Consider the following 115343-nt stretch of genomic DNA (forward strand, 5'->3'; position numbering starts at 1 on the left):
TCAATTCTCAATTCTCAATTCTCAATTTGTAACTTAACTCACCACTTAAAACTTACCATATACAATTCGAATCCTACCTCCTTGTCCCGTAAAATTCCCCGATAAAAACAGGGAATGTTCCTCTTTTATCGGCATAATAGGATGTGTACCTTCAGGGGTGAATTAAAAAGTTAAGTTATGTCTGAACTGATAAAGATCGCCTCAAGTCAGATAGGAGTCAAAGAAATCGCAGGATCGGGATCTAATCCGGATATATTGAAATATGCGGAAGACTGCGGATTTAAGCACTATACGTCGGACACGATCGCCTGGTGTAGTTTGTTTGCAAATTGGGTAGCCTTTAAATCGGGATTTGAAAGATCTGGTGATCTTTTAGCGCGTTCGTGGTTAAACGTTGGGAGTCAGATCGAGAGCCCGGAACCAGGAGATATTGTAGTTTTCTGGCGTAAAAGCCTTGAATCAAAATTTGGACATGTAGGTTTCTTTACCGGTTTTTCAAGGGATCTGTCCAGAATTTATTGCCTTGGGGGAAATCAGGGTGACCAGGTGTCGATCACAGCCAGACCGGCGAACACTTTATTGGGGTTTCGCAGGTTGCGATTGCTGGAGGATGCAACCTTTGGAAAGGCTGTACTTCGCAAGGGCGATACCGGAGATTCTGTGATGCGTTTACAACAGTCACTGAATGAACTAGGGCATAATTGCGGAACCTCTGATGGTGTTTTTGGAGTAAAGACTGAAACCGCACTAAAGCAGTTCCAGTCCACCGCTGATGATCTTGAGATCACCGGAATATTTGATGTCAGAACTAAAGACCATTTGAAACAAGTTCTGAAAGTCAGGTCAGTAGCCTAGGCTTTTAAATTTGGAATTTCTTTGGTGAAATTTTTTGGAAAGTTAGCTTTGATTTTGCTTCATCAATTCCAGTTCATATTTATAATTCACCTTTTTCTTGACCGTGAAAGGCATATTTTCTATTGCTGTGGTTTTGAGTTGGATCGCTTTTTCAACCTTACCTTCTTTAAACAATATATCTGCTTTCAGATTGTCTGTAAAATAACTCTCGGGAATTAATTTATAACAATAGTCAACCCAGTCTTCCAGAATTTTAAATTCTTTTTTAGTTTCTGCATGATCAAAATAATGCTGGGCAGTCGTGACTATCAATTCGACGATGTCACTTGCGATTCTACCTTCTTTATACTTTTGAAGCATGACATCGGTTGTTGGATTTTGTCCAAATTCCTTGTTTTTTGAGTAAAGTGCATAGTAATCCGCATCTTCTTTTTTAATCGCTCTGATCGATTTAAGCTGGATCAGACTATCCACATACTTTTCAGCAAGTCTTTTAAACGAATCATAATCATTGGAAAACCGGTAAAGGTCCATTTTAAACGTATTTATATCATCTTCTGATCTCGGTTTTATATCATATTGCTGAAGGCGATCGATGATCACACGCATCATTTCAGCATCTTCATTTCTGCGGGCCTTTTTCACAGATCTCAGGAGCATAGATCGGCGAAGACGTGTCAAATTTTTTCTTTGATATTCGTTACTAAGGCTTAAATAGTGGTCTAAATTGGTATTGTAGATCTCTTCCGCCTTTGTTCCTACATAGATCTCATATTGTCTCTTCATCAGGAACTCCATCATTTCAGGATCGGTCTCGGTAAACTCAGTCTGAACTTTGAGCCAGGCATCGATACCCGGTGAAGGATCTGCTCCGAATTCTTCCATCTTTTCCATGTAAAGTTTCAAAAATACCTCGTCATCTTGTTTCTCAGGAAACATTTCCTGTAGTTTTGCCCAGCTATATTTAGCGTTGGAAGCATTCATCGCCTCTTTCCCAAATCCGATCATGTCATCACCTACCGTAATACCAACGGTTTGATGCACGATCTCTCCGTCACCATTTACGAAGATCAGGGTAGGATAGGCAGTAACGTGGTATCTTAATGCCGCCCCTTTACCTTCCTTTTCAGCATCGAGTTTTAAACTGATAAAGTGTTTATTGTAGAATTCTCCATTGCCTTCCTCCTTGAAAGGACCTGCTGCAAGTTTTTTACAGGGTCCACACCATTCCGTATAGAAATCGATAAAAATTAGTTTATCCTCTGCTTTCGCCTGGGTGAGCGCGTCCTCGAATGGCATATGTTTAAAATCGATTCCCTGTGCGTAGGACATAGTAAAGGCAGAGAAAAGGATCAGAATGAATGTAGATATTTTATGCATGTATTTCTTTCTTAATTATTAAAATAGCGGGTTTATTTTAAAAATCCAATGCGTTTAAACCATTGATCTATTATAAGGACGCAAATTTTGTGGAGCCGGGTGACATCCTTCAAAAAAAATCTGATCATTTTTAGTACTGCTAACATTTGAATTCCGGGAGGTTTCTTTTGCACCTATTCAAAATTCTTATTCTTATACAGGTATCGATACTGGCTTGGAGGTATCCCCATTACCTTTTTAAAGAGCCTTGTGAAATAGTAAGGATCATCAAAACCGAAGAGCTGACTTACTTCTTTTACCGTCATATCGGTAAAATAAAGATACTGACAAGATTTCTCGATCTTTAATTTATTGAAATAATGGATGGCAGAAAAGCCAGTCTTTTTTTTGAAGATCTCAGAATAGCGGGAAACGGATAAGCTGCGTTCACCGGCAAGATCTTCTACTTTCAGCGTTTGTGAAATTTGCTGGTTCATAAAGGCGATGGATTGACCCACAGTATCCTGGGTTGCTTCATTCATGGTTATTTTATTATCCATTAACATAGAAGAGATTATTTGGTCTATTGCGAATGAAACGGCTTCCATTCCGGCCAGAAATGAATTTTTGGGTGAATTGGCAGACCATATCCGTTCGATCGATGATACCCGGTTATTATCTGCAGCGATTAAGAAGGACCAGGAACTGGATGGACATCCGGATAGTGTATATACGTATAACGATCCCCTGATCGAAAAATTAGATATTATTAGCCTTAATGAATATTTGGGATGGTATGGTGGTGCTCCTGAGGAGACCCGAAAAAAGTCATTTGAATTCGGTGCAGAAAAGCCCGTGATCGTCAGTGAATTTGGTGGTGGTGCCTTGAAAGGATTCTATGCCGATAAGGAAACAAGATGGAGTGAAGAATTCCAGGAATATCTGTATATGGAAAGTCTGGCTATGTTCGATAAGATCGATGGATTAACAGGAATGGCTCCTTGGATACTGGTAGATTTCAGATCTCCTTTACGTCAATTGCCCGAGATCCAGGATGGATGGAACCGAAAAGGACTGATCTCTGAGAAAGGAGAAAAGAAAAAAGCTTTTTATATTCTACAGGATTATTATAAAAAGAAATAGGTCAAGTTTGTTGCTTTTAAAAGGAGATATTTCGTGATTCCCGGATCGCAACAATTGAAACACAGGTATCATGGTATAAATGTAATTCATAATTGGATTTTCGGTCTGAATTCAGCGTACCCTTTAAGCTTTATTTTCGATGATATAAGCACATCGGCGTGCACCGGAAAGTATATGATCGATGCGTTTAACATGAACGTCAGGGCCAAGGATCGATTGGAATGTATTGAGCTCTGTACTGCAGAATCCCTGACACAGGGTAGCGGCTGCACAGATAGGGCAATGATTTTCGATGAAGAGGTAGCTTCCGTCATCATTCTTTTCAAAATGGGCCATATAACCTTCCTGATCTCTCAGGGTGGCCAGTTTTTGAATTTTAGACTCCAAGGCATCTCCTTCAGTAATTACAATGCGATAGTTTCTCAGGTTATCACGACCGTTGGAAGCGATCAATTTGGTCAGGGCCTCTTCACCCAGTTCTTCCTTTATTTTGGTGATCAATCGTATCGATAGTTCCGTATGGGAATCGGGAAAAAGGGAATGACCCCGTTGGGTCAGGGACCAGAATTGCTGAGGTCGGCCTCTTCCAATGGCGCGACTTTCAGACTTTACGAATCCCTCTCCGGCAAGTTTTAATAATTGGAAACGCGCTCCTTCCGTTGTTATTCCGAGTTCATCGGCCAGTTCCTTTAGGGTTCTTTCTCCGTTGTTCTTCAGAATGTGAATGGCTTGCTGACTATCCCTTATTAATTTATTCATAATAAACAAAGTGTTTATTTGGTTTAAAATACAAATGTACTATCTTTGTATGGTATTTATAAGTCTTTTAATATAAAATTACACATTATGAACTTTAAATTGCCGGAATTAGCGTATAGTTATGACACCTTGGCACCATATATCGATGCCAAAACGATGGAGATCCATCACTCAAAACATCATCAGGGTTATGTAAACAATCTGAATGCCGCCCTTGAAAAAGAAGGAATTGAAGTATCCTCTGTAGAGGAACTTTTCGTTGAAATTTCAAAACTACCGGTTGGAATTAGAAACAATGGAGGCGGACATTACAATCATAGTCTTTTCTGGAGTATTCTGACACCGGTTAAAGGTGAGTTACCTGCAGGTGAATTGTCATCGGCGATCGAAAGTGCCTTTGGCTCTATTGAAGAACTTAAAAATAGCTTTGCCGCTGCTGCAGCAACGCGATTCGGTTCCGGATGGGCCTGGTTGATCTTAGATAGCAATAACGAGTTGAAAGTTACTTCAACACCTAATCAGGATAATCCGTTAATGGATGTTGCTCCTGACCAGGGTACTCCCATCCTTGCATTAGATGTATGGGAACATGCGTATTACCTGAACTACCAGAATAAAAGACCGGATTATATCGAGGCATTCTGGAATGTAGTTGACTGGACAGCAGTAGAAAAACTTTATTTGGCTGCAAAGAAATAATTCTTTCGTAAGCAATATTCAAACCCGAACCGTGATAACTTTTGTTTTCACGGTTTTTTTTTTCAGATATTTGGTGAAACAGGTTATCAGGTTATTCGTAACCTGTAACACGTAACCTGTAACCCATAACACCTAACTGATGAAAAAAGAAAATAGCCGCAGAAAATTTGTAAGAAACGGGGTTCTGTTCGGATTGGGACTTCCCTTATCTTCTACGATACTGACTGCCTGCTTAACAGGAAACAAGGAAAAAAAGGAAGCTCAGGACGAGACCTCTAAAAAATTAAAGATTTTAATACTTGGAGGCACCAGTTTTCTGGGGCCACATCAGATCGCCTATGCCTTATCACGGGGTCATCAGGTGAGTACTTTTACCCGGGGTAAGACGGAACCGACCATTCATGTAGAACTTTTCGATAAGGTCGAACAATTGATCGGAGATCGCGAGAATGATCTGACCGCCCTTGAAAATGGTCAATGGGATCTGGTGATCGACAACTCTGGAAGAAATGTGGAATGGACAAAAAAATCGGCTGAACTTTTAAAAGACCGTGCCTCACTATATTTGTATACTTCTTCCACAGGGGTATATTACCCATATATGAATGAGAATTTCAAAGAAGATACTGAAGTTTTGATGACCGAACCGGAAAATATCGAGGATGAAGATGAAAAGATCGAATACTGGTACGGGGTAATGAAAGCGAATTCTGAACAGGAGGCCATCAAAGCCTTTGGAAAGGATCGGTCGATTATAGTACGCCCCACCTATATGGTTGGACCCGGAGATAAAACCGACCGTTTTATTTATTGGCCGGTAAGACTTGCTAAGGGAGGGGAGGTGATGGTTCCCGGAAAAACCACAGATCCGGTACAATATATCGATGTAAGGGATGTAGCGGAATGGATGATCCGATTGGCGGAGGAAAAGATCACCGGAACCTTCAACGCCGTAGGTCCGGAAAAACCGCAATCTATGATGGAGTTCGTAGAAGAAGCAAGTACAGCATTCGAAGCTGAATCTACCCTTGTTCAGATCGATGATTATGAATTTTTAAAGGCAAACCAAGTACTCTATCTGGTTCCCTGGATTATGCCGGAAGGCAAGAATTATGGTTCATCAAGGGTTGATAACGAAAAAGCGATCAGAAACGGTCTCACATTCAGACCTTTGAAAGAGACTGTCGGTGAGATCTATGACTGGTGGGAAAGTCTTCCCGAAGAACGGAGAAATCAGTTCGAGGAGAAACCGGATTCCGTATTAATGCGAGAGACGGATATCCTGGAAAAATGGGCACTATATAAGTGATATAGGTGACATTAATGATATTAATGACTCTAGTGTAACTATTGGCATTAATATCATTAGTGTCACTAAAATTGGATTAATTCCCTTCTTTGATCAGTTTTAATAGACTGGATACCGGAATCGTGGCTTTAAGTACCATTTGTGTTTTGGTAGCATCGTCTGAGTGTTGTAACGTTTTGGTGTAGGTGACGGTACCGATCACATTCGCGTATTGGTCGATGATGGCTGCACCGCTGGAACCTGCTGCGAAATCGGCAGAGATCGCCATCACATTTCTGTATTGCAGAGCATTGATATCACTGAACTTATCGGTCACCATGCCGGAAGAAAAGGCATAGAAATAACCCTTTGGATGACTTACAATGTAAACAGGATCTCCAATTTCCGCATCTTTGGTGGCAACGTGTAAGGCAGGAAGTTTAGCACCCCTGGTGTCTATCTTCAGGATCGCCAGGTCATTAGATTTATCAGCGCTCAGGATCTCGGTCACCGGATAGGTGGTTCCATCTTTCATCATCACAAGGAATCCCTCTCTGGAATCTTTATTGTATTTGGTGACATAACCGTTGGCCACATGATAATTGGTAACAACGATTCCTTCAGCATCGATGATATAACCGGATGCGGGATAGGTGTGGATGCGTTTGCATTCTTCACCACGTGCATTCAACTCACCACATCTTCCTACGGAAGATACAATAACGGTAGCCTCTGAAACGAGATCATAGATCTTTGACGGACTCAGTTCTTTCTTTCTCATAGATCCAAGATTTACCGCGACCGGCCCATAGCCTTTATCTTTAAAAGTGGTGCTCATGGAATCGGCTGAGATCAGGTTTCCCGTTTCGATCAAATCTTCCCCTTCCGTAGACAAATGTACTTTGTATTGGCGGATGTTATTCTTGTATAACTGGCCATAAGCCGTGTTAACCGTTAATAGTATGAGAAATCCAAAAATTGATTTTAAAGTGTAATTCATAATAAAGGGCAATGTAATGTTTATTGTAGTTAGGTTCGTTTGCATGGATTTATAGCCATAATTTTTTAAGTTCCTTACGGTCAAAATATTGAAAATTGAACGGTAGAAACGATGCTTTGTAAATCCTGATGTTACTTTTTTGCAAAAGTACTATAAGAGGTGAGTGCGACCAAATTAAATTTCATCGCCAACTTGAAAATGTTATTATGAAATAATAATCTTAAAAATAGTGTAGTAAATATATTATATATTTCCAATTTTATATATTTATGCTCGTTCCAAAAAATGCATTTACGATCAATGTTGGTTAACTGAATTTAGTTTTATTCCATAGATTTTTGATCAAATAGAAGATGAAATATTCAGGAATTGCATGATTGGACTTACGGTGAAAAAAGATTAAAATTAACCGTGTTTATATAAAATGAGACTTAAATTTTTAATTTCAATTATTTCCATTTGCTTGTTTGTCCCGGGTTTGAATGCCCAAAATAATTATCTTCCCGGATATATTATCAGCACTGAAGGAGATACAATATTTGGCCATATAAAGAATACAACCGATGATAAACTGGTCAATAGTATAGATTTTAAAAGGACTGATGAAAAAGGAACCGAGGTAAATTATCCTGCTTTTAATCTTATAGGTTTCAGGTATGAAAATGGAAGAACATTTAAAAGTATCAAGGTTAAGAATGAAAATTCTTTAAATAAAACTGAGGACAGTATTTATATTTTCGCAAAAAATGTGGTTAGGGGTAAAATAGATCTGTTTAGTTGGCTTCATAGTAAAAACCGGGAGCTAGAATTTATTATGAAGAATAATGAATCGATGGAGCAAATTCAAATTGTTCCACCGAAAGTAAGCGAGGTTAAAAAGGAGGGTACAAAATACAATAAATACGATCAGACTTATAAGCTTCAAATAGCCAGTTTGAAAGGAGATCAAAATCAATTTTCTTCAAAAGGTAATTCTTTGAAATATTCTGAAAAAGATATTGCTAAGGATATTTATCAGTATAATCTGAATTTTGAACCTGAATTTCCTGCATACAGTTATAAAGAACGTACCAAATTTCACATTGATTTGTTTGCCGGAGTTCCCCTATATGATGACCTTAATTTTAGAGTAGGTTTATATGGTTATAAAACCAGTTTAGAGCGAACACATCGATTGTTATTTATGTATGGTTTAATCTATAGTTCCTGGAGCGATAAAAACAAGGAACTGGAAATTGAATCTGCTAACTTTTATAAAAATTACAGCGCTCAAAGTTATAAGATTCTACCTTTAGGATTTCGGTATCAGTATCCATTTAAAAATATCATACCGTATTGCCATATAGGTTTAGGGTATGAAGTTAATATTCATAAAGATTATGTCGTGAAGGAGTATCAGTTAGTTGGGGAAGAAAAGGAAGTTTTTGGGAACTTTGCCATCAATGCCGGAGTAGGAGCTAAATTTAGGATTGGATCAGGCTATATTTTTACTGAAATTACCCCGGTAGGCGAAGGGATAATAATGAACTTAGGCTATTCGATATAGATGATATATCTGAACCATGTATTTGATTCCTTTGATTGCGCATTTGGTTCTGGATTTTTAAACTTAATGGAAATTGGTGTTTTTTAGCAAATACGAGGCTCCTGAGAAGCATTATTTCGTTGTGTTGATTATCAGTATATTATCTAATATAGTTAAAATATGAACAACATGGTGGGATAAATTTTATACAGCGCACGAAAAAGGATGACTTTATTTGATGGGAATGAATTAAGTAAGAGAAATGTCTGTAATAGGAGGAAATCATATCCGTGAAGAGCAAAAAAAAATCCGAATATATATTTATTCGGATTTCTGTGGTCAGCTTTGGTTTGTGACTAGCCTAAAAACTTCATATCTTCTTCGGAGAGAACTATATCGAATGCTTTGATGTTCTCTTTAAAATGAGCGAGTTTTGAAGTGCCGGGAATCGGTAGGATCAGCTCATTATAATGCAATAACCAGGCTAAATTAAGCTGAGCCGGGGTTACGTTATACTTATTAGCAACTGCTGCAATTTTGTTTTCCTGTTTGGGTAATGAAGATTGCAGTGAGAAAAAGGGAATCATCGGAATGTTATGTTCGGTGCAGATATCCATCACTTCTTGCAATCCTCTTACTTCCTGACCAAAGGCAGAAAAACTGTTGCGTTGCTCATAGCCGAATGCATTTTCCACACTGGCTACATTTCCCATGGAAAGTGCAGACTTCAATTCTGCTGGCGATACATTACTCAATCCTACATGCAGTATCTTTCCTTCCTTTTGCATATCGAACATGGCTTGCATCGATTCCTCAAAAGGGGTTGCTGTACCCGGCATGACACGAAAATGCACCAGTTGCACCTGATCGATCTTTAGCGTCTTTAAATTATTGTCGATACTAGTTCGTAAATTCTCCGGTTTGTCAAAGACCCTCCAGCTTTTATCGGGACCTCTGTCTGCACCTACCTTAGTGCAAATGACCAGGTCTTTTTCATAGGGATACAAGGCTTCCGCAATTAAGCGATTCGTCACATCTTCTCCGTAATAATCGGCAGTATCCAAAAAGTGAATGCCATTTTCAGAAGTTACTTTTAATATTTCCAGAGCTTCTTCTCTGTTTTCAGGCTCCCCCCAGATATGGGCTCCGGTAAGTCGCATGGTTCCATATCCAAATCGTTTAACCGTTAATGGGTTTTTCGTATTTGCACCGATGGTAATCGTCTTCTTAATATTCATGAGTCAACTTATTTAATGGATTCGTACAAAGTTGCGGTAACTTCATGAGACATTTTTTGCCATATGGCAAAAAGCATATTAGCGGATATTCTTTCGAATTCTACTAAGAGAAGATTGGGTCATTCCTAAATAGGAAGCCACATAGGAGAGCGGGATGCGATTGATCAACGTGGGGAATTTTTCCAAAAATGACAGATACCGTGTGGTGGCATCTTCCGAAACCAGGGAACTTCTCCGATCCATTTTTTCCATCATAGCTTTGCGGTATATTTTGTTTATAATGCTTTCCCAGTCAATGATCGTATCGGATAATTCCTTCCAATCCTTAGAACTGAAGATTAGCAGCTTACAATCGGTGGCAGCCTGAATGTATTCACTGATATGTTCTTCGTCATAAGGATTGGCAATAAAGTGATTTTCTTCTATGAAATATTTGGTGATCTCCTCCCCCTGGTTATTATAATAGCAAATTCGTAAAACGCCTTCCAGGATAAATCCACGGTGCTTAAAGGACTTACCTGCTTCTGCAAAATAAGCATCCTTTGGCAGATCGGTGATCGTAGTTTTGTCTAAAACCAGCTCAATTTGGTTTTTGTTCAAAGTACCGAACTGCAATATATAATCGATGAGTTGTTCCATAGGATAAAGTTAGGAAACCTGAAACAATGAGTTTTTGTCATTTGACAAATAGAATCATCTAAAGTTTATTTTTCTTTTCGGATTACTTATAATTCTTATATATTTGATATATCAATTATATTTGTATCAAATAAAAAGGATGAATGTACCTCCAAAAACAGTTTTCTACACCATAGAAAGAACTATTAAAAGCTACCGGAAATTTTCGAATAGAAATTTTTCCAGGGTAGTAGACGATATAACGGTGGATCAAAAATTGATCTTACAATATCTGAACAGTTCCCCTGAATTGAGTCAGACGGAAATAGCCGAACTTGTTTTTAAAGACACAGCATCCATTACGCGAATGATCGATCTTATGGTCAAAAAGGATTTTCTCAAAAGATCGATCAATACCGAAGACCGAAGAAAATTTAAACTCGAGATCACTGCTAAAGGCAAAGATATCCTGTCGAGATTGGAACCCGTGATTGCGGCGAACAGGAAGACGGCTTTCGCAGGTATAAGTGAAGAGGAATTGATACAACTGGATAGAACCTTACAGAAAATTTTATCAAATATCACGTGATCGATGAAGCCGGCCAACTTTTTACTATCCTTACTCATTTGTCAGTTTCTGTTATTCAGTTGTACTACGGAAGCACAAATCTATCCCGGAGAAACCTGGAACATCAATCAGAACCCCGCCAGCGATGGGTGGTCTGAAAATGCACTTACTGAATTTAGAAGATTTATCATTGACAGTTCCAATATCACCGGTTTGCTGATAATTCATAAAGGAGCTATAGTAATAGAGTATGGAGATATACAGGAAAATAGTTATATCGCATCCTGTAGAAAGAGTGTTCTTGCCATGCTTTACGGGCCCTTTGTTGAAAATGGTACGATAGCACTCGACAAAACTTTGGGCGAACTTCAAATAAATGATGTGTCTCCTCTGCTTCCGATTGAAAAGAAAGCTACGGTCAAGGATCTTATTTCTGCCAGGTCAGGAATTTATTTAGAAGCGTCAAATGGTGGTGATCTTCGAAATTTTGCTCCTGAAAGAGGTTCCGTAGCACCAGGGTCACACTGGCTTTATAATAATTGGGATTTCAATGTTGCAGGGTACATCTTTGAGCACGAAACCCATCGAAATATATATGATGCCGTAGAAGAACAATTGGCCAACCCACTGCATATGCAGGATTGGGATAAATCACTTCAACAGAAAACGGTTAATGAAAAAGTCTCGAAATTTCCTGCATATCATATGTGGTTTTCCACCAGAGACATGGCGCGTATAGGTTTGCTAATGCTTAGAAAAGGAAAGTGGAATGATCAACAGTTGATTTCTGAAAGATGGATTCATGAGATAACCCGACAATGGACTTCATTTACCGAGGCTCAGAAAAGTGCCCCGATCCTTAAAGAAGATGGTTTAGATCTGGGGTATGGTTATATGTGGTGGCTCATAGAGAATACCGATGATTACCGATTGAAGGATGCTTACTCTGCTCAGGGTGCTTTAGGACAAAATATAACGGTATATCCCAATATCGATGTGGTTTTGGCCTTTAAGACCAAGAGTGTTTACCGAAGGCGAAATTCCATTCAAACCCAGATGAAAGTAATTAAAAAGGCCGTTCAAATCTATAAACCGCCCAAAAACTGACTGTTATGTGTAATTTAAGGATAAAGGTATCATACCGAATTTTTAGGTTGTTGTTTTTTGTACTGGCTTCCTGTGCTCAGGGAAATAAAGAAAGTCCTTCCCATGTTAAAGACGAAACTACAGGAAATGAGCCACAGCTGATAAAAGTTTTGGATACCATTTGGAATACCGAACAGGAACCTATTCGATTGAGAGATTCAATTGGGAAGGTCTATGGTTTTGAGTCTGAAGAATTTCAAAAACAAAACGCTATCTATCATAGAAATCATACGCTTAACGAACAGAAGATTCAAACTATACTGGATAATCAGGGATGGCCGGAACGATCACTGATCGGTGAGCAGGGAAACCTAACCATTTGCAATGTATTACAACACTCGAGCATTACGATCAGAAAAAGATACCTGCCGATGATGCGACAAGCGGTGCGGGATAAGAATTTATCGCCCCGATTATTAGCAAGAGCTGAAGACCGACTGGCTACTGACCGAGGCGATCTTCAAATTTACGGGGGACAAATGAAGTATTATCCTGAAACCAAATGTTTCAATATTTGGCCGGTTTACGATCCGGTTAATATTGATAAAAGGAGGGCCGAAATAGGGCTGGGGCCAATCGAAGAATTCTTAAAGACCAGATTTGATTTTGAATGGGATCTGGAAGAACAAATAAGAAGAAGTGAGGAGTTTGAAAAAAATAAAATACAGGTAAAATGAAAATCCATGCCATGTTACTTCGAGTTCAGGATTTGAAAAAGTGTAACTCTGATAAGACCATTTGCAGCATAATTGTATCTCTATTCATTTTCTGTTGTTCAACAAATAGTTTTGCGCAATTAGCAAATACATCAACACTCATTAGAAATGTGCAAGAAATTACCATTGACGGAATATTGGATGAACCCATTTGGCAAAAGTCTTTGGTGACAAAGGAGTTATTCGATGAGCATGGCCTTTATAAAAATACAGCGGTGTATATTACTTATGATGAAGATAATCTCTATGCGGGCTTTGTCTGTAAGGTTAATAGCATCGCAAATCTGAATCAGAAATCGCTGGTAAAGGATAATGAGTTAATGTTAGAAAATGACTGGATTGCATTTTGTGTGGACACTTACAATGATGGGATCAATGCATTCGCATTTCTGGCTGATGCTTCCGGTAATGCGTTGGATGGGTCTTTAAATCCACCAACCAGAGATCTGACCTTTTCTTTTTCGTCTGATTGGGTTTCGGCGGTTGCTTTGAATCAGGAGGCGTACACTGTAGAAATGAAAATTCCTCTTGAAAAATTACCAGTACAATGGGACAAAGACAGCGTTACCATGACACTCCAAATTATTCGGCATGATCGACAAAACAACAGATTACTGCAATGGCCGAATGCGAAAGATATACGTGAATTTCATCCCATAGTACTTACTGGCATCCATAAAACACATCCCTTAAATTTATCAGGGGTAAACCTTGAAGACAGATTGCGTTATAAAAAATCGAAGATTGATCGTACAACCTTATTGGGCAGATGCAGGGGAGGTGATGCTTCAGTTATGGATTATTTACTATTCAGGAAGCGAGATATTAACGGTGTGGCAAATCCTGCCAAGTTTACTTATAGCGTTCAACCGGAAAAGGTAAAAGAAATGTTCGAAAACACCTCATATTATCAAAATCTGAAGACCGATAGTGATTTCGAAACCATATTGGAACGATCGCAGACTACGGCATTTATCGTTTTACAAAATGACACGGTGTTATATGAGAATTATTTTAATGGATATACTAAAGACTCGATATTCACTTCTTTTTCAGTTGCCAAATCTTTTGTGAGCACTTTGATCGGAATGGCAATTTCAGATGGGTATATTGGAAGTGTAACGGATACGATTACCGAATATATTCCAGAATTGGTGGAGAAGGACATTCGGTTTTCCCGGATCACCATTAGCGATCTGTTAAGTATGAGCGCAGGAATTGCATATTCCGGTGAAGGCTTTCCTTCTGATGATGATATAACCTATGTATCTCCCGATCTAAGAAAAGCCACTTTCGATAATGTACGAATTGAAGCGGCACCGGGTATGCACTGGCACTATAATAATTACCACCCACTTTTACTCGGCTTAATTCTGGAAAGAGCTACGGGCATGTCAGTTGCTGCTTATATGGAGGACAGGCTTTGGAAGCGAATGGGAGGCCAGGCAGCCAGTTGGAGTCTTGATGAAGCTGGGTTTGAGAAAATGGAAAGCGGTATAAATTGTACAGTTTATGATTATGCAAGATTTGCTATGCTGTTTCTGAATCAAGGCAAATACCAGGGGGATCAGGTCATACCGGAAAATTGGATACCGATGGCAACACAGCCCATACAAAGACCTGAGGGATTTTACGATCCTCTATTAGAAACCAATACGTATTACAATTATCTATGGTGGGGGAAATTTCGCGACGGAGCGAAAAACAACAATGATTTTTTCGCAATGGGTAATAAGGGTGAATATGTATATATCTGTCCGCAGAAGAGGCTTATTTTTATAAGGTTGGGGTTTGAATACGGCTTCACTCCCGGATCGACTTCATGGCCCGATATGTTTTATGAATTTGCAACCGAATTTAAGGAATAGAATAAATCAGGACCGTTTGCGTTAACAATCTATTGTCTGGAAGATTAAATATTATGATTGACCAATTAAAATCACCGGTATATAAATTTATTTTGCAGTGTTTCGTATTGTTTCTGATCGCCTCCTGTTCCTCAGGAACCCAGGAATCAGGGACAGAAAAAGAGCAGTTGGAACGTGGGTTACGCGGACAGGTAAAAATTTTGGAAGAACCTGAAAAGCTGAGTACAATCACCGATCAAATGAAAGCCTACAAAATTCCGACGTTATCGCTGGCGGTAATTCGGGAGGGACAGATCGATTGGTCAGAAATGTATTTGAATCCTGATTTTTCCGATGGAATAATTGCGGATAGCATCAGGATATTTCAGGCCGCTTCCTTGTCAAAACCGGTGACTTTTATGGCGGCTTTACGCATGCATAGCGCAGGAGAAATAGACCTTGATAAAGATATTGAGGAATACCTCCAGCGTTATACGTTACCTGCTGGTAAACAGACAGAAGAGAATCCCGTGACCTTTCGGAACATCTTTTCTCATACCTCCGGGATCACCGCTGGGGGATATGAGGGATACGAGAGGAGTCTTCCAATTCCTTCTGATCGTGATATTTTAGAAGGGAAAGAAGGGGCTAATTCACCTGCAATAGCAGTCATAACTCCTCCGAATGAACAATTGTTGTATTCAGGAGGGGGCTATACATTAGCGGAAACGGCCTTACAGGATCTGTATCAGGAGGACTTCTCAAAGATTATGAAAAAATGGATCCTTGAGCCGGTGGGAATGCACGATTCAGAGTTTACACAACCTTTACCTGCTACAAAAATTAATCAGGTTGCCAAAGGACACGCCTACACAGGGGAAGTGATAGAAGGGGGCTGGAGAAACCATCCGGAGCAAGCTGCTGCAGGGTTATGGAGCAATGCTACGGATATGGCAAAATTCTTAATTGAAATTTATAAGGCCTATCATGGTAATAGCGCGATATTTTCACAGGATGATATCAGAACGATACTAAACCAGGAACGCGACGGGCATGTATATGGCTTCATAGTGGATCGTTCCGGAGATGAAATTGCGATCACACACTATGGAGGGAATGCAGGATATCGTACCGGGATGACCATTAGTCTTACCAGTGGAAATGGTTTGGTCTATTTAACCAATTCAGACAATGGAGGGAATCTTGGGAATGAGTTGCTTTTGTCAGCATCACAAATTTATAACTGGAAGCATTTTAAACAAACAGAGGTTCAGCGTAAACAGGTAAGTGATGAAGTTTTAAACGGGTTGGCGGGTGCCTATAAATGGAATGATCAAATCGATCTTTCCATCGGTTTTGACGAATCCACGCGACTTATTTCACTTTATTTTCCAAATGGCGATCAATATGAATTGGTGCCAATTCAGGGAGATGCCCTGGATTTTATTCATTCAAACACCGGTGTGCAGGTTAGTTTTCAAAAAGAGAATAATTTTAGGTCCTTTACACTCTATGGGCAATCGGCTATCAGAATTGAGAACAATACCTTTGCTGAATAATATACTTCATATTTAAAAGTGTTGCAATGAGGGTGTGTAATGCTTTTGATAAAAATTCACAGTGAATTCAGACCTTTTAATAATTGTAATATTTTTTGAAGTGTCTAAAACCAAATTGAACTTATATTCCGGATTTCCTTTGTATTTTACCAATTGATTAAGGTAGCGATAAATTTAATATCCTAGTAGGGAAAAAATGTTATTAGCTTTCGTTTCTATGCCTATTTCAATCCAATCAATTCGAGTATGACAACCTACCATTTAAAAGTGATGAAACGAAATAGGATTTTAGGATCCATTTTGGTTTTTGCAATAGTATTACCGCTCTGTGCTCATTTTTCTGGTGAAATCGAATCAAAACTTATAAGTGTGGTTATGCTGATTGCGACTATTGGTAGCTTAATGCTCTTATTTTATTTATTCTCTTTTGGTCAATTACAGATCACTATAAGTGACAGTATATTAGTATTTAAATGGAAGGATAAACTTTTTTTTAATTTTAAAAATTATGACGCTATCCATTTGGAGGATATAGATGGGATTATTGTAGAAAGCGGGATGTTAGTCAAAATTAAAACGAAAACTAATGCAATTGAACTTCGGGAGATGCAGTCTGAATTTTTCAAAGTTAACCATAAGGATTCTCTACAATTATTGAAGATATTCATCAAGGAAACCCATATTAAACCTAAGGATAGCTGGGATATTTGGCTAGACAAGGGGTGGTTGACCTGGGCTTATTGGATAAATCTTCTGATATTGATACTACTATTCGGAATTATAATTGTGTATTTACTGGTGATAGGTTTTACTATTAAATTATTTCTTCTTCCGTTGATAATAGGGCAATTGATTAATTTCCACTTTAAAATGAAAGTACGTTTGACGTAAAAGTTATTATTCAACGTTTTGCAAATAAGATGCTGTTTAATTTTAAACAAAATTTAAATATCGCACCAAATCGATATGAACTGATTTATATAAGCTATTCGATTTTTTTTTCGTCATTATTTTAAATTTATTTGGAGTTGTACCAAATTGGAGAACTATAGATTCTTTCCTGAATGGTAGCCGGATGATTGGTATCTTTAACATCAATTCCTAATTCGATAGCATCCAATAAAGAATATCTTGGCGTTGGAATTTCCAAGACCCTCACATAATAAAATGCATTTTGTTCAGGATTAAAATCCGGATCTTTCCAAAATACCTTAAATTCTGTTGCTCCTATGGTATTTGTATATTTTCCAGTTTTAAGATCTACGGTGTTTCCAACATTTTCACTGCCATCGGTTCGGTTATCAGATAGGGCAATATCATACACTTTTTCGTCAGAAGTACCATCCGCTTTTAACCAGCCTTTAATAATCTGAACTCTATCAAGATTAGCACCGTCAGGGTCTTTTAAAGCGGAAATCAAAAATCCTGGATTTACACTTTCGGACGTTCTATTCAGATCTCCTCCCATAGGAACTCCTTTCTCATAACCAGTCTTTACCATTTCCGCATTGAGGTCACTCTCTGAAAAGTTAAAGCCACCAAATACACGTAATGTCATTCTCGGTCCTGTGGTGGCATAGACTTCTTTTCTTTGAAAGGCATCTACCAGACTTTGACGTGTGTTGCTCTCAGCCCATACACCCACCCATCCGGCAGCCCCCATATCCCATCCTTTCGAGGATCCTATTCCTGTAGGATGTGCACGCTTTTTAGGTTCGGAATCATGCTGTCCCTTTCCAGCAAAGTTTGTTTCTTCAATTGCAGACATCCCCGTATGAGAATCGCTACTTCCTACAAATCCTATTTTATATGGGTTCATACCAATTTCGTTTTCGAGTTCCAACCCGCGTTTCAAACCTGAGCGTACATAATCTGCTTTCGTAGGGGCGGGGCGTGTACCTTCTGGAGTTAATGCAAAATCATAAGTTTCAAAATCTGCAAATTCATCATTGGGAGAAAGTGCAGGGTGTGTTTCTGAATCACCTTTAATTTGAGTGATCTCTACAGAGCGTTCCCATTTCATTCTGGCTTCGGCATACGCCTTATCTACAGGCTCACCATTTAATCGGGTTTCAGGAAACATCAGTCCTAGACTGATGTTTGGGTTATGAGGTATAGCAACAAATTCGGCTCCAGTTCGTTTACTAGTCGCTTCAAGCCATGCCCAAAGATCTTCAGGGTTGTCGCTGTCTAAAGCACTATAAGGAATAAATTGTTTAGCAATTTCTCCATCCTGAGGCATGAATATTACTCGGTGAAGATTAGCACCACTGTTATTTGAAGACCATTCCCACCCGATTAGTGTAGTGAATTTTCCTGGATTATTGTGTTTTTCAGCTGTTTCGATATAGCGTGTCCAAGCTTCCTTAACCTTCTCTCCGCCAAAGTCGTTAATTAGATCTTTTGCTCCCAGGTTGGCATCGTTAGGTTGATCGAAGGCAGCAAAATTCAGGATATCATAGATTTTTTGCATATTTTCTTCCGATTTGTCCGGAGCAATTCTTAAAAACGCTGTTCCTGTTTTTGTATCTGAAATTCCTGGAGTGTTTTCATACATTAAAGGAATAGATCCGATCAATTCAGCATGGTCGGCAATTACGAGAAAATCCAAAGGTTTCGATAATTGCCAGGGTTTACCAGTTGTTGGACTCTCCACCGCTTCTCCTTTTGCAAATCGGTAAGCAATTTCCGGAGAAGAATTGGGAGTGCCGAATAAGAATACGTCAAAAGAATTTCCAGTATGATTATGCGTGTCACCCCAATAAACATTCTTTAATGGATTTGATACGACTTCTGTTCGATTCTTTGTTTTATCAGCTAAATCTTTAATGGCTAATCCCTCTTTATTTTCTGTTTTACAGCTAAAAGTGATTAAAATAATTAAAGTGACCCGTGAAATTAAATTAGACTTTACCATAGGAAAGGAGATTAGAATTAATTTCTGTTAAATCCATGTAAATATACTGAAAATAAGGGTGTTATGTTTTTTTTTGGAAGATTTTTAAATGTGGCACTTGGTATTGGGTAATCTACTTATTTTAAATATATATTTATTTTGGAGAGGCCCTTAAATAGTATAAAAAATCCATCAAAGTATCTAAAGAATAATGAAACAGTTCTTTTCAGGAATATTAGTATAATAGAGTTACTTAAAAGTTTTTATTACCTTACCCTGTCAGAATATTTCTATTAATTTCATACTTTAGGATGGCTGTAAAGGATTTATGAGCAATTGTTTATACACCCTTTAAGCGTTAATCAATCCTCACCACAATCTAAATTCCTCATGGTAAAAAAATATTTTAGCGTTTTAATGATCGCAGCAATTTTAAGCAGCTGCAATGACAGTAAAAAAGCAGGCCTAAAACCGGTTGAAGTTGATCAGTCCACGATAGGGCTTCAAATTGAGCGCCTGGCGTCAGATGAATTTCTGGGGAGAAAACCCTTTACGGAAGGGGAAACTATTACGGTGAATTATTTAAAGGATGAGTTTGAGAAGCTCGGACTAGTTCCGGGTAATGGCGAGAGTTACTTTCAGGAAGTACCTATGGTAGAAATTACAGGAATACCTTCCGAAAATATGGTGATCAGCGGAGAAAATGGAAATATCAATCTGAAAGTCCTTACGGATTTTGTAGCCACCACCAATAAACCCGATACCAGTGTTAGTCTTCAAAATTCAGAACTTGTTTTTGCGGGGTATGGAATCGTAGCCCCGGAATATGGATGGAATGATTATGAAGGCATTGAATGGAAAGGAAAAACAGCGGTCGTTTTGATCAATGATCCCGGTTTTAAATCCGGTGACTCCACCTTGTTCAAAGGGAATGAAATGACCTATTATGGACGTTGGACCTATAAATATGAAGAAGCGGCTCGTCAGGGAGCTGACGGACTAATCATAATCCATGATACCGAACCGGCTGCTTATGGATGGAATGTGATCGAATCCGGGTGGAGCGGAGCCCGACTCACCATAGAAAGTGATATGCCCCTGTTGAATGTTGAATCCTGGATCAGTGGTGAAAGTGCCGAAAAAATGTTTGATGTCTCTTCCATGAAGGGGCAGGATTATAAGGCGCTCGCCCGTAATAAAGATTTTAAACCGATTCCATTAGAACTGAATGTTTCGGTAGGAATCACAAATACCATTAAAAGGGATGTCTCCAAAAATGTGGTCGCCATGATACCGGGTACGGAGAGAAAAGACGAATATATTATCTACTCAGCACATTGGGATCATTTCGGAGTCGGAAAAGCTATTGAAGGCGATTCGATCTATAATGGAGCGGTGGATAATGCCTCCGGGACTGCCAGTCTGTTAGCGATAGCGGAAGCGTTTAAGAAAAGTGAACCCACAGAACGTTCCATTGTTTTTATCGCAGTCACCGGGGAAGAACAAGGACTATTAGGTTCTGCATATTATGCCGAACACCCTATTTTCAGTCCTGAAAAAACAGTCGCAAATATTAATATGGATGCTATTGACAGCCCGGGAAGAATGAAAGATCTGACCATTACCGGGTATGGTCATTCGGAGATGGATGAATATGCGAAGGAAGCAGCCGAAAAACAGGGCAGGTATGTGATTCCCGATCCTGAAGCCGAAAAAGGGTATTTCTTCAGATCCGATCATTTCAATTTTGCCAAAATCGGAATTCCGGCCTTGTATGCAGCCGGATCTTATGAAGGATTCGATCACAGTATCGAGGAGATCAAAGCTTACAATGATAATTACAGAATGCATAAATACCATCAGCCCTCTGATGAATATGATCCCGCAACGACAAAATTGAGCGGAATACAGGCAGACTTACAGTTGCTTTTCGAAGTAGGATTGAAATTATCGAATGAAGATTATTTTCCAAAATGGTATGAGGGGAGTGAATTTAAGGCAGCACGGAAATAAAAGATATTATTGACGTAGGGTTAAAATCTTTTTCAAAGCAATGCTGATCTTATCATGCTTTCTAATGTTGGTATCTTGTTCATCAAAAAGGAAATTTTAAATCAGATTAATTTTACCTTTAAGGTCCGTCATTCACTCCTATGAAGCAAATAGATAACATCGATAAAAAAGAATATACAGAAGTCGTAGCGGTATGGGAAGCCTCCGTAAGAGCTACCCATAACTTTTTAAAAGAAGAGGATATCGAATATTTTAAACCCTTGATTCTAAATACCTATTTAGATGCTGTTGAATTAAAATGTATTCGAAATAGCGAAAATAAAATCATTGGGTTTCTTGGAGTGGCCGATCATAATTTAGAAATGTTGTTTATTCATCCGGATCATAGAGGAAAACATATAGGTAAAGCACTGTTGAATTTTGCGATCGAAGAATTAAAAGTGACCAAGGTTGACGTCAATGAGCAAAATGAACAGGCGGTAGGCTTTTACGAGCACTTCGGATTTAAAACGGTGAACCGATCAGTAGTAGATGGTACAGGAAAACCCTATCCGATCCTGCACATGGAATTGAAAGGGTAGTCTGCAAGGTCCGAATAGGGTATGATTTTTTCTTCTACCGTGAATTCCTCATTTATTTATGCTCATTATATCGTATAGCTATGATGATAAGCGGTTTTAAGTTTTAAGCGATTAAATTGGTTATATTTAGTACTCCGTATTCGTAAATCAAAGCCATCATGCTTAAAAAGCTCACTTACTTTTGCCTGTTGCTGGTATTGTTTTCCTGCAGAAATGACGATGATAATGCTGCAACTGCTTCCTGCACCGATAATGGATCCTGTGATCGATGTATACGCATCAGCAATGAGCTTTATCACCAGACAAACACCATGTATTATAACATCGAAAATGCTTCTCTGAATGGAGATTGTCTTGAAATTACTATTGGAGCAGGAGGGTGCAACGGAGAAACCTGGGACATAGAGCTGGTTGATTCAGGGAGTATCATCGAAACGGGTGTACCTCAAAGAACACTGAAAATCAAATTTGAATCCTCTGAACTTTGTGAAGCCTATCTTCATAAAACCATTTCCTTTAACCTTAAGTCCATTCAATTAGCGAACTATTCGGAGATCGGACTTCTCCTTTCCGGTTATGAGGATGTGATTTTTTATGAGTATTAATAGTGTGCTATATATACTTAGTGCAGACCGTTAGTGGAGACTTGCAATGGTAAATTCAACTACCCTATATTAGTGAATTGTTATTTTATTTCTGTTTTCGCTGCAACCATTTTCGCAAAGGTTCATCATAGTATTTTAAACTTATATAGGCTAGTATCAATGCGCCGGAAAAGGTTAGCACAGCGTAGAAAAGCGCCGTAGTGGGGTCGATCACTTTTTGGTTACTAACCCAGGCAACATAGAAATATACCAGCACATAATGGGTCATATATAAGGGATAAGAAAGATCTCCCAGAAATTTACAAAGCTTATTTCCCAATTTGCCGGTAACGATACCACTGGCACCGATGTAAACGATGGCGGGAAAGATCAGGATGATGCAGATCGCTTCATACAATCCATTCTTCCAAAGATATTCTTCACCTCCGATTCTGGGCATAAACAAGATAGCGGCCAGCAATAATCCGCACCATAAGAATGCATTTTTAATACGAACCGGGCGTGTAATCCTGGATAACAGTAAACCTGCAAAAAACGGATACAACGTCCGAATGATTCCGATATACATATGTTCGAAATTGAGGGTCCACCCCCCGGCGATATCACCATTGGGACTCGTAATCGCTAAATGCAAAAGAGCAATGGCAGCGAATAAGACAAAGATCAGTAAGCTTTTGTTAGACAATTTTCTTAAACCGAGTGCGTAAAGAATATTGGCAATATATTCAAAGAATAAAGACCACCCTACGCTGTTCAGCGGATGCATCTCCTGCCAGCCTCGAATATCCATAGAGAGCGGAAGGGGGAGCAGGGTATATCCGATGATCATGACCAGGATCAATTTCCAGAAAGGAACGTTGTGTATAAGAGGCCATATCGTTGAATCAGTAAAATAAAATCCGATGGCACCCAGGGTCATCCCTAAGATGACCATCGGTTGTAATCGAATCAATCGTCGTTTCAGAAAGGCACCGATCGTTAATTTTTTCCAGCGATCATCATAGGCATATCCGATAACATACCCGGACAGCAGAAAGAAAAAATCAACGGCTAAATACCCATGATTTACCAGGTTATCAAATCGACTGGTGGCCAGTGGCTCTGCAAGATGAAATAGTACGACTATGACCGCGGCAATACCCCTAAGGCCGTCTAATATCTCATAATGCGGCTTGGGTTCAATTTTAGATTCAGGATTCATTCAGATATTTTGAGTGCTACATGAACATAGGCTCAAAAGTATACGGTCAAGTCTGGTTTTACGCTTCATATTATGTCAAAAATGGAACATTTCAGGTCAAATTAAATCTGAGGTTAAAAATATGGGAGGTCATCAGAAAATTACGAACATAAGACAGTACTATGGTAATAGCGTTCGGAGATGAAATAGTTGTTTTAAAGATAAAGAGTTTATGCTTTTAATTCCCTATATTAGAAGGAATATAAACATCCTATATATTACCCCATACCGCCCTGGTTAGTACAAGTATTTGAATTATCGCTAATATATCCGGCTATTTGAAATGGTTAGTTTTTTCATCATATTTTACTTGTTGATCACGCTTGGAATAGGTTTTTGGGCTTCGAAGAAAATTAAGACCTCCGGAGATTTTGCACTCGCCGGAAAAAGCCTGACAACCTCGCTGGTTGGAGTTACGTTATTCGCCACATGGTTTGGAAGTAGCCAGATCATGGGAAATCCGGGTTATTTCATTGTAGATGGATTTTCATCCTATATAACCCTGATCCTGGCAGCGGGAATCTGTTTATATATTGTCGGACAGTTCTATGCGAAAAAGCTGTATCGAATGAATATCGTGACCATCAATGATTTCTTCAGGATACGATTCAATAAAAAACTGGAAACCGCGTCTTCACTGATCATGGTGTTCTCGTATCCGCACTGGATAGCTGCACAGTTTGTAGCTTTGGCTTATTTATTTAATACGGTAATGGGAATTCCTTTTGGTTATGGAATCTTATTGGGAGCTTCCATTGTGGTTTTTTACACCTATATAGGCGGGATGTGGGCGGTAGCTTATACCGATATGGTTCAAAGTATCATGATATTATTAGGGTTGTTTATTCTCCTGTTTGAAGTGTTGCATAAGACACAGGGGATACTACCCATTTTTGAAAGCCAATCCCCTGAATTCTTTAAGCTTACTCCACAGGGTGGACTCGATTCCTGGTCTGAATATATCGCACTTTTACTCGCTTTTACTGCGGGTACGATCCCGGTTCAGGAGATATACCAACGGGTATTCTCTGCCAAAAATGAAAAAGCAGCTCGTAACGGACTCTTTCTCGGGGCAATTCTTATGGTTATTATGCCTAGTATCCCTTTAATAATAGGGCTGGGGGGTGTTTATTTATACCCCGAATTATTGGCCAACGGCAATAGTCAGGATATCATTCCTTCACTGGTTAAAATAATGACCAGTGTACCCGTGCAGGTTCTTTTTTATGGAGCGATGATATCAGCGATTTTAAGTACTTCCAGCGGTGCATTACTGGCACCGGCTACAGTAATAGGAGAAAACCTGATCAAACCTAATCTAAAGAATTTTTCCGATAAAAATGTACTCCTTTTTACCAGGCTGAGTGTCATTTTGATCGCAGCTATATCCTGTTATTTCGCCTTTGATGATTCCGATATTGTCGGACTTGTCGCTGCTTCATTAAGCCTTATTCTGGTTTGTCTTTTCGCTCCTTTCACCTTTGGTTTATTTTGGAAGAAGGCATCAGTCACCGGAGCGTGGTCCGCAATGATCATCGGAGGATTAACCTGGTTTGGTTGTTATATGGTTGATACCCGAATCGATGCTACTATTTATGGAACGGTCGTAAGTTGCCTGAGCATGATCGTTGGAAGTGTGCTGGTTCCTGATAAAATAAAGGCTCAGGAAAAAACCGGTGAAGTAAACACGGTCGTGGATCAGGTTGCTTTTGAAAAGCAATAGTTCCTTCCTCAGCAAATATTCATCTCAGGTATAACCATGGTTAACACCTTTGCATGGCATTTTTTCATAGATCAGTTATATAAGAGCATCCTTAAATTTTTTAAAGTTATATATCAAACGGGATGGGCTCGGAAGTGCAAAAGCCACTGGCTATCATGATTTGCGGTGGATTGATCATCTGTATGCTTTTATCCTTTACAGTTCTCCCACAATTGTTTTACTTAGCCTACAGAAATATTGATAAGAAAAAGAATGAAAATTGATCGTTTTGTTTTAGCCATACTTATTGTCATAGGTCTGGCTTATATTTTTCCTTATTTAGGAAGTGATCAGAGTCCCCTAAACCTCGATATTATTGCCAGTGCGGGTATTTCGCTGATCTTCTTCTTCTATGGATTAAAATTAAGTCCGGAAAAAATAAAGGATGGTTTGAAGAATTGGAAGCTGCACTTAGTCGTGCAGCTTACCACATTCTTTATCTTTCCACTGGTGGTATTGCTGGTTTATCCCTGGGTGATCCATACGCAGTTCTCTGAATTATGGTTGCCTTTCTTTTTTTTGGCAGCTTTACCCTCAACGGTTTCCTCTTCGGTGGTCATGGTTTCTATTGCCAAAGGAAATATTCCGGCTGCGATCTTCAACGCCAGTATTTCCGGGTTGATCGGTATTGCCATTACTCCTTTATGGATGGGACTGTTTTTACAACAGGATTCCACGGGCTATGATCTATCGGACATTTATGTCAAGCTGATCGTGGAGATCCTGATTCCGGTAATTCTAGGGCTGGTTCTGAATAAGAAATTGGGGAAAGTAGCGGTGAGATATGCTAAGGAATTAGCGCTCTTCGACAAATCCATTATATTAGTGATCATCTATAAAAGCTTCGCGGAATCCTTTTTAGAAAATGTCTTTGCAGAGATTCAAACTAAAGATCTGCTGATCATGTTCCTTTGTGCTATTGCATTATTCTTTTTCATGTTCTACACAACAGGTTTCCTATCAAAACGATTGAATTTTAGTGCGGAAGACCGTATCACGGCACAATTCTGCGGAACGAAAAAATCGTTGGTACATGGCACGGTATTTTCGAAGATTTTATTCGCTGGTTCCTTTTCAACAGGTTTGATACTATTACCCCTGATGCTTTTTCACGGATTACAAATATTTATTATCAGTATAATCGCCTCCAAAATGGCACAACGAGATACATATCGCAAGGTCATTGATTAATTCGTCTCAATTGCTTCATAAAAGGCTTTGCGATACACTTCTCCCAGTGCAATAGTAATCCCGCCAATTCGGATACGGTTTCGCTCGATGCTCTCTATTTTGTGAATAGAGACAATATACGATTTATGAATCCGGATAAACTGATCTGCAGGCAGTTGTTCTTCGATACTTTTCATCGTCTGAAGGCTGGTGATCTTTTCATGGACCGTATGGATGGTCAGGTAGTTCTGTAAACCTTTTACATAAAGTATTTCATCCAGACTCACCCGCACCAGTTTGTACTCGGTCTTGACAAACATATCCCGGATAACTTTTTTGGTGGGGGAGGCGACCGTTGTCTTCGGCACCTCCTTTTCAGCCAACCCCTTCCGGAGTAGCTGAACCTTCTCGACCGACTTATAAAAACGCTCAAACGAAACGGGCTTCAGCAAATAATCAACCGCATCGTGATCGAAGCCCTCCAGGGCATACTCTGCATAGGCAGTGGTCAAAACCACCAAACATTTCCCTTTTATAATCTTCATGAATTGTATGCCGCTGAGCTCGGGCATCTGTATATCAAGAAAGACCAGATCAACGTCTCCTTCCATTACTTTGTTTAAGGCCTCTATCGGATTGTCGGTACTGAAACTCAAACTGAGTTCGGGAATTTGATCGATATAATGCGTTAATACGTCAATGGCCAAAGGCTTATCATCTACAACGATACATTTAATCATATAGTTCAATGTTTAGATCAACAATAAAGTGATCATTTTGCTGGTTGATCGAGAGTTCATGTCTATCAGGATAAAGCAATGAAAGACGTCTTTTTACATTGTTGAGACCGATTCCTCCCGTTTTATCTTTTCTTGCCGTATTGATCTTATTCTTAAGATGGAAATTGAAATGATGGCGGTCTACAGAAACCAATATTTGAATAGGATCTTCATTGTTCCTGAAAACACCATGTTTAAAAGCATTTTCCACGAAATTGATCAGGATTAAAGGGGCTATTTTTTGATTATTCACCGTACCGGACACCTCAAAATCAATATGGGTATTTCCTTTTTGTCCGATTTTATGTAACGCGATCACGTTGTCAAGGTAATTGATCTCGCTGGAAAGCAAAACGTTATGTTCATCACTTTCCCGTAGCATATAACGCAAAAGCTCAGATAGCTTCAAAAGAGCATCCGGAGCTTCTTTAGATTGCTGTTGGGTGAGGGCATAAATATCATTGATGGTATTGAACAGGTAATGAGGATTCACCTGGGATTTCAAAAAGGCCAGTTCTGTTTTTAGCTGTTCTTTTTCCACGAGTTCCTTTTCAGCGCGTAGCGTACGCCAATCCATTAAATAACTCAGGAGTAACCCCAGAAATATATTGACAAAATTGGCACTCAGTGTCACGATAAAAGCGAAGGAGAAATCTAGGTCCTGGGAGTACGTTTTCCAACCGATCATCGGGTAGATTAATTGCTCCATCAGATAATACAGCGGACTAAAAACTACGAGTGTCCCTACCAGGGAGAGTACATATTTGAGGATGTTTCCCTTCTTTAAAATATAGGGAATCAACAATAGATAATTGACGTAAAAGAAGAAGGCTAAACAACCGGTCTGTAATATTTTGACCGGTAATACGATCGAAAAGAACAGGTGCCAGTCGGGCTGAGTACCCAATACTCCAGTGCCTATTGCCTCCAGTAATTTTTGAGCCAGCACCAGCGCCCAATACCCAAAATGCAAATAGAATAACCATTTTTTCTTCATCTCTTCAAAAGTAGGCTAATAATATTCTAAGTTAAAAAAGGATACACAAAGCGGACGATTTTATTGACAAAATCGGTAATCGGACTTATAAGATTGTATTTGCTAATATTCAAGGGTTGTCAAGTGAATTAAGCGACTGGTCAATCGCTTTAGGACCAGGACTTTTTTAAATCGACATTTGGCATCAAATAAAAATTGATGACTATTATGCAAAAAGTGCTGTTATTACTGTTTTTCTTATTGTTTATATCATTTAACGGGAATGCGCAACTGTCTGATGATAAAGTTGAGAACCAAAACATTCGAGAATTTATTCAGATCTGGGGATTAGTCAAATACAGATCCCAGAAAAGTATCGCAGGTGAATTTGATGCCGATCAGGTGTTTCTGGATCTGATCGAAACCGTAAAGCATGCCGATAAGCAGCAATTTAATCGACTTATGATCGAACTGACCAGCAATAAGGGGCCTGAACCAATGGTTTCCAAACAAGTGTACCCCAAGTCAAAATTGATCGACGGCCCCTATCTGCTCAATAATGTCGACTTCCATTGGATTAAAGACAAGCGGTATACCTCGTTATTAAAAGAACAATTAGAGGACCTGACGAATCAGATCAATACGAGTGGCAAGCACCAATATGTACCGGAATTATTTTATCAGGGTAAACTGCCGAATGAGGAGGCTTATGCAAATTACACCTTTGATAAGGAAGCGATGAACCTGCTCGCCTTAGCGAAGACCTGGAATGCGATCGAATACCTTTTTCCGTATAAGTATGTAATGGATAAAGATTGGGAAAAAGTTTTAACGGCGATGATTCCTGATTTCAGAAAAATCCGCGACAGGGCCGGTTATGAAAAAGGAGTGTTGATGCTGGCCGCTGCGATTGATGATACCCACGCAGGATCCTTTATGGCCGCTGATAACATGCAAATGGTGAACACGATCTTCGATGTACGGTATTATCCACCTTTTGACTACAAGGCACAGGCAAACGGACTCGTGATCAAAAAATTCCTGAATGATTCCCTTGCTGCGGTGAGTTCGCTTAAAAAAGGGGATATCATTGTTGCGATCGATGGGATCAAGATAAAGCAATGGCTTAAGGATCGCTCTTCGCTGTTACCAGCTTCTAACGATGCCGTGAAATACAGAGAATTGAGCACAACGAACAACTTCAGGGGAGATGTTTTGGCTTTTAGTGATCTGAGAGAGAAAGTGCTGAATGTAAAAGTAAACAGACAGGGAACAAAACTGGATCGAAAGTTGGTGATGCTGGATCGAAAAGACCAACCGAGTGTCAAAATTATAGAAAGCCATATCAAACAGGAAGTAGCTAAAGCAAAAGCATTCAAGGGAATGGAAGCTCTTGGGAATGATATTACCCTGATCAGGGCAGGCCATGTTTTTGATAAGGATCTTCCGGATGATGAAGATATGGCTAGGTTGTCGGCTGAATTAAAAAGTAAAAAGGCCCTTATTTTCGACATGCGGAAATATCCGCAGTCCCCGGGCTTTTTCACCTATTACATTCCCATGTTATTGGGTAAAGCACCTTTTCCTTTTGCGCGGTATTATACGGCCGATCTAAGGCAGATCGGGATTTTCAAATATAAGGAAGAACTGGAAACCTATATGTATGTTTCGAAAGACGGCACGAAGCCTATCGGCGAATTATACATGGGTCAGATTGTGATCCTGGTAAATGAAAATACCCAAAGTATGGGAGAGTGGTATACCATGATGTTACGACAGTTCAGCCAAAATACAACAGTAATAGGCAGTCAGACCGCGGGAGCAGATGGCGATGTGAGAAGGTTGACGTTGCCGGGGAATTATGAATTCTGCTTTACGGGGCAGGGAATCTTCTATCCCGACGGTAGAGAAACGCAGCGTACAGGCATCATACCAGATCTGTATTTTGAACCTACAGCTGAAGATTTAAGCGGTACTACAGATGCACAGTTGCAAAGGGCCATACAATATATTCAGGAAGGAGAATGATTGGTGGGAGTGCTAATAAAAAAACCTTTGCTGATTTTAATTAGATAGGAAATTCAAATACATTTTTCGTTGAAGAATAGAGCCGAACAACAATTGTTGTTCGGCTCTACCTGATAGGAGAGATTATCTTTTCTTAATAGTCATTTTGTGATTGGAGATTTAGCAATAATTACGATTGTACACTTAAATATTGTTGGTGGAATAATTCATGTTTGATAAATTCTACTCCCTAAAAATTGGAATCTTTTATAGTTTCAATGTCATCAGGGTAAATTGACTTTGGTATGAAATTGTTTTAGTGTACGTAACCACCCCTGATTCAGGGGTGGTTTTTAATTACTACCTATAAGGATATGCTATAAAATTACTTGTTGACAAATTAAATTTATTCATTAAAATAATTGACGCATCCAATTCCCAATTTCAGCATCCTGTAATAAACCAGCCTATGAAGGGAATATTTAGAATCATAGTTATTGCATTCGCTTTAATAGGGTGCTCCAGTGATGATGATGAAGGTATTGACTGCGCCCTTTTTGATCCCGTCATACCCGAATTATATATACGGTTTGTGGATGAAAATGGTGTTAATCTAATCGAAAAAGGAACCATTGATCCTGAAAATAGTATTGTTTCCGGTGATTTTCCGAATCCTGACTTTTATTATATACCAGCCAATGAAAATCTTCAACCGGAATCAGAATTTCGGAATTACGACCCTACACTATTGCTTTATATTCCAGGAGAAACCACATTTCTGTATACTTTTGACTTGAACGATACACATTCTGTTAACTTGGAATTTAAAGCTGACTATACTGAATTGCCCTGTAGCATGTCTTTTTATGTACCGACTGAACTAGCATACAACGACCAAATTATCGCGTTGGAAGATACGGAGTCGAGCCTGCGATTTCTTATTGATATTACCCTTTGAATCTTTCCAAATCAACAACAGAATTTTACCGATGAAGAACAGCAACCTACCACAGCATTTTAATGAATGCATTACCTCCATCAATGATCAAAAGCCACTTACATCTAAACCTTAAAACAGGAATATTTTAGTGCTATGCAAAAAGACAAAATTATCAGCGTTGAAATAGACAACACCGGTAGGCTTTATATACAACCAGAGAAGTCCAATTTTTCACTGGTCTCTCGAACTGCAACGGGAGTACACTGGGATAAGGATAAATTAACTTTATATGCTCAGAGACCAAGAGAATGGACGTATTTGGAGTGGTTCATTCATATTGTAAGTGTTATTAAGACAGAGTGCTTTACAGAACTGGAATTAACTGAAACAACGGAATGGGTGAATATACCGGATGAATTAAAGCATGAAATTAGGAAGGTTTATTAATTACCACTAATTAATTCGATTTTAATGTAATCTAAAGGGAGGAATTGGAAGCGTTAAACAGAAAATTATTCTTCCTCGACGCGGTAAAACCAGAGAAAGATCATTAAGAGTACGGAGAGCGAATACCCAGGTTAATTGTAAATTGTAAATGGTAGATTATAATTCAATTCTCAATTAATCCATAATTCTTCATTCATAATCCTTCACTCGAAATTCTCAATTCTCAATTCTGAATCAAGTCCAATTCTTTGCCCCGACCAAAGGGTTGACAAAACGCCCTATCAGTATACATTTCAGAAAATCGTCACGAATGGAGATTGTAAAAAGACATCGTGGCAGTCTTTGGAAATTTGTCCATTGTTGGAATTGCAATAAATGGTGATCTTGCAGACAGCGGCCAATTTTATTCCAAATGTATGCCACCAGACGAATTCATACGTATATCATAGGAAGCATTTTCAAAAAAATACAATTCATCCTTAAATACTAACGGTTCAGTAAAAAAGAAAATCCGGTAATCCATTTTTGGCTGAGATTTACATCCAATAAATGAATTAAATACGATGAACAAAACTTTACGCATTCTTAAAAAAACCATGCTATATCTGGTCTTTACGTTAGCAATCCTGATATTAACAGGCTATAGTTATTTGTATTTAGTACCCAAGGGACCTGAAATTTCGGAAACAATACCTATTAAATACGGAGAGGACTCCTTTGTAATGTATGCTTATAAGGATACTAAACGAAAATCAATCAGGGTATGGACCTACAAACCCGAAAGTTGGAAGGACAAAGACAAAATAGTATTCGTTATGCATGGCGGCGGGCGAAATGCGGATGACTATCTAAATGCCTGGATCGAATTAGCCAACCAAAATAATCTTCTTATAGTAGCCCCGGAATTCGAGAATAAGTTTTCAAAATATACTACGAACGACTATCAGGAGGGAAATTTATATACCTTTTTTGGTACCAAAAACCCGAAAAGCGAATGGGCCTATACCGTCGTTGAGAACATATTTGACCACCTTAAATCGGTTGATAAGATTACGAATGAGCAGTACGATATATTCGGACATTCGGCGGGTGGACAATTTGTTCACAGAATGGTCATGTTTTTGCCTGAAGCAAGAATTGGGACGGCAATTGCGGCAAATTCCGGATTTTATAGTTTTCCGGATGAGCATCTTGAATTTCCATATGGGATCAGAAATACAGCAGTAAATCTGCAAGCTTCGTATAAAAAAAGATTGATTATACTTTTAGGAGAATTAGATAATGATCCGGGATTAGGAACTTTCCGAACCACAGAATTGGCCATGGAACAAGGCTCTTATAGATTGCAGCGTGGAACAGCTTTTTTTAGTGCCAACAAGGAATTGAAGAACAAAAATAACTGGACATTTAATTGGGAAATGGACACTATTAAGAAAGTGGGGCACGACTATAAAAAAATGTCTGAAGCTGCAATCGAGTGGATCGTAAACACGCGGGATCAGGACTATGGTGAATAGTATTCGTGGCTATCTGAAATACAATGATTATTGAAGTATGTGATTATTATACAGTGACTTATCTTTTTGTCTTTCCATTCGTTACTTTAATCCATTCTAAAATAGTATCTATATTTTAATAGATTATTTCGAAATCCTATCGTGATACGCTTCCAAATAATATGAAAAGTAACGTATTTAATCGTTCACCGGTTTTGGCTCTCAATATCGAAAATGCTTTAGTCATATGGGTTTCAACGGTCTTCACGGATATCTTTAAAAAAGCTGCAATTTCTTCATAGGTAAGACCTTCTTTTCTACTTAATAAAAACGTTTGTTTATATTTTTCAGGGAGTTGTTCAATCTCTCTTTGTACGAGTTCAAGGAGTGCTGCTAATCGTTCTTCACCTTCCTCATCCTGATAGGAATTCAGTTCTTGAATATACTTCTCTTCGAGGGTAGAAAGCGCTTTTTCTTTACGAAATTGATCGACGAATTCATTATAAACAGATCGGTATAAGTAATTTTTAAGATTTAATTCCGGATGTAAAGAATTGCGACGTTCCCATAATCGGATCATTACGTTTTGAACGATATCCCCGGCTGATTGCGAATCTCTGGTCAAATTGGCTGCATACTGGCATAGGTTGGCGTAGTACATATCCACAACTTGTGCATAGGCTTCTTTCTTCCCATCTCGAAGGGAATTAATTAGGGTGGGGGAATTCGGGAAATGACGATTCAATAGAAGATTTCAATATCAGTTTCTTAACAAAATTATCATTTTTTTTTAACTCAGCTCAGGGTGTCAGGATTTTGGCTTCGTTATAGGTATAAATCCAAGGGTATGAATTCAAACATGGAAAAGCTAATTGTAAAATTTTTAACCAACGCCGCCAGCGACAAGGAGCTTTTGGAGTTACAACAATGGTTGAATCAGACAGAGAACGAAAAATTGTTCGCTAAATATGTTCAATTACATAGGGCTATAAATAAATCTGTGTTGAATTTTGATTCCGGTAAAGCAAAAGAAATCTTATTTCAAAAGATTGAAGCGGAAAGTAAAATTTATAAACGGAAGCTATTCTATCAGACACTCAAATACGCAGCGATGGTGGTTCTTGCCATAGGTGTTGGACTCTTTATGCTAACAAAGCGCAACGAAGTTATAAACAATCCTGCCAATACTCCTGTAATTGTAAATAATCAGATCAAGTCCGGTGAGGCAAAAGCAATACTTACGTTAAGTGATGGTTCGCAAATCACATTGAATAAAGAGAATCGATATACGAGCGAAAATGTAAACAGTGATGGAGAACAGCTCGTTTATCATAACGTGGATACACCTGAGGAGAAGATTACCTATAACACCTTAACTATACCCAGGGGGGGACAATATTTTGTTCAATTGTCTGATAGCACGAGGGTTTGGTTAAACGCAGAGACCCAGTTGAAATATCCTGTATCCTTCGAAAGGGGAGTGGAAAGAGAAGTGGAATTGGTTTATGGAGAGGCTTATTTTGAGGTTAGTTCAAGTGCTAAAAATGCAGGAGCAGGATTTCAGGTATCACACAATTCACAGAAGGTAGATGTTTTAGGTACCGAATTCAATATTAAGGCCTATAAAGATGAATCAACTACAACAACCACATTGGTAGAAGGAAAGGTTCGCATTAGCAATTCTCAACACCAGAAGAAGCTTATCCCGGGAGAACAAGCAATATTGCATTTCACCACCCAAGAATTCTTAATAAGCAATGTAAATGTTTTTGATGCGGTATCCTGGAAGGATGGTGTGTTTAGTTTCAATCATATGGAATTGGAAGAAATCATGAAAGTTTTGTCCCGATGGTATGATATGGAGGTGATTTTTGAGAATCCGGCATTACGAAAGCAAGGATTTACAGGAGCGATCGGAAAAGATCAGAATATCGTGGATCTTTTAAATACCCTTAAAGAATTCAACAGTATTAAGAATTATCAAATCAACGATAAAACAATCATTCTAAAATAGAAATTATGGATACCAGCTGAACTTGTAAAAATGAAAAAGAGAGCGAAGTCAATCATTTTGCCGATGTACCAACTCCGTCTCTCTGAAGTGTCAATCAAAGTATTATTTAACTAACACATAACAAATTTATGGAAATTGAAACAACCAACAATAAGGGAGGGCTGTTTGTCCGATGGCTTTTCTTATGCTGTATGAGAACATTTATATTTTTAATCTGCACCACAGTCTTTGGATTTACCACAGAAGTTACATTTTCTCAGGAAAAAGTGGTGGTCGATAAGGATATGTCCATATCGATCGACGATGTATTTAGTCTTATAAAGACACAAACTAAATATCGCTTCATTTATCCGGAAGACCTTTTTGAAGATGCCCCTATGGTGAATTTAAAGAGAGGGAAATTCAGTATCGGGAGGATTTTAAAGGAGTCGGTCCCTGAAGGAAAATATGATATCATATTAGGGAGTAATAACCGAATAATTATAAAACCAAAATCATTATCCGCACAACAGGAAGTATCGGGAAAGGTCACCGATAATTTTGGAGTGCCATTAGAGGGAGTAGCGATAATGATCAAAGGAACTAAAACCGGGGTATTTACAGATATCGATGGTTACTACGAGATTATAGTACCGGATCCCGAGAGTGTTTTGGTGTATACCTATTTAGGATTTAAGCCAATGGAAGTTACCGTTGGAGATAAGACTACTATCGATATATCGTTACAAGAGGAACTCAATGCTTTGGAAGATGTGGTGGTGAATGCAGGGTATTACACGGTTACGCAAAAGGAACAGACAGGAAATATATCTTCTATTGGAGGAGAGACGCTGGAGCGTCAGCCGGTAGGTAACCTATTTCAGGCTTTACAAGGGCGTATGGCAGGTGTAGCCATTACGCAAACATCAGGTGTTCCGGGAGCCAGGTTTGATATTCAGATTAGAGGTATGAATAGTATAACCAGTGGTAATCAACCCCTTTATGTTGTTGATGGTATACCATTTATGTCGGATTCAATGGAAGGAACCTTTAGTAATACCAGTAATGGAGGAGGGAATCCACTTCAAGTACTTAACCCATCCGATATTGAGCGTATTGAGGTTTTGAAGGATGCAGATGCTACATCTATTTATGGTTCCAGAGGAGCGAATGGTGTAGTACTAATTACTACTAAGAAAGGTAATTTAGGTAAAGCAAAGGTAAATATTTCTGTGGCTAAAGGGGCTTCCAAATTAACTCGATTTTGGGATATGATGAGCACACCAGAATATCTTGAAATGAGGCAGGAAGCTTTTGCAAACGATGGTATTACGCCCACTGAAACCAATGCTCCGGATCTGTTTTTATGGGATCAGGAAAAATATACAGATTGGCAGCGTGACCTTTTAGGTGGTACCGCTGAACTGACAGAAGCCCAGATATCGGTATCGGGAGGAAATTCAGAAACCCGATTTCGTATTGGAGCTTCCTTTCGTGAAGTAGGAAGTGTATTTCCCGGGGATTTCTCCAATCGTAAGTTATCCGGAAACTTATCGGTTCAGCATACCAATTCAGATGGAAAACTGAAAATTCATGGATCTATGATTTACAGTAAAGATGCTAACAAACTTCCTTATAATGACCCAACCTTTTTAGCCCTATATACCGCACCTAATGCACCGGAACCCTATAATGAAGATGGATCATTGTATTGGGATGCTAGTGGCTGGAACAATCCTTACGGTCAGTTAATGCAACAATATACAAACACGCAATATGCTTTTGTCGGAAATCTAGGATTGGAATATAGCATTCTAAATGGATTGCAACTGAAGCTGAATGCAGGCTATAACCGGATGCAAAGTGAACAAATTGGAATAACTCCTGTGGCCTCAAGGAATCCGGCTTATTATACAACAGGATTTTCTCAATTTGGGTCACAAAACTTTGGAAGTTGGATCTTGGAACCACAATTAAATTACCAAAAGAGAATAGGTAATGGTAATTTAAATCTATTGATGGGGGCTAGTCTTCAGGAAAATAATAGTGATTTACAGGAATTAGGAGGAAGTGGCTATACCGACGATAATTTCATAGAAAATCTTCAGGCTGCGCCGGTTTTTGGGGTTACGTTCTTTCAGGAAACGGATTATAAATATTTGGCTTTCTTCGGACGTATCAATTATAATCTAAATCATAAATATATTCTGAATATAACGGGTAGACGTGATGGTTCAAGTCGATTTGGGCCTAACCGAAGGTGGGGGAATTTTGGAGCGATTGGTGCTGCCTGGTTATTTGGAGAGGAAGATTGGTTTGCTGATTCCAGTCTGAGTTATGGAAAATTTCGAGCCAGTTACGGTACCTCCGGAAATGATAGAATTAATGATTATGGGTATATAGATAGTTGGACCACCAATTATTATGATTACAATGGTGCTACAGGTGTATATCCAAGTAGGCTTTACAATGAGAACTATGGATGGGAAATTAATAAAAAGCTGGAATTGGCATTGGAATTAGGATTCTGGGAGGATCGGTTGGGAATAAATGTTGCCTGGTATAATAATCGTTCTTCGAACATGCTCGTAGGACAACCTTTGCCGCTCACTACCGGTTTTAGCAGTATCCAGAATAATTTAGATGCTTTAGTTCAGAATACAGGATTAGAACTTGAGTTACGTGCTGTACCTGTAAAGTCAAATTCATTTAATTGGGAGGCAAGTGCAATGCTGAGTATCCCAAAAAATAAATTGGTCTCATTTCCTAATTTGGAATCCTCAGTCTACGCAAACACCTACATAATTGGTGAACCCCTAAATACGCGCTATTTATATAATTATCAAGGTGTTGATGCACAGACTGGGTTATATCAATTTGAGGATGTTAATGGCGATGGAATCATTTCTGCTCTGGAGGATAAAAAATCGGTCAAACAGAATGGACGTAAATATTATGGGAATCTAGCGAATAGTATTCAATTCAGGAATTGGCAGTTACAGTTTATGCTAGACTTTGTGAAACAGACTGGTTATAACTATATGTATGATCTTGGTGCTCCTCCAGGTTATCGTAGAAATCAACCGGATTTGGTTTTGGAACGTTGGCAACAACCAGGAGACAATTCAAATATACAAGCCTATACCAGAGGAGGAACGGGTACTAATCAGTCTTTATTATTTATGGAGAGCACAGCGGTCATAACAGATGCATCGTATGCTCGTTTGCGTCAGGCCAGTCTGGTCTATGACGTTCCGGAAAAAATAACTGAAAAGCTGCAGTTGTCAAATTTGAGAATTTATTTGGAAGGCCAAAATCTTTTCACATGGACTGATTATAAAGGATTTGATCCGGAAACTCAGAGTACACGGATTCTACCTCCATTAACAACCTGGATGGCTGGAATTCAATTATCATTTTAATCTTAAAAATTGAAGAAAATGAAAATTAAAGAAAGTATTAGATTAAATACCTTACTAAGTTTTGTAACAGGTTGGATTATAATGAGTTTAACAGCTTGTTCAAATTTTACAGAGGTGGATATACCTGTTAGTGAACAAGATGCAGCCTTGATATTCTCGGGTGATGAGAGCGCAAAATCTGCCATGACCGGCCTATATATATCGATGATGAATAATTTTGGACACTTTGGTAATATGTACACAACGTACTATGCCGGACTGTCTTCAGATGAATTTCAGTATATCGGGACTAACACGGAGCGAGTAGCTATGAATGAGAACTCACTCATGGCAAACAATTCACAGGTTCGTAATCTGTGGCGAGATATGTTTGAAGTTATTTATCAAGCCAACGCCGTAATGGAAGGCCTGGATAATACTGATCAGGTTTCAGATGATTTAAAATTACAACTTAAAGGAGAAGCCTTGTTTATGCGTGCTTTTACGTATTTCTATCTGGTGAATTTCTTTGGGGATGTACCTTATGTGACCACTACAGATTATGATACCAATAGTACATTAAGCAGAATGCCGATAGATTCCATATATGAGGAAATAATAGATGATCTGTTACAAAGTATGGAACAACTACCTGAAGATTATGCATTGTCAGCTGGGGAACGAATCCGACCCAATTATTACGCTGCAAAGGCCTTGTTAGCGCGCATTTATCTATACACCGAAGATTGGGATGCTGCAGCTACAATGGCTTCAGAGGTGATTGACCAAAGTTCAGTTTATAGTCTGGTTCCTTTATCCGAAGTATTTCTTGCAAACAACACCGAAGCGATTTGGCAGTTATATCCGGTTCTGGATGGATTTAATACCATGGAAGGTTACAATTTCACTTGTTGTGTTACCAATGATTTTGTATTGTCAGAAAACTTGTTAGGATCTTTTGAGACCGGTGATGCCCGCCGTGAAAGCTGGGTGAATGGATTGGTGTTAGGGGAGTCAACGTATTGGTACCCCTATAAATATCAAGTGGCTTTTTCTGCAAATGTCACTGAATATTATACCGTATTACGATTAGCAGAACAATACTTGATCCGGGCAGAAGCATACGCGCATTCAGGATTGATTGATGCCGCTTTGGGAGATGTGAACTCCATACGAAGCCGTGCTGGATTACCTTCGATATCACTCAATAATGAGGCGACGGTATTAGAGGCGATAGCTCAGGAACGACGCATTGAATTCTATGCAGAATGGGGACATCGTTGGTTGGACTTGAAGCGCACGGGACAAATGGAAGCATTAAATTACAAAGTGGATTGGGAGGCTACCGATGTATGGTATCCTATTCCGGAATCAGAATTGGTGTTAAATCAAAATTTAACGCAAAATGAAGGATATTAAGAAATATACGAATTGGAATAGTTTCAAAGGTGAATTTTGGCTAGTGTTGTTCTGTATGGGATACCTTGGAATAGGTTATGGGCAAGTAGCAGTGGATGCGTATCCGATCCAGGGAATGCGATGTCCTGATTGGACGGTGCACAACATACAGAACTACCAGAAATCGGAACTATCCCTTCAGGATAGCGATGGGAAATGGCGTGTTTTGTTTTTTTGGACTGCCGGTTGTAGGTCTGCTGTAAAGCAATTAGCTTCATTGTATGAGGTAGCCACCGAATTGAAAACTGAATCTGATGTGGAGGTCTTGTTGATTTCAAAAGAGCGTCCAAAGGAAAGACATGTGGATAGTATTTACCAGCAAACCTACGGATATTCGGTGCCTAGTGCTTTCGACTCGGAATTAACAGAGAAGTTTGGCATCAGTATATTTCCGTATGCAGTGGTGGTGGATCCTTCGGGTACCATCGCAGGTATCGGAGATCAGATCGATTTGGAACAGATCCAAGCTTTTGTATCCGGAAAAAATCCAACTTTGAGAAAGGCTTATAACAAAGCGGAGCGGGCTACAATGATGCAAATAAAGGATACGGATACTTGGTTGGAGTCGATCGGTACTGATGCAATATATCAATCAGTATTGAAAGAATTTCATTATGAAGTGATCCCTTATGGCTTGTTGAAAGCACAACGCTATCAGGAACGGAATGAACTGTTCGTAAGTTGTGCGGATGTGTTGGATTTGTATATGGTCGCCTATGGGCCACAGGAGTATATGACGGTACAGTATCAAGAAAATTATCAGAACTGGTGGAAGCGTCCCATCATAGAAGAAGGAGTAGATACAACGGACTTAGGTTGGGAATATACGATAGCGCCTACGTTGTATGCATATGATGTGCGCATTCCGAATCGCAAAGTGAGTTTGGACGAGTTACAAATGTATATGCAACAGGATCTGAAACGATATTTTGGATATGAGGTACAGGTAGAAGAGCGAATGATGCCGTATTGGAGTTTACAAGTAACAGAAGAAGGAAAGGCTTTATTAGCCACCAAAGGGAAGGCTACTTTTGGAAATTCAGATGGATATACGTATTTCCAAATTATCAATAAACCTATTAGTGAATTGGCTGACTTTTTGGGTTCGATGGAATATAGAGATCCACCGGTGATCGATGAAACGGGATTGACAACCAACATTGATTTAAAAGTTGAAGCCATTCTCATGGATCATCAACAACTGAATACTGCTTTGGCTGAATATGGTTTGTCGCTGGTATTACGTGAAAAACCCATGAATGTTATTGTCATTAGTCCGCCCGAGTCGTGAAATTCTTTCAAAGAAAATATTGAAATGCAATACTACCCAATTAAAATTGAGTTGTTTTAAAGGAAACGGCTTATTAATAAATAACGAATCATTAAAATTTCAATGAAAAATTTCCTCAGAATCAAACGAATATACCTCGTACTGATTTGCATCTTTCTTGGAATAGTTGCTTTTGTTCTGGAGAAATTAATAACATGAATCTTTTCATATACTTTAAATATTTTTTGATTTCCTGAAATTTGATTTAGTTAGCAAGGAAGTTAGTAGTTAAAGGGTAATGCATTCGCATTACCCTTTGCTCGTGGTATTTAATGCTCATTGTTTAAGATTGTTTCAAAGTTAATTTGATACCATACTACGCGACATAAAGCATAGAGCACTTTTTATTAATAGAATTCAGCTCATCCAATTTACCCTAATACCTCATTCGGTGAGAAAAGGTGTTAACCGAATTTGTCATTCAGAATTCTCTTTGTTCATTATCTGAAAAATTCCAAATAAAAAGCAACATAGGTTGGGAAATTTTTTGATATATATAGGTAAAGTGATATATATCATTACACTACGTATGCCATCTCCATAAATTTATAAGATCATAATCATAAACGTTTGGCTGATGAAAAATAGCATGAAGCCGAAAACGAAATATGAAAACAAGACAGATCGGCCAAATTGGAAGGTCATTGATTGAACCCTGATAGTCGAATAAAAGACTTAAAAGATGGTATGGAATGGCTTATCATTTCCAAGGATAATTGATAGAACACCAGGAATAATAACCGAAGATATTATGATAACAGAGCTGAAACAGGTAGCGTGTATAAAGTTACTTAAAGATAATTATGTAGGACATTTAGGTTATATTGCTATGGGAAGACCCTATGTGGTACCCATAACGTATTATTTCCATGAGGACAATTATATTATTTGCTATTCTGGTGAAGGGCATAAGATCAGCGCCATGCGAAAAAAACCAGAAGTGTCATTAGAGGTGGAAGAAATTCAATCCATCAACAAATGGCGTGCGGTATTGGTACATGGCATTTATGAAGAACTCCACCAAATCGATGCAAAAAATCTCTTACATATTTTTGCCCAGGGAGTTGAGGAGATCATTGAAAAGCAGAAACATTTACATCTTCACGCAATCAGTGAGTTCTCCAGTAAAATACATCAGGAAAGTATTTCGGTCGTTTACCGTATCAAAATTGTTGATATTACCGGGAAGGAAAGAGATTTTTGAAGTTATCGTTAAAGACCAATCGGTTGAAGCGTTGACACTTAAGAAAGGGTGTATAAAAAGGGAGGAGGTCAGGAATCCTAAAGTTTATAGCTCATCGGTATAATACCTTCAATTGTCGGTCACATTTAAATTGTGCTCCAAAAATTGCTATGAAGCGTTAAAAACAAGTTAGAATACATGTATATTTAGACTATATAACTCCTAAATGGCCTGTAAATTAACAGATTATTGCCGAGTTTAACCGGTAGCCATATATTGGGATATGACTATATAACCAACTACTAACCGATGATGAAATTCTTTCGAAGAATCAGGCTGGACTTACTTTCAGAAAAGCAAACGATCAAGTATTTAAAATATGCTGTTGGTGAAATAGTACTGGTTGTCATAGGGATCCTGATTGCGTTACAGATTAATAACTGGAACGAAAGCAACAAAAAAAGCAAGCTGGAACATGAAATATTATACAATCTAAAAGTTGATTTTCAATTAAACCAAAAGGAACTGGGAGAAATCATTGAAACCACGGAGTCAAATATGGATAAAAGCATTGTGATTCTAAACCATACCGGAGACAAGTACTCGGGAAACTTTCTTTTGGATAGTTTGGTGAATGCCACGGTAAGCGGACCGGCATTTAGCGCACAGAATGGGTTTTTAAATGATCTAATAAGTTCGGGTAATCTGGGGATTTTAAAAAACGCGGAACTGCGAAGCAAACTCTCGTCATGGGGGCCATACCTCGACAAGCTTGCACGTCGGGAGTTTTATTTGGAGGAGACTGAATCAAAACTAATTGAATTCGTAACCAAAAACGGAAGCTGGCTCAATATAGACAATTACAATTCATCAAAATCGAAATCAAATTTAAATATTCCAACATCGGGTTTTGAGATTTCAAATAATAAAATGCTCTTATCGCTGGAGTTTGAAAACCTGGTAGAGAACAGTGTAATTTATCACAGTTCTAACTTGAGGAGTCAACGGGAAACTTTAAAATTATGTGATGAAATTCTGGAGTTGATTCAGTTGGAAATAGACAAGTCAATTTAGCGGTTCTCTTGTATAATAAAATCCGATAATTATACATAAAAAAGTAAGCGTTTAAAAACTGCGTTAACACTGCCAGCCAAGGGTATTATTTTCTCAATTCTAAAAGCGAATCAATTTGTTTGAAAGCTATTGGGGCTCATGATGAGATTCCGTAAGCCTCTTAAGATATTGATATATAGTCTTGTATCATGAACGAAAACTTCGGCTATCCCTGAATATCTTTTATATTGGTAATCATAAATGAACTTGATATGAAATATATTCTTTTTATAGCAATTATTTTGACCACTTCCATGAGTTCTTTAGCTCAGGAAAAAACAGCAGTTAAGGTTAAATCTATCAATGGGATTATTGATGAACTACTGAATCAAATCACGATTGAAAAGGGTGAGAAAATGGACACAACAGCAATTAGGAATTTATTTCATCCATCTGCAATATTTACAGTTGCTGATTCTACAAATGCTGAAACCGTATCCCTTGATGAATTCCTAGCCCTCTTGAAAGATCCTTACTATGAAGAAGGATATCGCGAACAAGAAATTCATAAAGTTGTGGATGAATATAACGGAATAGCTCAGGTATTCCAGACCTTTTACGGCAAAGATTCTGAGGGCGTTGAAGAAAAAGGAATAAATAGCTATCAATTGACTTATTATGGTGACCGATGGTGGATAGTCAGTCTCTTATGGACTATAGAATCTAAGAGTGTAGGAATTCCTGTAAAATATGGTGGAGAATAAGTTAAAAAAAGCGCCAACAATGAATTGCCAAATATCAGTTTTACCCTAATGTTGAAACTGATATTTTGAAAAATAGTTGAGAACACTCAATTTGGATAACCTTGGTAATTATATACGTATATTAATTGGCAATATTGAAGAATATAAAGTTTTTAATGGTTAGTCTTCCGCACGTCTGTAACCTTCCGTTGTCTTAAGGAATTTAAATGCATTTAAATGGAGCTAAAGACAAATATGAGGTTAGGTAACTATTCTGTCTTTAAGTAGGGGAAAAGCTCATGAAAAGGCCTAAAGCGCCTGGAACTATCAATGCTTATTCAGTTTTTCAAATTCCTGCAAACGAATGGGCTATTTTTAGTCGGTGTGTCAGTTTGAGTGTAAAGAAATCCTGACACCGTATAGCTGTTATTAAGTAAGGTCTTTCAGTTATTTATGCATTCCTGATTGCACATGCTAATCTAAGTTAACAAACTTCGGAGGCATTATTTGACCTCTTTTTGAAGGATTACTATATTTATTTTTTCATATTTGGGGTCAAATAAGGGTTTTGGTTGTGCGCCTTTCAAGTGAATTTAGACGCAGTAATAGTAACCACCAATATCAGATACATAAAAATGAGAAAATTAAGAATTTTATTCATAACGCTTTTAATCGCTTCATGTGGAAATGGAAGTCTATTAAATGACGAAGAAAAAGAATATTTATTGCAAGTAACAGAATCAGAAGATCTCATATTAACCCATAATAATGGTGATTTTACTTTGGAGTTATATAATAGTGAAATAACCGATGAAGGAGAACAAGAGTTATTTTCATCCATTATTTTATTGCAGTTGACTAAAATAGTTGATAAGAAATTGAATGTGAAAGATACTTATGGAAATAATACAGTTATTTTTAAAGATAAGAAAGGAGAAAGAAGTTATGATCTTAATAATATGACCCTTTCCGACGCAATGAAATCTTATAATTCATTAGATAGTATCATAACCTATGCTGAAGTGGGAGATAAGTTGAATTTAAATAATTTTATTGTAGGAGATTTGCTAACTAAGTCAGCAGCAGATCAGTTGGTTAACAAATGCTTAGATTCCTTTAATTCAGAGGTTGATTATGTAATAAACTCTTACGGGTTTGAGAATTCGAATGAAGATATTGATGGTAGAAATAGAGAAGTCATCAAAATTTACACGATATATGAAAATTCGAATGTTAGAAAACACATTATTTTTACTTTTATTTCAAATTTTTTGTGGGATGCTTATTTTTTTGATTGAACATAATTTTAGACAACACTGTGACATTATTTATTCCTATTGGAATCATCTCTGCTGAAGACGGTATGATTAGCATCAAAATAAATCCTCATCAATATGTTTAACAGTTCAGGCAAATTTCTACGCTAGATTACTTGATGGTTAAAGTCCAATAAGAATACTAAATAAACTATTCTGTAACGTCTATGATATTCTTCTGGGTATACTTTGGTTGAAAAAGTAACGGATCGTATAAAAAATGATAGAAGATATTCAAGAACCTTTTAGAGAGTGATAATCGATAAATGATCAGATTTGCTTAATTATCAAGTTTTTTTATTTCATCTTCAAATAGATGACCTTTATTATCGTAAACGTTATAATTAATCGTAAACGTTATAATTATAGGTATTGTCATTGATTGAAATAATATCTATTGTAATTGTGTCTTTTCCAATTTGAAACGTCTCAGTTCTTGTTATCAAAACATTACGAATTTCAGGAATATCATTGCATATATATGAAGGCCCCTGTTTTAATTTTTAAATAATTTAATTTTTTTGATTATTGCAGGAAATATTTAGGAAAAAAAATTTTAGGAAGATAGGATATATGCAATGCTTTGAATGTTTCATTTAAATTTAATTATAGCGGATGAAATTGGTTCGGGGACATGCATTAGGAGAAGTAGCAAGTAAAATACTAAAAGACCAGATTCGCTTATGGACGTTACAGTTTTAGAATGGGATATTGATTGTGTGAATATGGAAAAATTAATTTGTACATATTATGAAAGAAAAAATTATGGTATATCTGAAATTATCAATTTTTTTATTGATTTTAATTTCTATACTATATTACTTTTTTAAAATTGAAAATTATTATTTAAGAAGTATCTTCATTTATTTATCATTTATTGTGATGGGAGTTTTATTTTCTGCAAATAATAGTTTTCCCAATATCAAAAAGAATAGAATTTCTCCATTAAGAATAAAAAATGCATCATATGTTGCATTAGGGGTGATTATTATCTCATCGTTCATCGCTTATAGTATGGTTTATTATTTAAAGGGGAGTAGTGTAAATTATTTTAATTTTAAACCAAATTATAACTTATGGGATAGAATTGTGTTTTCATTGATGGTCGCTCCTATAATAGAAGAATTTCTTTTTAGAAAATCATTAATTGATTTGATGATTAAGAGTTTTAATGCAAAATTCACAATAATAATTTCTGCAATTTTATTTTCAATAGCGCATTTTAATACTGATGGAAATTTGTTGCAAATTTTTTTGGTTGGTGTAATTTTAGGGTTTATTTATTATGTAACGAAAGACATTTGGATAGTTATTATAATTCATTCATTTATAAATTTAGGGACTCTATCACTTCGCTATATTTTAGATGATCTGTTTGATTATTTAATCAGTGTAAAATTCATTATAATTCCGATTTGTATATTTTTCGTTATTGGATGTATTTTATTGGTGTCGGGATTAAATTATTTTAGAAAAATTAGTCATTCGTAACATCCGATTTCCAAAGAATTTCGAAATTAGTTATGCTTCATAATGACCAGTAAGTCACGAAGAACCATGCATAAGTTCATAATCAAAAAATTTTTGATTGCAATCTTTTCAATGATGTTACTAACCTCCTGTAAAAAGACAGAGACTGGTGATATTATAGTATCTAATATTAACATCGTCGATGTTAAAAATGGCTTACTGATTAAACAACAAGATGTTATTATTAGCGGAAATAGAATTAAAAAAATTATTCCACATGACCGCTTTAATTTAAAATCAAACGTCATTTTAGAGGGTTCAGGTAAATTTCTGATTCCCGGATTATGGGATATGCATACACATATGCGCTCCTATTCCGGTAGCGATAATTTACCAATGTTCATTTTTTATGGTGTTACAGGGATAAGAGACTTAGGGCTAACCAACCATAAATTGATAAAGCACTGGAAAAGTCAAATAGAACAAAATGTTATCATCGGGCCTCGAATTATTTCTTCTGGATCTATCATAGAAGGTTCTGATCCATCTTTTAAGAGTTCTATAGTAATAAACAAACTTGAGGATGTAGAACCAGTTTTGGATTCTCTGATAGCTCAGGATATTCAAGTTGTAAAACTATTTCATACGATTCCTTCAGAAGTGTTTAAAGATATAATTCGCTATTCAAAAAAAAGAGGAATAGTAACTTCGGGTCATATACCAGATGATATGAATCAAATTACGGCCGCTCAGGCAGGTTTGAACTCAATTGAACATTTGTATGGAATTTGGAACACGCTTTCGAATTACAATAACCTGGATTTCTCAGCGGATGAAATCGAAAATTTAGCTCAGGTACTTATTGAAAATAACATCTATCAAACTCCTACGTTAGTTAGTGAAGAATACTATTCGAAATTAGGACAAGCATCAAAAAACAGGAAAACTGAACAATTACTTTTTGAAACAAACCAATACCTTGAATTGACACCTAAATATTTCAATTCCTGGTGGTCTATGCTTAAAGAGCAACATATGCAAAACTTGACTGATGACGACTATTTACAGGCTCGAAGCTCTTTTGAATTCATGAGGGAAATTACTGTTAAACTCAATGATTTAGGAGTGAAAATTTTAGCTGGTACAGATGTGCCTAATCCGTATGTAATTACGGGAATCAGTCTTCATAATGAGTTAGAGCATTTCGTTAATGGAGGAATGTCGCCTTCTGACGCTCTAAAAACGGCTACGTTGTACCCTGCGCAATATTTTAACAGGAGTGATGAATTAGGTTCAATAGATGAAAATTACATTGCAGATTTAGTAGTATTAGATGCGAATCCTTTAGAGAATATTTCTAATACAAAACGAATTCACTCCGTAATTTATAATGGACGATTATTAACGCAAGAAAATCTACGTACTATTAAAGCTGATCAACTTCAATCTTTAGCTGAATATAGTGAAGACGATTTTGACCAGTTCATTTATATGGATGTACGACGAAATGGGGTAGATAGCGTTAGAAGAAAGTACGCTGACATTGATAGATCCAATGCTAATGCCAAATACAAAATAGAAAGTTATCATTTAGTGCGCTTGAGTAAAGCTCTTAAAGAAGGTTTTCAATTTGAGGAGGCTAAAAAGGCATTAGAATGGAATTTGGAATTATTCCCTGAAGATGAAATTACTAAGGCATTATTACTGGAACAACGTAATTAGCAAATTTGCTATCTTTCGGTTACGACGGAAAATCCTCGTGGATTTCCTGAAACATACCATAGTCAAACAATTAGAAATATGAAAAAACCAACGGTATTAAAAATATACTCTTTATTATATCTAATTGGTTGTATCATTTTCACAATTCTTAATTACTCAAATTTAGATAAAGGAGAAGGCTGGGGTTTGGTTTTAATGATTGGATTAATTTCAATGGGAATAATAGGATTAATTTTAGATTTCTTTCTTACCAAATTGATTCAAAACAAAATAACTTTGAATCTCACGGAATTATTTATTGTGTTAATATTCTCAATTGAGCTTTTAATTAAAATAAAAAAATAACATACTACTATAAGAAAAGTCTAACCCCTGTTATAAAAGTCTACACACTTTTTGGGATAGTGTCATTAGAATTATTTTTTACAATGTACACCAAGCTATTTTTTAATTATTATTCATTTTTGAAGTCAAAAAAATCATTTGACCCGACATGTAAGGCTGTTTCGGTTATTTTTTTAACTCAGGTATCTCACTTCTTTGTTATTTGCATTTTGGTCAGAATGATGCTTGGTTATGAAATTCCTCAATTTAGTGAGTATAGGGGAATGGATTGTAAAGGAATGTGGTCGATTTATAATATGTAGACAATTTTAAGCATTCATTTCCGTATTATCGTTTATAGGATGTTGTATGTAGTTTATTCCCCTCGATAATATTGTCATTCATATTTATAATCATTTTATTCCCATTAAATTCTATTTTCAATTCATCGGTGTAGGTAAGTTTCAAGACATTACCATCTGCGGCTAATAACTCATCATCTAAGAATAAATGGCCGTTAATTTCTTGTAAAGTAATTTTAGTGCGTTTAATACCCAAGTGTTTGGTAAGCTCTTCTTTATTGAAAATATAGGTTCCAATTTGACTCTTAAAAGAACCGGGATTAGCTAACATATCTTCAGATGGTAAGGCTATATCTTTATTTCTTATGGTAAGATATAAATCACGTAATAGTTGAAGTATAGGCGTATTTCCCCAATTTGAAGTTATTCCGATGAAGTCACCGGATTCTGGCATCCTGATAATTACACTCTTTGTACCATAACCACTACCTGTTGCAAAATGTATTTTTTCATTTCCAAAATATTTGATGCTCCATGTATAACCTTCAAAATCATTTTCACCACTTTGTACATGAGATTGAAACATCATGTCAACATACTTTTTGTTAAGAATTTTGTAGTTCTCCAACCCTTCAATGAACTGAAACAGATCTGAGGGGTTAGAATAAAGTCCACCCCCGGCATTATCTCCATAATGCTTACTTCTTTGAGCAAACTCTAATCCATTCGTAGTTATTCGGTAGGGTACTGCTAGGTTTGAAACAACATTTCTACTACTATAACAGCCTGTATTTTTAAGTTTTAAAGGTTGAATGATGTATTCGGTAATAAAATTTTTGTAGTTCATACCACTTACATTTTCAATAATAGCACCCAATAAAGTGATACCGGCATTAGAATATTCGTATCGATCTCCAGGGGCAAACAGAAGTGTTTGTTTCCCGACAAGTTCGACTTGTTCCTGGAATGTAAGTTCTTCATGCGGTTGAACTCCAGATTCTCTGGAAAGCCCTGATGTATGTGTCAGTAAATGATGTACGGTAACACTTTTCGCCCAACTTGCTTGTAAACCAGGAATATATTGTACTACAGGTGTATTAAGATCAATCTTGCCATCCTCGGCTAAGATTAAAATTGCCGTAGCCGTAAATGTTTTGGAAATTGAATTTATCGAGAATCGTGTATTTGGATTATTCTTGATTTCGAAGCTTCTGTTAGCAAACCCAAAGCTCTTTTCAAAGGTGCTATTATTGTGTATTACCACTTTAACAGTACCGGAAAAGCCATAGACCATTTCGTAGGCTTCAATTGTTGAATTTAGCTTTTGAATCAAACCTGAATCCTGACCAAACCCAAAATTTAAGTTTATTAATAGTAAGAGAATAATGATGATATGCTTCATGATTTATAATTACATACAACCTGTGTATACACACACTGATGTGTTTATTTCTAAAATAAATGCACCGCCAAAATAGAAAAAAACTTATATATTGAAGTTTTAGGTGAGAAGAATCTACAATAAAATGACACTTAGGGATTAGCTATTTTAAACGTTAGTAATGGTTTGGAACAGGTAAATTGAATGTAAATAACCTTCATTAAACAATTTTATCTTATTGAAATCCGTAAGAACATTTCTATGGAATTCATATTTTAGTGGGGATATCAAAAATATAATTGTAATTGCATATATACCATAGTTGAGTTTCATGAGGTCCAACCAATAACCAATGATGAAATTTTTTAGAAAAATTAGGCAAAATTTACTTTCGAAAGGAAAGATTGGAAAGTATTTGAAATATGCCATTGGTGAAATTGTCCTTGTGGTGATCGGAATTTTGATTGCCCTACAGATTAATAATTGGAACGACAATCGAAAAATTAATAACCAAAAACATTCATTACTTCAGAATATCAAAAAAGATTTAGAAGTAGATACGCTAAATTTTGCCGAAACAATCTCTTTTTTAAAAGAGAATACAGATTTAAAAAGGAGTTTACTTTCGTTGTCAGGTTTTGAAACCGTATCCGACGACAACTTGTTCGTCCTGATTTCTGCACGAAGTACTAATCAAACAGTTAATTCCTTAACTTTTGATAAATTCAGAAGCCTGGGAATTTCAAAAATCACAGATAATGAAGAACTGGTAACGGAGTTGGATGAGTACTACATCAATAAATCCAATATTTTAGAAGCATTTTTAAAATGGGACACCGAAGAATCAAAGGATACACGAGAATATTGGTTTTTTAACCAAAACCAATTCGAAATTGAAGTGAAATATTTTCCAATAAAAGACAAGTCGGAAATTTTCCAGTTTGGAAATCCGATTCAGAATAGGGAAAATTTAATACAATTGCTTTCTGAACCAAGAGGAAGAAACTTTGTTAAGATGGACTTTATAAGAAAAAAATTGCTCTTAGAACAGTATATTCTAATCTATCAAGCTGCAAAAATGTTAATTCCAAAAATAGAAACCGAATTAAACAATTAACGAAAGCACAACAATGGTTATAAGTCATAACTCGTTCTCGCCTGCTTCTGAAACCCGAAATGTCGGTGCTCACGAATTTTTAGTTTGGTGTGTACCTGCCAACCGGCAAGCCAGCTAGATAAGTTAAGTGCTTACCCATCCAACTATTCGTAACATGGACTGTTCTAACCAATTGTGAAGATGAAATTTTTACTTATTCCATATATTGCTTTAGGATTTGTTTTATCATTTGCCGTTAGAGTCGAATATAATGGTGAAGGTCAGGATATGTTTCCTACCTACTACGGAAGTCCATTTGTTTTCAAGCAAACATCTTTAGGAAGCTCAATGGAATATTTTTATAGTATTTCTGGACTTATTTTAAATATTCTAACTTGGAGCATTATATTATTCCTTTTTGACAAAGGGATCCAAAAAATAAATAAGACCATAGAATTTAAAGTTGGATACAAGGTTGTTATAGGGCTTTTGATTGTCTTTTCGACATTAAATATTTCAATAGAGTTTGTAATGCTTGGACAAGGATTTAATGAAAATATGAACTATTGGTATTGGAATATGGAAAAGGAAACTGATGCTACGGGAATGGATTGTAAAGGAATGTAGTCGATTTTTAATATGTAGAAAATGTGAAAAAAGCATTCAGTATTTCTTATAGTATTTTCAAATATTTATTCATTGCCTTCTGTCTTATCTATTGGATTGGTGTTGTAATTGATGACTGGGGATTTATCGAAAAGTACTGGTGTTCACATTGCCTTGAATATTCGGGAATTTGGGTTATTTGGTTTTTAATATACTCTCTAGAATTTTCAGTTTATTATTGGGGAACGGCTACCGTGATGATATTAATTAATCACAAAATAATTAAGCAGTTAAAAGAAAATTAAACCGGTTAAATAATATAGTCTTCATCTCATCGGTACGACCAAACAGTAAGATCCCAAATGAAACTGGGATTGACTAAACTGGATTTCGGTGTCATTCCATTACTTTTTGACTTTCTATGGGCATTGCTTTGTGTTGTAGGGGTGTTTTTCAGGAACGAGCTGCTGTATTTTCCGTACTTAAAAGATTTTTAGTTATTAGTAGTTCCCGGCACCTATTTAAAAATTTTCTTACATTAGTCAGTGAATATAAATCGGACCAAAAGTTAGCGCAGTTTACGAATTGCAATGGCAACGGGTTATTCACCAGATCGTTATATAGTATTCAAGTGAAGACACTCTACAAAGTATTAGGATTAGCAGTCATTGACTTTGGACTGATTTGGTTATGGGTTTACCAAATTGACCCCGACCCTAGTTTGTCTATTGGAATTATTCTTTTAGTCCCGTTTGTTTTTGTACTGAACCTGATAATAGCAGGAGTTCTATCCTTTGCTAAAAAGAAAGAATTTTCGAGAATATTCCTTACCAACTCTGTTATTGCTGCGATTATGATGTTTTATCTGTTTGGAGAAGGAATAGATAGAAACCAAAACAAACGTTTAGAGCAGTGGACCTTTCAAAAAGCTGACACGACTTTTTCATTGATAAGATGGAAAGAAAGCAAGGAGTTTAGTATGACTTATAGTTTAAATCCTGGATCGTCTTGGGGATTTTTGGATGGAACTTGCCAAAATCAAAATGGTAATTGGATTTTAAAAGCTGCTTCATTAAGAATGACAATTGACGAAAAGGATAACCTAATGGGTTTCAGGAATCCAACTGACACAATTGAAATGAATAAAATAAAATGATGATAACGCTACAACACGGTATCCTATAGCAAGTAAGGCGTTCGGTCATTAACGAAAGTTCAGTGCAATTCACCCACACCGCCAAATCGCTGATTTGGATTTTAAAAATGAATAAGATAAAAACAAAATACAACGCTTTGGCTCAGTGCAAACTTGAAAGTTTATCACATTTCTAATGCTCAACTTGCCATATATTAAATGTTGTACCTAATTTGAGAAATGAAAATATTCCCAACAAAAGAGCTGAAATTTAAGCTAATAGACGACCAAGCTGAAACGTTGAATCGACTGATTAGAAGAACTGAAAAGTCTGAAAATCTGACTTCTCAACATACCGATAAATCATTTCGTGGAATTATTATGGAAAATGAATTTAAAATAATATCATCTGCAATTGGAAAAGGAGCATTTTGCGTAATGACTGGAGCAATAGAGTCTGATAAAGGAAATGTGAAAGTGGAAATACATAAGGTTTTTAGAATATTATTGAGTTTATTACTTTGCTTTCCAATAATCGGACTGATTGCTTTGACTTTGACAAAAGCTCAAGAATACTCAGCTATTCTGATTTTAGTAATGATTGGACAAATTTTAATAATTAGGTATGCATTTATCGGTCTTGTTTTTAAGTTTTTATCGAGAGAAAGTCTGAATAGATTACGCGACGTACTTGACTTGGAATGGATAAAAAACTAGGCACAACATTGGCATTAATTTGAAAAAGACAATTTACATATCGATTTTTATGCTTTTTAGCATTACTTCTTTTTCTCAAGGGAAAGAATATAAATATCGACTATTAACATACGGAACGAATAGATTGCACTACTCAAAAGCAATGGAATTTGTTGGCGACAAATGGAATATTGAAATTTACAGTGTTGCGGGAACAACTGTGGAACATAGAGTTAAGGACAGTGCTGATGCAAAAAATACCGAATTATGGAAAGAACTTGACCAAATTAAAAATACCGACTCTCAAAAAGAATTCAAAAAACAAGTCATTGCGGAAATGAAAAATATTATGACCGCTCAAAAGATTGTTGACTCAAATAAAGAAGTTCAAAAAACGATTGACAAATTAAAAAACTCTGAATCTGACTCATACGCAGAATTGAAATATAAGAAGGACAATGGAATTTATGTTTGGTTAATATATACCACTGAAAAAGATAAATACTTTGGAAAATCAGTTGCCAAATACAATGCAAATGTAGATTTAAATACAAATACAGTTGAAATTGAACAGATTAAAAAAACTAATGCCAATAATGGCTCCTATAAGTAATTGCTTGTTCTCGCCTACTTCTGAAATTCCGCGAGGATTTTCAGTTTGGTGTGTACCTGTCTGCCGACAGGCAGGCTTGTAAAGTTAATCGCTAAACCACGCAATTACTCATAGCCCAACCGCTGGCAACAAGCTGAAAAAACATAAATCAATTGAATCAAAATTTACCTGAATATTACGTTTACGTTTACATTGACCCAAGAAATTTTGAGGAATTTTATTTTGGTAAGGGAAAAGGAAATAGAAAATCTACCCATTTAACGGACTCTTCAGATACAGAAAAAACTAAAAGAATTAAAGACATCCAAAAGGCAGGTTTAAATCCAATTATAAAAGTAATTGCAAAAGACTTGACTGAAAAACAAGCATTCTTAATTGAAAAAACACTCATTTGGAAATTAGGGAAAAATTTGACCAACTTATCTTCAGGACATTTCGCAGAAAAGTTTAGACCACACGATACTTTACACCTTGATTTAGCTCACTTTGATTTCAAAAACGGGCTTTATTACATAAATGTTGGAGAGGGAATTCACAGATGTTGGGAAGACTGTAAAAGGTATGGTTTTCTGTCCGCCGGACAACACCCAAAATATAGCGACCCAATAAAAACATTAGAAGAAGGAGATTTAGTTGCAGCATATTTGAAAGGTTATGGATATGTAGGAATTGGTAGAGTTGCCAAAAAAGCTGTTAGAGTAAATGAGTTTAAAATTGACAACCGACTTTTAAGCAGTTATGACCTAAAAGTTTTAGACATTTATGACAATAGTCATAACGAAAACTCTGAATTTCCAGTTAAAATCGATTGGATAAAAACAGTTGACAAAAAAGATGCAAAATGGAAATCCAAAAACGGACTTTTTTCTTCACAATTAATCAAAGCTTCTTTGCAAGGACAACCAAAAACAATTGAGTTCTTGGAAAAAGAATTTGAATTAAATTTTAAAGAATTAATGTTAATGGAATAAAGCCAGTTGCCAACAATGTATCCTATGAAAAGCATTAGTCGCTTTCTCCAAAGTTAATATTTTAATTTTCAACTACTTCATCATCTTTTTTTTAAGCGTGTTGATTTATGGATGAAGCTTTGATTCATCTTTAAATCAATACTATTTAACTTGCTCAGCATCCTATATGTGATCAATTCAATTTGAGTGTCACCGGCATCTGTATGATTATAAGTTATAATTGATCTGGTCAATTGCTAACCGATGTCATCTACACGGATAGTCAGCTACATTGTTTTGTGTTCCAGGTGATTTTATGAAGTTTAATGTTAATCCCCAATTTAACATATTGCAATCCGTAAATATTTCTATGGAATTTATATTTTGTGGGATATAAGGAATAGCTGTTCTAAGTTCGGGAATTCTGAAAAAGATTACGCTTCACACGCTAAGACTCCGTTTTGCTATACATTTTTTAGAAAGTGGAACCGATATCCGTTATATCCAAGAACTTTTGGGACTCAATAATCCTAAGATCACCATGATCTATACCCACGTAGCCGAAAATGCAATAAAAAATATCTCCAACCCATTTGAAGGCCTTTAATTATATTTACATTGCACACTGAGAAAATATAATATGGAAACTATACTGAAAAATAACTTGCAAAACGTGGGTATTGCCAACCAAATGGGCGGTATATGCCCAATAAAGTTCAGCATATAATCAAGTTGTCTGAATGCTGAAAAACGAACACCAAACAATGAATAAAATTATTACGTTCTTAACCATTGCCTTAATCTTTACAAGTTGTCAAACCCAAAAACAAAGTTCGAATATTGTTACGTCAGATATAAAAAACTTTTGGGAAGCCTACGATAAAATTACTTCGACACAAGATTCGATTTTGCAAAACAAATATCTCGACAGTCTGTATCTTAAAAAAGGAACTGAAGGATTAATAGCAATCCGACGAGCAAGAAATTATACGTCCCAAGAGTACATTTCTGCAATCAATAATTATCCTAAATTTTGGACTTCAATTAGAGAAAATACGTTGAAAGCAGACCAATACAGTTCCGAATTGGAGAAAGGAATTAAAAACTTAAAAGAAATTTACCCCAACATAAAACCTGCTAAAATATATTTTACGATTGGCGCTTTAAGAACAAACGGTACCACTTTAGACAGTTTAGTTCTAATTGGTTCGGAATTGGCTCTGGCAGATAAGGAAACACCAACAAATGAATTTCCTGAAAATCTATCACATTTACGGAATTATTTTGATTCTGAACCCAGCAAGAACATTGTATTCTTAAATATTCACGAATACGTTCACACACAACAAAAAACAACTATTGGAAATAGCTTATTAGCACAAACTGTTTTGGAAGGCGTTGCAGAGTTCGTTGCTGAAAAGGCATTGGAAACAAAGTCGCCAAACCCGCAAATTGAATTTGGCAGAAATAACGATGCTAAAATTAAAGCCAAATTTGAATTGGAAATATTCTCACCAAATCTATACAACTGGATTTGGAACAGTTCGGATAATGAGTTTGGAATGCGTGATTTGGCATACTACGTTGGTTATAGGATTTGTGAAGATTATTACAACATATCAACGGACAAACAACAAGCAATTGAGGAAATGATAGAACTTGATTACAATAATGAACGTGAAATAATCAAATTTGTAGAAAAATCAGAGTATTTTGGCAAACCTTTAAACTCATATAAAGAAGTATTTGAAAAAAGCAGACCTAAAGTTGAAAGTGTAGATAATATTCAAAACAAAAGCACCAACGTACCAACAAACATTGATGTATTGACAATTCATTTTTCTCAAAAAATGGATTCACGTTTTCGTAATTTTCAATTAGGTCCTCTTGGAGAAGAAAATGTTATTAGAATTAAAGATTTTCAAGGTTTTTCAGAAGACAGAAAATCCGTAAGTTTTGGCATAGAAAAATTAGAGCCATCAAAAAAATATCAAATAGTTGTTGGTTCTGGATTTAGAAATACGGAAGGAATTCCTTTAATCCCGTATTTGATTGAATTTAAGACGACTGAATAATAAAAGCCTGCACACAATAACCATGTCTTCGAGTGATCGGTACGGCCAAACATGAAGATCCCGATTTCTGTCGGGATTGACTGAACCGGATTTTGGTGTCATTCTACTACTTTTTGACTTTCTATGGGCATTAGCTTTGTGTTGAAGGGGTGTTTTTCAGGAACTGCTACTATATACTTATCTGTAACTTGCAGTCCCCAACAATTATTTTAATATTTTCTTACTTTAATTGGTGAATAGGAATCTAGCCAGAAGTTAGCACAGTTTTCGAACCGTATAGGCAATGGCTCATACACCGGAGCGTTGTGAACCATTATGAAATTTCCCTTGACAATTATAGGACAAATGAAATGTCACATAAATGTCTATTCAAAGTCACCCGCCTATTTCCACTAAAAATATATTTTGGACCTCTAATTAAAATTGTAGCGACATGAATTTAATTGTAAATAAAATCATCGAATTAAGGAAAAAACAAGGTCTTACTCAAGAAGAGTTGGCTGAGAAATCGAATGTCAACCTAAGAACTATTCAACGAATGGAAAATAACCAAAATGAACCTCGAGGTAATACATTGAAACTAATTTGTAAAGCATTAGAAATTGATATAACAGAATTAGCCGAAAATAACATTATGGATAAAAGGAAAAATACAGGTGCCAGAATAATCGAATGGCTATTTCTTTTAATCCTCAATTTCATTTTAATGGGTATTATCGGATTTCTGACCCTCGATTCTAATGCGAATTGGAATAGCTTATTTGGTGGCATTTTAGTAAGTATTCTACTCCCATTTTTCATCGTATACTGGACACAAAAAATGACAGGAACTGAAAGACTGGTTAAGTTTGGTTTGGGCTACCTATTTTACTTTCTGTTTATATATTATCTGCATGGATTTATTATTGGATTTAAAACGGGACTATTTCCATGTTTATTCTTATCCTTAACGGTACTTTATTTTGGTGAAAAATTAATTAAAAGGAAAACAAACGTTGCAAAATAACTAAGTCTTCACATAGTCTTTACGGCCAAACATGAAGATCCCGGTTTCTGTCGGGATTGACTGAACCGGATTTTGATGTCATTCTACTACTTTTTGACTTTCTATGGGGATTGGTTTGTGTTGGTAGGTTGTTTTTAAGGAACATGACATACTGTTAAAGGAGCATATAAGGCAGGACATTTAGTCAAACACTATAAAAACAGACAGGCCTGCAAAAACTGTCATCTCAGAGTACTCTGTACCAGAAACAAAAATGGTCACTTCATTGAAAGATCGATTTATCAGGAAGACCTTGACAGCAACCAACAAAGGGTTTTGAATAACCCGGAATATTATAGACTAAGGCAACAAATTACTGAACACCAGTTTGGAACATTAAAAAGACAATGGGATTTTAGTTCCACCTTGGTAAAGGGGAAATAACACGCACTTACTGAAGTAAAACTTATCATGATGTGCTATAATCTTAAAAGACTTTTAGCTTTTGGGGACCACAAAGAATAAAAGAAAGGTTCAAAGATCTTTTCCTTGAAAATACAGCTATAAATAAGTCAATTAAGCACATTTTAAGCACTCTAAACGTTTTGAAAAATATAGACAGTGTAGAAAGAAAATTCTTTAAAACGTTTGCAATACTTCCTTAAATCCAAACGAAACACTTATTTTTAGTCCAAAATGAGGTTGCTGCGCAGACTCCCGTTACCACCAATTTGAGAAAATGACGAAGCTGAAATTCATATATCTTATTTTTATTCCACTAATTTTAGGTTGTGAAACCGAGAAAAAAAGCACCGAAAATAATCTAATCGGAGAATGGAGTAAAATTGAAAAAGTAGAGGATAATGATTATCCACCACCACCACCAGGTTTTAACAGACCTTTTGGTATTGGATTTACAGAAGATAAAATTGAATTTTTTAATGGATTTCAAAGATATGACCAAGATTCGGTTACAGGAAAACGACAACTGAATTACAAAGGAACATTTACTGACTATAAAGTTAAAAACGATAGTATTTTTGTTCTAAATCCATTTAATGAAAATTGGGATTTTAAATGGAGAATAAAGAAACAATTAACTGATACTTTAATTCTTACAAGAAATGACTCAACTTTCATAAAACTTCAAAGAATAAAAGAGAAAAAAAGCAACTCATTTGACCAAATTATATTCTCAAGTTCTGGTTGTTATGGTTCTTGCCCAATAATCGACATTTCAATAAATAATAACAACAAAATATATTTTCAGGGAGAAGGCTATGTAAAACCATTAGGGTTTTATGAATCCATAATTGATAGTATTAAGACTGATTATATATTTTCAAAGTTTGCAAAAGCAAATATTGAGAGCTTAAAAAGTGATTACGCAGTTGGACACACAGATGACGAAAGTATTACAATAACATTTGTTAAAAATGGGCAAATAATCAAAACGATTCACGATTATGGAAATGCAGGTCCAAAAGAATTAATTTGGGCATATGTTCCTATTCAAAATTTATACACACAAGTTGAACTTGATAGTTTAGCAAATGACGAACCATTTTACCCAAAACTTCATTACTATACTTTCGAAAAAGATTCACAAATATTACGATTAGAAAAATCAGAAAGCTTCTTTTTATGGACAGAAATAAAAGACTCTAAAATAGTTAACACAAAATTTGATTCTAAATATAACATAGGCCTTAGAGGTAACTACACATATTGGGGAGCTGACCCAAACGAAAAAAGAAAACACCAATATGAATTGGATAAAATTGAATCAGATGGCAAATTATTTAAGTTTTCATTTAAAGACCAAAAATCAATAACATATGATTTAGGATACAACTTTATTAAAAGGAATTTTAAAGAATCTGATTTTAAGAAAAAAACGAAATACGATTAAAAAACTGGTGGTAATAACTAAGTCTTCGTGTGGTCGTTACGGCCAAACATGAAGATCCCGATTTCTGTCGGGATTGACTGAACCGGGTTCTGGTGTCTTTCGATTACTTTTTGACTTTCTATGGGGATTGCTTTATTTTGGAGGGTTGTTTTTCAGGAATCTAGAGAACTGTTATTGGAGCATTTTTTTATAGTTGGTCTCGTATACGGCGGTTCTAAATTGATTTTTACCCTTATAGTATGTTAGTATACTTAGTTATTAAATACCCCCATTTATTAAAAACAGATGCTATCAGAAAGAAAATTCATTAAAACGTCTGTAATACTCCCTTAAATCCAGACGAAACACTTATTTTTAATCTAAAACGAGGTTGCTGCGCAGTCTCTCGTTACCTGCAAGTTGAGAAAGATCGTAACTGACATAACAGATAGAACAATAAACTTTGTGGAATTTGATACCACAAAAAATTGGATTTCGGATTTTCCTACCGACCATTGGTGTCTGATTATAATTGCGGACGAAAAACATACATATTACTTTGATGAAATAATAAGAAAATCAATTGACCGAAATGTTGGTTATATATGTGGAGTTGGAAAACAAGCTGACTTGATCCATGATATGGCTGACGAGGAAATTGAATTTCGTGATGTTGATATTGACGACTATTATCTGCCAAATCACGTAATAATGACTGTTGGAGAGGAAGATTTTGAAAACGGAATTTGGTTCGGACTAAATCTTACCTTTAATTACGAAACAGATATTGACGAAATTATAATTATTGATATGACTAAAAAAGCGTTTGGCAAAATAACCGAACTCATTGAAAAATTAGAAAACGGATATTTGCCGACGGAATAGAAAACCAATATGTTACTACAGCCCCTTAGAAAAGCATTATTCGCTTACTAGAAATTTAAAACCTACTTTATAACAACCTTCCCATTCTTCCCTTCAATCCGCTTCATCAAATTATCCATATCTTAACTGATCTTGGTATCAATCACCCTAGCATAGATTTGTGTGGTAGAGAGCTTCGTATGTCCCAGTAGCTTTGAAACCGTTTCAATTGGCACTCCGTTGGTAAGCATCACCGTAGTTGCAAAAGTGTGCCTGGCTACATGAAAGGTCAGGTGTTTCCTGATGCTGTAGAATTCCGCAATTTCTCGGATGTATTCATTGGTCTTTTGATTGGAACAGATGGGGAGTATTTTTCCGTTTATTGCATTTTCCGGACTGTCCAGATATTTTTCCAGAATCTCCCAGGTTTTGGGTAGGAGGGGGATCTTTACCAGTTCTTGGGTCTTTTCTCTTTTGGTGAATAACCAGATTCTGTTGTCGATACCTCGTATCAGGTAGTCTTTGGTGAGTTCTTTAGCATCTACATAAGACAAGCCGGTATAACAGGAAAAAAGAAAACAATCCTTGATGCGTTCCAGTCGGTCGATTTTGAATTCTGTGGTTTCAATGATTTCCAGTTCCCGTTGGGTTAAATAGGGGCGGTCGTATTATGGTATTTCATTACCCCGTTATTTACCCATTTCAGGCGTTTATTTTCTTCGAACGTATTTGATAGGAGTAGGGTGTCAAACAAGCCACAGGACCATTTAAAATCCCTTGTTTTGACTTCACTTAAGGATAGGGTAAAAAGGCAAAACAAGAGATGCTTGGAGATTACTCGCTTCACTCGTGATCCTGTAGTGGGGGCTTTTCTTGGTCGGGGTGGCAGGACTCTCGCCATGCCTTGAAACCCCTTATTATTACTAGGCTTTACACGAATTCTTCTTGTTGAACTCACGATTAACTCACAAAATGATCAGAACGTATAAAAGTTGCTTGAAACTTTGTACTTTTTAAAGGTAAATATATGAAAATGGAAAAATAGAACAACAAGGTTATTATCAAGATAATAAAAGAATTGGAAAATGGATATTATTTAATGAGGATGGTGATTTTATTCAAACTTTAAAGTTTGAATAAAATGCCGTAGGCTAGTAATAGTTCTAATATAGCAACTATTATATTTATAATTCTATTTGCATATTTTCCAAATATAAATTTTAAAACAGAATAGGTGAAAGGATTAAATAATGGTACTAATTTGGACCCTTTAGATTCAAATCTAAGCTAGCACTAAGATTATAAAAATAACATTTTTTCTTGTTGATACAACTGTCTTCTTTTAGCTAAGGTTTGTCGTTTAATAATTGCTCTTTGTTCTAAAATATTATCAGTTCTCCCTAAAATATTCTGGTCAATTTTCTTTACTCAATTATAATTGATCTGCACATTAAACCAGTAATAAATAAAGCTAAATATCTCCTCATTATTTAATGCCTATGTAATTGATTTTTAGTATCTTACTGCTTGGAGACAATTCATATATAGAATTGTAAATTTTACATTATCATCTAAAATCAGAATCATTATGAAAAATCTGTTTTCAATTGCCTTTTTAGTCTTAATACTTGTGTCTTGCAAAAGCAAGGACGAAAAGGTTACCACCTCTGATGAACCTAATAATTCCAATCAAACCATTTATTTCGGTGGGGATATTTTGACAATGGAGGGGGACCAACCTCAATATGTTGAAGCAGTAGTATCAGAAAATGGAAAAATTGTTTTTGTTGGAACCAAAGAAGAAGCAATGTCTAAATACAAAGCCAACGAAGTAGACCTCTCAGGTAAAACGATGGTTCCCGGTTTTGTAGATGGCCATGGACACTTCTACAATGTAGGTTTTGCGAGACAGGTAGCAAATTTACTCCCCCCTCCTGATGGTCCGTGTCACAATGTTCAATCGGTAATAGAAACTATGAACGAATGGAAAGAAACCGATGATGGAAAATTTGTTTTTGAGACATTTGGTTATTTAATCGGACATGGATATGACGATTCTCAGCTAGAGGAAAAGGATCATCCAAAGGCAACCGATCTGGACAAGATAAGTTCTGAATTTCCGGTAATGTTGATTCATCAATCTGAACATTTAGGGGTATTGAACACTAAAGCTTTGGAAATGGCAGGGTACACCAAGGACACCCCAGATCCGGAAGGAGGTCATATCAGAAGAAATCCAGATGGCACTCCTAATGGTGTTCTGGAGGAAAAAGCCTTATACAATGTACTTTTCCCTTTATTAGGAAAAGCCACCCCCGAATACTCCATTCGCTGTATTAAAAAATCTCAGGATGAATATGCAAGTAACGGATATACCACAGTCCAGGATGGGCGTACCACCTCCGACCAGTCCAAAATTTTTCGGGATGCAGCCAATAATAATTTGTTTTATCTCGATATCGTCTCTTATCCAGATATTGATGAAAAAGGTTTTACTATGGATACGGCATTCTATGGTAAAACTTTTAAAAATCACTACAGGGTTGGTGGGGTGAAATTAACCTTGGATGGATCCCCACAAGGAAAAACAGCCTGGTTAACAGAATGTTATTTTGTAAATCCACCCGGACAGGAAGGATGTTACAAAGGTTTTCCCATTATGGATGATGACAAAGCCAATGCCTATCTGGAGGAAGCTTTTAAAAATAAATGGCCAATTATATGCCATACAAATGGTGACGCTGCAATTGATCAATATATCAATGCTGTTTCCTTAGCTTCTAAAAAATACCCTAACCCCGACCACAGATCAACCATTATCCATGGTCAGACGCTTCGAAAAGATCAAATTCCACATGTAAAAGAACTGGGCATGTATTGTTCACTATTTCCAATGCATACATTTTACTGGGGTGACTGGCACAGGGAATCTGTTCTGGGTGAACCAAGAGCTAGTTATATTTCACCCTGTCGTGACGTTATAGATGCCGGTATAAATCTGACATCTCATCACGATGCTCCGGTGGTTTTCCCAAATTCCATGCGAGTTTTGGATGCAACTGTAAACAGAGTTACCCGCACAGGTTATATACTGGGGCCCGATCAACGTATCACACCTTATGAAGGCTTAAAAACAATGACCATTTGGGGAGCCTACCAAAACTTCGAAGAAGACAGTAAAGGGAGTTTAAAAGAAGGGAAAATAGCCGATTTCGTGATTTTAGATAAAAATCCAATCAAAATAGATCCAATGGAAATCCATGATATTAAAATCGTTGAAACTGTAAAGGATGGGGAATCAGTTTATAAACTAAACTAAATTCTATGAAGTATTTGGTCCTATTCTTAGTATGCTGCTTTTTCATGACTTTCCAGGTAAAAGCCCAGGATTCCTCAAATCAATATTTAACAGGGAACTGGGGAGGAGTCCGGGATTCTATGAATCAATCGGGTGTCTATCTCAATCCCCGCCTTACCGTTTTTAATCACAATTTCGTAGCCGGAACCGGTTCTAAAGAAAGTGTTTTTAATGGAAAAGCACAATTGGATGTAAAATTAAACGGTAAAAAAATCGGACTTGAAAAATGGACATTGGTAACCAAATTCGAATACAATTTTGGTAATGCTCTTGATTTCTCCGGCGAGGTATTAATTCCAAAAAATACTGTGATTACCTTTCCCGGATATGTCAATGGATCCAGGTTTGATATAAGCAGTGTCTTTTTGTTGTATGCCTGGAAACCCGGAAATCAGGTTCTGTTTGGTAAGATAAACATGGTCGATATGGCTTCCGGAACTATATACAGTGGTGGAGCCGGTTTGGATGCCTTTTGGAATCTGGGTTATGCTGCACCCGTTTCAGGAATTACACCACCCTATATTTTTGGGGCTATTGCCAACATTTCCAGTGAAAAATTAAAATGGACCTTCATGGTATATGATCCTGTAAGTGTGGTGGGGAAATCCGGATTTGATGCTCCTTTCAATCAGGGTGTGGTTTTATCTGTATCCCCTGGCTGGAAGGTTAAAATAGGAAATTCTGTGGGGAATCATGCAATTCGTTTAGCGTACAGCACTCAGGATGGTAATAATTTGTATAATTTAGGAGATCTAAATCCTCCGGTTGATGTGCCCCTATCAGATAAAAAAAACAGGTATTTTGGTAGTTATAGTTTTAATCATCCATTAAACAGCGAAAAGGATTGGGGGATATTTGGACAGATAAGCATTTCTGACGGAAATCCGAACCCCGTAGATTTTAGCTTTTTTGTAGGAATAGGCGGAAACAGTTTCTTTAACAACAGGCCTCTTGATAAATGGGGAATTGCATTTTATGACTATTCACTAAGTAGTATAATTGATGACGAGGCTGCGGCCATTAATATTCCCCTTCGGGACGAATTAAACTTAGAAACATTTTATCAGTACTGGATTAATAACTGGTTTTCAATTGGTGGAGATATTCAGATAACAAAACCAATCCTGAAAAATGCTGATACAGCAGTTTTTCTGGGGTTAAGATCGTCAATAAAATTTTAGATTATTTATCTATTGCAATCTGCGGTATCATAATGAAAAGAGAATATCCTTAACATTTCAATTCTTGTAAATCTGCGTTGTATGGTTGACGTATTGCGTTTAAAAATTTAAAAATAAGATATTGACTTAGACAATAAAAAATATGATACAATTTTATTTTCCAATTCTTTACTCCATTTTTTTATATAAATAATTTGAAAATCTTCATCCCTAAACATACAACGCCCAAATTGGTCACTAATAATAGTTCCATGAAGAGGATTATATTTAAAAATAATGGGATTTAGATAACCAAGATTAGTTCTATTTGAAATCTCACGAAGTGGATCCATTTTAAACTTTATTAATTCAGCAGGTTACATTATACCTCCTAAAGCTGATTTCCTTTTTTAGTGTTCCTATAATTAAATTTACATTATTAATAACGCTAGCTTATTTTTAAATTAGGAGTGTACACTTTTTGCTGACGATTTACAGCTTTGAGTTCGCGCTGACTGGGATTTAGGGTGATGGAATAGAATTTCGGTTCGGAGCGTTTAAGCTTGGCAGTATTACTGTCAATTTGCTGAATGACTTCTTCAGGAGTAATATCATCCTGATACTGATTAAAGAAATGTTCCAATTCCGGGATAGGTTTATCCAGGTTTTCTTTTTCCAAATAGGCAATAAAATGAGCCGCACTTTGTGCATAGGTACCTTCAACTTTCTGGGCGGTAATGGTGATATACATGATCGAGTTGTTTTTTAAAGTTTTCAAATTCATTTTTATCCATAACGAGTTTGTGGTAGTCCTTTCCAAAGGAGTTCTTTACGTAACTGATTTTATCGAGCAGATCAGCCACCGTATGATGATAGCTGCTGAGTTGCTGTTTTAATTGTTCATAGCGGTTTTGATACAGTTCCAATTCTGAATCCCGGGTAAAGGCTTCTGCCGGCTCAAAATCAAAGTTTTCATCGCTGTCAAAGTCAAAGGACCGCTGATTCTCTTCGTTATCCTCCATTTGATTGATCTGTTGAAAGAGGGTGTCGAGCATGGCTTTGGTAGGGAGGGTCTGCTGTTTTTCAATGTTTTTAATGATGGCGATCAGGGCATTGATACGTTTTTTGGTACTGTCAAAACGCACACCCAGATTTTCATAAGGCGATAGCTGATTCCATTTAAAAAAGTTAAGCATAGCCTCCAGGGTTTCTGTATGCGATTTGGAGATCTCACCAGAATATTTTCGAAAACGATCCGCAATATCCTTTTTGATACTGATGCCTGAAAACCGATATTTTTGATAGCTATCTTTCATTTTTACTGTAAAAATTTGCCTGTTTATGGGGTCTGCGGGTGGTTTTACTGTAAATACAGAAGGATTCTAAAAACCTATAAATCGCCCAATCCCGCGCTATACAAGGGATTGCTCTACATGGATAAACGGCAACGCGGCGTCAGCGCGTTGCCCTCTTGCTATTCCATTTCGTCCCGCAGGGACAAAAATTCCATACACCCCACCGGTATTCATCAGATGGGATGCACTATTTTAATTCAGTGATTTGGTCATTAAAGGAAAGTCAAATCAGTTCCGATTTTCATCGGGAGTAATGACCAAAAATTGCGTTGTATTATAGCTTATAAGATACAAATTCCAGGCTAAAGATCACACCAAAAGCCCATCATAATAAACGGGCTTATTTGGTAGTATTTGACAGGTGTAATTCTTAATAATCCTATAGTTTGATCCAATTTAGTGGGATTTGTCTGGGTTAACCTTTTTAGTTTGAAAATCGAAGATGGGGGGAATACTTCGATTTTCTTCTAAAGGAGTCCATTATCAGCAAAGGAGTAGTAGTTACCATTGGGGGCTAGAATGATATGATCGAGCATGGCAAGATCTAAATAGCTACAGGCTTGTTTGATCTTATCAGTAAGATTTTTATCCGCCTGTGAGGGTTCGAGTTTTCCACTGGGGTGGTTATGGGCTAGAATGATGCCGGTTGACAGGGATTTTAAAGCCACTGCCAGAATGATTCGGATATCGACTAAGGTTCCGGTGATTCCACCTTTGGAATGTCTGTAAATCCCTTTTATGCGATTGGAGTTATTGAGCAGGATGATATAAAAGGATTCCTGAAGGGCAATGGTCTTAGTATCCCAAAACTCAAAAAGGATATCGGCTGCATCGCCAGAAAATCCAATCCTTGGCGCAAGATTTATATTGCGTTTTAACAGATAGGATATTTTTATTTCGTTAACTTTAGAGTGCATTTGATCTATATTTACTATGGATTAAAAAGAGGGTGTTTGGTAAGGATTAAGGATGAAAAACACCCTCTTTACTTTTTATTTAATTATTACCGAGCAGTAGAATCTCAGAAACTACGATTTCGGTTACATAGCGTTTTACACCCTCTTTATCCTCATAGGATCGCGAGGTCAATTTCCCGGAGATAGCGATCTCTTTACCCTGAAAAACATAGTTTTCAATGAGGGCCGCCGTTTTTCCCCAGGCTACTAAATTGTGCCAGTTGGTTTCGGTTTGCCGTTCTCCTTTGGAGTTTTTATAACTCTCATTGGTAGCCAGTGAAATCCGAGCTACTTTTTTACCATTTTCAAGGTTGGTAATAGTAGGTTCCTGTCCTACGTTACCGATCAGTTTTACAACATTTCTTAGTGTACTCATAACATTAAAATTTAAAGGGTTAACAATTGATTTACTTATTATATCCGGTAGCGTTTTTTTCTTTTTGATTTTTTTAGTTTCACTTCCGGAGAGATATTTTAGAGATGCTTTCATAATGCTTTTGTTTTTGATTTACTTCCTATAGAGCCGTATAGCTGTTCTTCCTTTTTTGATGCTTACACGATTACAATATTTTGGATTGAAAAGAACTTATAAAAGCGAACCCGATCGGGATCGGGCAGGAGCGGCTTATGCAGTTCGTTCAAGAGAAAATGTTGGTGTTTTGCGGTCCAAAAAGGAAAGTCAGTGTCGGCTGGAAGTAAATCAAACTCCAACGCTGAAAGTCAGGAAAATATCAGGAAGTGAAATAATTATTAGCAATACAAATTTTGAAATAATACGATTAAAATGGCATCCTCCATCTCATGTATGAAAAAAGTGATCCATACAAATTAATAGATATGTTTTAATGAAAAAGGAAGTGAATATATAGCAGTATATCGATTGTCTAAAATTACATTTTGAAATGTAATTTCATATTAAATTATAGTAAGTGTAAAATTCACTTGAGGACCTTAAAATAATTTGATTAATTGAACTATTGATTTACCTTCCCGAGCCAATTTAGGGTATTTAGGATCATTTTATTTTGAGAAGGATTGTTAAACGTATGCGACAATTCTTTGTTGGTTCCATTTTCATAATCAATATCATTATGCCCCATATTAACATACAACATATTATATTTTTTATTGGTCCAAACCACTGGATAATAGCCTTCATGCCATATTTCAGATGCTTTTGGTCCAGTGCCTAGAGGGAAACTCTCAGGATCAATTGAGAGTAAAATTTCTATATCAGGTTGTTCTTTCAGGTCTTTCTCCCATCGATACCATTCATTGGGTGATGCTATTATTTTATCGGATAGATTCATAGTAACTGGGTGATTTTCATTTTCAATTTTTAAAATCGCACTCGTTGGTCTCCAAGTATTACTTTTATAGGCACCGCAACCTAAAAATTCATTTTGGTACCAATCCCAATCGTTGGGGAAGGAGGAGGGTGATAATGCAAATGCTGAAAAATGAAAACCTATCCAACTACCTCCTTTTTTCATGTAATTTTCGAATGCTAAACGTTGATGAGGTGCTTCTGGTCTAGTATCTAAAAAGATAACGAGATCATACTTATTCAAAAAATCTTCATTAAGGTTATTCCAATCATCTGTTGCTGTATAGCTAAAGTTGTTTTGCGATGATACTTTTGTAAACCATTTGTTCGCTTCATTGACAAAACTAATATGTGCCTGATCATTTTTTGCTGTATAGAAAGCAACTACTTTATATCCCGGTTTTTTATTAGTACTCACTTTACATGAAATACATAATATTAAGATTAATAGTATTTGAATAGGTTTTACTATCACTATTTTCATCGGATGGCTGTATTGGATTGATTTATAAGGTCTAATATAGGTCAATTTTTTGTTGTCTATAGTTTCAGATTGTTCATTGGTCGATATTAAATCAGTTGCTTTTATCAAATCACTTAATTTCAATTTAAAAGGAAATTATTTTGAATATAAAACATACGATATTAAAAAGTGTCATACTGACTACTGCTTTTTTGTGGATAATTCATGTACAATCTCAAGACGGAAATAGTCAAATTCTGATCCTTGCTGAAGAGGGTACTATTCACAGACCTTTCGTAGATGAAGCAGAAAAAATTTTGGATAGTGTAGCATGGGGACATCAATTTAAAATGGTTAAACTTTCAAATACAGAATTGATAAATGAGGAATATTTGAAAGACTTTAGTTTAATAATACAGTTAGATTATCCGCCATATATGTGGACTGAAAGCGCGAAGGTGGCATTTATGGATTATATAGAAAATGGTCAAGGTGGCTGGTTAGGTTTTCATCATGCTACTTTATTAGGTGACTTTGATGGCTATCCTATGTGGGATTGGTTTTCTAAGTTTATGGGAGGTATTCTATTTGAAAATTATATTCCAAATTTTGCTGGTGCACTTGTCCATGTAGAGAAGAGCCAACATCCTGTTTTTTCAGGAGTATTAGGGGATTTCTGGATTGATAAGGAAGAATGGTATATCTATAATAAAAGTCCAAGAGCCAATACTATCGTTTTAGCTTCGGTAGATGAAAGTAGTTATGACACTTCCACAAGTATTAAGATGGGAGATCATCCTGTAATTTGGTCTAACCCGGAAATGAAAGCCAATAACATTTATATTTTCATGGGGCATCATCCAGGACTTTTTAGGAATCCCGATTATAAAAGGATTTTTATAAATGCTGTGCTTTGGTGTCTTCAGAACCCATAATAAACTTAAGTTGAATTCTAACCGGTTAAAAGGAATAGTAAAAATTATTCCAAGTATAAAGTTGTGTTTAAAATATTAATTAAAACTTTTTAATGTTACAATGAGGTACTGTAAATGCTTGAATTTAATCTTTGTAATGGTTCTGTGGGGGCATTCCATATTAGGGCAATCCTTTATAAGTTCAGATTCAATATTAAATTCAAAAATTATTGAATCAGGTGTAATTCATAGACCGTTGGTCATGGATGACTTGGTAACCTATGAGAGTTTGAGTCTTAATAAAAAAGTGCTTTTAAGACATAAATTGGAGGTTATAAAGGATTCATCTAATTGGAAACATTCAGGAGAAGGAAAGTTAACTTTTTCGATGGATAAAACGATTTCAGGGAAGGGAAGTTTAAAAATTGAGGCGCCAACGTATTTAGATAATAGGGCAGTTGGTTCGGCATCTGATCCTGATTATGCCACATATGGCGAATCTAAAAGTCTTTATAAAATAAATGAGGAGAATTGGGAAGAATTTAATAGAATAGTCTTTAACATTTATCCGGATAATCCTGAAAATGGGGTATTGAATATCAATTTTACCATAAAGAATAATTCTGAAGACTTAAAAGAAGGCTATAACAGACAGGAAGGTGATCATTTAATTCATTTGGAAAATGGAAAATGGAATACTTGCTACTTGGATTTAGATGAGTACCAGAGGAACCAAATTTCGGAAATCGGATTTTATTTCACAATTAAGGGAAAAAATATAATGACAGGCGATTCAACCGTTTTCTATCTTGATAATTTTGAATTACAGAAAGTTGATAATCCGGAGATTGTGAGTGGTTGGGAGCCTCGAAATAATTCCATTGTATATTCCACAACAGGATATAAAATTAATGGCAAGAAAAGAGCATTAATTAATACAGCTGGTAAAGATCCAAAACAATTCTCCCTAATAAATATTAAAAATAATCATACGGTATTTTCAGGAAGCACGAAGAAAATCAGCACAAGCACAGGTGATTTTGAGATCATTGATTTTTCTGAATTCAATAGAAAAGGAACTTTTTATATAAAGGTTGAACATCTCACAACCCCTCCCTTTTCCATTGATTCCGATATTTGGGAAAGTTCACTTTGGAAGACATTAAATTTTATTTTTTGTCAAAGATGTGGATATACTATTGCCAATAAACATGGTAAATGTCATGAGGATTTATTTTCAGAGCATAATGGAGAAAGAATATCTTATTCTGGGGGATGGCATGATGCAGGTGATTTATCCCAACAAACGCTTCAAACAGCAGATGTCGTTTATAGTTTACTGGAAGGATACAATAATTTAAAAGGTAAAAACCCAATTCTAGCAAGCAGAATGCTGGAAGAGGCTGAATGGGGTTTGGATTTTGTACTAAAAAACCGATATGGAGATGGCTTTAGGGCAAGTAGTATGGGTTTATTGATTTGGCTAGATGGTAGAGTCGATTCTTTCGATGATATCAATTCCGTGAGGGTACAAAACATGACATTTGATAATTTTTTATATGCAGCATATGAGGCTTATGCTGCTCTGACAATACCTGATAATGCTGTATTAGCCGAATATTTAAGAAAGGTGGCGAAAGAAGATTTTGATTATGCAATCCAAAGACATGAATTAGTTGGATTTGGAGAGTTTCATTCCTTTTATGAACACTCGTATAATACATCAAAGAGTCAATATATGGCAACTGCATCTTGGGCTGCCAGCATGTTGTTTAAATTGACTAATGATCCGTATTATGCACAAAAGGCTGTTGAATTCATTGAATATATGATTGCTTGCCAGAATATTATTCCCATTGGAAGAAGTGGTATTAAAGGTTTTTTTTATAGAGACATTACAAAAAAGGTGATCGTTCATTATAATCATCAATCACGAGAACAGGTTTATATGCAGGCACTTGAATCGCTATGTACGGTATTGCCTAATCATCCTGATAATAATAAGTGGATAGAATCCATAAAATCTTATGGAGAATATATTAAGAAATTAATGCCGTATACGGCTCCATATGGAATGCTTTCTGCAGGAGTATATCATGAAAGAGAGGCTGAAGATGTTGAAAGTTTTGACCACCAGCATCTCTTCATGCCACCGGATGCAAAGGAATTATTTCAAATACAATTGAAAGGTGGGGTACAGTTGGATAATGAGCATTATTTAAAACGCTTTCCTGTTTGGTTCAGTATTTTTAACGGTAATATGGCAATCCATTTGTCAATGGGAAAAGCAGCTGTAATTTGCGGAAAAATTTTAAATGATCAGGAATTAAAGGATATTGGACTTGAACAGCTTTACTGGGTTGTTGGATTCAATCCTTTTGGCCAGTCACTAATCCGAGGAGAAGGGAATAATTTTCCACAAATGGATAATTTTTCATCTGGAATGGCCATTGGTGAAATGCCAGTGGGAATTCGAACATTAGGTAATCTTGATGTTCCATATTGGCCACAGACCAATACTTCCTGTTATAAGGAAGTTTGGGTTACTTCTGCAGGAAAATGGATATCACTTGCAAGTGAATTTTAAATTTATTAATAAATAAGAAATCATAGTTTATTTCAATTGTTTTTAGAAAAATTTTAGTTCTTCATTAGTAGTAATTAAAATGATTTAAAAAACGATTATGATCAAAAAGATCTGTAATTGGACTCAAGACAATAAAATCATTAAGCTAAAACCCATTTTATTGCGAAATAATCTTTGTCATTCATCAAATATTTATAATGGGAATCGCTTGAATATTAATGGTTTGGACTGAATGACATTTAAAGTCAATTTATTTGACATTTTAGGCAAAACGTATGTACATATATCTTTACTAATTTTGATATTTTTAAATGGATATGATGTTTTATTCTTTAAAAAAAAATTAAATAAGGTCGAGGAGATTAAATAAATGAGGCATCATTTTAACATGTATATTTAATATTAAAGAGCTAATTTTTTTATCTTTAAAAAGACCCGAATTGAATGATATAAGCGGTTGAGTTGAGATGGATACAGTTGAAAATATCGAAGAATTCTATAAACGTTCTCCTTATGCGGAGAAAACTTTCATTAAAGATGAACAAGTAGGTGATTTTGCCGTATTTCCACGTAGTTATTGTCCTTTAACTTCACCATTTAGTCGGAGGTCGTTTTATAAGGTAGCTTTAGTTTTGGATCCAGGGAAATTGTTTTATGCAAATAGATGGATTGAAATTAACCAACCTGCCTTACAATTCTCGAATCCAATGGTTCCATACGCCTGGGAGACTCAATCTACAAATCAGCAAGGATGGTTTTGCCTGTTTACTGAAAGCTTTTTGCAATCTGGTAGTCGTATAGGTAGCTTATCTGAATCTCCATTTTTTAAAACTGGAGGAACTCCAATCCTTTATCTTAATTCTGATCAACAAAATATTATTGCTGATATCTATCAAAAAATGATTGATGAGTTCAATGGTGAATATGAGCATAAATATGATGCATTACGTACTTATTTACATTTATTAATGCATGAAGCAATAAAATTGCAACCTGCAAATGATTATGGGCTTCATCAAAATGCAGCTTCCAGAATTGTTGCTTTATTTATGGAATTAGTGGAACGACAGTTTCCGGTTCATTTTTCTCAAGGACCTTTATTATTGAAATATCCCAAAGACTATGCAGATCAATTATCTATTCATGTTAATTCGTTGAATCGTTCTTTAAAGCAGGTAACAGGAAAAACAACTTCACAAATACTTGCCGAAAGAATAGCCAATGAGGCATTAATTATGTTAGAGCATACAAATTGGAATATTTCTGAAATTGCCTTTTCACTAGGTTTTGAGGAAGCAAATAACTTTACTTCATTCTTTAAAAGAGTAACTAATCGGACTCCAAGTGACGTGCGAAAAGCATAGTGTTTGATTGGAATAACTTTCCGTTTGAATTTAATATAGTATAGCCATTACCCTGTATTTAATTTTGTTCTATTAATAAAAATTAAAAAAATGGGACTAATTAATTTATTTCAGGGAGCACGATTGATTTGTACTAGATATTGTAAGCTGTTTGGCCTTATAATTCTTTTTGTTTCAAGTCATATGTATGCGATGAATTCGGGGCTGAAAAGCGATCCACCAAAAAAGCTAAAGGTTATGGTAACCGGGCATAAGGGATATATTGGTAGTCGGTTTGTTTCGGAGATGAAAGCCAAATATGATATTATCGGTTATGATTTGGTTGAAGGTGATGATATACTGGATTACGAGAAACTAAAAAATCGAATGAAAGGTGTGGATGTTGTTGTTCATGAAGCTGCAATTCCTAAACCTACACCTGGTAAAAGTTTTGATGATTATTTTAAAACGAATGTTCAAGGCACTTTGAATGTTATTAAAGCTGCTGAGGCAAATGGTGTTAAGCGAATGGTTTATGCCAGTTCTACTACAATTTATGGAGTTGAAGGAGGGATACCCTTCGATTATCCTATTCATGAAGATCAAAAATTTGTTTCACAATATATAAAGGCTGATGAGCTACAAATGAGGGATATAGATTTGTCTTATCATATTAGTAAAGTTATGGCCGAACAAGTGCTTGCATGGTATGGGTTAAATAAAAAAATTCAAGTCATTGCTTTAAGGTATGGTCCAACCGATCATGTGAATTTAGGGGCACATGTGAGTATAGAGAATGTAATACAAGCTACAGATTTAGCGATCAGTAATCCTCATGTATTTTGGTATGAGGCATTTAGTATCGTGGATGGGGATGTTGATTTTATAGATTTAAGTAAAGCAAAAAATATGCTAGGGTATAATCCTAAGCCAGCAAATTATACAAAGGATCAAACTATTTCCTCCTTTGATAAGCGTTTAAATCTCAAAAATTGAGGTGTTGAACATAATAACTATTATTTAATTTAAAATGGAATATTATGTTAGGATTTAATAGGTTCGTTTATACTTTTTTAACCACAATTCTCACTTTAGGTTTTTCAAAAATCATGGATGCTCAAGTAGCTGTGGGAACCAGTAATCATATGATGCTGACTAAGAAATATACCAATAAAGATTTCTATCAGGATGGTGTATTCAATAAACTTAGAGCAAAAGAAGCTATTCGTGAAATGATTATTGGTTTTGGAAATTCCTATACTGATCAAATGGATGAATTAATTTGGGTAAGTGATTTTGGTTTAGGTGATTATGAACATGTTGGTTTAGCGAGTATAATTTGGTTTAATAACACAAAGGGGTATCATTTTTTTGCAATGACGATGTATTTATTGCCTGGTCAAATGATCCCAGAACATATTCATAGACCTATACGTTCGTCACCTTCGTTGCCGCCAAAATATGAATCTTGGGAAGTAATTAAGGGATGGATATATAATTTTTCAGAAGTGGGAAATGCAACTCCAAATCCGCCGAAAATACCAGATTCATTTGGCAAGGTGATTAGTCAAAATTATAATATTATGAATATTGGTGAGATTCAGTCATTAAAGCAGCTTGAAACTTGGCATTTTATGATGGCAGGCCCAAATGGGGCTATTGTTGATGAGTATGGAGTTTACCATGATAGGAGAGGTTGGTTTAGTTCGAATGATAAAGCATATCCAACAAATTAAAATTAATAAGAATATAAAACTTTAATTATGTCTACAAGAAGAGATTTTATTAAAAAATCAAGTAAAGGTATGTTGTTTGCTGGTGCCTCCACTCTTCTACCTGGTGTTGCAGGAGCAACAACTAAACTATTTGATGAAAGTGAGAAAGGGTTGTTAGGAAAGCAGAGTTATATACCAAAATATAAGTTGCCATTTAATTTTGGTATGGGTGGAGTTCCTTTTGGAAATGAATTTGAGAATATTTCTGAGAGACAGGCTTATGAAACTATGGAGGCTGCATGGGCTACAGGGGTACGGTTATATGATGTCGCTCCTTTTTATGGATTAGGATTAGCGGAGAGAAGATATGGTATGTTTCTTCACACTCAAAATAGAGAAGACTATGTATTAAGCACTAAAGTTGGAAGACTTTTAAAAGCCTCAAAGGATATTAAAGATCCTGCATTATATCCTATGAGTCATTCACCAAATAATGTAACGTATGATTATTCAGCCTCAGCAGTAAGACGATCTATTGAGGACAGCTTACAACGATTAGGAATTGATAGCATTGATATTGCATATGTTCATGATGTTGCTCCTGATAATAAATGGCTAAATGGAAAATGGTTAGATCATTTTGAAATTGCTACAAAAGGAGCCTTTCCAGAACTAGAGAAAATGAAACAGGAAGGGATTATAAAAGCGTGGGGTGTAGGTGTAAATACTCCGGAGCCTATTCTTAAAGTGATGCAAGTGGCAAATCCAGACATAATATTGATGGCATCACAATATTCCTTGATTGAACATAAAAACGCTTTGAATAATGTTTTTCCAGAAGTAAGGAAAAATAAAGTTAGTCTTGTAATGGGAACTAATCTAAATGCAGGCTTTTTATCTGGGAGTAATCGTTATAACTATGGAGGAAAGCCTATTCCAGCTGAGTTTTTAAAAAAACGTGAAGATTTACGCAAGATTGCCCAGAGTCATAATGTAGATTTAAGGACTGCAGCCCTTCAATTTGCATCATATCCTGACGTTGCTGCCGCTATCATTCCAGGGGTGAAAGCTCCACATCAAATTAAGGAAGATTGGGAATCTATGAGTGTTCATATACCAAAGGATTTTTGGTTGGAATTAAAATCTGCAAAATTAATTGAAGAGAATTGTCCAATAAATAATTAAATGAATATTAACTATTAATTTATTTATTATGGTAAATAGTGGCTATGATACGATGATTTATAACCGTTGTGGGAAGAGCGGGTTAATGTTACCTGCAATATCTTTAGGGTTGTGGCATAATTTTGGCGATGATATGACACATACTACTAAAGTCGATATCTGCCGAACCGCTTTTGAATTGGGTATCACGCATTTTGATCTTGCTAATAATTATGGTCCACCTTCAGGAAGTGCGGAAAAGGCATTTGGTAAAATTTTAAAAGAAGATTTTTCAGGTCTTAGAGACCAGTTGATTATTTCCTCAAAAGCTGGGTATTATATGTGGCCAGGGCCCTATGGAGAATTTGGGAGTCGAAAATATGTTATCGCGAGCTGTGATCAGAGTTTAAAAAGAATGGGGATTGATTATGTTGATATATTTTACTCACATCGATTTGATCCAAATACTCCGTTGGAGGAAACGATGCTAGCTTTGGACCATTTAGTAAGATCTGGTAAAGCGTTGTATGTAGGTATTTCTTCATACAATGCACAGAAAACAAAAGAGGCTTACGAAATTTTAAGCTCCTTAGGGACACCATTTATTATTCATCAACCAAGTTATTCAATGTTGAATAGGTGGATAGAAAAGGATGGTCTATTAAATACTTTGGAGGACTTAGGCTTGGGTTCAATAGTTTTTTCTCCTTTAGCACAAGGAATGTTAACAAATAAGTATCTCGGAGGCATTCCAGTAAATAGTAGAGGGAGTCAGGGTAAAACTTTAAATTCGAATTTTTTAAATGCTGAAAATATGAAGCGGATTAAAGCTTTAAATGACATTGCAAAAGATAGAGGTCAAACACTAGCACAAATGGCTATATCGTGGGTTTTAAGAAATGGAGATGTTACTTCTGCTTTGATTGGTGCGAGTAAGCCGCAACAAGTAATTGAATGTGTTGGTGCTTTGTGTAATTTAAATTTCACCATTGAAGAACTAGCGGATATTGACAATTATGCAAAGGATGGAGGAATTAATATTTGGAGAAAGTCTTCGGAATTAGATTAAAATTAGACAGAACCTGTAAAACCTGTATATAAGATGTATAGGTTGGATATTGTAATGTTCATATAATTTGAAAATTCACTTTTCCTACTTATGGTATTGATTGTTAAGATTGAATCATATAGAAATTCAATTGTTTTTTAAAAACAAAATAATGCCCATTTGACTATTAAATTGCGGTTTATTGGGATGAGATGTTAAATTTTGGTGGGTTGGTTTTTGATTAACATGTTCATTGTTCAGTTGGTTAATTATTTGTTTTTAGGCTGTGATGATATTTTTTCTTGCAGCCTTTTTTTTTAATTATGGTTTTGAAATATATAGTCCTAAAAGTTATAAGGGTGTAATAATGAAAATTTATACATTCTGAATTAATGAAATTAAACCTCATCAATTCTGATTGATTTATATATTATTTGGATTGATGATAATATGAACTTTTGGATTTTGTTAAGGGAAATTTGAAGATAATTAATTTTTAAAATTTATTAATGATGATTGATTTTTTATATGATAGAGGAAATTTAAAAATAGGTATAGTTCATATTGGAGTGGGGAATTTTCATAGGGCACATCAGCAATATTATACCAATCTTTTATTAAATGATACTTTAGAAAATACATGGGGAATTAGCGGTGCTATGTTACTTCCTAGTGATGAAGTAGCGTACAAAAACTTACATGATCAAGAGGGAATTTATACGCTTTCTGTTTTTGGCCAATCTGGAGAAGAATTAGTTTACAGAATTGGTTCTTTAATTGAATTGATTTGGGCAATGGAAAAACCTAATGATTTGATTGAAAGAATTTCTAGTGAAAATACAAGAATAATTACTTTAACAATAACTGAAGGAGGGTATAATTTAAATAAAGAAACTGGAGAATTTAATTTAGGGAACAAGAAAGTTGTTCACGATATTTTACATCCTCAAGATCCTCAAACAGTATTCGGTTTTGTCGCTGAAGGATTGAGAAAAAGAATTGTAGCTAATAATGTTCCGATAACAATATTGTCGTGTGATAACTTACTAAATAATGGAGATTCTGCTAAAATGGCTTTTCTGTCTTTTTTTAAGGTTCAGGATGAAAAACTCTACAATTGGGCGAAAGATAATATTTCTTTTCCCAATAGTATGGTCGATAGAATAACACCTGGAATATCAGCATCTGATATTGAGTTTTTAAACTTAAAAAATAATACTAACGATAAAGCGCCGGTTTATTGTGAGGATTTTGTGCAATGGGTAATTGAGGACAATTTTATTTCAGGCCGTCCAAATTGGGAAAAGGTCGGTGTTCAATTTACCGAGGATGTGAAGTCTTATGAATTCCTCAAATTAAGTCTGCTGAATGGTTCGCATACTCCAATGTTATGCTATCCGGCATTTTTAATGGGATATAGGCGGGTAGATGAGGCAATGCAGGATAGCCGAATACGGAAATTATTAAAAGATTTTATGGATAAGGATATAACACCGAATATAATTCCTCCTGCAACTATTAATTTGGAGAATTATAAGGAAACGTTATTAAATCGTTTTTCAAATAGTGCTGTAAGTGATCAATTAGAGCGGTTATGTTTTGATGGAATTTCAAAATTCCCGGTATATATAATGCCAAGTCTTTTAAAATTGATAGACAGAAATCAAGACTCTTTACGAATCGCTATGGGAATGGCAGCCTATAGACATTATTTGAAATATAAAAAAGATGATTGTAATGTTACTTACGAGATTAATGAGCCTTGGTTAAGCACCAAGGATCTTGTCTATATAGAAGACGAGGATCCAACAAATTTTCTGAAGCTTTCTGCATTTAAAAATAAAGATCTTTTTGAATCAAAAAGGTTTCTTACTGATTTTTTGAATATGGTTTCGTCAATCAAAAAAAATGGGATGGCGGCAACACTTGAAGTGGTAATAGGTACATAATAAGAAAATTAAAATTTAGTAAAATAATAGCAAAGTAATTAACACACATAATAAATTATGGAATATAGGTTATTAGGTAATTCAGGATTAAAAGTATCTACTATAACATTGGGGACAATGACATTTGGAGGCTCTGATAATTTTGCCAAAATAGGAAAAATTGGTATTGATGAGGCTAAAAGGATTGTTGATTATAGTATAGATAGCGGGGTTAATTTGATTGACACAGCAAATATGTATTCTTCAGGATTATCTGAGGAGATAATTGGTCATGTGTTAAATGGTAAGAGGCCGGGAAATGTTCTTATTTCAACAAAAGCAAGGATGTCAATTGGAAATGGTCCAAATGATGAAGGATATTCAAGATATCATTTAATAAATGAATGCGAAAAGAGTCTTCAAAGATTAAAAACAGATGTGATAGATATTTATTATATGCATGAGTGGGATGGTCTTACTCCTCAAGAAGAAATGATGGAAGCATTGGATACACTTATTAGACAAGGTAAAGTGCGATATATAGGATGTTCCAACTTTTCTGCCTGGCATACGATGAAAGCACTAGGTACAAGTAAAGAATATAAATTTCAGCCATTTGTAACCCAGCAAATACATTATACTCTAGAGGCAAGAGAGGCAGAATATGAATTATTGCCTATTGGGGTTGATCAGGGGCTTGGTACTTTAGTTTGGAGTCCACTTGCAGGTGGTTTATTATCCGGTAAATATTCAAGAGAAGATCAATTTCAAGCAGGAACTCGTTTTAGTGAAGGTTGGACTGAACCACCAATTAGAGATTGGGATCGTTTGTGGTCAATAGTGGATGTAATAAAAGATATAGCTGATTACAGGGAAATATCCCCTGCCCAAGTTTCAATATCATGGCTTTTAACTCGACCATCAATTAGCTCAGTGGTAATAGGTGGACGTACCTTAGAACAAATTCAAACCAATATTGAGTCAAATCAAATTAATTTGACTGAGCAAGAATTACATCGTTTAAATGAAGTAAGTAAAATACACTTAATTTATCCGTATTGGCATCAGGCAAATTTTGCGAAGAATAGATTAAGTGAAGCCGATAAATCCCTTTTATTAAATTTAGTATAATTTTTTTGACATAAATTAAATGAAAATCACCAGCTTCCCTAGTGATTTTGTAAGGTTCCCCCATCTTTATAATGTGCTTGAGTTACCAGGAGTTTCATATATTGCCTCTTTTTCTCAAGCACATATTAATGAGCCTTTACTGATATATTCAGAAGATGATTTGATTTTATTTGTTGTTAAAGGAAGTCTAAAATTGAAAGTTGGATCAAATAGGTTTTGTGTCGTAAAAAACCATTTAGTGATTGTTAAAAAGTCAACTTATTTTGAGATAATTGAATGTGATAGCCCTTTGGATAATCCCATAAATGAAAATCTATTCATTTCGTTAAATGAATCATTCTTAATAAATTTTATTAATTCAGAATATATTCAGAATTCCAAAATATTACCTAATGCGTATAGTCCGGTTTTTAAGTATCGATATGGAGAAGTATTAATTACAATTACTAACTCAATACTGCTGTATTTAAAGGAGAAAAATGATATTTTTTATCCTTATCTGTTTCGTATTAAAGTAGAAGAAATACTTTTCGGAATTGCTTATACAAGTTTCGATGCAATTTCAATTTTATTTCATTTCCCAAAACAAATTCTAAAATCTGAAATTCCAGAAATTATGGAGAATAATTATTTAAGGCCAGTAACTCTATCAGATTTGGCTAGGATGTCGGGAAGAAGTTTGTCAAGTTTTAGACGTGATTTTCAGTTAATTTATAAGCAATTACCAGGTAGATGGATTCAAGGAAAACGGATGGAGAAAGCCTTTGAATTATTAAGTAATAATAATGAAATAAGTATTTCAAACGTATGCTATAGTGTGGGTTATGAAAACACGTCACACTTTTCCAGATTGTTTAAAAACTATTATGGGTTTCCTCCTAGTAAAATTAATCATAATGGTTAAAATTTTGAATCCTACTAAAGGTGATTATTTACATATTCATATAGATTAGTGAAAATTTATTTTTATTTGGTTTTATGTAATTATAAAGGCTATTAAATCTATTTTCCATAGCTAATACATTGTAAATTATATATCTCGTTTGATTGTGTACGTCTTCAAACTAATTTGGACACTTTAGATTCAAATCTAAGCTAGCACTAAGATTATAAAAATAACATTTTTTCTTGTTGATACAACCGTCTTCTTTTAGCCAAGGTTTGTTGTTTAATAATTGCTCTTTGTTCTAAAATTTTATCAGCTCTCCCGTAATATACATCGGCTGGAGTCATGTTGCTCAAAGACTCATGATAGCGATTGTTATTATAGTTGTCCACGAACTTTTCCAGCGCTTCCATTAACTCATCTGGATGGTAAAAATTATCTAGTTTCACCACATTTTTCATAGTCCTGTGATAGCGCTCTATTTTCCCCTGGGTTTGAGGATGTAATGGCTTTCCGTGAACTTGCTTGATATTTAAATCATCCTTTAAATATTGTTTCAATTCATTAGCTATATAGCACGGACCGTTATCAGAGAGTAATTTTGGTTTTTGTTTGGTTTTTAATTTGGCCTTCTCAATGGCCCTTATTACTGTTCTTTTAACATCTTGGGCTTTCATAGAGTTACACAGTTCCCAGTGCACGATATAACGGCTGTAATCATCTAACACCGTACTTAAATAATACCATCCCCATCCAACGACTTTAAAATAAGTAAAGTCAGTTTGCCACATTTGATGTACAAATTGCGTTTTATCCTTGAATTCGTTTGATGCTGAAATCAGGATATGATTAGGAGCCGGAATAAGATCACGCTCTTTTAAAATGCGGTAAACGCTGGATTCAGATATGTAAACCCTTTGCTCATCGGTTATTTTAACAGCTAATTCCCGGGATGATAATTCTGTCTGTTCCAGGGCGAGTTCTACTACTAAATCTTTCTGATCCTCCGGAATACTGTTCCATTGTCTGTTGGATGTTCTTATCGACGGTTTAAGCCCGTCATAACCGTATTCAAGATAATTCTGATACCATTTGTAAAAGGAACTTCTAGAAATACCGTATTCTTCTAAAGTTCGTTTAACCCCTATTCCGCTACGAGTAACCTCTTGGATAATCGCTAATTTTTCATTTGCTGTCAGCCTCATATACTTTTTATATTTACTGATTAATCCAGCATATCCGAGGTTTTTTTTACGATGTCATAGCGTATGACCAAGTCGGCTAACGCCTCCTTTAATCGCGCATTTTCTCTTCTAAGATCAGCGACTTCGTCACTCGTTGCTTCACGTGTGATATCACCTGCTAATCTTTTTTTACCAGCTTCTAGAAACTCTTTATTCCATTTGTAAAACTGTGATTGAGCGATACTGTATTTTCTACATAATTCTGCTACTGAAGTCTCTGCTCTTATGGCTTCCATAACAATTAGAATCTTTTGTTCAGCAGTAAATATTCTTCGTGTGTTTTTACGAATATCTTTTACAAAAGTTTCAGCAGATTTCTTTTTTAGTGTTCCCATAATTAAATTTAAATTACTAATAAAAACACTAGCTTATTTTATAATTGGAGATGTCCACTTTTTGCTGACGATTTACATGTTTGAGAAAAATATCGGAGGTATGCAGGTGCTTTTTAAGAAAATCCACAATGTAAGCTTCCGTTGTGGTATAGTTTTTTAGGGTACCTTGTTTTAAAACACCGGTCATTTTATTTTTATGGTAGGATAGTAAGTGTATTAATGTGGCATGTTTTTGATCATTACCCAGAAATCGGGATTTAACTGCTAATGCAGAAATAATTTGTCCTTCCTTTAATAAACTGTCATAAGCATTATACAGTAAGGTTTTGGTTTCGTCAATCTTTTTATTGAGCTGTTGACTTTCAATACTGCTTCCGTAAAGTTTTGAAGCCGATTGATTCCAACGGTTTGTTGGAAGACTTCGTTTGAGACTGATTTCAATGGATTGGCCGTTAACGGTAATTCTGGTGTAAAGCAGTGCGGTTTCAGGTTGATTTTTCTTTTTACGAATAAAGAATGAAATGGAGAAAGTTTGAGTTGTACGCATCTTTTCGTTGTTTTAAATGAAACAATAATTTGAGGTACGAAAGCCAAACTATTTTATATGTACTGAAAATCAGTAGGAGCGGGGATTACAAGATACAAAAAATGAACTCACGATTAACTCACGATTTAGACCCATAACTCACGATTAACTCACATTAATAATGATGTTATTTAGTTCATTTTAGCGCATTAAAAAAGGGTAACTACATGTAAACCATGTAATTACCCTTTTAATTACCGTAATTTGGTATCTCAAAAAGTCGGGGTGGCAGGCTGTATGTGAAAAATTCCTGACACCGTATATCCATTGTTAATATTTGATCTTCAATAATTTATGCGTACCGAATTACGCATTTGAATCAAAAATAAAGAACTTTTGGAGGTATTATTTGACCTCGGTTAAAATTTTATTATTAAGATACAGAAATTGATAATAAATATAAAAATAGGATAAAATCAATTATTCCAAAAGACTAATAATTTATTTTTCAAGAATAAAAAAAGGTTCAGTTTTATATGATTCATCCCAAATGTATTCTTCATTCATCCAAATTGATTTTATTAATTCAGATCTGTTGGTTCTTGCTATTTCAACACGAATAGTATCTTTTTCATTTTCTGACCATTGTATTATTGTCTCTGGTTTATCTTCATTTATATCATTGTTGATGAAAACTCTGATACGATAATTATTTGCATGTTTATAAATTAGAAAATTCTTTGGATGGTCTAAACTTGAATCGTAAAATTCTACATATTTACCATTATTTAAATACAATAATTTAATTTGTGATTCATCATAAGAATTTGAATTTTCAGGATCTAACATATCATTTCCTTGATTATCCCTTACCTCGAATTCTATCATAGTATCTAGAACAAAATTATCTTGATTTTCATCAGAATTACTACAGCTGGAAAGAGCTAATAGCATAAGTATAAAAATATTTTTCATCATTTTATGGTATTATATTATATATCATTTTTACATCATAATTAAAAGTATAATTTCCTGGATCGAAATTATTAAATCCATACCATCCATTTTCATTTCCGGACCAACCCCAATTCATATGGAAATAAAGATAAGAAACAGCGGTAATTAAATCACCATTATCATCAAATATACAAGTTTTACTTCTACGAAAACCATCACATACCCACATGTGTCCATCAGCGTAAGAATGGAAAATCCACCAGCCGGCATCTCTACCGCCACCTAATATTACTGGACGATTATACCTTAATTGTTGTTCTACCGTATTGTAATTATAACTTGATTGATTTGCACTTGTATAACCAAAATGGTTTTTTAAAAAATTAGCAGTATTGTAATCTTTATCCACACCAGTACCATCACAGTCATAACTTATATCGGATATGTTATCATGAATATTTTTTAGTAAGCCTGCAGTTGATGACGTAGCATAAAGATCTGGCATATTCGACCAATTAAAAGTTGTAGGATAGTTATGATACTTTAAAACCTGTGCTATTGCAATTGGTACGCATCCAGCGAAAACCTTGTCATTTGAATAACATGCATCCGCACAGCTTAATGTTGGAAGTAAATCATTGAAGCCACATCTTTGGCCCCATTCCGTTGTCAGCAATGGACCTCGCTGTTCAAACTCATCATAACATTCATTTGGGTCAACAGGATCCTCTTTATAGTTGGTGTCAGATTTATTTAAATTATTTTCCCTTTTAAAATAATCGTTTAAATTTTGAGGAGATTCCAATTTACTCCATTCTGATTTTACATATTCCGGTTGTTCTAAATTTTTAAGTCTAATAGTTTTAATTTTATTTTTTGTATTGCCTAACCATTCTATTAACCCTGTAGAATATTCATTCGCATCTGTTCTGAATTCATTTTTGTCAGAATAAGCTAAAATAGGTGATATTCGATTATCCGCAGCTAATATAATCCATCCTCCATAGTGATAATTAATTATATAGAAGAGTATATTTCCTTCTTCATCCGGAACAGACGTAATTTCATAGTCATTCTCATTATTTGATTTATTTTGAAGAGGATTTTTAGCATTATTAGTTAGGATAATGTTTTCAGCAACTTTAATTGCCATTTCGTGATTAACATTGTAAGGATTTGATTGTAAATTTTCAATTTTAGATGAGTCTTCTTTTGTACAAGAATAGAAAAATAGGAAAGTAAAAATGTAAAATATGCATTTCTTTAGTAGTAGATTGTTTTTCTTCATTGTTTTGCTTTTAAATTTTGAACCAATTTTTAATAAATAAATTATCTAACTATGTGATTTTTATAGAAATCGCATAGGATAAAATCATTGAAAAATTATCGGTTTAGGGGAGAATTTGATTAAACTTAAAAATATTTTTTAATTGCTCAAAATTTTTTAACAAGAAAGTTCTGTGTAAATAGAATATTTTTTATTAAAAATTGATTCTGATTTTTAATAAATCTACCATTTTAACTCATTTGATATATTATTACGATTATAAATAGAGTATACTATGCATAGCTACGGTAAAAGCAAAGTTTAAATCTTTTAAGTGAGTAATGAATGCTTAATTATTATATGGAAAATTCAGTTGAATTGACTAACAATATTGTCTATGGTTAAATTTTCTAATAGTGAATTTATAGTACTTTAAGCAATGTAGAGATAGACAACTAATTATTTAACTCTTGAATTTTTAGATTAGAATTAATATCTTCTACTCTTCGATAAAATTCTGAAAGGGGAATTTTGAAATATTTACATAGCTCAAAAATTGTACTTGTAGAAGGATCGTGATTGGTGGTTTCAATTCTTCCAATATGTATTCCAGTATCATCTTTAACCATTTGCTGACTTAATTCTCTTTCAGCTCGAAGTTCTTTAAGAACTAATGAGATGCTGGATAGAAGATCATTATTTTTTATTTTTTTCATATACAATCCAAAGGGAAAGAGAAAAAAAAACAAACACAATTACATGTATGTGATTACGATTTTATATATTTATCCAACTATTTAGAAATAGTAGTTAAATTAGCGATTCTTCTGAAAGAAAATATTAGAAGTAATTGCTTTGAGTCTTGTATAGGAAAACTGGTAATTTTTATGTACACGAGACGATAAGTAGATTAGCTCACAACCCGGGTGTGGGCTCACTTATTCGTGTACAGGTATACCAGTACCTCCTATACAGTAAGTTGAGTTCCACACCTTTTTTTATTTATAAGGTTATATACTCAATATTCTTTCAAAGCTTTCTTCTTTCTCTAACATAAGGTATCGCTTAGTCTAATTTAATAAGTGCTATTATGTTAGAACAAAATTTTGTTTTATTAAAAAATAGTGATCCCACTGTATTGGTTAACCTCCATAAACAATACCATCGTAATATCTTTTGGGTGGGTAAACGCTGGATGGACGATGAATTTGTCATAGAATCCCTGATTCAGGATGTTTTTATGAAATTATGGGACAGCAGAGATCGGATAGAAGACCCCAAGCATATTTTCTTTTTTTTGAGGTATGTCATGAAACGGGAATGTTTATCCTACCATTGCAAACCCAAAAACAAGTTCTTTAAGAAAGTCAATTCCTTAGATAATTATGAGAATTACCAGGATTACATGGTAGGATACGATCCGGAAAATGATATTCAAAATCTTCTAGATCAGGAATTACAACAAAAGTACTTTGATCAAATCCAAAGTGTTTTACCACTGTTAAGTTCTAAACGAAGACGCCTTATTGATCTGTGTTTAAAATATGGTTTTCAGTATAAAGCCATATCCCAGGTAATGGGAATGGGAATTCAAGAAACCACTCGGGAGGTAAAAAAGGCTATCCAAGACATAAAAGCCATCATTCATCATGGAGGAATTCAAAAGACGGAATCTAAGCTATCGGTCAAAGTAAAAACTCAGGAGGTTATGACTGAGGGGCAAAAAAGGGTTTTAGAACTCAGGTGTAAAGAGAAACATTCCTTTGCCTTTATAGCCAATGAGCTTAACCTAACCAAAAAGGAAGTTCATAAGGAATTTGTTACTGCTTATAAATTATGGCAGGAGGAACCATTAGAATCGGCTTAGTATGAATAAATCATCGCTCAAACTCACCCGAAAGATTCAGTTATTGGTTGATCTGCCAACCAAGGAAGAACGAATGGAAGCCATCAGTAAATTATACCAATGGCAAAACAGGTGTTACAGAGCGGCGAATCTTATTGTTTCTCATTTGTATGTTCAGGAAATGATCAAGGATTTCTTCTATTTGTCTGAGGGCATCAAATACAAACTGGCAGATGAAAAGAAAGATGATAGTGGAATTTTAAACCGTTCCCGTATCAATACCACCTATCGGATGATCTCCGATCGTTTTAAAGGTGAAATCCCCACCAATATATTATCCTGTTTAAATGGAACACTATTAATCACCTTTAAACAAAACAGCACCTACTACTATAAAGGGGAGCGTTCCCTTCAAAACTTCAGAAGAGATATGGCATTTCCATTTAGTTCGGAGGGAATCACCAGATTATCTTATAACGTGGAGAAAAGGGCATTCTGCTTCCGATTGTTCAGTATTCCCATGAAAACCTATTTGGGAAAGGATTTTACAGACAAACGAATCCTCATGGAACGATTGGTCAAAGGAGAGATCAAACTTTGCACCTCCCATATCAAACTAAAAAACGGAAAAATATTTTGGCTACCGGTTTTTGAGATAGAAAAAGACAGTCACTCTTTAAAACCCGAACTCATTGCAGAAGCCTCTTTATCCTTGGAATATCCAATTGTAGTCAAAACAGGTAAAAAAAAGCTTACCATCGGTTCCAAGGAAGAGTTTTTATACAGAAGGCTGGCAATCCAGTCAGCCAGAAAAAGAGCCCAGTCGGGAGTTGCCTTTAGCAAATCCGGTCATGGTCGTAAACGAAAAATTAAAGCAGTAAATAAGTTTGCAAAAACAGAAAGTAACTATGTTTCCCATCGTTTACATGTCTACAGCAAACGACTCATCGATTTTTGCATAAAACATCAGACAGGAACTCTGATTCTTTTAAACCAGGAAGATAAAGTTCGTATCGCTAAAGAAGAAAAATTTGTTCTTAGAAACTGGAGCTACTATGAACTTATCACTAAAATAAAATACAAAGCAGACAAAGCAGGCATAGAACTTATTATAGACTAACCCAAATGGTTAAGAGGGTGCTTGTACACCCGTAAGGTGAGGTCATAGACGCTCACTAAATGTGAATAACATATACAACCCATGTGAAGATAATTACATCTACATATGAAAGAGGCATATACAACGTGTGGGATTACTTATTTTGTAATTGAAGAAACAGATTAATTCAGAGAAAAGCCCCCAAAGACTTACCAGAACTAATACTATTTTGCTTAAAAAATTCTTCACATAGTTAAATCAGACTCCAGAAATCAGTCTATTTGCTGCAAATAAAAACGTATTTACTGAGGTTCCCAGAGGATTTGCTGCAAATGCATTAAATCCTGATATTTCATTACAACATCGTATACGTATTAATTTTCAAATTGTAACACTGGAGTTATTTTATAAATTTTTCATTTTTACTGTAAAAATCCCTTGATTTTACTGGGCTGAGAGGTTTTTTACTGTAAAAACTGAAATGTTTTCAAAATTACAAAAACCCGAAAACCCGCTATTTATAAGGGTTTGAACCAAAAATAATGAACTGCAACACCGCGTTAGCGTGTTGCCCTCTTGCTATTCGATTTCGTCCCATGAGGACAAAATTCTCTTACCTTTTTTCAAGCAATTACTTTACCTAAATTTATTAATCAATTTTGATTCGTTTATTTTACGTTTTAGTTTTCTTTATAATCATTTATATAAATAATATTTTAATTTATTAGAAAAGAAAAATCTACTATAAATTAGATTTATAAGTTGTGATATTATTTTGAATATCAATTGTGTATTTGAATGAAATGATGAAAATAGTAAATGGATTAAAATAAAAACAACTAAAATTATTCGCTAAAGTAGAGGTAGTAATATTTATGTAGCCGACTACAAACGTTTACAAACGATTAAGAATAGATAATACTAAAGTGCCATTTATGTAGATTCTTCTCATAAAAAAATACAATATGTAAGTTTTTTTCTATTTTGGCGGTGTATATATAATAGAAATAAACACACCAGTGTGTTTATACACATGTTGTACACAATACCTGAAATGAAAATCGGAACTAAAATATTAATCCTACTTTTGACTTTGAATTTGCTTTCTTGCAAAGGAACTGCTCAAGAAACGGATGTTAAACAACCAACTACTGAATTTGATCTCTCAACAGTTGAAAAATTTCGAGAATCAAAAATAAAAGGTCAAATAATAAACGATTATGACAGTATTTTTAGTCCTTCGCAAAGGAAGAAACTATCTGATATTATTTATGACTACAATATTGAAACAACAAAACAAATAGTTGTTGTAACGATTGACAGTATTAACCCGTATTCTGACATCCAAAAAATGGCAACGGATTTGGGAAAATATTGGGGAGTTGGAACAGCAGAAAAAGATAATGGATTGATAATTTTACTCTGTAAACCTTGTCGGAAAATCGGAATTGCAACTGGAACTGGAACTGAGCTTATTTTGACTAACGAAATCTGTAAAGAAGTAATTGACCAAACTATAATTCCTGAATTTAAAGCTGGAAACTTTTATGACGGAATTAAAAACGGAGTGACTGAATTAATAGCAAAATGGAAATAAAAGTACTGTGTACAACAACGTATAACCGCAATTACGGCGGATTCGACTACGTCCGAATCCAGCGCGAATTGCTAAAACCTGTGCTTAATTCTAACACTACCAACTAAATACCGTAACTTCGGTTATACCAACCGTTGTGTTTAATTTAAAAGAATTGCGAAATATCAAAATACATATAGGATTATTAATCGTTTTGAGCATTTTGATTTCTTGCAATGCCTATAAAAATCTAGAAAAAGGACAATCAGCTATTTCTTTTCATTCAGCGTTTGAAAATGACACTCTGAATGTAAAAGTAAACGATTCTATCCGACTTGAGAATCATAAAATCGATATGATTTTTGAGTGGGGAATTTCAAAAAACTCTACCATTTATGTAAACGGAAAAGAATTTAGAGTTGCGGGGACTTTTAAAACGACTGAAATAATAGACAAAGAACTCGGTTTAAAAATTAATCGGACTTTAAGATTCGACACAATCCTAAAAGCAAAAAATGGACGCTATATTGACATCGGTGCAAACAACGAAGATATGATAATCGAACAGAGAAAGAAAATAAGAATAGTAGAATAAAAAACTAAACACAACAACGGCTATAATCCATTGCTCGATATGCAATAAACCAAAAAATAGTAACTTTAACTTGGCTCGATTCCTGCATCCGAAACGGAATCATAGCCAAACACGTTGTACTGCATTATGACCAATTAAGGAAACTAATGAATTTATTTAAAAGTTTGTTCTCCCCAAAAAAGTCTGAATCTGAAATTAATCGGACTAAACAACTATATGAAATTGATGATAAAATCAGAATTCAATTTTTTCAAAATTTATATCAAGCCTCTTACGACAAAGTAATTGAGCTAATTGAAAATCAAAAAATAGATGTGAATGGATATGCTGATTACGAACATTCAAGAAGTATTTTAATAAGTGTAATTAGTGACTGTAACTCTGAATTTAAAGGTTCTGAAAATCATGTGAAACTTGTTAAATACATAATTGATAAAGGAGCTGATATCAATGTCAAAACAAAAGAAGGCCATAATGCGTTGGAAATAGCGTTATCATTTCATAGTATGTCAAATATTGCATTGATATTAATAAAAACTGGTAAAGCGGATATTCACTCAACTGAAAAACATGGTAATAATCTAATCTTTACTGCGATAAGAGAATACAGTTTGACTTGGAGAGAAGAACAAAAAACAGTCAATCAAATCCGATTTGAAATCATAAAAGAGCTCTTAAATCATGGTGTAGATTTGGACATAATAAACAATCATGGAATTTCAGCCAGAACATGGATTGAAAAAATCCCTGAAAATGACAAATTACATAAATTGATAAACGAATTTGAAAAAAAATAACGCAGTACAACACTAGCTATAGTTCATTACTTCTGACTTTCCTCTCGGAAGGTCCTAGCTAATTTGCTATCTTCGGTGTACGGCGGAAAATCTTCGCGGATTTTCACGCATCGAAACCATAGCCCTACCATTACAAGCAATTAGAAAAACGAAATGTTGAACCTGTTTAAGAAGAAAACCGAACTTGATATTTTGAGAAAGGCATTTGGCTTTCTTGAAAATGACTTTGGATATAATCTGATAACAAGTGAAACAAAGAAGTTCTATAAAGGCCAAAACCTTCTCATTTACCGAAATGAAAATGCAAAAAAGCAAATTGAGATATGTGGTGGTGGTTCATTTTTTCATTGCATAATTAGAAAAATAGAAAATAAGGAACTATCAGATTACAAAAACCACAAAGAAAATATTGGCTTTGAAGACCTTGCAATATTTGACAACCCAAAATATGACCACTTTGACTTTTACGCAGGTGACAGAACAGGCGTTGAAGGAGTCACTAAAAACACTGTTGCTTTATTGAAAAGACAAAAAGAGTTTATAACCAATACCGAATGGGTTGATTTAGAGAAAGTAGAAGAATTTAAAAATGAAGAATTCAAATCTCGCTTTGGATATGACCGACCTAAGAAAACGAAATCTTTAAAGAATGAAATCAAACAAATGATTCACCAAGACTATGAGAAGTTTGAACTGATTTTTGACAATAGTGACTTTCCTTTCTACCATGACGACAGTACATTGGAAAAACTTGTTTACAGGTTTGACAATAATAACATTACCATAAAGCAAGTTGATTGGAGAGATTATCCAAGATTATTAAGAGTTATAGAAAATGACAATCTCATTCTTGAAATTGACGCTTCGAAGGCTGAAAAAGAAACTGTCTTAGAAAAAATAAAAACTGCTTGTAACAATGTTTATAAAAAATAGGCGAAACAGTAATAAATTCAAGGCCATTGGCTCGTACCAAATTTTGCACTTAACTGAAAATCAATATCTTATAGGCTACCTGCTATTCATATACTAACCGTTGTGCCCAATTTATGACTGACAGCTACGAAATAGAAAAGCCTACATCTGATTTAAACTATCTGACAATTGGAATTAAATATATTGTTCTCTTTATTGTTTTATTCCTTGCTAGTTGGATAGCAATCCCTCTATTTGTTTCAAGAGGTAGACCGACTAGGGTAAACACAACTGCTGAACTTTTATTTGAAAATCCCTTGTGGTCGAGTCTCATAATTTCGATTGGAGTTATAACTTGGTTTATCTATCGGACTAGAAAAAAGTATAAATTCGGAGAAGTTTTCAAAATTGATTTTAATGACTCTGACCAAAAACTGGAGATTAAAACTGTTAACCTAGTAAATAATCAGGAAAAAGATAATCATTACGATTATAAAAACTTAAGCTACGATTTACAGAATAAGAAAGGTTCTCTTTTTGGAAAACAAAGGATTTTGAAAATAAAAAATTATGACAGAATTGTTCACGAAATAAATTTTGACCGAACAGCTTGGTGCAGAAATAAACGAATTGAAAAACTGATTGAAAAAATAAAAACTGAGCACAACAACGTATAAAATTAATTGCTAGTCCAAGCCTATTTACGAAAATCCTCTCGGATTTTCTATTCGGTTTGTATTTGCTAAATTAGTTTCTTAAACCACGCAACTAATCTTATACCAACCGTCAGACTGCGCAAAAACCTATTTTGAATATTAGAATAATTGGAGGGGTATCTGAGAAAAAAATCAAATACGGGAATCTCAGAGAGTTAAATTTAGTTATTGCGCAGACTCCCATTGTAACACATTTGACTGAACTATGAACTTATCAGAATTTTTAAGAGATTACCCAGGAATTGGAGCAACTTCAATAGCAATTGTTTCCGGAGCTTTGGGTTGGTCTATTAGAAATTTAGTTCAATTCTTTATTGACAAATCCAAATACAATAAAGAATTAAAAACTTTCTTCTGGAAAGAGAAAGTGAACTCTGCGAAAAAAGCTTCTGAATTTTATTTGGAGCATATGAATTATCTCAACCTGTTGAGACACCAGTTCGAAATTTTTGAAAAAGGTGAAATTGAACATCAAGAACTTTACGAGAACATTCAAAAAGAGGTTGAATTTTATTCAAATAAATTAAAAGCATTTCCACATTTCGAACATCACCATATAAATATTTTTTATGATTTTGATGAGAAACGTGCAATGGAAATAAACAAAAGAACTTTTGATATCCAGAGAGAATTAATTGACTTGCAACCTAAACAAGGAGATAGTCTTGAGGTAATCGACAGCAAAGTAATTGAAATTAAAAAGAGAGCCACTGAATTGAAAGACAACTATGAGGAGCACTTTAAAATTTATAAGAAATACCTAAAAGAAGTTAGAAAAGATTTAGAAGATTACCTTTAAAAAACGTGTTACAACACCGTATAAAGACAATTGCGGCTCTGTGTCCTGCGGACAAAACCGCGCAAGCATAAAAGTCGGGAATTTTAGCTATCTTAATTTCTAAACAATCGTATCCGTCTTAAAAGAAAAAAGATTAAATTCAGTTGGTTTTCCGGACGAAGAAATTAAAGTATTAGAAGAAGGTATTCAATGAGAAGTTTGTATTCTAGGTTTAAACGAATAACTTACAATTCTGTATTCAAAAAAGAAAAAATTCCAACAAGCTTTGAATGTTTGTCAAAAGTGGTTTGATAATCAGTATTGGAGATTACCAAATATGGCATCAAATAGTAAAAGATTGTTGATTCAAAAACAAAAATTAGAACACAAATAAAATGACGATGAGCAGTCAAAAAGAAAATGAAAAGAAAGAGTTTTCAATGCGATACTGGGATTACTATTGTGCTTTAGAATCTAACTTTAAAAAAATATCTAGGTACATTGATTTTTCGAATGATAATTTAAAAACTCATTCAATTGAAATGACAAGATTAATTCTTTCCAGCTGCTCCGAGATTGATGTAATCCTAAAAGAAATATGTAAAGAATTAGATCATAATTCAATAGCAATAAATATCAGAGAATACCAAAAAATCATAAAAAAAGAGTTGCCAGATTTAATTGATGAAAAAGTCAATATTGGATTTAACTTTTTTGGAGTTCAACCTTTCAAAACTTGGAAAGAGGATAAAACCCCAAATTGGTGGAAAATGTATAATGAGATTAAGCATAAAAGGAATATGTTCTATAAAGAAGCTAATTTAGAAAATGCTATGAATGCAATTTCGGGATTATTTCTATGTGTAAACTAGTATTACAAAATAGTCCTTACAGAACAAGTGGAAAAAGCAAAAGGTAAATTTACTTTTAAGGAATTAACTATGATTTTAAACTCAGACACAAATTTTATAAAATTTGTAGCAGACTACTACATCAAACATCTTCGTATAGGGTAAAAGCGACTAATCGAAAAGACCGCCGTGAACGATATATCCACGGTGCACCACTACCTACCGGATACAGACAGGCCTCACATCAACATACCCTTCAACTTCATTCTGGATAAACCAAGCGGGTCTCTGGTATACGGCGGTACAAAATGATATTAACCCTTATAGTATGTTAGAATACTTAGAAATTTAGTACCCTCAATTTATTAAAAAGCAGATATCACCCGGACAGAAAATTCTTTAAAACGTCTGTAATACTTCCGTAAATCCAAACGAAACACTTATTTTTAGTCCAAAATGAGGTTGTTATGAAGCCTTCCATTTAACATATTTTAAGCAAATGAAATTTATTACAAAATTTATCGTACTGACTTTGATTACTTCTTGTTCAAGTAAACAATTTACGTTAGACCAATATTCTAATTACAGGATAAAATTTGCTAAGCAAAAGATCGTTTATCCGAATAATGATTTTTTAATATTCATTCCAAAACACTGGGAGTGGAAAGTTGAAACTTATGAAAATCAAAATGTAATTTTAGGAATTGATGCTGGTTCTAAATTAGACAAAAACGGTTTTGTTGATATAATTTCAATTCAAAAATTTAAGAGCTTTGTAAATAATAAAGACCTCAACTCTGAAATTAAATATTGGCAAAACTTGATAATAAAAAATCCGCAGAATGGAAAACTAATTGAATCTGGATATACCGAATCCTTATATAAAAAATCATATTTTTTCCATACGAAATATGATACAAATAGACAAGGGGAATCGGAAATTATTAGTTTCATTTTGGAAAGCGAAATTGAAGGAGTTTTTTATAATTTAACTGCATCGGTGTCTCAATCTACGGATTTGAAGAAGAATATGTCGATTTTAATTCAATCTTTAATGACATTTGAAATTCAGAATAAATAAAGTAAGTTCAACACGGACTCTCATGAAAAGCATTGGTCAACTCCTCCAAAATTAAATTCCACATTTAAAATAATTTAAAATTCTACTTCATTCCAACCTTCCCTTTCTTCCCCTCAATCCGCTCCATCAAATTATCCATGTCCTCACTGATCTTAGTGTCAATCACCCGTGCATAAATCTGTGTGGTTGAAAGCTTAGTATGTCCCAGCAACTTTGAAACGGTTTCAATTGGTACTCCATTAGTAAGCATCACAGTAGTTGCAAAAGTATGCCTGGCTACATGAAAGGTCAGATGTTTTCTGATGCCACAGGATTCTGCAATTTCTCGGATGTATTTATTGGTCTTTTGATTGGAACAAATGGGGAGTATTTTTCCGGTTGTTTCATTCTCCGGACTCTCCAAATATTTTTCCAGAATCTCCCAGGCTTTGGGTAGGAGGGGGATCTTTACCAGTTCTTGGGTCTTTTCTCTTTTGGTAAATAACCAAATTCTGTTGTCAATGCCTCGTACCAGGTGATCTTTCGTGAGTTCTTTGGCATCCACATACGACAAGCCGGTATAACAGGAAAAAAGAAAACAATCCTTGATGCGTTCCAGTCGGTCTGCTTTGAATTCTGTGGTCTCTATAATTTCCAGTTCACGTTGGGTTAAATAGGCTCTGTCGTACTTATGGTATTTCATCACCTCGTTATTTAGTGATTACAAATGCTTAGTTCCTTCGAACAAGAGTTTGATAGGGGTAGGGTGTCAAACAAGCCACAGGACCATTAAAATCCCTTGTTTTGACTTCACTTAAGGATAGGGTAAAAAGGCAAACACAAGAGATGCTTTGAGATTACTCGCTTCACTCGTGATCCTGTAGTGGGGGCGTTGCTCAAGAAAAGCCTCACCTCACTATCGCAAGGTTGCTTTTTCATTCTCTAAAATAACCACAAATTAGCATTTGCATAATTTTAGAAAATAAAAAAGCCGAACAACAACTGTTGTTCGGCTTTTCTTGGTCGGGGTGGCAGGATTCGAACCTGCGGCCTCCTGCTCCCAAAGCAGGCGCGATAACCGGGCTACGCTACACCCCGAAAACCGGCGGCAAAGATAAAAAGAAATTTTACTTTAAAAAGCTTTCTTCTCATTTTTTTCACCAATTTTTTAAAAGAACGTTTTCTTCTGAATCAAGCGGAGAGACAGGGACTCGAACCCTGGCGACACTTACGCGTCGACAGATTAGCAATCTGCTCCGTTACCACTCCGGCACCTCTCCAATTCATCGTTTGAATGAACTTGCAATTCTTAAATTGCGGATGCAAATGTAGCAGTTCAGATTAAAGGAAGCAACATTTTTTTACATTATTTTCTAAATATTTTCCATCCCTTTCATCATCGTATTCCTTAACCTTTGAGTCCGAGTGTATAACAGCTTTTTTTAATTTTTATAAATACCAGAGACCTGCTAACCATTCCGTATTTTTCATTCGCTTATCCATAACCGTGAATATTATATTAAAAATGAGTTAAGGTGATGTTATACGGGCCTTATTGCCTTTGGTTTTTAGTAAATTCATCATGTTTATCAATAGTAGCTAAAAATCACCAATATGGAATATCGTCAAATAGGAAAATCGGATCTGAAACTTTCTGAGATCACTTTCGGTGCCTGGGCCGCCGGAGGATGGATGTGGGGTGGAGTGGAACATAATGATTCCATCAATGCCATCCGAAAAGCATATGACCTCGGAGTGACTTCAATAGATACAGCCCCCATTTATGGAATGGGCTTTAGCGAAAAGATCGTCGCCCAAGCCATTAAGGATATTCCTCGTGACCAGGTACAGATCCTGACGAAATTCGGACTCCGGTGGGATAAGGCGCAGGGAGAATTCTATTTCAATTCCTATGATAATACCGGTAAGGCGGTCGATATCTATAAGAATTCCAGAGCCTCCAGTATCATCAAAGAATGTGAACAAAGTCTGAAACGTTTAGGGACCGATTATATCGATCTTTACCAGATCCACTGGCCTGATGCCACAACGCCTGTCGAAGAGAGCTTTGAAGCAGTAGAAACCCTGATCAAACAAGGGAAAGTGCGATATGCCGGGGTTTGTAATTATAGCGCTGAACAAATGAAACAGGCCGATAAGGTGGTCGATATCGTCTCCAATCAGGTGCCTTACAGTATGGTGAAACGTCGTATCGAAAAAGAACTGGTGCCGTGTTGCCTCGATTGGGAAAAAGGTATTCTGGCCTATAGCCCGATGGAGCGCGGACTCCTGACCGGGAAGTTTGCTGCAGATCATCATTTTCCGGAAGGTGACCACCGCGGAAGTAATCCTACCTTCTCCAGTGAGAACATTAAAAAGGTGAATGCATTCTTAGACAAGATCAAACCTATTGCCGAAGCGAAAGGGGTAAGCCTTGCGCAATTAGTGCTGAAATGGACAGTAATGCAGCCGGGGATCACCATCGCTCTGGCAGGCGCCAGAAGTCCGGAGCAGTCGGTAGAGAACGCTAAAGCGGCCGATATAAAATTATCTGAAGAAGAGATCTCTCTGATCAATAAGGTGCTCGATAGGATGTTTTGATTGATACACTGACAATCGGTTGCGTTAATATTTAAAAAACAAAGGTCTTTCCCATTGCCAGAAGAAAGACCTTTTTGTTTTTAATAACCGTCTGAATGCTTACAGATCAATACGTGATCGTGATCGGTATTATGGTTCCGTCTTCGTTATAGTGGATCTCCTGAACTCTGACACTGCGTAAATGGGTCTTTCCTTCCGACAGGGAACTGTCGTGAAAGAACAAATACCACTTTCCTTTATATTCCACTACTGAATGATGATTGGTCCATCCCAGCACGGGATTCAATAGAATTCCCCGATAGGTAAACGGACCGTAAGGATTATCGCCCGTCGCATAGACAATATTGTGAGTGTCACCCGTGGAATAGGAAAAATAATAAGTGCCTTGGTACTGATGCATCCAGGCGGCTTCGAAAAAGCGTCGGTCATGATCCCCGGTCAGCAGGGGGTTGCCTTCTTCATCTAAGAGCACAATGTCTTTTGGAACCTCCGAAAAGGAGAGCATATCATCACTCATTTTGGCGATCTTCGGACTCAGTGCGGGTTGATCGTCATCGGGATAGATGTCCGCATCCTCAAAAGTACCGGTGCTGTATTTTTGCAGTTGTCCACCCCAGATTCCTCCGAAATACATATAATAGGAGCCGTCATCATCCTGATATAGGGCAGGATCGATACTAAAACTACCTTTGATGGGTTCCGGTTGTGGGGCAAACGGACCTGAAGGAGCCTGGGAGGTGGCAACTCCTATATGGAAGATTCCAGCCTTATCCTTTGCCGGGAAATAGAGATAATAGGTTCCGTCCTTCTCCGCAGCATCCGGTGCCCACATTTGTCTGTCGGCCCAGCTTACCTGGGAAACGTCCAGTACCTTGCCGTGATCCTCAATAGGTCCGCCCACAGAATCCATCGAGAAGACATGGTAATCCTTCATATCGAAATGACTTCCAAGATCATCTTCCGGAATACCCGACTCATAATCATGAGAAGGGTAGAGGTATAGCTTTCCATCAAATACATGTGCAGAAGGATCAGCAGTATACAAATCGGTGATGATAGCTCCTTTTGAATTTGTGAGCACCTCAGAGGTTTCGGTATCCGAGGCTTCAGCTTCTTCCTTTTTGGACTCAGATTTACAGGAATTTAAACCTGCGATCGTCATGAGCACTAAAAGAAAACGGGTGGTGATCCGTGGCGGTAGAATGGAAGTTTGATTCATGTTTGTAGTGTTCTTTATGGATAATGTCAGAATAATTGGCTTAAAGTTATCATTTTTATCAATCGTTTTCTTAAATTTTAGAAATTTCTTTATCCCTTATAAACAGTGATGTACAGTGAGTTTGAATAAAATTATAACTGATATTTTGGGATAAATTTAAGATTTTTTTACGCAATCGATTGCATGAAATAAATATTTATGTAAATTTATCATATTGATTATTTAGCGGCAGAATATTGCTAAAACTACAATTAACAAACTAGTAAACTTAAAATTTATCAAAATGACTAATCAACTACTGATGAAAGTAAAAGCAGGAGGGCATTCGCTGCTACTCCTGTTTTTGCTTCTGTTTTCTGTATCACTAAGTGCACAGAATAGTACGGTCTCCGGTACGGTTTCTGATAAGGTCGGACCCTTGCCCGGAGTGAGTGTGATCGTGGTCGGATCAAACAACGGTACCACAACCGATTTTGAAGGGAATTTTTCGATTCCGAATGTTTCCCCTCAGGCTACGCTCCAGTTTAGCTATATCGGCTTCTCTACGCAAGAAGTACCCTTGAATGGCCGAACGGTGATCAATGTAACCATGCAGGAGGACACCCAGGAACTCGACGAGGTGGTGGTGGTTGGATACGGTACCATGGAGCGATCTAATGTGACCGGAGCGATCACAACCGTAAATTCGGAGGCGATCGAGAATATTCCGGTGCCCAATGTACTGGAAGCGCTTCGCGGACAGGTTTCCGGGGTTCAGGTATCCCGTCCTAGCGGGCAACCGGGGTCCAGTGTTAATTTTACCATCCGTGGTGTGAATTCCCTGAGTCTGGGAAATTCTCCCCTCATCGTTGTTGATGGTATTCCCTTGCTCGATGGGAACCTCGCTGAACTGAATCCCGATGATATTGAAAGTATCAACGTTTTAAAAGATGCTGGTGCTTCTTCCATTTACGGGGTGAGCGGTACCAATGGGGTAGTGCTGATCACAACAAAGGCGGGAAGGGCCGGACGCGCTTCTTTCAGCGTCAGAGCTTCCACCGGATTCACCAACCTGGTTCAGGAACTCGATATGATGAATGCGGATCAATACGTGCAGTTTAAGATCGATGCGGTAAAAGGAACCAACGGTTACGACGGATCCTTCGTTGGAGCCAGTGATGTACTTTCCGATCCTGTTGAACTTCGAAATTATATCGCAGGTAACGAGATCGACTGGCATGATGAGCTGTTACGAACCGGGATCGTCAATAATTTTGGGGTATCCATGAACGGAGGAACAGAAAAGTTTAACTATTACCTCAGTGGAGATGCCTACCTCGAACAGGGGATCACCTATGCTTCCGATTACAATCGTTATTCCTTCCGGATGAACGCCGATTATCGGGCTGCCGATTGGATTAAAACGGGAGCAAGGGTTCAATTGAGCAAAAGTACTGCTGATGAACGCGGACAAACGCTGGATCAGAACGGGAATGCTGATTTTGGAGATTATGTGGAAAACTCCCCCCTCGGACGTATTTATCTTCCCGATGGCTCCTACGCACCAACCGCGAATCAGAATCAGTTCCAGTTCAACCCTTTCTGGCGTTATAGTCAGTCGCAGGTAGATCGGGAAGTAAGAAGGGTCTTGCTGAATCCATATATCGAAGCAAACATTACAAAAGGATTGACCTATACGATCAATGCTTCCGTAGAGAACCGTGATGAACTTTACCGCAGTTTTTATTCCTCCATATACGATGACGGTACCCGCCAGGGTACACCACGCCGAATTCAGGTCAACAATGCGGAGAACAACAGTTATCTCATGGATAATATTTTAAACTATAATACCACGATCAGTGATAAACATGAGATCGATGCGACGCTGGTGTACGGTTTTCAGAAGAACAACTATTTCTATTCGTCGCTGTCCGGTAGAGGTATCCAACCCAGTGATGAGGGGCCCGGTGATCCCGCAACCTATGATCTGCTCGGGTATTACGGGATCAATACCATGACCGATGAAAATACACAGGCTGAAACCCAGACCAACAAGTCCGGAAAACAATACTTTATCGCAAGAATGGGTTATACCTATGATTCGCGCTATGTGGTCAATGTGACCTACAGAAGAGATGGTTCTTCCCGTTTCGGGGGAAATAATAAATGGGGGAACTTCGGTTCGGCCTCCTTTGCCTGGAACATCCATAACGAAGCCTTCTTTAAAGATAGTCAGAATGTCAATAACCTGAAATTCAGATTGAGTTACGGTATTCTGGGGAATGACCAACTGGCTACGTTCAGGTATCTTTCCAATGCCGCCAGTATTTCCTATTACTTCGGAACCGTGTTGACCGGTTTCACCACGAACCCGGAAAGCGCTCCGAATGCCAATCTGAAATGGGAAGAGAGTAAGCAGTTTAACGTTGGACTCGATTTTGCATTCTTTGATAACAGACTTTCGGGTTCCCTCGAATACTTTAACACCAAGACAGAGGATCTGCTTTTGGAGGAGCAGTTACCGATCACCTCCGGGTATACCCGTGGATTCAGTAATTTCGGTAAAACAGAGAACAAAGGGGTGGAGATCGCCGTAAATGCGGATATCATTCGCGGGGCTGATTTTACCTGGAATACGAATATCACCTGGGCGACGAACGATGATAAGATCGTCAATATCAGCCGGGAAGGTGAAGCAGGAGAGGAAGTGCTTCGCGATGAAGCTAATGGCTGGTTTGTAGGCCAGAATATTAACGTGATCTTCGACTATGAATTTGATGGGATCTATCAGGTTGGAGAAGAAGACCTTGCTGCTTCCATGCATCCCACCATCAACGGGTATGGAGTGGGTGATCCGAAGATCGTCGATCAGAACGGAGATGGCGTAATTACCACCGATGACCGTACCTTCCTGGGAAGTCCTTCCACGCCGGATTGGTATGGAGGATGGAGGAATACCTTCAGTTATAAAGGTTTCGAACTCGATGTATTGCTCGAAGGAAGATTTGGAGTGACCAAAGTAAACGGTTACTATGGAAGTCTGCAAAGTGGGATCAACGCCAGTAATATGATCAATGTGGATTACTGGACTCCGGAAAATCCTTCGAATGAATTTCCGCAGCCCAGCTTAGGAGCAATACCTTTCAGAAATGCCTGGAGTGTCAGAGACGCTTCTTTTGTCGCGATCAGAAACGTTTCCATAGGTTATACCATGCAGCCACATCATCTGAAGAATTTACCATTCGATAGCGTTAAGTTCTATATTCAGGGGAATAACCTGCATTACTTCACCGATCTCGAAGATTCCTATTCGCCGGAGATCGATCCGTGGAATTTCCCGATCACCAAGGTGTGGACCTTTGGAACAACCCTAACTTTTTAAATGAATTCGATAAAATAAGCAAGATGAAAACTATAAAACTAATAGCAACGACCGCGATGGTATCTTCCCTGATACTCTTTACCGGTTGTAGTGATATCGTGGACCTCGACCCGGATGGATCGATAACAACCGATCTTGCCTTATCCACCGTTGAAGGATTGGAAGGTTCGATATTGGGTGTGTACGAAAGAGGAAGGAGTCCGTATGAAAGCAACGACCTGTGTATGTATCGTACTGCAGGAACCGATATAATTATGGGAGGAACGAATCTTTCCGATCAGGCGATCGCAAGGGCGTTGTCTTCCTATGATTTCGAGCTCAGCCCGGATAATCAGGGAGTTCTCGATGTTTGGAACGCATATTATACCGCCTTGAATCGTGCGAACATTATTATTAAGAACGTAGATAGCGCCAGTGATGTTAATCCGGATGATGCAAACCAGGTGAGAAGGATCAATACGGTGAAAGGAGAAGCGTATTTTTTCCGGGCCTATTTTCACTTCAACCTGATCAAGCGTTGGGATAATATCGTTCTGGTGATGGATGCCCCTGAAGTGGTTTCCAATGAGGCGGAACTTGCCGATCCGGCGGAGGTATGGGCAGCCATCGTATCCGATCTTGAAACCGCCATCCCTTTATTACCTTCCACCGTGAATAGTAATGGCCGGGTTTCCAAAGCGGTCGCCAGACATATGTTCTCCAAAGTACTGATGTGGCTGGGTCGCTATGATGAAGCTGCCGCACAGGCAGATCAGGTCATCAACGACGGAAACTATATGCTGGAACCCCTGGATGTGATCTTCAGTACGCAGCACGAAGAGAATAGAGAGATCCTGCTCGCATGGCAGTTCGATCAAAGTGATGTAGACCATCCTTCCAGAACTTGCCAACAATATTTCCCTTTATATGATCGGGTGAATGGAGTGGCAAGAACCTTCGATCAGGGTGGAAGACCCTGGGCAAGACTGGCACCCAACTCCTATTATTTTACGCTTTTCGATGAGGCCGATGGCCGCCTCGATGCCTGGCACAAACGATTCTGGTATTATGATGATGCAGAGAACCTGCCTGCCGGTGTAAACCTGGGTGATGTGGTAACTACCGAGAATATTTCCGGAGGAGTGAACCCGTTGTATATAACGCCGACTACGGCTAAATATCAGGAAGACGGATACCTCGGAAGACAGCTCGGGGATGCTCAGGGGTATAAGAATGTTATTCAATACCGGCTTTCAGAAGCATATCTGGTAGCCGCTGAAGCGAATATGAGAGGCTCCGGGGGAGAAGCAAAAGCACTGACCTATATCAATGTGCTTAGACAAAGGGCTTATGGCGACAGCAGTCATAATCTGACTTCCCTGAACCAGGATATTTTTCTCGAAGAACATGCCCGGGAACTCGGACATGAAGGACATCGTTGGGATCTACTGAAACGTCTGGGAGTACTCGTGGAACGGGTTCGGGAATACAATCCGGATGCAGGTTTGAATATTCAGGATTTCCATGTGCGCTGGCCGATACCAAGATCCTTTGTCAGTCTTACGGGAGTGGCACAGAATCCCAGCTATAACTAAAACCAACTAAAAAACAGAACAATGAATAGATTACTGATTACTATAAGTACATTGTGTTTCTCACTTATCCTGTTAATGTTGGGTGGGTGTAAGAATGATGATGACTTTACAGAGGTTTCGATCGGCGATATCAATCCGAATCCGGCATTTACCGGGGATCTGGTTACCGTCACCGGATCGAATTTTCAAAGTGTACAGTTCGTTTTCGTAGGTGAAAAAGATGTAGCCTATACGCTGGAGAATGATGTGATATCCTTCTATGTGCCTGAAGAATCCCCGGCAGGGGATCTCGATCTGACCTTGGTCATGGCCGATAATTATAGAGTGCGGTCGAAGATCATGGTAGAACAAAAACCGATCCCGTTGATCCGAAGAATAAGTCCATCGGCAGTAGGTCCCGGAAATGAGGTTACCATTGCAGGGGTGAGCCTGGATAATAATACATCGGTTCTCATCGGAGGAATGCCGGCTACGATTTCATCCAATAACGGATCAGAGATGAAGGTGGTGGTTCCGACCGGATTAACCCCTTATCAGCAGGCAGAGATCGAGATCACTACCGATTTTGGGATGGCGGTTTCTGAATCCATATTCTTTGCGGGAGATAATCTTCTGCCGAACGGGGAATTGGAAGATGGTGCGGGAGATGACTTTACCAGTTGGGAAAAACTCAATGGAGGCGACGGTATGACTGCCGTTACCGGAGATGCCGCTTATTATAATCGTTCTATACGCGTAGTAGGGGCCGCTTCAGATGCCTGGAGAACACAGTTTGCCTCCCAGCACCTTCCGCTGGTACCCGGCACTACCTATACCCTGATGCTTTGGGCGAAAGGAGAACAGGACGGAGCGATCATGCGAACATCTGTATCTCAATACCCGGAAGATTATTTCTATGGCGATGATACCGAGCTGAGCACCGAATGGGCGCAGTATTCATGGACCTTCACCGCACAGGAATTACCGAACGGTAGTAGGATCGTTCTCGATATGGGACACACAAATGTTCCTTTTGTGATCGATAATATAACGCTGGTAGAAGGAGAAGGTGGTTCGACAGGAGCGGCAGAATTATTGCCCGACGGAAGTTTTGAAAACGGTGTGTATCCGAACGGTAGTCCGGATGGTGTCGCCAGCTGGCAGGTACTCAACGGAGACATTCAGATCACTTCGGTCGATCCGTATTGCGGGTCTCAGGCCATAGTGGCGGTTGGAGCAGGCGCGAATCCGTGGGATACGCAATTAGCCGCTGACGGAATTATACTGGAAGAGGATAAGATGTATGAAGTGCAGTTCGCTGCAAAAGCCGAAGGCGAAGGCGGGATCATGCGGATGTCGATGTCGCGTTGGGCGAGTGGACAATCGGATGATTACTTCTATAGTCCGGATATCAATCTGACCACCGACTGGACCATTTATTCCTTTGTAGTAACGGCCGGAGCTACTTCCACCGGGGATCATAACATCGTATTGGATATGGGAGCTTCTGCTCAAACCATTCATGTGGATGCCATAAGTGTTAAGGAATATGTTCCGCAGGTAAATATCCTGCCGGACGGCGGATTTGAAAATGGAATTTATCCGAACAGCACTCCTGACGGAGTAGCCACGTGGCAACAATTGAACGGAGATATTCAGGTGACTACTTCAGAGGTTTATGAAGGTAGCAATGCAATGGTAGCTGTTGGTGCCGGAGGTAACCCCTGGGATACCCAGATGGCAGCAGACGGAGTGACCCTTGAAGAAGGGAAACAGTACAAGATCAGTATGTGGGCGAAAGCAGCCGGCGAAGATGGAGTGATGAGGGTGTCTATTTCCCGTTGGGCAAGTGGGCAGTCGGATGATTATTTCTACGGACATGACGTTACCATTGCACAGGATTGGACGTATTATGCATGGACCTTCACAGCAGGGACAACTTCTACGGGTACCCATAATGTAGTGTTAGATATGGGAACCACCACACAGACCTTCTATATCGATAATGTGACACTGTCGGAATTACCCGATCCGTGTGATTGATGAAGCTTATTAGTTCTTATATAAAGTTAGTTGTAAACAAGTAGTTAAAAAGGAATCGCCCGGGTTGACCGGGCGATTTTATTTTGATATATGACCTGATGAATTTGTTTAGAGGTTGTGCAGCATTTTCAGCTCTGAACAATAACCAGCTAATCAGGGTTCTATTCCGCTTAAACCGTTGATAAGTCCGCGGTGTGCTAATTTGGTCTCAAAGTCATGATTATAGAGCAATGGCCAGTCACTGTTATTTTTATAGAGCCAGCTATCCTTATCCCGGAATCCCCAAACAGTGATTCCCCATTGCTGCGCCTGAGGTACTGAATTGGAATAATAGTAGGCAACCCGCTGATATTGCGTTTCCTGTTCCATAGCCCTTGCTTCATTTAATTCAGAGATATCCTCCGAATAGTTCACTTTTACATCCAGCTCGGAAATATGCACCAGCAATCCTGTGTTGGCGACCTCCTGGATTGCGGTTTCCAGGTCTGAAGTAGGCCAGTCATGGTTTAGGTGCATTTGCATACCAATGCCGTCAATAGGAATTTCATTTTCTATAAAATCGTTTGCCATATTGATGATCTGACTTCTTTTTGAAGGTTCTCCGGCGATATTGTAATCATTATAAAATAAGGCTACATCAGGATCAGCTTCCCGGGCCCATTGAAAACATTTAGCGACATAATCCGCTCCTAATCGGGTTCGGAAGATCGAAGAGGTTCCTTCAGAAGTGAAGGCTTCATTGACCACATCCCAGCTGGCAACGACACTTACTTCCGTACCGTCAACCGTCATTTTTTCCGTTGCGAAATGGGAAACGGTGGCTTTGATATAATTTTCCACCTGAGTGCTGAATTCTTCATCCGTGCCTGAAAAGTTGGCGAGCCAGTCGGGAATTGAACTATGCCAGACCAGTGTATGGCCGTGCACTCTCATATCGTTCTCTTTGGCCCAGGCTACGATCGCATCGCCATCACTGAAATCATAGGTGTCAGCCCCGGTGAACATATTTCGCATCTTCATATCGTTTTCCGCGGTAATACTATTAAATTCAGATTGGAAGATGCTTTTCATGGTGCTATTGTCCGTGCTGCTACTGGCGATTTTTGCAGCAGAGATCACATTTCCGAAGTGAAACCCAGCTACCTCTTTGAGGTTTTGTGTAGCATCGTAAGTTAACGGATCCCCGGAATCACCTCCATTGTCATTTCCGTCATCGTCTTCACCGATGCTGTCTACCGGTCCGCCGATCTTTTTTCCATCACTGCCGTCATCCCCTGAGCTGCAGGAAATCAGCAGTATATAAATCAGTAAGGCTGTAATTTGTTTCATTTTTTAAAGTTTAAGTGTGTGATATTTATAGTGTGTAGTTTTTGCTAGTTTTCTTTGAGTTTGTAGATAATTCCCTTTTCCAGACCTCTTAATTCTGCGAGTCCTTTCATTCTTCCGATGAGTGAATATCCCGGATACTGTTCGCCCTGGAGTTCCGCACTGTGCAGGAAACCGTGATCAGGACGCATGGGCAGCGAACTACCCCTGACTTGCATGATTTCGATGATTCTTTCAACGATCCTTTCCATCGGATTGTCACCGTTAAGATGTTCTGATTCTCGGAATACCGCTTCGTTCTCCCGGATCACGTTTCTCAGATGTAAAAAATGAATCCGGTGTGCATGGGTGTCCAGGATCTCCAGCAGATCATTGGAAGGCAGTGCTCCCAGCGACCCTGTACAATAACAAAGTCCGTTCGCTGTTTGTGGAACCGAGCTGAATATGGCACTAAGGTCATCCGCTGATGATACTACTCTGGGAAGTCCCAGTACTGAAAACGGTGGGTCATCCGGATGGATAGCAAGCTTGAGATCCAGAGAGGTGGCAACTGGTGCTATTTTGCTTAAAAAATAGATCAGATGCTCTCTCAGTTGAGAGTCGTCAATATTTTGGTAGCTTTCAAGTAATTGCAATACCTGTTCCGGGGTGAAATTCTCTTTACTTCCGGGTAGGCCTAAAAGTACATTTCTGAAGAGAGTTTCACGTTCTTCTTCATGAAGGGAATCCCCATAGGCTTTAGCTTTTTCAATTTCTTCTGCAGTGAATTCGGAGGCCGCTCCCGGTCGCTTTAGTAAAAACAGATCAAAATAGAGGAAGGCCCATTGATTGTATAAAAGCGCCCGGGTGCCGTCGGAATTCCGATAGGACTGCTCGGTACGAACCCAATCGAGAACAGGCATGAAATTGTAGGTGATCACCCTGATGTTACAGGCTGCCAGATGCTGCAGACTTTCGATGTAATTCTCGATCAGGGCGTCTCTGGTGGGTAAACCTTTTTTGATATCTTCATGTATGGGTAAACTTTCCACGACGGTCCATTCCAGTCCTGCATTTCGGATGGTCTCTTGTCGGTTTCGTATCGCTTCCAAAGTCCAGATTTCGCCTACCGGTATCTCATGCAGAGCGGTTACAATTCCGCTTATTCCACATTGACGAAGGTCCTCGAGTTTTATCGCATCACCGGGTCCGAACCATCGCATTGTTTGTTCCATCTGAATCATATCCCTGTATTTAAAATCCGATACTGTTGCCGCCATCAATAGCTAACACGACGCCGGTGGTGAATTTGGAGGCTTCACTGGCCAGGAAGTATACACTTTCTGCGATGTCCTCGGGTTCTCCCAATTTTCCCATAGGTGTACGTGACAAAACCTTTTGCTTTCGTTCCGGGTCATTGTTAAGCGCTTTGGATGACATGTTGGTTCTGATAAATCCGGGAGCTACGCAATTTACACGAATTCCATAGTTGGCAAGATCGACGGCCATGGCACGGGTCATTCCTTCGATAGCCGTTTTACTGGCTGAATAGGCCACTACTTTTGGTAATCCGTACTGCGCGGCCATCGAGCTGATATTGATAATGGAACCACCTCCTTGTTCTTTCATGATCTGAGCAACTTCACGACTTACGGAAAATACGCTGAGGACATTGGTATGCAGGATACTTGCAAATTCGGAATCGGTAACTTCAAGCAGCTCCTTTTTCATATTGATTCCGGCATTGTTTACCAGTATGTCTATCTTTCCTTCGTTGTCAGCAATTTCTTTTATCATTCCCGGGATACCCTCCAGATCGTTGAGGTCGTGAATATAGGGTATAGCATTTTCGCCAAGTGTTCTGCAGGCTTCCTTTGTTTTTTCAGGATTCCTGCCGATGATATAGGTCTTTATTCCTGAGTCACAGAATTTTTTGGCAGTGGCATATCCCAGACCGGCATTTCCTCCGGTTACAATAGCGATCTTTTGATTCATCATCACATATATTGAGTTAATTCCATTTCGGACGTATGCCCGGTGCATATGGAAATTCTAACGATTTATAATAGTTTAAGTCATGTTCAGGTGTTCCCATTACTTCTGGAAAAGGTCTATGAGAAAATTTTTGAAAGTAGGTCATACAGGCATCCCGCCACCAGCATGCCTCCTTATATTGGATCTCCAATAGCATGGAGACCTCGTTAAATTCCGGTTCCGGAACATATTTCTTTTGATCTTGCCATAATTTATTCAGGTTGGCAACTTCATCTACACCTTCCTGATAGGTAATTCCCAGTGAGTTCCACAGGGTTTCTCCATTTTTCATCTTATAGTTCCAGGGCACATGATGAAACCATAATAAGAGCTCCTCAGGACAGGTTTTAATATCGTTATATAAGGAAGCGATTTCCTGAGCATATTGTGAGGTGGCATTACTTCCTTTGGAAGAACGATCGAAACCGAGGCCTGTACTATCCGCTTTGTGATAGTATACAGAGTTCCAGTCATCACGTGACATTTGATCGATCCATGGACCTGGCCCGTAATGATGACCTGCATTCATGATATGATGAAGTCCTAACGGGGTCATATATTTTACCACGGTTTCTCTGGTCTGCAGCAGGGCAGGGGTCATAGCATCAAGGAAAGCGGGCTCCTGTGAGTAGGTAAGGGCAAGCCACTCTCTCGCTATGGTTGCCGAATCGAGATAGGGATCCCATGCAAGTCTGCCGAATCCATACCAGTTGGCCTGAGCGAAAGGATGACCGGTCCAGTTGATATCGCTTCCGATATTCGATACACCTGCCATACCGGTAAGTGCATTGCCGAACATTGAACCATCGGTAACTTTGGACACCGTACTTCCCGAACCCTGACGGTAGGTGTCAGCGTCGAGTGTTTCTTCGAATAATTTTGGAAGGAACACCAGGTGGGTGCTGAATCCCAGATATTCCTGGGTGATCTGAAATTCGGGCATCATATTGGTTTTTGGCATGGCTCCGAACATCGGATGAAAGGGTTCTCTGGGCTGGAAATCTATCGGTCCGTTCTTTACTTGCAGAAGGACATTTTTTCTGAACGTCCCATCGAGCGGAACGAACTCGCTGAAAGCTTGTTTAGCACGATCATCACGGTCATGTTCTGAATATACGAAGGCACGCCACATGACGATACCTCCATGTGGGGCTAAGGCATCGGCCAGCATGTTAGCACCTTCGGCATGGGTTCTGCCATAATTTTGCGGACCGGGTTGCCCTTCTGAGTTGGCTTTTACAAGAAAACCTCCAAAATCAGGGATCAGCTTATAGAGCTCATCGCATTTATCGGCCCACCATTTTTTAACCGCTGGATCCAAAGGATCCGCAGTCTGAAGATTTCCAATTTCCATAGGAGCAGAAAATCGTGCGGTCAGGTATACCCGAATGCCATACGGGCGAAAAATATCCGCAAGGGCTTTAACCTTTTTAATCCAATCAGGAGTCAGTACCAGGGCATTCGCATTTACATTGGTCAATACGGTGCTGTTAATTCCGATGGATGCATTGGCTCTGGCGTAGTCGGTATACCTGGGGTCTTTATATTCCGGTAGTTTATGCCAGTTCCAGATCGACGATCCGGCATAACCTCTTTCAACAGTGCGGTCCAGGTTATCCCAGTGATTCAGAATCCGTACTTTAACTTTAGGATTACTGATCTCTTTCAGGTTTTTGATAATAGCCCCACTCTGTATCCGTTGTAAAAAGCGATACGTTCCATAAAGCAAGCCGGCGTCATCGAGTGCAGTGATCAATACGGTCCGGGATCCGGGAAGTATGGCGAAGCCTTCCGGTTTGAGCGAAATATTATTGACATCGAATGCCTGTAGTAATTCCTTATTTAACCGGTCGTAACGTATGATTGTAAGGGTGGCTGAAGAGGCTTCAGTCATCTCAGGCTGTATAGACAGCATTCCGAAAGCGGCGAGTTCAATCTCGTTTTGAATTACCGCTTTATTTGAAATTTCAGGATCGATATGGACCTGTTGGAACAGGGTGGTATAGCCGATAGTATTTTCCGTTACCGGCCGATAATCAAACCATAGTCCGTACCCCTGGTCCTGCATGCAAAATCCCTTGGAAATTACCAGAAATAATGCAATCATTTTAAAAATATGTGCTTTGGGATTATTCAAAATTTATATATTTAATATTAGAAATCGATTGCAAAACCGATTAAATATTAATAAATAGGTAATTTTAAGCGTAAATTAAATAAAAATTGACCTAACATCAAAATATTTTACGCAATCGATTGCATTTATTTTTTTTCGTATATTGAGTTCCGTTGAACATTATACTTTAAACTTAAAACCAACCCGTAATGAATCGTTCTCCAAAATTCATTTTTCTACCCCTGATTTTTTTGTTGCTAATAGCTTCCTGTAAAGAGCATTCTTCGGAAGAAGGATCATCTTCTGATGTCGAAACCACAACATCCGACAAGCCGGACTTTCCCTTTTATGACACGGCCTTATCTACCGATGAAAGAATAGCAGACCTTATTTCAAGGCTGACGCTGGAGGAGAAGGCACTTCAAATGACCCATAATACGCCGCCGGTGGAAAGACTGGGGATTCCTGCATATAGTTATTGGAATGAAGCATTGCATGGGGTGGGGCGTTCAGGAGTAGCTACTGTTTTCCCGCAGGCGATCGGATTGGGAGCTACGTTTGACAGTGATCTTGCCTTTCGGGTAGCGAATGCGATCTCTGATGAAGCGCGAGCCATGTACAATGCATCAGCAGCAAAAGGATATAATAAACAATATGGCGGACTCACCTTCTGGACACCCAATATAAATATATTTCGGGATCCGAGATGGGGGCGTGGTCAGGAGACCTATGGAGAGGATCCGTACCTGACAGGATTGCTCGGAGGGGCATTCGTCGACGGACTTCAGGGAGATGATCCGGATTATCTTAAAACCGCTGCTTGTGCCAAACATTATGCGGTTCATAGTGGCCCGGAAAAATTAAGACATCAATTCAATGCGGTAGCAAGCGATAAGGACCTGTGGGAAACTTATCTTCCGGCTTTTAAAACATTGGTCGATCATAAGGTGGAGGCAGTGATGTGTGCTTACAACAGTACCAATGGCGAGCCATGTTGTGCCAATGAATTTTTGATCAGTGATGTTTTACGAGAAAGGTGGGGTTTTAAAGGTCATGTGTTAAGTGATTGCTGGGCGATCACAGACTTTTATAATGTGGATAATGGTCATGGTGTCGTTGATGATGCTGTTGCTGCTGCGGCCCTGGCGGTAAAGAGCGGCGTGAGCCTGAATTGCGGAAGTTCCTATCCGAACCTGCCTGAGGCCGTGGCGAAAGGATATCTGACCGAAAAAGAGATCGATGAGCAACTTGCCATATTGTTACGAACACGGTTTAGACTCGGACTCTTCGATCCGAAAGGAAGTAATAAGTTCGATGCCATCAAACCCGAGGTGATCAATAGTAAAGAACACCGTCAGCTAGCACGAGAAGTAGCACAAAAAGGAATGGTGCTTT

At 36.9% G+C, this 115343-nt stretch carries 98 protein-coding genes, 2 tRNA genes and 2 pseudogenes (1 of these 102 running past the window's edge); 71 read left to right on the plus strand and 31 right to left on the minus strand.

Annotated elements, in window-relative coordinates:
• Nucleotides 1–177: 177 nt before the first annotated feature.
• Nucleotides 178–855 (plus strand): C40 family peptidase, encoded by a 678-nt coding sequence (locus DMZ48_RS12855; protein ID WP_143955567.1) that lies wholly within the window; start codon nucleotides 178–180, stop codon nucleotides 853–855.
• Nucleotides 856–897: 42 nt separating this feature from the next.
• Here the strand turns inward: DMZ48_RS12855 and DMZ48_RS12860 are convergent, their stop codons facing one another.
• Complete coding sequence (locus DMZ48_RS12860) at nucleotides 898–2235, minus strand: thioredoxin family protein (protein ID WP_143955568.1); 1338 nt, start codon at nucleotides 2233–2235, stop codon at nucleotides 898–900.
• A 173-nt stretch (nucleotides 2236–2408) separates the two neighbouring features.
• The gene (locus DMZ48_RS12865) at nucleotides 2409–2756 is read right to left on the minus strand and encodes a helix-turn-helix domain-containing protein (RefSeq protein ID WP_162558715.1); all 348 of its coding nucleotides are present in this window, start codon (nucleotides 2754–2756) and stop codon (nucleotides 2409–2411) included.
• Between DMZ48_RS12865 and DMZ48_RS12870 the strand changes: the two genes are divergently transcribed.
• Nucleotides 2755–3357 (plus strand): glycoside hydrolase family 2 TIM barrel-domain containing protein, encoded by a 603-nt coding sequence (locus tag DMZ48_RS12870; RefSeq protein ID WP_143955570.1) that lies wholly within the window; start codon nucleotides 2755–2757, stop codon nucleotides 3355–3357. The two genes, DMZ48_RS12865 and DMZ48_RS12870, sit on opposite strands and share 2 nt — an antisense overlap.
• A gap of 123 nt (nucleotides 3358–3480) precedes the next feature.
• Here DMZ48_RS12870 and DMZ48_RS12875 read toward each other — a convergent pair whose 3' ends face one another.
• Nucleotides 3481–4116 carry a helix-turn-helix transcriptional regulator gene (locus tag DMZ48_RS12875; protein ID WP_143955571.1) on the minus strand — a complete coding sequence of 212 codons (636 nt, stop codon included), beginning with the start codon at nucleotides 4114–4116 and terminating at the stop codon, nucleotides 3481–3483.
• Nucleotides 4117–4203: 87 nt separating this feature from the next.
• Here DMZ48_RS12875 and DMZ48_RS12880 point away from each other — a divergent pair, with 87 nt between their 5' ends.
• Together DMZ48_RS12880 and DMZ48_RS12885 are read left to right on the plus strand one after the other, a co-directional pair.
• Nucleotides 4204–4815: a superoxide dismutase gene (locus DMZ48_RS12880; RefSeq protein WP_242009199.1), complete on the plus strand. Its 612-nt coding sequence runs from the start codon at nucleotides 4204–4206 to the stop codon at nucleotides 4813–4815.
• Nucleotides 4816–4954: 139 nt separating this feature from the next.
• A complete protein-coding gene (locus DMZ48_RS12885) occupies nucleotides 4955–6124 on the plus strand; it encodes an NAD-dependent epimerase/dehydratase family protein (RefSeq protein WP_143955572.1) in 1170 nt (389 codons plus the stop codon).
• 76 nt (nucleotides 6125–6200) lie between these two features.
• Here the strand turns inward: DMZ48_RS12885 and DMZ48_RS12890 are convergent, their stop codons facing one another.
• Nucleotides 6201–7103, minus strand: coding sequence for a S1 family peptidase (locus tag DMZ48_RS12890; RefSeq protein ID WP_162558716.1), 903 nt, complete (start codon nucleotides 7101–7103; stop codon nucleotides 6201–6203).
• 424 nt (nucleotides 7104–7527) lie between these two features.
• On the opposite strand from DMZ48_RS12890, the gene DMZ48_RS12895 reads away from it, so the two are divergent.
• Entirely contained in the window at nucleotides 7528–8649 is a 1122-nt protein-coding gene (locus DMZ48_RS12895) for a hypothetical protein (protein ID WP_143955574.1), read from the plus strand.
• A 335-nt stretch (nucleotides 8650–8984) separates the two neighbouring features.
• Here the strand turns inward: DMZ48_RS12895 and DMZ48_RS12900 are convergent, their stop codons facing one another.
• Together DMZ48_RS12900 and DMZ48_RS12905 are read right to left on the minus strand one after the other, a co-directional pair.
• Nucleotides 8985–9866, minus strand: a complete 882-nt coding sequence (locus DMZ48_RS12900) for an aldo/keto reductase (protein ID WP_143955575.1) — start codon at nucleotides 9864–9866, stop codon at nucleotides 8985–8987.
• 78 nt (nucleotides 9867–9944) lie between these two features.
• Complete coding sequence (locus tag DMZ48_RS12905; RefSeq protein ID WP_143955576.1) at nucleotides 9945–10505, minus strand: Crp/Fnr family transcriptional regulator; 561 nt, start codon at nucleotides 10503–10505, stop codon at nucleotides 9945–9947.
• A gap of 139 nt (nucleotides 10506–10644) precedes the next feature.
• Between DMZ48_RS12905 and DMZ48_RS12910 the strand changes: the two genes are divergently transcribed.
• The 6 genes from DMZ48_RS12910 (at nucleotide 10645) to DMZ48_RS12935 (ending at nucleotide 17211) form a co-directional block, all read left to right on the plus strand.
• Nucleotides 10645–11073: a MarR family winged helix-turn-helix transcriptional regulator gene (locus DMZ48_RS12910; protein WP_143955577.1), complete on the plus strand. Its 429-nt coding sequence runs from the start codon at nucleotides 10645–10647 to the stop codon at nucleotides 11071–11073.
• 3 nt (nucleotides 11074–11076) lie between these two features.
• The gene (locus tag DMZ48_RS12915; protein ID WP_143955578.1) at nucleotides 11077–12159 is read left to right on the plus strand and encodes a serine hydrolase domain-containing protein; all 1083 of its coding nucleotides are present in this window, start codon (nucleotides 11077–11079) and stop codon (nucleotides 12157–12159) included.
• A gap of 50 nt (nucleotides 12160–12209) precedes the next feature.
• Nucleotides 12210–12875 (plus strand): DUF6624 domain-containing protein, encoded by a 666-nt coding sequence (locus tag DMZ48_RS12920; RefSeq protein ID WP_242009200.1) that lies wholly within the window; start codon nucleotides 12210–12212, stop codon nucleotides 12873–12875.
• A gap of 149 nt (nucleotides 12876–13024) precedes the next feature.
• Complete coding sequence (locus DMZ48_RS12925; protein ID WP_162558717.1) at nucleotides 13025–14782, plus strand: serine hydrolase; 1758 nt, start codon at nucleotides 13025–13027, stop codon at nucleotides 14780–14782.
• A gap of 53 nt (nucleotides 14783–14835) precedes the next feature.
• Entirely contained in the window at nucleotides 14836–16320 is a 1485-nt protein-coding gene (locus DMZ48_RS12930) for a serine hydrolase domain-containing protein (RefSeq protein WP_143955580.1), read from the plus strand.
• Nucleotides 16321–16566: 246 nt separating this feature from the next.
• The gene (locus tag DMZ48_RS12935; RefSeq protein ID WP_143955581.1) at nucleotides 16567–17211 is read left to right on the plus strand and encodes a hypothetical protein; all 645 of its coding nucleotides are present in this window, start codon (nucleotides 16567–16569) and stop codon (nucleotides 17209–17211) included.
• Between the two features lie 127 nt (nucleotides 17212–17338).
• On the opposite strand, the gene DMZ48_RS12940 is transcribed toward DMZ48_RS12935, so the two are convergent.
• Nucleotides 17339–19237: a DUF3604 domain-containing protein gene (locus DMZ48_RS12940; RefSeq protein ID WP_143955582.1), complete on the minus strand. Its 1899-nt coding sequence runs from the start codon at nucleotides 19235–19237 to the stop codon at nucleotides 17339–17341.
• Between the two features lie 396 nt (nucleotides 19238–19633).
• On the opposite strand from DMZ48_RS12940, the gene DMZ48_RS12945 reads away from it, so the two are divergent.
• From DMZ48_RS12945 to DMZ48_RS12955, 3 genes are all read left to right on the plus strand, one after another.
• Complete coding sequence (locus tag DMZ48_RS12945) at nucleotides 19634–21229, plus strand: M28 family metallopeptidase (RefSeq protein WP_242009201.1); 1596 nt, start codon at nucleotides 19634–19636, stop codon at nucleotides 21227–21229.
• A gap of 140 nt (nucleotides 21230–21369) precedes the next feature.
• On the plus strand, nucleotides 21370–21810 hold the full coding sequence (locus DMZ48_RS12950) for a GNAT family N-acetyltransferase (protein ID WP_143955584.1): 441 nt from the start codon (nucleotides 21370–21372) through the stop codon (nucleotides 21808–21810).
• Between the two features lie 158 nt (nucleotides 21811–21968).
• The gene (locus DMZ48_RS12955) at nucleotides 21969–22415 is read left to right on the plus strand and encodes a hypothetical protein (RefSeq protein WP_143955585.1); all 447 of its coding nucleotides are present in this window, start codon (nucleotides 21969–21971) and stop codon (nucleotides 22413–22415) included.
• A gap of 85 nt (nucleotides 22416–22500) precedes the next feature.
• Here DMZ48_RS12955 and DMZ48_RS12960 read toward each other — a convergent pair whose 3' ends face one another.
• Nucleotides 22501–23616, minus strand: a complete 1116-nt coding sequence (locus tag DMZ48_RS12960; protein WP_143955586.1) for an acyltransferase family protein — start codon at nucleotides 23614–23616, stop codon at nucleotides 22501–22503.
• 322 nt (nucleotides 23617–23938) lie between these two features.
• Between DMZ48_RS12960 and DMZ48_RS12965 the strand changes: the two genes are divergently transcribed.
• The 3 genes and pseudogenes from DMZ48_RS12965 (at nucleotide 23939) to DMZ48_RS12975 (ending at nucleotide 26608) form a co-directional block, all read left to right on the plus strand.
• Nucleotides 23939–25378: a high affinity choline transporter 1 gene (locus DMZ48_RS12965; protein WP_143955587.1), complete on the plus strand. Its 1440-nt coding sequence runs from the start codon at nucleotides 23939–23941 to the stop codon at nucleotides 25376–25378.
• Nucleotides 25379–25488: 110 nt separating this feature from the next.
• A pseudogene (locus DMZ48_RS18895) lies at nucleotides 25489–25641 on the plus strand (efflux RND transporter permease subunit); the annotation flags it as partial.
• Entirely contained in the window at nucleotides 25631–26608 is a 978-nt protein-coding gene (locus DMZ48_RS12975) for a bile acid:sodium symporter family protein (RefSeq protein ID WP_143955589.1), read from the plus strand. The pseudogene DMZ48_RS18895 and the gene DMZ48_RS12975, both read left to right, overlap by 11 nt.
• Here the strand turns inward: DMZ48_RS12975 and DMZ48_RS12980 are convergent.
• Both DMZ48_RS12980 and DMZ48_RS12985 read right to left on the minus strand, forming a co-directional pair.
• Nucleotides 26605–27327 (minus strand): LytR/AlgR family response regulator transcription factor, encoded by a 723-nt coding sequence (locus DMZ48_RS12980; protein ID WP_143955590.1) that lies wholly within the window; start codon nucleotides 27325–27327, stop codon nucleotides 26605–26607. The genes DMZ48_RS12975 and DMZ48_RS12980 overlap by 4 nt on opposite strands.
• Nucleotides 27320–28363 carry a sensor histidine kinase gene (locus tag DMZ48_RS12985; protein ID WP_143955591.1) on the minus strand — a complete coding sequence of 348 codons (1044 nt, stop codon included), beginning with the start codon at nucleotides 28361–28363 and terminating at the stop codon, nucleotides 27320–27322. The genes DMZ48_RS12980 and DMZ48_RS12985 overlap by 8 nt, the downstream gene beginning before the upstream one ends.
• Nucleotides 28364–28561: 198 nt before the next feature.
• Here DMZ48_RS12985 and DMZ48_RS12990 point away from each other — a divergent pair, with 198 nt between their 5' ends.
• The 4 genes from DMZ48_RS12990 to DMZ48_RS13005 all read left to right on the plus strand — a co-directional run bounded on the left by DMZ48_RS12990 (nucleotide 28562) and on the right by DMZ48_RS13005 (nucleotide 33253).
• Nucleotides 28562–30370 carry a S41 family peptidase gene (locus DMZ48_RS12990; RefSeq protein WP_143955592.1) on the plus strand — a complete coding sequence of 603 codons (1809 nt, stop codon included), beginning with the start codon at nucleotides 28562–28564 and terminating at the stop codon, nucleotides 30368–30370.
• A 448-nt stretch (nucleotides 30371–30818) separates the two neighbouring features.
• The gene (locus DMZ48_RS12995; protein WP_143955593.1) at nucleotides 30819–31307 is read left to right on the plus strand and encodes a hypothetical protein; all 489 of its coding nucleotides are present in this window, start codon (nucleotides 30819–30821) and stop codon (nucleotides 31305–31307) included.
• A gap of 135 nt (nucleotides 31308–31442) precedes the next feature.
• Complete coding sequence (locus DMZ48_RS13000) at nucleotides 31443–31736, plus strand: hypothetical protein (RefSeq protein ID WP_143955594.1); 294 nt, start codon at nucleotides 31443–31445, stop codon at nucleotides 31734–31736.
• Between the two features lie 563 nt (nucleotides 31737–32299).
• Nucleotides 32300–33253, plus strand: a complete 954-nt coding sequence (locus DMZ48_RS13005) for an alpha/beta hydrolase family protein (RefSeq protein ID WP_143955595.1) — start codon at nucleotides 32300–32302, stop codon at nucleotides 33251–33253.
• A 136-nt stretch (nucleotides 33254–33389) separates the two neighbouring features.
• On the opposite strand, the gene DMZ48_RS13010 is transcribed toward DMZ48_RS13005, so the two are convergent.
• Complete coding sequence (locus DMZ48_RS13010) at nucleotides 33390–33977, minus strand: RNA polymerase sigma factor (RefSeq protein WP_143955596.1); 588 nt, start codon at nucleotides 33975–33977, stop codon at nucleotides 33390–33392.
• 114 nt (nucleotides 33978–34091) lie between these two features.
• On the opposite strand from DMZ48_RS13010, the gene DMZ48_RS13015 reads away from it, so the two are divergent.
• The 11 genes from DMZ48_RS13015 to DMZ48_RS13065 all read left to right on the plus strand — a co-directional run bounded on the left by DMZ48_RS13015 (nucleotide 34092) and on the right by DMZ48_RS13065 (nucleotide 49246).
• On the plus strand, nucleotides 34092–35246 hold the full coding sequence (locus tag DMZ48_RS13015; RefSeq protein WP_162558718.1) for a FecR family protein: 1155 nt from the start codon (nucleotides 34092–34094) through the stop codon (nucleotides 35244–35246).
• A gap of 191 nt (nucleotides 35247–35437) precedes the next feature.
• A complete protein-coding gene (locus DMZ48_RS13020; RefSeq protein WP_162558719.1) occupies nucleotides 35438–38647 on the plus strand; it encodes a SusC/RagA family TonB-linked outer membrane protein in 3210 nt (1069 codons plus the stop codon).
• Nucleotides 38648–38665: 18 nt separating this feature from the next.
• Nucleotides 38666–40045, plus strand: a complete 1380-nt coding sequence (locus DMZ48_RS13025; protein ID WP_143955599.1) for a RagB/SusD family nutrient uptake outer membrane protein — start codon at nucleotides 38666–38668, stop codon at nucleotides 40043–40045.
• Nucleotides 40032–41375, plus strand: a complete 1344-nt coding sequence (locus DMZ48_RS13030; RefSeq protein ID WP_143955600.1) for a redoxin domain-containing protein — start codon at nucleotides 40032–40034, stop codon at nucleotides 41373–41375. The genes DMZ48_RS13025 and DMZ48_RS13030 overlap by 14 nt, the downstream gene beginning before the upstream one ends.
• Before the next feature lie 790 nt (nucleotides 41376–42165).
• A complete protein-coding gene (locus DMZ48_RS13035) occupies nucleotides 42166–42618 on the plus strand; it encodes a pyridoxamine 5'-phosphate oxidase family protein (protein ID WP_143955601.1) in 453 nt (150 codons plus the stop codon).
• Nucleotides 42619–42906: 288 nt separating this feature from the next.
• On the plus strand, nucleotides 42907–43671 hold the full coding sequence (locus DMZ48_RS13040; RefSeq protein WP_143955602.1) for a DUF6090 family protein: 765 nt from the start codon (nucleotides 42907–42909) through the stop codon (nucleotides 43669–43671).
• A gap of 251 nt (nucleotides 43672–43922) precedes the next feature.
• On the plus strand, nucleotides 43923–44414 hold the full coding sequence (locus DMZ48_RS13045) for a hypothetical protein (protein ID WP_143955603.1): 492 nt from the start codon (nucleotides 43923–43925) through the stop codon (nucleotides 44412–44414).
• 614 nt (nucleotides 44415–45028) lie between these two features.
• Nucleotides 45029–45691, plus strand: coding sequence for a hypothetical protein (locus DMZ48_RS13050; RefSeq protein WP_143955604.1), 663 nt, complete (start codon nucleotides 45029–45031; stop codon nucleotides 45689–45691).
• Between the two features lie 768 nt (nucleotides 45692–46459).
• Nucleotides 46460–47200: a CPBP family intramembrane glutamic endopeptidase gene (locus tag DMZ48_RS13055; RefSeq protein WP_143955605.1), complete on the plus strand. Its 741-nt coding sequence runs from the start codon at nucleotides 46460–46462 to the stop codon at nucleotides 47198–47200.
• Between the two features lie 66 nt (nucleotides 47201–47266).
• Entirely contained in the window at nucleotides 47267–48901 is a 1635-nt protein-coding gene (locus tag DMZ48_RS13060; RefSeq protein ID WP_162558720.1) for an amidohydrolase family protein, read from the plus strand.
• A 78-nt stretch (nucleotides 48902–48979) separates the two neighbouring features.
• Entirely contained in the window at nucleotides 48980–49246 is a 267-nt protein-coding gene (locus DMZ48_RS13065; RefSeq protein ID WP_143955607.1) for a hypothetical protein, read from the plus strand.
• Between the two features lie 327 nt (nucleotides 49247–49573).
• Here the strand turns inward: DMZ48_RS13065 and DMZ48_RS13070 are convergent, their stop codons facing one another.
• On the minus strand, nucleotides 49574–50929 hold the full coding sequence (locus DMZ48_RS13070; RefSeq protein ID WP_143955608.1) for a serine hydrolase domain-containing protein: 1356 nt from the start codon (nucleotides 50927–50929) through the stop codon (nucleotides 49574–49576).
• Between the two features lie 331 nt (nucleotides 50930–51260).
• Between DMZ48_RS13070 and DMZ48_RS18685 the strand changes: the two genes are divergently transcribed.
• From DMZ48_RS18685 to DMZ48_RS13130, 12 genes and pseudogenes are all read left to right on the plus strand, one after another.
• On the plus strand, nucleotides 51261–52025 hold the full coding sequence (locus tag DMZ48_RS18685) for a DUF6090 family protein (protein ID WP_199287974.1): 765 nt from the start codon (nucleotides 51261–51263) through the stop codon (nucleotides 52023–52025).
• A gap of 180 nt (nucleotides 52026–52205) precedes the next feature.
• Complete coding sequence (locus tag DMZ48_RS13080) at nucleotides 52206–52631, plus strand: hypothetical protein (RefSeq protein ID WP_143955609.1); 426 nt, start codon at nucleotides 52206–52208, stop codon at nucleotides 52629–52631.
• Between the two features lie 610 nt (nucleotides 52632–53241).
• Nucleotides 53242–53766 (plus strand): hypothetical protein, encoded by a 525-nt coding sequence (locus DMZ48_RS13085; protein ID WP_143955610.1) that lies wholly within the window; start codon nucleotides 53242–53244, stop codon nucleotides 53764–53766.
• 219 nt (nucleotides 53767–53985) lie between these two features.
• Nucleotides 53986–54462, plus strand: coding sequence for a hypothetical protein (locus tag DMZ48_RS13090; RefSeq protein ID WP_143955611.1), 477 nt, complete (start codon nucleotides 53986–53988; stop codon nucleotides 54460–54462).
• Between the two features lie 19 nt (nucleotides 54463–54481).
• A complete protein-coding gene (locus DMZ48_RS13095; protein WP_143955612.1) occupies nucleotides 54482–55054 on the plus strand; it encodes a hypothetical protein in 573 nt (190 codons plus the stop codon).
• A gap of 152 nt (nucleotides 55055–55206) precedes the next feature.
• Entirely contained in the window at nucleotides 55207–56025 is an 819-nt protein-coding gene (locus DMZ48_RS13100) for a GIY-YIG nuclease family protein (protein ID WP_143955613.1), read from the plus strand.
• A 400-nt stretch (nucleotides 56026–56425) separates the two neighbouring features.
• Complete coding sequence (locus DMZ48_RS13105) at nucleotides 56426–56611, plus strand: tyrosine-type recombinase/integrase (protein WP_338420310.1); 186 nt, start codon at nucleotides 56426–56428, stop codon at nucleotides 56609–56611.
• A 157-nt stretch (nucleotides 56612–56768) separates the two neighbouring features.
• Nucleotides 56769–58079 (plus strand): gliding motility protein GldB-related protein, encoded by a 1311-nt coding sequence (locus tag DMZ48_RS13110; RefSeq protein ID WP_143955614.1) that lies wholly within the window; start codon nucleotides 56769–56771, stop codon nucleotides 58077–58079.
• Between the two features lie 433 nt (nucleotides 58080–58512).
• The gene (locus DMZ48_RS13115; RefSeq protein WP_143955615.1) at nucleotides 58513–59085 is read left to right on the plus strand and encodes a helix-turn-helix domain-containing protein; all 573 of its coding nucleotides are present in this window, start codon (nucleotides 58513–58515) and stop codon (nucleotides 59083–59085) included.
• A gap of 198 nt (nucleotides 59086–59283) precedes the next feature.
• A pseudogene (locus DMZ48_RS18900) lies at nucleotides 59284–59508 on the plus strand (transposase); the annotation flags it as partial.
• Nucleotides 59509–59803: 295 nt separating this feature from the next.
• Nucleotides 59804–60976, plus strand: coding sequence for a DUF6438 domain-containing protein (locus DMZ48_RS13125; RefSeq protein WP_143955616.1), 1173 nt, complete (start codon nucleotides 59804–59806; stop codon nucleotides 60974–60976).
• A gap of 444 nt (nucleotides 60977–61420) precedes the next feature.
• On the plus strand, nucleotides 61421–61840 hold the full coding sequence (locus DMZ48_RS13130) for a hypothetical protein (RefSeq protein ID WP_143955617.1): 420 nt from the start codon (nucleotides 61421–61423) through the stop codon (nucleotides 61838–61840).
• Between the two features lie 122 nt (nucleotides 61841–61962).
• Here the strand turns inward: DMZ48_RS13130 and DMZ48_RS13135 are convergent, their stop codons facing one another.
• On the minus strand, nucleotides 61963–62373 hold the full coding sequence (locus DMZ48_RS13135; protein WP_242009202.1) for a site-specific integrase: 411 nt from the start codon (nucleotides 62371–62373) through the stop codon (nucleotides 61963–61965).
• Nucleotides 62374–63407: 1034 nt separating this feature from the next.
• Between DMZ48_RS13135 and DMZ48_RS13140 the strand changes: the two genes are divergently transcribed.
• On the plus strand, nucleotides 63408–65138 hold the full coding sequence (locus DMZ48_RS13140; RefSeq protein WP_242009203.1) for an amidohydrolase: 1731 nt from the start codon (nucleotides 63408–63410) through the stop codon (nucleotides 65136–65138).
• A gap of 5 nt (nucleotides 65139–65143) precedes the next feature.
• A complete protein-coding gene (locus tag DMZ48_RS13145) occupies nucleotides 65144–66358 on the plus strand; it encodes a carbohydrate porin (protein WP_143955620.1) in 1215 nt (404 codons plus the stop codon).
• 427 nt (nucleotides 66359–66785) lie between these two features.
• Here DMZ48_RS13145 and DMZ48_RS13150 read toward each other — a convergent pair whose 3' ends face one another.
• The 5 genes from DMZ48_RS13150 to DMZ48_RS13170 all read right to left on the minus strand — a co-directional run bounded on the left by DMZ48_RS13150 (nucleotide 66786) and on the right by DMZ48_RS13170 (nucleotide 70582).
• A complete protein-coding gene (locus tag DMZ48_RS13150) occupies nucleotides 66786–67088 on the minus strand; it encodes a DUF5712 family protein (protein WP_199287975.1) in 303 nt (100 codons plus the stop codon).
• Nucleotides 67057–67653, minus strand: coding sequence for a BfmA/BtgA family mobilization protein (locus DMZ48_RS13155; protein ID WP_143955621.1), 597 nt, complete (start codon nucleotides 67651–67653; stop codon nucleotides 67057–67059). The genes DMZ48_RS13150 and DMZ48_RS13155 overlap by 32 nt, the downstream gene beginning before the upstream one ends.
• A gap of 506 nt (nucleotides 67654–68159) precedes the next feature.
• The gene (locus tag DMZ48_RS13160; RefSeq protein WP_143955622.1) at nucleotides 68160–68609 is read right to left on the minus strand and encodes a JAB domain-containing protein; all 450 of its coding nucleotides are present in this window, start codon (nucleotides 68607–68609) and stop codon (nucleotides 68160–68162) included.
• 79 nt (nucleotides 68610–68688) lie between these two features.
• The gene (locus DMZ48_RS13165) at nucleotides 68689–69024 is read right to left on the minus strand and encodes a single-stranded DNA-binding protein (RefSeq protein WP_143955623.1); all 336 of its coding nucleotides are present in this window, start codon (nucleotides 69022–69024) and stop codon (nucleotides 68689–68691) included.
• Nucleotides 69025–69622: 598 nt separating this feature from the next.
• Nucleotides 69623–70582: a ThuA domain-containing protein gene (locus tag DMZ48_RS13170; RefSeq protein ID WP_242009204.1), complete on the minus strand. Its 960-nt coding sequence runs from the start codon at nucleotides 70580–70582 to the stop codon at nucleotides 69623–69625.
• Between the two features lie 17 nt (nucleotides 70583–70599).
• On the opposite strand from DMZ48_RS13170, the gene DMZ48_RS13175 reads away from it, so the two are divergent.
• The 10 genes from DMZ48_RS13175 to DMZ48_RS13220 all read left to right on the plus strand — a co-directional run bounded on the left by DMZ48_RS13175 (nucleotide 70600) and on the right by DMZ48_RS13220 (nucleotide 83172).
• The gene (locus tag DMZ48_RS13175) at nucleotides 70600–71373 is read left to right on the plus strand and encodes a ThuA domain-containing protein (RefSeq protein ID WP_199287976.1); all 774 of its coding nucleotides are present in this window, start codon (nucleotides 70600–70602) and stop codon (nucleotides 71371–71373) included.
• Between the two features lie 118 nt (nucleotides 71374–71491).
• Nucleotides 71492–73939: a glycoside hydrolase family 9 protein gene (locus DMZ48_RS13180; protein ID WP_199287977.1), complete on the plus strand. Its 2448-nt coding sequence runs from the start codon at nucleotides 71492–71494 to the stop codon at nucleotides 73937–73939.
• Between the two features lie 467 nt (nucleotides 73940–74406).
• Nucleotides 74407–75303 carry a helix-turn-helix domain-containing protein gene (locus tag DMZ48_RS13185; RefSeq protein WP_143955625.1) on the plus strand — a complete coding sequence of 299 codons (897 nt, stop codon included), beginning with the start codon at nucleotides 74407–74409 and terminating at the stop codon, nucleotides 75301–75303.
• Between the two features lie 90 nt (nucleotides 75304–75393).
• Nucleotides 75394–76278 (plus strand): NAD-dependent epimerase/dehydratase family protein, encoded by an 885-nt coding sequence (locus tag DMZ48_RS13190; protein WP_143955626.1) that lies wholly within the window; start codon nucleotides 75394–75396, stop codon nucleotides 76276–76278.
• 44 nt (nucleotides 76279–76322) lie between these two features.
• Nucleotides 76323–77018 carry a cupin domain-containing protein gene (locus tag DMZ48_RS13195; protein WP_199287978.1) on the plus strand — a complete coding sequence of 232 codons (696 nt, stop codon included), beginning with the start codon at nucleotides 76323–76325 and terminating at the stop codon, nucleotides 77016–77018.
• 27 nt (nucleotides 77019–77045) lie between these two features.
• The gene (locus tag DMZ48_RS13200; RefSeq protein ID WP_143955627.1) at nucleotides 77046–78182 is read left to right on the plus strand and encodes an aldo/keto reductase; all 1137 of its coding nucleotides are present in this window, start codon (nucleotides 77046–77048) and stop codon (nucleotides 78180–78182) included.
• A gap of 28 nt (nucleotides 78183–78210) precedes the next feature.
• Nucleotides 78211–79230 carry an L-glyceraldehyde 3-phosphate reductase gene (mgrA, locus tag DMZ48_RS13205; RefSeq protein WP_143955628.1) on the plus strand — a complete coding sequence of 340 codons (1020 nt, stop codon included), beginning with the start codon at nucleotides 78211–78213 and terminating at the stop codon, nucleotides 79228–79230.
• A gap of 488 nt (nucleotides 79231–79718) precedes the next feature.
• A complete protein-coding gene (locus tag DMZ48_RS13210) occupies nucleotides 79719–81158 on the plus strand; it encodes a mannitol dehydrogenase family protein (protein WP_143955629.1) in 1440 nt (479 codons plus the stop codon).
• A 57-nt stretch (nucleotides 81159–81215) separates the two neighbouring features.
• Nucleotides 81216–82268, plus strand: a complete 1053-nt coding sequence (locus DMZ48_RS13215) for an aldo/keto reductase (RefSeq protein ID WP_143955630.1) — start codon at nucleotides 81216–81218, stop codon at nucleotides 82266–82268.
• Nucleotides 82269–82287: 19 nt separating this feature from the next.
• Nucleotides 82288–83172 (plus strand): helix-turn-helix domain-containing protein, encoded by an 885-nt coding sequence (locus DMZ48_RS13220; RefSeq protein WP_143955631.1) that lies wholly within the window; start codon nucleotides 82288–82290, stop codon nucleotides 83170–83172.
• A 203-nt stretch (nucleotides 83173–83375) separates the two neighbouring features.
• Here the strand turns inward: DMZ48_RS13220 and DMZ48_RS13225 are convergent.
• The 5 genes from DMZ48_RS13225 to DMZ48_RS13245 form a co-directional block, all read right to left on the minus strand.
• Nucleotides 83376–84733, minus strand: a protein-coding gene (locus tag DMZ48_RS13225) for an IS3 family transposase (RefSeq protein WP_422395439.1) whose coding sequence is annotated in 2 segments (ribosomal slippage) — nucleotides 83376–84389 and nucleotides 84392–84733 — 1356 coding nt in all. Because the reading frame shifts where the segments join, the coding sequence is not laid out codon by codon here.
• Nucleotides 84734–84761: 28 nt separating this feature from the next.
• Entirely contained in the window at nucleotides 84762–85280 is a 519-nt protein-coding gene (locus DMZ48_RS13230; protein ID WP_143955632.1) for an Arm DNA-binding domain-containing protein, read from the minus strand.
• Between the two features lie 480 nt (nucleotides 85281–85760).
• On the minus strand, nucleotides 85761–86237 hold the full coding sequence (locus DMZ48_RS13235) for a hypothetical protein (protein WP_143955633.1): 477 nt from the start codon (nucleotides 86235–86237) through the stop codon (nucleotides 85761–85763).
• 1 nt (nucleotide 86238) lies between these two features.
• A complete protein-coding gene (locus DMZ48_RS13240) occupies nucleotides 86239–87504 on the minus strand; it encodes a C10 family peptidase (protein ID WP_143955634.1) in 1266 nt (421 codons plus the stop codon).
• Nucleotides 87505–87938: 434 nt separating this feature from the next.
• Nucleotides 87939–88199, minus strand: a complete 261-nt coding sequence (locus DMZ48_RS13245; protein ID WP_143955635.1) for a helix-turn-helix domain-containing protein — start codon at nucleotides 88197–88199, stop codon at nucleotides 87939–87941.
• Between the two features lie 374 nt (nucleotides 88200–88573).
• Here DMZ48_RS13245 and DMZ48_RS13250 point away from each other — a divergent pair, with 374 nt between their 5' ends.
• The 10 genes from DMZ48_RS13250 to DMZ48_RS13295 all read left to right on the plus strand — a co-directional run bounded on the left by DMZ48_RS13250 (nucleotide 88574) and on the right by DMZ48_RS13295 (nucleotide 97734).
• Nucleotides 88574–89350: an RNA polymerase sigma factor gene (locus DMZ48_RS13250; RefSeq protein WP_143955636.1), complete on the plus strand. Its 777-nt coding sequence runs from the start codon at nucleotides 88574–88576 to the stop codon at nucleotides 89348–89350.
• Nucleotide 89351: 1 nt separating this feature from the next.
• Nucleotides 89352–90449 carry a hypothetical protein gene (locus tag DMZ48_RS13255; protein WP_143955637.1) on the plus strand — a complete coding sequence of 366 codons (1098 nt, stop codon included), beginning with the start codon at nucleotides 89352–89354 and terminating at the stop codon, nucleotides 90447–90449.
• Between the two features lie 1033 nt (nucleotides 90450–91482).
• Complete coding sequence (locus tag DMZ48_RS13260; RefSeq protein WP_143955638.1) at nucleotides 91483–92025, plus strand: TPM domain-containing protein; 543 nt, start codon at nucleotides 91483–91485, stop codon at nucleotides 92023–92025.
• Between the two features lie 154 nt (nucleotides 92026–92179).
• Nucleotides 92180–92599 carry a hypothetical protein gene (locus tag DMZ48_RS13265; RefSeq protein ID WP_162558721.1) on the plus strand — a complete coding sequence of 140 codons (420 nt, stop codon included), beginning with the start codon at nucleotides 92180–92182 and terminating at the stop codon, nucleotides 92597–92599.
• A gap of 146 nt (nucleotides 92600–92745) precedes the next feature.
• Complete coding sequence (locus DMZ48_RS13270) at nucleotides 92746–93396, plus strand: ankyrin repeat domain-containing protein (protein WP_143955640.1); 651 nt, start codon at nucleotides 92746–92748, stop codon at nucleotides 93394–93396.
• Nucleotides 93397–93588: 192 nt separating this feature from the next.
• Complete coding sequence (locus tag DMZ48_RS13275) at nucleotides 93589–94329, plus strand: hypothetical protein (RefSeq protein WP_143955641.1); 741 nt, start codon at nucleotides 93589–93591, stop codon at nucleotides 94327–94329.
• A 113-nt stretch (nucleotides 94330–94442) separates the two neighbouring features.
• On the plus strand, nucleotides 94443–94985 hold the full coding sequence (locus DMZ48_RS13280; RefSeq protein ID WP_143955642.1) for a hypothetical protein: 543 nt from the start codon (nucleotides 94443–94445) through the stop codon (nucleotides 94983–94985).
• 244 nt (nucleotides 94986–95229) lie between these two features.
• A complete protein-coding gene (locus tag DMZ48_RS13285; RefSeq protein ID WP_143955643.1) occupies nucleotides 95230–95823 on the plus strand; it encodes a hypothetical protein in 594 nt (197 codons plus the stop codon).
• A gap of 380 nt (nucleotides 95824–96203) precedes the next feature.
• Nucleotides 96204–96674, plus strand: a complete 471-nt coding sequence (locus DMZ48_RS13290) for a hypothetical protein (protein ID WP_143955644.1) — start codon at nucleotides 96204–96206, stop codon at nucleotides 96672–96674.
• A 478-nt stretch (nucleotides 96675–97152) separates the two neighbouring features.
• Nucleotides 97153–97734, plus strand: coding sequence for a hypothetical protein (locus DMZ48_RS13295; protein WP_143955645.1), 582 nt, complete (start codon nucleotides 97153–97155; stop codon nucleotides 97732–97734).
• Between the two features lie 82 nt (nucleotides 97735–97816).
• On the opposite strand, the gene DMZ48_RS13300 is transcribed toward DMZ48_RS13295, so the two are convergent.
• From DMZ48_RS13300 to DMZ48_RS13310, 3 genes are all read right to left on the minus strand, one after another.
• Nucleotides 97817–98416 (minus strand): site-specific integrase, encoded by a 600-nt coding sequence (locus DMZ48_RS13300; RefSeq protein ID WP_143955646.1) that lies wholly within the window; start codon nucleotides 98414–98416, stop codon nucleotides 97817–97819.
• Between the two features lie 317 nt (nucleotides 98417–98733).
• A tRNA-Pro gene (locus DMZ48_RS13305) sits at nucleotides 98734–98811 on the minus strand.
• 98 nt (nucleotides 98812–98909) lie between these two features.
• Nucleotides 98910–98993: transfer RNA gene (locus DMZ48_RS13310), tRNA-Ser, on the minus strand.
• A 334-nt stretch (nucleotides 98994–99327) separates the two neighbouring features.
• Here DMZ48_RS13310 and DMZ48_RS13315 point away from each other — a divergent pair.
• Nucleotides 99328–100314, plus strand: coding sequence for an aldo/keto reductase (locus tag DMZ48_RS13315; RefSeq protein ID WP_143955647.1), 987 nt, complete (start codon nucleotides 99328–99330; stop codon nucleotides 100312–100314).
• Nucleotides 100315–100420: 106 nt separating this feature from the next.
• Here the strand turns inward: DMZ48_RS13315 and DMZ48_RS13320 are convergent, their stop codons facing one another.
• On the minus strand, nucleotides 100421–101533 hold the full coding sequence (locus DMZ48_RS13320) for a glycoside hydrolase family 43 protein (RefSeq protein WP_143955648.1): 1113 nt from the start codon (nucleotides 101531–101533) through the stop codon (nucleotides 100421–100423).
• A gap of 283 nt (nucleotides 101534–101816) precedes the next feature.
• Between DMZ48_RS13320 and DMZ48_RS13325 the strand changes: the two genes are divergently transcribed.
• From DMZ48_RS13325 to DMZ48_RS13335, 3 genes are read left to right on the plus strand one after another with little or no spacing between them, the layout of a single operon-like run.
• On the plus strand, nucleotides 101817–104897 hold the full coding sequence (locus DMZ48_RS13325) for a SusC/RagA family TonB-linked outer membrane protein (RefSeq protein ID WP_143955649.1): 3081 nt from the start codon (nucleotides 101817–101819) through the stop codon (nucleotides 104895–104897).
• A 23-nt stretch (nucleotides 104898–104920) separates the two neighbouring features.
• Nucleotides 104921–106471: a RagB/SusD family nutrient uptake outer membrane protein gene (locus tag DMZ48_RS13330; protein WP_143955650.1), complete on the plus strand. Its 1551-nt coding sequence runs from the start codon at nucleotides 104921–104923 to the stop codon at nucleotides 106469–106471.
• A 21-nt stretch (nucleotides 106472–106492) separates the two neighbouring features.
• Nucleotides 106493–108493: a carbohydrate binding domain-containing protein gene (locus DMZ48_RS13335; RefSeq protein ID WP_143955651.1), complete on the plus strand. Its 2001-nt coding sequence runs from the start codon at nucleotides 106493–106495 to the stop codon at nucleotides 108491–108493.
• A 153-nt stretch (nucleotides 108494–108646) separates the two neighbouring features.
• On the opposite strand, the gene DMZ48_RS13340 is transcribed toward DMZ48_RS13335, so the two are convergent.
• Genes DMZ48_RS13340 through DMZ48_RS13355 form a run of 4 tightly spaced genes read right to left on the minus strand, consistent with a single transcriptional unit; the run spans nucleotide 108647 to nucleotide 113939 of the window.
• Nucleotides 108647–109822, minus strand: a complete 1176-nt coding sequence (locus DMZ48_RS13340; RefSeq protein WP_143955652.1) for an endo-1,4-beta-xylanase — start codon at nucleotides 109820–109822, stop codon at nucleotides 108647–108649.
• A 44-nt stretch (nucleotides 109823–109866) separates the two neighbouring features.
• Nucleotides 109867–111042, minus strand: a complete 1176-nt coding sequence (gene uxuA / locus DMZ48_RS13345; protein ID WP_143955653.1) for a mannonate dehydratase — start codon at nucleotides 111040–111042, stop codon at nucleotides 109867–109869.
• 10 nt (nucleotides 111043–111052) lie between these two features.
• Nucleotides 111053–111796 carry an SDR family NAD(P)-dependent oxidoreductase gene (locus tag DMZ48_RS13350; RefSeq protein ID WP_242009205.1) on the minus strand — a complete coding sequence of 248 codons (744 nt, stop codon included), beginning with the start codon at nucleotides 111794–111796 and terminating at the stop codon, nucleotides 111053–111055.
• A gap of 13 nt (nucleotides 111797–111809) precedes the next feature.
• A complete protein-coding gene (locus DMZ48_RS13355) occupies nucleotides 111810–113939 on the minus strand; it encodes an alpha-glucuronidase family glycosyl hydrolase (RefSeq protein WP_143955763.1) in 2130 nt (709 codons plus the stop codon).
• A gap of 218 nt (nucleotides 113940–114157) precedes the next feature.
• On the opposite strand from DMZ48_RS13355, the gene DMZ48_RS13360 reads away from it, so the two are divergent.
• Nucleotides 114158–115343, plus strand: partial view of a glycoside hydrolase family 3 C-terminal domain-containing protein gene (locus DMZ48_RS13360; RefSeq protein WP_143955654.1) — the 5' portion only. It continues 1067 nt past the right edge of the window; 1186 of the gene's 2253 nt are visible here — the first part of the coding sequence; its start codon is at nucleotides 114158–114160; its stop codon lies off the right edge, out of view.

Origin of the sequence: Robertkochia solimangrovi (assembly GCF_007279655.1) — a bacterium.
Lineage (GTDB): Bacteria > Bacteroidota > Bacteroidia > Flavobacteriales > Flavobacteriaceae > Robertkochia > Robertkochia solimangrovi.

Bases quoted from the DNA above. Each gene is read 5' to 3' on its own strand.
- DMZ48_RS12975 (WP_143955589.1), top strand. From the start codon at position 25,631: ATGAAAATTGATCGTTTTGTTTTAGCCATACTTATTGTCATAGGTCTG.
- DMZ48_RS13235 (WP_143955633.1), bottom strand. From the start codon at position 86,237: ATGATGAAAAATATTTTTATACTTATGCTATTAGCTCTTTCCAGCTGT.
- DMZ48_RS13165 (WP_143955623.1), bottom strand. From the start codon at position 69,024: ATGAGTACACTAAGAAATGTTGTAAAACTGATCGGTAACGTAGGACAG.
- DMZ48_RS13030 (WP_143955600.1), top strand. From the start codon at position 40,032: ATGAAGGATATTAAGAAATATACGAATTGGAATAGTTTCAAAGGTGAA.
- DMZ48_RS12915 (WP_143955578.1), top strand. From the start codon at position 11,077: ATGAAGCCGGCCAACTTTTTACTATCCTTACTCATTTGTCAGTTTCTG.
- DMZ48_RS13145 (WP_143955620.1), top strand. From the start codon at position 65,144: ATGAAGTATTTGGTCCTATTCTTAGTATGCTGCTTTTTCATGACTTTC.
- DMZ48_RS12990 (WP_143955592.1), top strand. From the start codon at position 28,562: ATGACTATTATGCAAAAAGTGCTGTTATTACTGTTTTTCTTATTGTTT.
- DMZ48_RS12890 (WP_162558716.1), bottom strand. From the start codon at position 7,103: ATGAATTACACTTTAAAATCAATTTTTGGATTTCTCATACTATTAACG.
- DMZ48_RS13245 (WP_143955635.1), bottom strand. From the start codon at position 88,199: ATGAAAAAAATAAAAAATAATGATCTTCTATCCAGCATCTCATTAGTT.
- DMZ48_RS13150 (WP_199287975.1), bottom strand. From the start codon at position 67,088: ATGTATATCACCATTACCGCCCAGAAAGTTGAAGGTACCTATGCACAA.
- mgrA (WP_143955628.1), top strand. From the start codon at position 78,211: ATGGTAAATAGTGGCTATGATACGATGATTTATAACCGTTGTGGGAAG.
- DMZ48_RS13000 (WP_143955594.1), top strand. From the start codon at position 31,443: ATGCAAAAAGACAAAATTATCAGCGTTGAAATAGACAACACCGGTAGG.
- DMZ48_RS13195 (WP_199287978.1), top strand. From the start codon at position 76,323: ATGTTAGGATTTAATAGGTTCGTTTATACTTTTTTAACCACAATTCTC.
- DMZ48_RS13065 (WP_143955607.1), top strand. From the start codon at position 48,980: ATGAAAAAACCAACGGTATTAAAAATATACTCTTTATTATATCTAATT.
- DMZ48_RS12935 (WP_143955581.1), top strand. From the start codon at position 16,567: ATGACAACCTACCATTTAAAAGTGATGAAACGAAATAGGATTTTAGGA.
- DMZ48_RS13325 (WP_143955649.1), top strand. From the start codon at position 101,817: ATGACTAATCAACTACTGATGAAAGTAAAAGCAGGAGGGCATTCGCTG.
- DMZ48_RS13035 (WP_143955601.1), top strand. From the start codon at position 42,166: ATGATAACAGAGCTGAAACAGGTAGCGTGTATAAAGTTACTTAAAGAT.
- DMZ48_RS13220 (WP_143955631.1), top strand. From the start codon at position 82,288: ATGAAAATCACCAGCTTCCCTAGTGATTTTGTAAGGTTCCCCCATCTT.
- DMZ48_RS13060 (WP_162558720.1), top strand. From the start codon at position 47,267: ATGCATAAGTTCATAATCAAAAAATTTTTGATTGCAATCTTTTCAATG.
- DMZ48_RS12885 (WP_143955572.1), top strand. From the start codon at position 4,955: ATGAAAAAAGAAAATAGCCGCAGAAAATTTGTAAGAAACGGGGTTCTG.
- DMZ48_RS13025 (WP_143955599.1), top strand. From the start codon at position 38,666: ATGAAAATTAAAGAAAGTATTAGATTAAATACCTTACTAAGTTTTGTA.
- DMZ48_RS13270 (WP_143955640.1), top strand. From the start codon at position 92,746: ATGAATTTATTTAAAAGTTTGTTCTCCCCAAAAAAGTCTGAATCTGAA.
- DMZ48_RS13340 (WP_143955652.1), bottom strand. From the start codon at position 109,822: ATGAAACAAATTACAGCCTTACTGATTTATATACTGCTGATTTCCTGC.
- DMZ48_RS13005 (WP_143955595.1), top strand. From the start codon at position 32,300: ATGAACAAAACTTTACGCATTCTTAAAAAAACCATGCTATATCTGGTC.
- DMZ48_RS13045 (WP_143955603.1), top strand. From the start codon at position 43,923: ATGAAATATATTCTTTTTATAGCAATTATTTTGACCACTTCCATGAGT.
- DMZ48_RS12985 (WP_143955591.1), bottom strand. From the start codon at position 28,363: ATGAAGAAAAAATGGTTATTCTATTTGCATTTTGGGTATTGGGCGCTG.
- DMZ48_RS13155 (WP_143955621.1), bottom strand. From the start codon at position 67,653: ATGAAAGATAGCTATCAAAAATATCGGTTTTCAGGCATCAGTATCAAA.
- DMZ48_RS12960 (WP_143955586.1), bottom strand. From the start codon at position 23,616: ATGAATCCTGAATCTAAAATTGAACCCAAGCCGCATTATGAGATATTA.
- DMZ48_RS13115 (WP_143955615.1), top strand. From the start codon at position 58,513: ATGAATTTAATTGTAAATAAAATCATCGAATTAAGGAAAAAACAAGGT.
- DMZ48_RS13230 (WP_143955632.1), bottom strand. From the start codon at position 85,280: ATGCGTACAACTCAAACTTTCTCCATTTCATTCTTTATTCGTAAAAAG.
- DMZ48_RS13335 (WP_143955651.1), top strand. From the start codon at position 106,493: ATGAATAGATTACTGATTACTATAAGTACATTGTGTTTCTCACTTATC.
- DMZ48_RS12940 (WP_143955582.1), bottom strand. From the start codon at position 19,237: ATGGTAAAGTCTAATTTAATTTCACGGGTCACTTTAATTATTTTAATC.
- DMZ48_RS12865 (WP_162558715.1), bottom strand. From the start codon at position 2,756: ATGAATGAAGCAACCCAGGATACTGTGGGTCAATCCATCGCCTTTATG.
- DMZ48_RS13240 (WP_143955634.1), bottom strand. From the start codon at position 87,504: ATGAAGAAAAACAATCTACTACTAAAGAAATGCATATTTTACATTTTT.
- DMZ48_RS12910 (WP_143955577.1), top strand. From the start codon at position 10,645: ATGAATGTACCTCCAAAAACAGTTTTCTACACCATAGAAAGAACTATT.
- DMZ48_RS13330 (WP_143955650.1), top strand. From the start codon at position 104,921: ATGAAAACTATAAAACTAATAGCAACGACCGCGATGGTATCTTCCCTG.
- DMZ48_RS13140 (WP_242009203.1), top strand. From the start codon at position 63,408: ATGAAAAATCTGTTTTCAATTGCCTTTTTAGTCTTAATACTTGTGTCT.
- DMZ48_RS13080 (WP_143955609.1), top strand. From the start codon at position 52,206: ATGAAATTTTTACTTATTCCATATATTGCTTTAGGATTTGTTTTATCA.
- DMZ48_RS12980 (WP_143955590.1), bottom strand. From the start codon at position 27,327: ATGATTAAATGTATCGTTGTAGATGATAAGCCTTTGGCCATTGACGTA.
- DMZ48_RS12930 (WP_143955580.1), top strand. From the start codon at position 14,836: ATGATTGACCAATTAAAATCACCGGTATATAAATTTATTTTGCAGTGT.
- DMZ48_RS13290 (WP_143955644.1), top strand. From the start codon at position 96,204: ATGAGCAGTCAAAAAGAAAATGAAAAGAAAGAGTTTTCAATGCGATAC.
- DMZ48_RS12945 (WP_242009201.1), top strand. From the start codon at position 19,634: ATGATCGCAGCAATTTTAAGCAGCTGCAATGACAGTAAAAAAGCAGGC.
- DMZ48_RS12860 (WP_143955568.1), bottom strand. From the start codon at position 2,235: ATGCATAAAATATCTACATTCATTCTGATCCTTTTCTCTGCCTTTACT.
- DMZ48_RS13355 (WP_143955763.1), bottom strand. From the start codon at position 113,939: ATGATTGCATTATTTCTGGTAATTTCCAAGGGATTTTGCATGCAGGAC.
- DMZ48_RS12855 (WP_143955567.1), top strand. From the start codon at position 178: ATGTCTGAACTGATAAAGATCGCCTCAAGTCAGATAGGAGTCAAAGAA.
- DMZ48_RS13020 (WP_162558719.1), top strand. From the start codon at position 35,438: ATGAGAACATTTATATTTTTAATCTGCACCACAGTCTTTGGATTTACC.
- DMZ48_RS13055 (WP_143955605.1), top strand. From the start codon at position 46,460: ATGAAAGAAAAAATTATGGTATATCTGAAATTATCAATTTTTTTATTG.
- DMZ48_RS13260 (WP_143955638.1), top strand. From the start codon at position 91,483: ATGAAAATCGGAACTAAAATATTAATCCTACTTTTGACTTTGAATTTG.
- DMZ48_RS13250 (WP_143955636.1), top strand. From the start codon at position 88,574: ATGTTAGAACAAAATTTTGTTTTATTAAAAAATAGTGATCCCACTGTA.
- DMZ48_RS13255 (WP_143955637.1), top strand. From the start codon at position 89,352: ATGAATAAATCATCGCTCAAACTCACCCGAAAGATTCAGTTATTGGTT.
- DMZ48_RS13190 (WP_143955626.1), top strand. From the start codon at position 75,394: ATGGGACTAATTAATTTATTTCAGGGAGCACGATTGATTTGTACTAGA.
- DMZ48_RS13215 (WP_143955630.1), top strand. From the start codon at position 81,216: ATGGAATATAGGTTATTAGGTAATTCAGGATTAAAAGTATCTACTATA.
- DMZ48_RS12875 (WP_143955571.1), bottom strand. From the start codon at position 4,116: ATGAATAAATTAATAAGGGATAGTCAGCAAGCCATTCACATTCTGAAG.
- DMZ48_RS12900 (WP_143955575.1), bottom strand. From the start codon at position 9,866: ATGAATATTAAGAAGACGATTACCATCGGTGCAAATACGAAAAACCCA.
- DMZ48_RS13125 (WP_143955616.1), top strand. From the start codon at position 59,804: ATGACGAAGCTGAAATTCATATATCTTATTTTTATTCCACTAATTTTA.
- DMZ48_RS12995 (WP_143955593.1), top strand. From the start codon at position 30,819: ATGAAGGGAATATTTAGAATCATAGTTATTGCATTCGCTTTAATAGGG.
- uxuA (WP_143955653.1), bottom strand. From the start codon at position 111,042: ATGATTCAGATGGAACAAACAATGCGATGGTTCGGACCCGGTGATGCG.
- DMZ48_RS13285 (WP_143955643.1), top strand. From the start codon at position 95,230: ATGAACTTATCAGAATTTTTAAGAGATTACCCAGGAATTGGAGCAACT.
- DMZ48_RS13315 (WP_143955647.1), top strand. From the start codon at position 99,328: ATGGAATATCGTCAAATAGGAAAATCGGATCTGAAACTTTCTGAGATC.
- DMZ48_RS12870 (WP_143955570.1), top strand. From the start codon at position 2,755: ATGGTTATTTTATTATCCATTAACATAGAAGAGATTATTTGGTCTATT.
- DMZ48_RS18685 (WP_199287974.1), top strand. From the start codon at position 51,261: ATGATGAAATTTTTTAGAAAAATTAGGCAAAATTTACTTTCGAAAGGA.
- DMZ48_RS12880 (WP_242009199.1), top strand. From the start codon at position 4,204: ATGAACTTTAAATTGCCGGAATTAGCGTATAGTTATGACACCTTGGCA.
- DMZ48_RS13200 (WP_143955627.1), top strand. From the start codon at position 77,046: ATGTCTACAAGAAGAGATTTTATTAAAAAATCAAGTAAAGGTATGTTG.
- DMZ48_RS13320 (WP_143955648.1), bottom strand. From the start codon at position 101,533: ATGAATCAAACTTCCATTCTACCGCCACGGATCACCACCCGTTTTCTT.
- DMZ48_RS12955 (WP_143955585.1), top strand. From the start codon at position 21,969: ATGCTTAAAAAGCTCACTTACTTTTGCCTGTTGCTGGTATTGTTTTCC.
- DMZ48_RS13090 (WP_143955611.1), top strand. From the start codon at position 53,986: ATGAAAATATTCCCAACAAAAGAGCTGAAATTTAAGCTAATAGACGAC.
- DMZ48_RS13350 (WP_242009205.1), bottom strand. From the start codon at position 111,796: ATGATGAATCAAAAGATCGCTATTGTAACCGGAGGAAATGCCGGTCTG.
- DMZ48_RS13015 (WP_162558718.1), top strand. From the start codon at position 34,092: ATGGAAAAGCTAATTGTAAAATTTTTAACCAACGCCGCCAGCGACAAG.
- DMZ48_RS13280 (WP_143955642.1), top strand. From the start codon at position 94,443: ATGACTGACAGCTACGAAATAGAAAAGCCTACATCTGATTTAAACTAT.
- DMZ48_RS13050 (WP_143955604.1), top strand. From the start codon at position 45,029: ATGAGAAAATTAAGAATTTTATTCATAACGCTTTTAATCGCTTCATGT.
- DMZ48_RS13185 (WP_143955625.1), top strand. From the start codon at position 74,407: ATGGATACAGTTGAAAATATCGAAGAATTCTATAAACGTTCTCCTTAT.
- DMZ48_RS13110 (WP_143955614.1), top strand. From the start codon at position 56,769: ATGAATAAAATTATTACGTTCTTAACCATTGCCTTAATCTTTACAAGT.
- DMZ48_RS12965 (WP_143955587.1), top strand. From the start codon at position 23,939: ATGGTTAGTTTTTTCATCATATTTTACTTGTTGATCACGCTTGGAATA.
- DMZ48_RS13300 (WP_143955646.1), bottom strand. From the start codon at position 98,416: ATGAAATACCATAAGTACGACAGAGCCTATTTAACCCAACGTGAACTG.
- DMZ48_RS12905 (WP_143955576.1), bottom strand. From the start codon at position 10,505: ATGGAACAACTCATCGATTATATATTGCAGTTCGGTACTTTGAACAAA.
- DMZ48_RS13160 (WP_143955622.1), bottom strand. From the start codon at position 68,609: ATGCACTCTAAAGTTAACGAAATAAAAATATCCTATCTGTTAAAACGC.
- DMZ48_RS13040 (WP_143955602.1), top strand. From the start codon at position 42,907: ATGATGAAATTCTTTCGAAGAATCAGGCTGGACTTACTTTCAGAAAAG.
- DMZ48_RS12950 (WP_143955584.1), top strand. From the start codon at position 21,370: ATGAAGCAAATAGATAACATCGATAAAAAAGAATATACAGAAGTCGTA.
- DMZ48_RS13070 (WP_143955608.1), bottom strand. From the start codon at position 50,929: ATGAAGCATATCATCATTATTCTCTTACTATTAATAAACTTAAATTTT.
- DMZ48_RS12895 (WP_143955574.1), top strand. From the start codon at position 7,528: ATGAGACTTAAATTTTTAATTTCAATTATTTCCATTTGCTTGTTTGTC.
- DMZ48_RS13295 (WP_143955645.1), top strand. From the start codon at position 97,153: ATGAAATTTATTACAAAATTTATCGTACTGACTTTGATTACTTCTTGT.
- DMZ48_RS13210 (WP_143955629.1), top strand. From the start codon at position 79,719: ATGATGATTGATTTTTTATATGATAGAGGAAATTTAAAAATAGGTATA.